This is a genomic window from Streptomyces sp. F001 (genome assembly GCF_004187715.1).
Taxonomy (GTDB): Bacteria; Actinomycetota; Actinomycetes; order Streptomycetales; family Streptomycetaceae; genus Streptomyces; species Streptomyces flavusporus.
The window spans coordinates 188,459-301,895 of record NZ_QZWF01000006.1 but is presented as its reverse complement, the minus strand read 5'-3'; the positions used below and the strand labels follow the sequence as shown (position 1 = coordinate 301,895).

Here is a 113,437-nt window from a genome sequence, read left to right as displayed (position 1 = left end):
GGTCGAAGGTGTAGCAGGTGAACGCGATGTCGAACTCGACCTTGTCGTGCAGATGAGGACAGGAGGCGAGCCGGTGGAGGTAGTACTCGACAAGCCAGCTCGCGAGGTCCTCATCGAGATCCGCGGGGACGAGCGACGTGAAACTCGCTCGGCAGTCCACATAGGGTGCGCCCGCGAAGTCCACGAGCACAGGCGACCGATCGACGACGCGATAACCGTAGCGGCCGCGTGCGACGGACCAGGCCCGGTCGGTCAGGAGGGCCCGGTAAAGGGAGAGAGCCAGCGGGCGCGGGCGTATCCCGATGATCTCAGCCGGATTCCAGTCCGGCATGACCCCGTAGACGTTGGGGGAGCGATCACGGAGCTGCTGGTCGACGATACGCAAGGCAGCGCGGTGACGTTCGAAGGATATGCCGGAAGGAACGTTCGTGAGTCGTCGGACCTGAAAGAGGATCGGCTCGCCCGTGTTGTCGATACCGAACTCGGCCTGTAAATGCGGAAGGCCCGTGAGTACCTCCAGCTCCGACAGCAGGACGACGACCTTCTCGAGGAATCCTTCAGGAGGAGCCGCGGCCGGACCGTGTGATACCCGGTACCAGGTACGGAGCGCGGCGTCTGCACCAGCGGTCACGGCGAAGGTCTCGGCACTGTCAGTCCAGTTCACCACGTAGTACGGGCCACCCGTACTGGGGTCGCACGAAGCTGCCACGCCGCAAGCGGTCAACGTCCTGGCCTCGGGCTGGACAAGAACCTGATCGTCGTCCAGCGACGATTGGTACGAGGCGATCACCGAGTCGACCGCCTGCCTCAGCGCCTGGCTGCCTTGCACACCGGCGACGGACAGGAAATGGCCGGCCGCGGAGTACTGCGCGGAGTCTTCGCATCGGGCGCTGCTCCGGACTATGAGCGGCTGATCGAATCCTGTCGAATTGACGATGCTGCTGGCGATTTCATCCCGCTGCGCACGCCACTCGGCCACCGTGAAATACCGGAGAGGCATTACGCGGCCGCTGCGCAGCAGGGGGGATACACGGCTGAGGCTTTCCGCTTTGGTTCCCAACCTCACCCGTGCTGTCACTGGCGCGCTCCTTGAGCCGGAGAGACCGTGCCTGGTAAATCCGGCACTATACGCCGCCGCGGGAACTCCGTCATCGGTGCCGCTTCGGCCAGGGCGTCCCGGGGCCGAGCAATGAACACCTCCCGGACGACGGGAATCCCACGAGCATCAGTCGCTCTCGACGCTCAGCCGGCGCAGCAGCTTCGGCAGGGCGGTTCCGATCGGTTCCCGTACCACCTCGTCGGCGCGTTCGTCGTACGGGGTCGGCTCGGCGTTGACGATGATCAGCCGGGCCCCGTGGTCGGCGGCGACCTCCGCGAGCCCGGCGGCGGGCTGTACCTGGAGGCTGGTCCCGATGGCGATGAACACCTGACACCAGGGCCTGTCCGGCGGATCATGTCGCGGACGCGGGGTCTGGCACGCCCTCCCCCCACTCTCGGCTTCGCTCGAGCGGGCGGTGCCCCCACCGGCGTTGTCGTCGGTCGCCGACTCCCCCACTCTCGGCTTCGCTCGAGCGGGGGGACCCCCATCGCGTCGACTCCCTCCTCCGCCTTGCAGCTGGACGCACCAGACCCCGCTCACCTGCGCCGATCAGTCGCCGTTGCTTCCCTGCGACCTGATCCGCCGGACAGGCCCTAACCGACACGCTGCATCGCCTTCCGGTGCCGTTCCGCCATCGCGGCTCCGGACTCGCGGCGGGCCATCCTGCGCAGGACGGACGGTGCGAGGAGCAGCCCGGCGACCGCCCAGGCACCCAACACGCCTGCTGTCTCCAGGTGCCGCCAGGATTCGCCGAGCTCGGCGGCGACCGCTTCGGCCGGCAGCAAGGCGGCCCGGAGACCGAGGCCGAGCCAGTACACGGGGAAGATCTGCCCGACGGTCTGCAGCCACTCGGGCAGCTTCGACAGGGGGAAGTAGATCCCGGAGATCACGACGAGTCCCATCACCGGAAGCATCAGCAAACCGATGGTGCGCGGACTGTCGACGAGTGAGCCGATGACGGCGCCCATCGGCAGGGTTGCCAGGAGACCCAGCGGCACCACCCACACCAGCGTCAGCAACGCTCCGCCGCCTTGCCGGGCAACCCCGTCCACCAGGAACACGCCAACGGCAAAGGGGAGTGCCATGGAGACGAGAGCCGTCCCCGACACCATGATGATCTTGCCGACCAGGTGGCCGACCATGCCGTGGGGTACGGCCTTGGCCCGCAGCAGGGTGCCATCCTCGCGCTCGGTCGCGAGCAGCTGCGCCGTGGTCATCATCCCGGTGAACGCGAGCGTCATCCCCAGCATGCTCGGCAGCATGAACGCGCCGGCCGAGATGCCGGCGCCCTTGAGCGGATCGTCCCGGACCAGGAACAGCGGCACGATGAGCAGGACCGTCCAGAGCGCGTACCCGAACACGTCCTGGCCGGTGGTGAAGGTCTGCCGAAGTTCCGTCCAGCCGCGCCGCACCCCTGCTTTCGCCGCGTACCACACCGGACTCACCGCGATTCCTCCCCGAAAGTGTGTGCCGCCCGCTCGCCGGGGACGCTTCCCGCCTCCAGTTCCCGCACCATCGTCAGGTAGGTGTCTTCCAGGCTCGCCCGGCGCACCTCCAGCCCTCCGATCGTCTCGCCGTGCTCCTCGAACAGCCGACGGACGAACCGGGTGGGCTCGGCCGTCGCCTCCTCGAAGGGCTGTCCGTCCCGCGTCCAGCGCACGGTGGCCTCGGCCGATGCCTGCCGGGACAGCTCCTCGGCCGCACCATCGGCCACGATCCGGCCACCGGCCAGAATGAGGATCCGGTCGGCGAGCTTCTCCGCCTCGGCGAGGTCGTGCGTGGTCAGCAAAACAGTGGTGTTCTCGTCCGCGAGCCCGCGTACCAGGCCGTGGAACTCGCTCCTGGCCTCCGGGTCCAGACCGGCCGTCGGCTCGTCCAGGAACAGCAGCTCGGGTCGGCCCACGATGCCGACGGCCACGTCGAAACGCCTGCGCTGCCCGCCGGACAGGGTTCCGACCCGTTTGTCCGCTTGCTCGGTCAGCCCCACGGCGGCGATGAGCTCGTCGACGTCCCACGGCCGCCGTACGAGGGTGGTGGAGTACGGCGCGTAGTACGAGCCGAGATGGGCCAGCAGTTCCCGCACCCGCCACTTGCCGTGGTCGCGCCAGGACTGCAACACGATGCCCAGGCGCGCACGCCACCGCTCGTCCCCGCGAGCCGGATCGGTGCCGAGGACGGTCACGTCACCGGCCGAGCGCATCCGGAAGCCTTCCAAGACCTCGATCGTGGTCGTCTTGCCCGCGCCGTTCGGGCCGAGCAACACGACGACTTCGCCTCGCCGGGCCGTGAAGCCGACCCCCTTCAGTACGTCCTGGCTGCGGTAGCGCATCCGCAGATCCCGTACTTCGATGACCGTGTCGCTGTCCGACGGTGGGCTGCTCCCAGCCCCGGACAGGGCATGAGCGGTCGTCATCGGTGTTTCCCCGTCCGTCTCGTGGTCCGTCCTCTGGGATCAGGGGCCGGAGGCCGTGCCGACGCCCGTGGTCATGGGACGTGTCTACGGCTGCGGCTGCCGTTGCCGCCTGGCAGCAGCCGTTCGGGCCCTCTCCGGACGAACACATTACCGAACGGTTCAGATGCTTCATGCTGTTCCACGACCCGGCGTACCTTCCCGGTCACAGCCTAGAAGTACTCCGTTAGGTTGCTCTGGCTCTTGGGTTCTGGCTGGTGGTGACTGTTCTGGGCAGTGGGCGGTGGCAGGTGGTGCAGGTGCCGGTCCAGCAGTTCAGCAGGTCTTGGATGGCGTCGAGGATCTGGTAGAGGGTGAGTCCGCTGTATCGGCTTTTGGGGCCAGGCGCTGTTCGGTGAGGAACGCGTGGGCGGCGGTGACCAGGGTGACGTGGTGATGCCAGCCGGTCCAGGAACGGCCCTCGAAGTGGTCCAGGCCCAGGCCGTGCTTGAGCTCCCGGTAGTCGTGCTCGATGCGCCAGCGGATCTTGGCCAGGCGGACCAGTTCAGCCACCGGGGTGTCCTCGGGCAGGTTGGACAGCCAAGGGCGCTGTTGCAGGGGCTGGTGCGGCCTGTGCCAGTTGTAGTGGTCGGCGTAGGTGTTCAAGACAGTGAGCCTTTTCAGCGTGGCCACTGATCGGGTGACGGCATCGACGTCCGCAACGCACGAGGCTCCTGTGCCGTTGAGAGAGGTATTCGACGTCTCAACTCATCGGTTCAAGAGCCTCGTTGGTTCCATATCCTGCCGCACTCGACCTGCCTCACGCCCTGGTCGAGTGGGTAACCATGCTCATCGTCACCCATGAGGGTGACCGCCGCTGCAAGCTCCCGCCCCACCGGCGGGCCCTCGTCGGCCTGATCTACTCCGCAGGTATGACACCCTCGCGCAGATCGCCGCCGGCTTCGGCATCTGCGTCGGCACCGCGCACGCCTACGCCACCGCCGTGATCGACCATCTCTCCCGGCGTGCACCCGGCCTGCTGCGTGTCCTGCGGGAGACCGATCCCGATCACGTCCTGCTCGACGGCACTCTCGCCGAGTGCGACCGGGTCGGCGACAGCCGGGCCGACTACTCCCCCCAATCACCGCCGACATGGAGTGAACGTGCAGCTGGTGACCGATCCGGCCGGGCGGCTGCTGTGGATCTCGCCCGCACTGCCCAGCCGCGCCCACGACCTCACCGCGGCCCGCAACCACCGGATCATCCGGATCTGTGAACGCCAGGGCGTACCGATCCTCGCCAACCGCGCCTGCATGGGAGCCGGCGCCTGGGTGACGACACCCCTCAGACGCCCGCCGGGGCGCGACCTCACACCAACCCGGCAAACCGTCAACCGCACGCTGTCCGCGGCACGCGCACCGGTCGAGCGCGGCGTCGCGCGCCTGAAGTCGTGGCGGATCTTCCGCAGGGCCCGGTGCAGCCCGAATCGAATGTCGTCAATCTCCGCCGCCGTCCTCACCCTGGAGCGGCAGTGCTGAAAAGGCTCACTGGCTCGTTGAGCGTCGTCTCGCCAGGGAGAGCAGGACCTGGCTCATTGCCCTGATTGAAGATCCGCCATCTTGAAGCCGCTGGTCACGGGGCTGGTATGAGTCGTTAATCGTGTACTCGTGCTGGTCGAGGACGCTTGTCGGACCTCAAGATCGTCTGCCGTTTCGGCGATCACGGATCTGTGGATTCTCCGGCGTGTGCGAGGCGGATATCCGTACGATCCGGGCGGGAGGTACATCAAGGTGGCCCAGGGCGCGGAAGCGGACTTTCGTGAACTGATCACGGCCCGCAGGGCCGAACTGGAGGTGCAGGCAGAGAAGTTGAGCCAGCAGTTGCAGGAAGTCCGCGATGAGCTGGAGGAACTTGCTGTCGCCGAACGGGTCGTGCGTCGGCTGGCCGAGCAGGCGCGCGCCGAGGCCGAGCGGCCCGCGACGCCGCGTGCCGGGCAGGTCGCAGGCCGTGCGGTACTGGCGGTGCCGCAACGCGAGCGGGGCATGGACGAGACGGTCCGGCCCGCGGACTACCAGCGGATCATGGACGTGGTGCGGCGGGCCGACGGACCGGTCATGGTGAAGCAGGTCTGCGGTGAGCTGGGCATCTCCTTGGAACCGGCCCGTTCGGAGGCGCTGCGCGCGAAGCTGAACCGGCTGGCCGAGCGGGGCTGGCTGCGCAAGCTCGCGGACGGGAAGTTCACCACCACACTGTGAACGCGGGGCGGGCGCGGCGACCTGCGCCGTGGCCGTAACGTCCGTGCCCCCGGCGGCAGCTGATGTCGTATGCGAAACAAGACCAGCTCCGCCAGAGGCGCTGAGCCGGTTGTCTACCTGTCGAGCCTCACCCTGTCCACGGCCACCCTGGCCTTCCTCGGCGACCTGCTGCGCGGACACTTGAAGAAGATCCACTCCAGGTGGCGCAAGCTGCCGCCCGGACGGATCGCCACGGTCGTCCTCGCCGTCCTGCGCCATGACCAGCGGCTTGCCGACATGACGGGCGGCAACAACATCTCCGCGACCACGGTGCGCCGCTGGGTGATGGAGGTAATCGAACTGCTCGCCACACGGGCCGAGCGCCTGGACCGCGCGTTGAAGAAGGTCATCCGAAAGGGTGGCCACATCGTCCTGATCGACGGCACCCGGCGCCGCACCGGAGCGGACAACCGCCGCAACTACAGCGGGAAACACAAGGCCCACGGTCTGCTCTTCCTCGCGCTCACCGACGACCGGGGCCGGCTCCTGTGGATCTCCGCGGCCCGCCCGGGACGCTCCTCGGAGATCACCACCGCCCGCTACAACAAGCTCGTCGAGCGCCTGCGCCCCCACGAGCTGGGCGCCATCGGCGACCTCGGCTTCACCGGCCTGGACGACGACGTGGACAACCCGGTGGTCATCATCGGTTACAAGGCCGCCCGCACCAAGCCCTTCACATCGGCGAAGAAGCAGGTCAACAAGCTGATCGCGTCCGTCCGCGCGGTCTGTGAACAGCCTTCGCGCACCTGGAGAACTGGCGCATCCTCGCCAAGCTACGGCTGTCGCCCCGCTACGCGACCACGCTGCTGCGGGCGCTGCTCGTGCTGACCCGCACCGAAGTCGCCCCCTGACAGACGATCTTGGGAGCAGACAACCGCCCACGACCAGTACGAGCGCAAGAACACCGACTCACACCAGCCCCGGTGACCTGTGGATTCGAAGTTGGCCGATCTTCAATGTGGTGGGGTGATCAGCAGCGCTGAGGTCTGAGCTTGTGCCGGTGGAAGTCTGAACAGAAAGATGATCAAGACGGCGGATGCCCGGTTCCAGCACTCCGAGTCATCCGTAAATCGCTGGCGCGGCATCCAACCGCGGTGGATGATCCGCAGGGTCCGGGGCCGCCGCGAGCCCTCTCCTCCTGTCTGAGAGGAAGTTGTGATGACCGTTGGCGAGTCCAAGTCATCCGGATCCCAGCCCGAAGTCCGCGCGGCGGCCGGAAGGCTGCGCGGCAGCTGGGAGGCGGGTGTGGCGGTCTTTCGTGGCATCCCGTTCGCCAAGCCCCCGGTCGGCGTGTTGCGCTTCGCTGCTCCGCGACCGGTGCGGGGTTGGAACGGGGTGCGGGAGGCCCTCTCGTACGGCCCGCCGCCCCCGCAGGGTGGGCATTTCGGCATGGATGCGCTGTCGCAGGACGCGGCGGGCGATGACTGGCTGACGGTCAACGTCTGGTCGCCCGAACCCGACCCGGGCGCGGGGCTGCCGGTGATGGTGTGGATTCAGGGCGGCGCCTACGTGATCGGTATGTCCGGCCTCCCCGAGTACGACGGTGGCCGGCTCGCGCGGGACGGTGGCGTGGTCGTGGTGACGTTCAACTACCGCGTGGGTATCGAGGGCTTCGCGCAGATCGAGGGGGCTCCTGCCAACCGGGGTCTGCTCGACCAGGTCGCCGCTCTCGAGTGGGTGCGCGACAACATCCGGGCTTTCGGCGGCGACCCTGACCGGGTCACGGTTTTCGGGCAGTCGGCGGGCGGGGGATCGGTCGCCGCGCTGCTGGCGATGGACCGTGCGGCCGGGCTCTTCCGCCGGGCCGTCGCGCAGAGCGTGCCGGGCACGTTCTTCTCGCCGGATCTTGCCGCGGACATCACTGCCGCCTGCGCCGCCGAGCTGGGGCTGCGGCCCACGGTGGCCGACCTGTCCGGCGTTGCCCCACGCCGGCTGTCCGCCGCCGGTGACACGGTCGGCGCCAAGATGGACCAGTGGGCGCAACGCTGGGGCCAGCCCGCGCACAGAACGATCCCCTTCTCGCCCGTCGTCGACGGCGAGGTCCTGGCCGCCACACCGTGGCAGGCCCTGACCGACGGCGCCGGCCGCGACATCGAACTCCTCGTCGGCCACACTCGCGACGAGCAGCGCCTGTTCACCGCCATCAACGGTCTGCTCGGTGAGGTGAGCGAGGAGCAGGCGGCGAACGCCCTCCGCGTTTTCGCACCCGGCCCGGACGGCGCACGCCGCTACCGCGACGCCTTCCCGGCGGCGAGCCCGGACGAGCTGTACGAACTGGTCCATTCCGACTGGCTGTTCCGCATGCCGTCGCTCCACCTCGCCGAGGCCCAGACGGCTGTCGGCGGCCGCGCGCATGTCTACGAGCTGGCCTGGCCGGCCCCGGGCACGGGCGGCGCCCTCGGCGCCTGCCACGGCCTCGACGTACCACTCGTCTTCGGCAACCTGAACCGCGGCCAACCTGCCATGCTGATCGGTGAAACACCCTCCCCGGAGGCAGAGGCTCTGTCCGCCCGGATGCGCGCCGCATGGGCATCGTTCGCCGCCCACGGCGACCCCGGCTGGCCCGCGTACGACATCGGTCAACGCCTCGTTCAGCTCTTCGACACTCGGTCGGCTGTCACCGCCTACCCGGAAGAGCCCTCCCGCCTGATCTGGCAGAGTCACACCTTCCCCGTGCTGCCGCTGATCAGCCGGTAGCGCCGGTCAACCCGGCCGGCCGGGGCTACTGGTTCTGTTCGAGCGAGGACTCGAGGAATGCCTTGGCCGCGTTGGCGTAGCGGATCGAGGCGCGTTCGCCGATGCCGAAGACGGCGGTCAGGCGGAGGGCGTCGGGCCCGTGGGTGAGTGCCTCTTCGAGCTGCTGGTCCATCCGGATCTGGGGTGCCGGTACGAACCGTGTCACCAGCCGCACACCACTGAACTACTCCGCCGACTTCGCAGGCCGGGGCAGTTCGGCTGCGGCCGTTGCTTCGGCGAGTGCGACCCGACCGCCCTTCAGTCGGGCACGTACTTGTAGATCGTGTTCCTGCTGACGCCAAGGAGCTTCGCGATGGACGTGACGGTGTTGCCGGGGCGGGTGAGCAGATCCCGGGCGTGACGCACCTGCTCCTCGGTCATCGCCGGCGGACGGCCAAGGCGGGCGCCACGGGCACGGGCGGCGTCCAGACCTTCGTTGGTGCCTTGCACGATGAGTTCGCGGATGAACTCCGCCAGGGCCGCGAAGACATGAAACACCAGGCGCCCACCCGGCGTGGTGGTGTCGAGTGCCTCGTGCAGCGAGGTGAAACCGATGCCGCGCTTGCGCAGGCCGGAGACGATCGCGATGAGGTCCTGGATCGAGCGGCCGAGCCGGTCCAGGGGCGGGACGACGAGGGTGTCCCTTTCGCGGAGGCAGTCGAGTGCCTTCCGAAGTTCCTCGCGCTCGGCGTTCTTGCCGGACTTCTTGTCGGCGAAGATCCGAATGCAGCCTGCTTCGGTGAGTGAGTGGATCTGCCGGTCCAGCAACCGTCCCTTCGCCGATACGCGGGCGTACCCGACGAGGGCCCCGGTCAGTACGGCGGGGACGGGGGCGAGGAGATCGGCGATGTCGTCGCCGGAAGGCGTCCGCATTCGCGCGATCGGACAGAAAACGGTGGAATCCGAGTTCTTGAGCAGGCCGACTTTTTGCCACCGTTTTTCACACAGGACCCGGCGCCGGTCCGGCCGCGGACCGCCACTTCCCGATCTTGCTCAAGAATCGGTCGGTTTGTCAGCGTGAGCGGATGGGGGTGGTGTCCGCACCCGCAGCGCATCACCGATCATCAACCGGACAGGCTTGTCCGATCAACTCAACCGCTCCACGCGCCGAGGGGCAGGCTTCAGCCGTTTGCGGCGATGCGGTCGAGCCACTCGCTGAGGAGGTGTTGCTCGGCACTGCTGAGCGCGGTCTGTTCGGGCAGGAGGGCGCGCAAGGTTCGGGCGGCGCCGGCGGGGCCCGTGTCTTGCACGGCGGGTTTGTCGTGGGTGACGGCGGTGACCATGGATTCGCGCATGGCGGTGAGCAGGGCGGGGTTGCGCTGGTCCTCGGGCAGCGACAGCCAGGTGAGCACGGCGCCGCGCGCGGTGGCGTGGATGAGAGCGGCTGCGAGCTTTTCGTCGACGCGGAGCCAGCCGCCGGTGGCGAGGCGGCGGATGCGCCCCAGCAGGATCTGCATGCCGGTCTGGAAGGCGGCCGATGTCGTGCCGCGTTTGGGCTCGCCGTACATCAGCGCGTACAGCTCCGGATGGGCGAGCCCGAACTCGACGGCGAGGTCCCAGCCCGCGCGTAGATCCTCGACGGGGTCTTGGGGATGGGCGTCCACGTGCTTGGCCGCGAGGAACGTGGCGTAACCGTGCTCGGCCACCGCCTCGAGGAGCCCGTCCTTGTCGCCGAACAAGCGATAGATCACAGGGGGCTGCACCCCGGCGGCCGCCGCGACCGCGCGGGTGGTCACCGCCTCGCGCCCCTCGCGCGCGAGCAGGTCCGCCGCTGCCTCGACAACCCGCTGCCGGGTGACCTCACGGGCGTCGGGTGCACCCTCCGACTCTGGGGCGGCAGGGGCGTCGGAGTGCGATCCATCAGGCATGAATCAATGATAGCGCCCACCTGTTTCCGTTGATGGAATCAGTGTTATCGTTCTATCCTTATCACTGGAAACAGCGAGAACGGGGAGCGCGTATGCCCGAGAAGCTGCACATCACAGGCCTTGAGGAGCACGTGGTTCTGCCAGTCCTGCTCGACGCATGGACGAGGGCGGGGGTGCCGCAGATCCCGCAGCTCGGTTACGGCGACGAGCCGTTCGCGCAGCGGCTGCGGGACGTCGGCGATCGGCGCCTGGCCGACATGGACGACCAGGGCGTGGACGTGGCGGTGCTGTCGCTGGCCACACCGGGGGTGCAGAACCTGGCGGCGGCGGACGCCGTGAGCGTGGCGCGTGAGGCGAACGACGCGCTCGCCGAGGTCGTCCGCGCCCACCCGCAGCGTTTCCAGGCGCTCGCGGTCATCCCGACGCCGTCACCCGAAGCCGCTGCGGCGGAACTGGAGCGCGCCGTCACGCGGCTCGGCCTGCGCGGCGCGATGCTGTACGGGCGCACCGGTGACAAGCCGGCTGACGCGCCCGAGTTCGACGACCTCTACGCCACCACTGAGCGGCTCCGGGTACCGCTGCACTTCCACCCGCAGACCCCGGTGCAGGCGGTCCAGGAGGCGTACTACTCAGGACTGCCCCATGGGGTGGGCCCCATGCTCGCGACCGCCGGTCTCGGCTGGTACTACGACCTGGGCGTGCAGTACCTGCGGATGATCTTCTCCGGTGTGTTCGACCGCCACCCCGACCTGCAGGTGATCGCGGGACACTGGGGCGAAGTCGTCCTGTTCTACCTGGACCACATCGGCATCCTGCAGAACGCGGCGAAGCTGGAACGTCCCCTGGCCGACTACTTCCGCCAGAACTTCTGGGTGGCGGGAAGCGGTACGGTCAGCGAGCGCTACCTGCGGTGGACGGCGGAGGTCATCGGCACCGACCGCATGCTGTACTCAACCGACTACCCGTACACCTTCGGGACGCGGCCCGGCGGCTTCCCCTTCCTGGACACCAGCGGCGGAGTCGCCCGCTCCTTCCTCGAACAGGCACCGTTCACCCAGGAGGAGAAGGCGGCTATCGGGTCCGGCAACTGGGAGATGCTGACCGGCCATATCGCAGCCGCCACGAACGTCGACAGCCGATCCGCAGATGACCGATGAGACGGAGCAGACCGGCCGAACCCGGTTGCCGTCATGGCGACTACGTCATGGCGATCGCCTGATCGATGAAACCAGGGTGCCGAACGCGCCACCGGCCTGCCGATCGTCTTTGCGGCCGGCCCTGCCTCCCAGGGCCGCCACCCATCGAACAGCCGGATGACGTTGTGAACACCTCTCCACGCGGGCCGCGTTCAGCGGCCCGCCCGTTCATGGACCGCGAGCCGGTGGCCTGTCCCTGGCCCAGCGGTGACCTCTGCCTGCCCGAATCCCGGAGGAACAGTGGCGACAAACCCTCATCGTGTGCCGCCCGCACAACGCAGACCCCTCAGTGTGGCGATCGCCTTGGCCGTCTTGGCGGTGTCCGTGGGCCTTGGCATCGTCCGTCCCGCCGAGGCGGTGGCGTCCACCGCCGCGGAGCGGCAAGCCATCGCCGAATGGTGGGCGCCGGTGCACTTCCAGGACGTCGACACCAGCGGTGAGACCTCGGAGGGCGGGAAGTCCGACTACCTCGCCGCCTACGACTTCGACGGCGACCTCAACGGCCGCAACAACTGGGAGAACATCACCGAGTCCCCGCTGGCGGCGCACGTCTACTACTCGGTGTCGAGACCGAGGGCTACTGGTACCTGCTCTACATGTTCTTCCACCCGCGTGACTGGGCGGACGCGGCGCTCGACAACCCCCAGGAGGACGCGAGCGAGCACGAGAACGACGCCGAGGGCACGCTCGTCGTCGTGGAGCGCGGCGGCTCCGAACACGGCGCTCTCAAGGCCGCCGTCACCGTGTCCCACAGCCACTTCTACTCCTACGTGCCCGAAGGCGGCACATGGTCCAGCAAGGGCCTCGACGGCACGCTCCCCCTGATGAGCAGCCCGCACACGGATGGTCACCAGCGCCCGTGGACCGCCCAGCAGGCCGGCACCCACGCCGCGTGGGCCGTCACCGATCTGACCAGCCTGCGGGAGGAGTACGCCGACGGCGACGGGATTCTGTACTACCCCGGCAGCACCGCCGAGGTGCCCGAAGACTCCAACGACCGGGACGTGCAGTACGCCTTGACCGACGTTTTCGCCCCGGGCGGCATGTGGGACAGTCGCAACCTGACGTCGTTGTTCGCCACACCGGACAACTTCGCCGGGGACGACAGCGGCAACCCCAACGGCGCCGCCTGCGGCGAAGGCGGAGTGGCGGGGCCCGCGGACGGCGAGTGCGGGACCGACTCGGCCAATCCGCCGTGGGCCTGGGACGACCAGGACGACAGGCCAGGCAAGGGATACATCGCCACCAACCCGGCCGAGCTGGTGTTCCACTACTTCGACTGGAACGGCAAGCCCCCCTCGCCCGACCTCGACTACACCTGGAACCCGTACAACGGCATCACCCCCGAGGACCCGGAGGATCCCTCACCGATGGGCAATGTGCTGGTCGTCGGTGACTCGATCAGCAACGGGTTCGAGGGCGACCACACCTGGCGGTACCGACTGTGGGAGTGGGCCCGGAACCAGAACGTGCCGGCCGCCTTCGTCGGACCGCTGACCGGGACCAGCAAGCCGGAAGACCCCCACCCGCCCGTACCGCCGCCCCTGGAGGGAAGCGAGGAGCCCGACGAGTCGGAGCCGGATCCGGACCGGTTCACGGGGGCGTACGCAAAGGACGCCGACGATGGCTTCGTCGACGGCGGATCGGCGCACTACGCGATGTGGGGCCGGCAGCTGGGCCAGAGCGTGGACACCATCAAGTCGGCGATGGACGACCTGGGGGCCAAGGAGCAACTGCCCGACGTGCTGCTGGTCGAGCTGGGCTTCAACGACATCGGCTGGCTCGGGGCCGGCGCCGGGCTGGTCGACACCATGAAGGACTTCGTCGACAACGCCCGGGCGGCCAACCCGGACGTGAAGATAGTGCTGGGCAATGTCCCGCAGCGCACCACCCTCGATGACGCCAACCCGCAGCTGCCGAAGCGCACCACGGACTACAACGAGGCCCTGGCCGAGGCGATCCCCGACTGGGACACCGACGCCTCCCCGGTCGCCCTGGCCGACATCGACGCCGCGATGGACTGCGACTCGACCTCCGACCGGTGCGCCACCACCTACGACGGGCTGCACCCCAACGCGCTGGGCGAGTACCGCATCGCCGAAGCGTTCGGCACCACCCTGCACGAGGAGTTCGGGATCGGCGCGGAGCCGCCCGAGGTGCCGGACACCATGCCCACCCGGCAGGTGGCAACCCCCTCCGACCTGGAGTTCGACGGCACCCAGCAGGGGGTGACCGTGACCTGGTCCAAGGTCTTCGGTGCCCACGGCTACGACGTGAAGTGGCGCGATGTCACCCCCGGCGCGGAGACCGACTGGCACGACGCCATCCCCGGTCCGCACACCCACCGCTTCGACCTGGGCTGGCAGTTCACCGACCAACCGCACGACGGCCACACCTACGAGGTGAAGATGCGCGCGGTCGCCGGGGACAGCGACGAGCTGAAGTCACCGTGGTCGGACCCGATCAGAGGAGTGGCCCACCCCACCACGGCCCCGCCGCCCGCGACCATCCACGCCGCCGCCGGCGCCGGATCGATCGACGTGAGCTGGACCCCGCCCACCGGGCCGCACACCGACTCCATCACCCGCTACGCGCTGTGGATCTACGACGAGGACACCCCGCAGGTGCACTCGCGAATCATCGGTTACCCGCCCTCGGCAGGAACCGCGCATGTCGACGGGCTGACGCCGGGCCACCACTACCGGGTGTTCATGTGTACCTGGAACGCGGCCGGTGAGGGCAAACCCCGCATCGCCGGCACCGTGATCCCACACTGACCGCGCACCACCCACACACCTCGCGGCGCTCCCGGTGACACCACCTCACCGGGAGCGCCGCCACCAGGCCGGTCGCCGCCACCAATCCGCGGCCTGAGCCGGAGGTGAACCACCGCGCGACCTTTGCCCGGCCGCGGCACCGGCACCACGTTCCGGCGCGGCCGCCGTGCCCGCTAAAAGCCCCTAACGCAATGCGCGCACCCGCCGGTACAGGATGATGCAGGTGGCCAACTGGAGGAAGCCGTCGTGGATGTCGTCGCGGCGTTCCCAACGGATCCTCAGGTGCCGGAAGCCGTGCAGCCAGGCGAGCGCGCGCTCGGCCACCCATCGGTGGACGCCCAGCCCGGAGCCGTGGGGCTGGCCGCGGCGGGCGATGTGCGGGGTGATGCCCAGCGCCCGGACCAGGCGGCGGTGGCTGTCGTGGTCGTAGCCGCGGTCGGCGTACAGCCGACGCGGCCGGTGCCGGGGTCTTCCCCGGCGGCCCCGCACGGGCGGGATGGCCTGGAGCAGTGGAATGAGTTGGGTGACGTCGTTGCGGTTGCCGCCGGTGTGCGTCACCGCCAGGGGGGTGCCGTGCGCCTCGGTGATCACGTGGTGCTTCGAGCCCGTGCGCGCGCGGTCGACCGGGCTCGGCCCGGTTTTGGGCCGCCCCGCAGGGCGCGCACGTGGGAGGCGTCGATCGCGGCGCGGGAGAAGTCCAGCTGGTCCGCGCCGCGCAGCTTCGCCAGCAGGATCTCCTGCAGCCGGTGCCAGACGCCGGCCTCGTTCCAGTCCCGCAGCCGACGCCAGCAGGTCATGCCCGAGCCGAAGCCCAGTTCCTGGGGCAGGAACTCCCACTGGATGCCGGTGTGCAGCACGAACAAGATGCCCTGGAGCACCCTGCGGTCATCCAGTCGCTTGCGGCCCGGATGGTCGGGGCGGCGCTCCACCACCGGCAGCAGCGGCTCGATCAGCGCCCACAGCTCGTCATCCACTTCCCAGGGCTTGGGGCGGGCCATCGCGCACCTCCTCACCGGGGCGGATCTGCACCAGCAAGTCCAGGTTAACGCGAATATTCTATTTTGTTAGGATCTCTAAGAGCACGGTTCACTTCGTGTGCGTCCACACCCCAACATGCCCCTAAACGGGACTGAGAGGAAGACCTAACGGAGTACTACTAGGGCCGTGCCGGCGATGCGAAGGCGCCAAGGTCCGTAGCGGGCAAGGCATCCGATGAGGAGGCCGGCCGCTCGTCATCATGGCCATGAACGGCCCAACGCGGCGAACCTGTACGGTCAATGCACTAGCGTCGGGTCCCGTGATCGTATGGCTCAACGGCACCCACGGCGCAGGCAAGACGACGACCAGTCCACTGGTGCAGCAACTGATCCCGGACTCACGGGTGTTCGATGCCGAGAAGGTCGGCGAGACACTCATGGACATCACGCCGGGGCTGCCCGGGACGGACAACTTCCAGCACTGGCCGCCGTGGCGACAGCTCGTCGTCGAGACCGCCCGCCGCGTACTCGACTACACCGGCGGCACTCTGGTGATGCCCATGACTGTCCTGGTCGAGCAGTACTGGCGCGAGATCAGCACGGGCCTCGCCCAACATGACATTCCGGTCCGGCACTTCGTCCTCCACGCCGACCAGGACACCCTCCGGGGGCGCATCGAGGGGGACACTGTTCTCGGCCCCTCCCCATTCCGTCTCAAATACCTCGAGCCCTACGCCGAGGCGGCCCGCACGTGGCTGCACGGCGAGGCCGAGGTCGTCGACACCACGCACCTCACGCCCGCCCAGGCCGCCCTGCAGATCGCAGAGGCCGTCAAGAGCTGAGGTCCGCCCGCCACGCAAGAGCAGGAGCAGGTGGCAGGCACCGCGTACGCGCCGCCGTCCCTGAGCCGTTCGGCTCGCTCCACGACGAAGACACTCCCAGGCCATGGACTTCGTAACCCACCACCAGGACGGACTTCCCCGCGACGCCACGTACCCTGTGCTGCTCGTGTACGCCGCGGGGGGATGCTGATCAGTCGCTCGCCATGCTGAGCCGGCGCAGCAGCTTCGGCAGGGCGGTTCCGATCGGTTCCCGTACCACCTCGTCGGCGCGTTCGTCGTACGGGGTCGGCTCAGCGTTGACGATGATCAGCCGGGCCCCGTGGTCGGCGGCGACCCCCGCGAGACCGGCGGCGGGCTGGACCTGGAGACTGGACCCGACGGCGATGAACACCTGGCACGCCTTGGTGATCGCGACGGCCTCGCCCAGCACCACCGGGTCGAGCCGCTCCCCGGACATCACCGTCGCCGGCTTCAGGATCCCACCGCACTCCAGGCAGGGAGGATCGTCCTCACCGGCCTCGACCCGGGCGAGCGCGTCTTCCCTGGGGCCTCGTCCGCGTCGGAGCCCGCTTCGAACGCGGCCGGCTCGTCGAGCGATCCGAGCTCAGCGCCGCCTGAGCCACCGGGGCTGTCCGGCTCATTCCGTGACGCAGGGCGCGGAGGTGAGTCGCGTGGCGGTAAGTGAGCCCCACCGACGCGGACCTCGGAGGCGCGGGCTCCCCTTCCGCTCCGCCGAACTCCCTGTCCCCGTGGCCGGTTGCGTGATCAACTGTAGGCGTACACAACCCCATTGACCTCATCGGAGCTGCCTTGCCCATCCGCATCACTGCCCTCACCGAGCCCGACCGCACCTCTTCTGGCTATCGCCTCGCGTGGCTGGCCAGCAGGGATGACGGCGATCCGCTCGGGTCCGCGTTTCTGCGGGTGTTCACCCGGGAGGGCCAGGAGCACCTGGCCGAGCTGCAGTTGAATGTGCACACGGCGGAGCGGCGCAGGCGGGTCGGGTCACGGCTCCTCGAGACGGCGGTGGCTGCCGCGCGGGAGGTGGGCAGGCGGTCGGTGGTCGCGCAGGCCGACGCGGGCACGCCCGGCGATCGCTTCCTTGCCGCAAGTGGGTTCCGCAAGGTGCTGACACTGACGTATGCCCGGCTTGCGCTGGACGAGTTGGACAGCAGCAAGGTTGAGGAGATCCACGCGATCGTCGAGCGGCCGCACCCTGGCTACCGTCTCGCGTCATGGCGCGGCACCGTCCCCGCGGAACTGGCCAAAACCTTTGCCGACTCGCGCCGCGCGATGGACGACATGCCGATGGACGACACCGACTACGGTGTCGTGGCCTGGGACACCGAGCGGGTCCTGGCCGCTGCCAAGGCCATTGCCGACCGCGGGGAGCTGCTCACCACGGTGGCCGCCGTCGACGAGTCGGACGGCTCGATCGCCGGCTTCTCGGAGCTCGTCGTGCCAGGCGACGGCAAGGGCGACGGACTGCACTACGGCACCGGCGTACTGCCCGAGCACCGCGGCCACGGCCTCGGCCGCTGGATGAAGGCCGAGTCGATCCGCCTCGCCCGCACCAACCACCCCGAGCTCACCGGCCTGGTCACCGATACGGCGGACAGCAACACGCACATGCGGCGCATCAATGACGCACTGGGGTACGTCCCCACCCACAAGGCTCTGGAGTACCAGCTCGACCTTTGAAGCCATGCGGCCGGGGGCCTACGGGCCGCGATGCCCGCAGGGCGACGGAACGGCCCTGACACGACCCGCCGGACCCGAGCTACCTCAACCGATCTACAGAACTTGACAGTTACTCCCGCCGCCACAGCCCGTTGGGTCCGCGGTAGTCCGGGATTCCGGAGTCGCAAGGCATCGGCGGATGTAACACGGCTGTCTCCGTGGCGCAGTCTGCCGCGCGCACGGAGCCTACGACCGGATTGCGGCCGGGAGCTCTGTGCGGAGCATCAGGCGGAGGGCGCAGGCGAACCGGGGCCACGTCGAGGTGGCGGTTCGCCGTCATCCCCGTCTGGCGGCCGATGCCGGAACGGAACGTCATCCGCCGTCTGTTCGGGCCTTGACCAGGTTCGATAGTTGGCCGGGGGACTGCCTCGTTCCCACTCGGGGTCTGCTCTCTCGACGCGAGGCGCGCCTGTGACCCCCAAAAGGTCCTGCAACATGCGGCGCGTCAGCGCTTGGTCCAGATGTTCAGCGACACCCTCCGCCCCCCAGCGAACAACGAGTTCCGAGGCTTTCGAGAGGCCCTCCGCCGAGGCGCCGGGAAAGGCCAGGGCGAGGGAGGCACGCACGATCTCGACGGCGTCTCCGGATTGCACGGTTACCGCCTCCGTTCACAGACGATGCACATGCCTGTCTGAGCCGTGATGACGAGGGTGAGGTGTGCAGTGTCTCGTGCTTGCCTGAGGCACTCGTGTCGGTCGAGGTGAGCGTACTGCTGGGTGGACGCCATGTCCCTGATGAAGACTTCCCAGTGGTCTTGAGCGCGATGCCAGTCGTTGCGGTGAGCGATACGTACCCACGCATCGACGAAGTTTTGCTGAGCGTAGGAGCCATGGAAATACGTGCGCAGGTCCGGGATGAGCCCGGGGGGCTTCAGCCGTTGCCCCCAGGTGCGTTGACGGAACAGCTTCTCCGTGGAGATTGCTTTTACGCTACTGATGCGCTGGGCGATGATGTGACCGGCTACGCCACCGATGATCGCAGGAACGAGCAGCCAACCCACGATGGACGGTAGCCACAGCGCGAAGCGGTCCGGGGCGTCAATCAGCGTGAAGGCTCTGTAGACGTGACTGGGTGAGGTGGTGCGCGCGGCATAGATGTACACGGCGATCGCGCCGGCAGCGAGTGGCACGCCCCAGTCGATGACCCACTGGGTAACTCCCTTGAGTGCCTTCCTCGAGCGCCATGATCGGCGGAGTCGTGCACGGAGCGTGTTCTTGGCAGGCGCCAGCTTCAAGTCTGGCGGAATCGGGATGGGTCCCCCAGGCAACAGCTTCCCCCTGTTCATGACGCGCTGCGCGCAGGTGACTTGCGCAGCACAGGCCCCCGTCACGTTGCTGAGCTTGGATTCTGCAACACCTGTCAGACTCACGCCAATTGACCGCAGGACGGTGTCATCGGCCCGTCCCTGACCGTTCCCGTGCTGTCCGGTGCCTGGCATGGACGAGGGGCCGACCACGAGCCGGCCTTGCGCGTCGCGCCGTCTTCGCGTGTCGGGGGTTCGCCCGTCAGTTCTCCTTGCTCTCAGCGCTCAGTCGGCCCAGCAGTGCCGGTAGGGCCGTACCGATGGGCTGTCGAACGACTTCGTCGGCGCGGTCGTCGTACGGGGTCGGCTCGGCGTTGACGATGATCAGCCGGGCCCCGTGGTCGGCGGCGACCCCCGCGAGACCGGCGGCGGGCTGTACCTGGAGACTGGTCCCAACGGCGATGAACACCTGGCACGCCTTGGTGATCGCGACGGCCTCGCCCAGCACCACCGGGTCGAGCCGCTCGCCGAACATCACCGTCGCCGACTTCAGGATCCCGCCGCACTCCAGGCACGGCGGGTCGTCCTCACCGGCCTCGACCCGGGCGAGGGCGTCTTCCATGGGGCCTCGAGCATGGCACTTCGTGCAGACGACACTACGGGCGGTGCCGTGCAGCTCCAGCACCTTGCGGGAGGGCATCCCGGCGCGCTGGTGCAGCCCGTCCACGTTCTGCGTGATCACCCGCACCGGCACCCCGGACCGCTCCAGCTCCGCCACCGCGGTGCGCGGCGTTCGGCTCGGCCCGCAGCAGCTGCGGGAGGAGCAGATCTGTAGGTGAACGCTGCGATGGCGGCAGCTGGCTAACCGACCATCACCCATCGCACCGCCGCAACCACTCCCAACAACAGAGCTGGGGCCACCCACCACCAGGCCATGACCCGTCGCACCGACGGAAGCAGCCACAATGCTCCCGCCGCACCGGCGGCCCCGATGGTGAGAACGCACGACAGAACGATGCCGGCGTACGCGTCGTCGTCCCAGGAGCCGGACGGACGGATGGTCAGTGCCGTCCAGCAGAAGTACCCAGCGATGAGGGTCAGCAGAGCGAGTGGTACGACGAGGACCAGGCGGAGGCAGCCACGGTCGTCGTCCACGTGGGAAGGGCTGGTCATCAGCGCAGTGCGTTCCTTGCGTCGTCCAGGTTGTTCGTAAAGCCACGCCCGTACGCTTGGGCGTCGTCGGTCTGCCAGTACGGACCGCCGTTGTATCGCGCGGCGAGCTCCGGATACTGGGCCGGTGTCATCTCCTCCGCCGGCACGTCGGCGAATTCACTCTCCGCCTTGAGCTGGGCCAGGTACTCGGAGGCGATGAAGATGTTCTGCGCGGGGTCCTGCAGAGCTTCCCCCACTGTGCCGCGTTGCTGATCGGTGAGATGGTCGGGGTCATAGCCGAGGACTTCCGCGCCGCGTCGAACAGCCGCCGCCCCTACGCGGAAACACCCGGACGAGCGGAGGAAGCAGTGCGTCGGGGGCCCGTGTCTGGATTGGCATCCTTCACCATCTCTGACTGGCGTGGTCAGTCGGTCTCGCCGTCTAGTTGGCGTAGCCGTTCGGGTAGGGCGGTGCCGATGGGTTCCCGGATGACTTCGTCGGCGCGGTCGTCGTACGGTGTTGCTTCGCCGTTGATGATGATCAGCCGTGCCCCGTTGTCGGCGGCGACCCCGGCGAGTCCAGCGGCGGGCTGGACCTGGAGGCTGCTGCCGACGGCGATGAATACCTCGCATGCCTTGGTGATGGCGAGCGCCTCGCTGAGCACCACTGGGTCGAGGCGTTCGCCGAACATGACGGTCGCCGACTTGAGGATGCCGCCGCACTCCAGGCAGGGCGGGTCCGCCTCGCCGGCCTCGACCCGGGCGAGGGCGTCCTCCATCGGGCCGCGGGTGTGGCACTTCGTGCACACGAAGCTGCGGGCGGTGCCATGCAGCTCCAATACCTTGCGGGCGGGCATGCCGGCGAGCTGGTGCAGTCCGTCGACGTTCTGGGTGATGACCCTTACCGGCACGCCGGACTCTTCTAGCTCGGCGACGGCCCGGTGCGCGGCGTTCGGCTCGGCCCGCAGTGTCCGGTTCTTGCGCCGCATCTGCCACGAGCGGCGGCGGATTTCCGGATCGCCCATGTAGTACTCGTACGTCACAAGCTTCTCGGCCTCGGGATCCTGCCGCCACAGCCCGTTCGGCCCGCGATAATCAGGGATTCCGGAATCGGTGGAGATACCTGCGCCACTGAGGATGGCGACGAGTGGCCTGTTCATGGGCCGAGAGTAGGGCGCCTGCCCGCTCGGGGCGAACCGATATCCGGCGCACCGGGGCAGATGTGCAGCAGCGTGAACAGGTTGTATCGGCCTGGGGGAGTGGTCGAGCGCGCGGTTCCGTCACCGCCCCTCCTGGGTGGTGCCTCAGGTTACGGCGGCCAGGACGGGGAGGTAGCCGAGGGACTGGCCGGATGCCGTGGGGTGGTAGGACTCGGTGGGTGCCAGCAAGTGGATGCTGCGCAGCCACGGGTTGGGCGAGCAGATTTCGTGGCCGGTGAAGGCAGTACGGACGTCGGCGAACGTGAACCCGTGATCGGCGGCGCGTTTGGCGATCACGCGGTTGAGATGGTCCACGGCGTCGTTGAGGGCGGAGCGCACCGTGTCCGGGAAGCCTGCCCGGCAGGTGCCGTGGAGTTGATACAGGTGCGGATAGCCGAGGACCACGACGTGGGCGGCGGGTGCCCTCCTGGTGATGGCTGAGTACAGGCGGTCGAGGTTGCCCGGGAGGGGGCCTTCCATGGTGGCGCGTGCGTCGGCAAGGGCGGACAGGCAGGTGGTGGTGCCGCGCAGTACGCACGTCGTCATGACGGGTCCGAAGCCCGCGTCGCTGCCGCCGACGGTGATGCTGACCAGGTCGGTACGCGGTGTGAGCGGACCGAGCTGGAGTGCCATGACGTCGCTGGTCCGGGCGCCGTTGCACGCGGTGAAGCTGAAGGACGAGGGGGCGTGGGCTGCAGTCCACAGGGCGGCATAGGACCTGCTGCTGCGTTGGCAGCCGGCGCTGGAGGAGAGGTAGTCGCCGGCTCCGACGCCGGCGGAGTACGAGTCCCCCAGGGCCACATAGTCCGTGGCTGCCGTGTGCGGCGCCGCTCGGGCCGCCGTGGGCCCGGCCGCGGGCCCGGCTGTGGGTCCGGCGACGGTGCAGGCAGCGGCGAAGAGGAGGGCGGAGGTACATGCCGCGATTCGGGACTGTCTCATGGAATTCCTTTATCGCGGCGCGCGACCGACCCTGCCTGCCGTGGTCGTTCCGGCTGCTCGGCCGTGTTGACAAGGGTCTGTGATCGTGCTGCTTGTGAAGCGCCGCAGTATCAGGGATCCGTCTGCCGGAGCCGGCGGCGTAGCGATGTGGCGCCGTACGGGTGGACGTCACCCGGTGGGCTGTCAGCCGTTCGGATGTGTCTGTGTCACGGCTGCTCCCGGGCGTGCTGTTCCGAGACGGGGCCGGGGCGGCGAACGAATAATCGAGTCCCGGCGGGGCGCTGGTGTTATGGTCCGCGCATGGCCAAGGTCAATGTCACGCTTGACGCCGAACTCGTCGTGGAAGCCATGGTGCTTGCCGGTGTCGGCAATCCCCAGGATGCCGTCGAGCTCGTGCTGCGGGACTACGTCGAGCGTGGGCACCGTACGGAGGCCCGGGTCGCTGAGCGTGACGAGGCGTTGCGTGAGGTGGATGCCAAGCCTCGGGACGTGGAGGGCTGAACCTGCCCCGGCCCCCCGGGTCAGAGCACTCGGTGGCCGTTCTCCAGCTCGGCCGTCCCCGAACCGTCCGAGAGGACGTCGAGGGCGGTCAGCACGCGGCGGCCCAGGGCGCCGGGCAGGAAGTCGGTGAGGTCCTCGCGCGGTACGAGTCGCCAGGACAGCAGTTCCTCCTCCTGCAACCGGATCGCCTTGAGGTCCTCCTCGCCGAGCACCCCGCCGTCGTACAGATACGCCACCAGCGGCGGCCGGGCCGTCCCGTGCACCCAGTCCACGGCGAGCAGCCGCCCGAGCTCCCGGTCCAGGCCGATCTCCTCGGCGGTCTCCCGGCGCGCGCCCTGGCGCGGGGTCTCGCCGTCGTCGGACTCGATCGTGCCGCCCGGAAGTGCCCAGCCGTCACGGTAGTTGGGCTCGACGAGCAGTACCCGGCCCTCGGTGTCACGGAAGAGCGCAGCGGCACCGGCGAGGACGCGGGGCAGGCCCGCGATGTACGTGGCGAAGTCAGCAGTGGTCATCCAGGAAGGGTAACCAGGGCGGGCTCAGGGCCTGTCCTGCTGGACGGCGTGGTCGGCCTCGGTCCGGGCCAGTCGCAGGGTCCGCTCCGCCAGCTCGCTGATCCGTACCCCGTCGAAGCCGAACACCGCGCTGCGCACCGTGTCCTCCAGCGGGTCCTTCCACTGGGCCGGGATCGCCTCCGCACCGGTCAGGACACCGGCCACCGAACCGGCGGTGGCGCCGTTGGAGTCGGTGTCCAGGCCGCCGCGGACGGTGAGTGTGATGGTGCGGGTGAAGTCGCCGTCGCCGTACAGCAGCCCCGCGGTGAGCACCGCCGCGTTCGGGACGGCGTGGATCCAGCCGAGCCCGGCGGTCTCCTCGGCCAGCGTCGTCAGCGTGTCCTCCCAGGGCAGCCGGGTCTCGTGGAGCGAGGCGACGCGGCGCACCGTGCGGGCCAGCCGACTGCTCGCGGGGATGATCGCGAGCGCCTCGTCCACGGCGTGCCGGACGCTGGGCGCCGTGAACGCGGCCGAGATCAGCGCCGCCGCCCACATCGCCCCGTACACCCCGTTGCCGGTGTGCGACAGCACCGCGTCCCGGCGGGCCAGCGAGGCGGCGCGGGACGGGGCGCCCGGGCAGGTCCAGCCGTAGATGTCGGCGCGGATGAGGGCGCCGATCCACTCCTGGTACGGGTTGTCGTACGTCGCCGTGAGCGGCGGCTTGAGTCCGTTGGCGAGGTTGCGGTAGGCCGCCCGCTCCGCGGTGAACGTCTGCAGGTACGGCAGCCGCAGCAGCCACAGGTCGCCGACCTGCTCGGTGCTGAAGTCGAAGCCGTGGGTTTCCAGCAGGTCCAGGCCGAGGACGGCATAGTCGACGTCGTCGTCGCGGCAGCTGCCGTGGATGCGGCCGCGGACGCACTGGCGCCACTCCGGGCGCAGCTGGGGGCTGTCGCCGTCGGCGGGCGGCTCGGGGAGGTAGTCGGTGAGGGGCAGGGCGGAGGCCTGGCGCAGGTAGCGGTCGATGCGGTCGCGCGTCCACAGATCGCCCTGCTCGACCGGTTTGCCCAGCATGTTTCCGGCGATCCGGCCCAGCCAGCCCCCGAGGATGCGGTCGGCGAGCTCTGGCTCGGTGCCCACAGGGGTCATAGGAAGGGTTTACCCGATTCCGCGGCCGTCACAGGCGGTTCTCAGGGGCTTTCCAGGGTGTTCCACGGGCCGGTCGGGGCATGACGGCAGGGCTGTGCTGCGGTTAGGGTCGCAGCGGCGCGACTGGCCCTGACGTGCGGGGGCCCCGGAGAGCAAGGGGAAGACAAGGTGGCTGACGCTGTGGACGGCGCCCGTCGGGTGCTCATCGCCGCGGACAAGTTCAAGGGGTCGCTGACGGCCGTGGAGGTCGCCGAGCGGGTGACGGCCGGACTGCGCCGCGTTGTACCGGACGTCGACGTGGAGGCGCTCCCGGTGGCCGACGGCGGCGACGGAACCGTGGCCGCGGCGGTCGCGGCCGGGTTCGAGCGGCGTGCGGTACGGGTGGCGGGGCCGCTCGGCGACGAGGTGACCGCCGCCTTTGCGCTGCGCGGCGACACTGCCGTCGTGGAGATGGCCGAGGCGAGCGGGCTGCAGCGGCTGCCGGCCGGGGTCTTCGCGCCGCTCACGGCGTCCACCTACGGGTCGGGGGAGTTGCTGCGGGCCGCGCTCGACGCGGGGGCGCGGACGATCGTGTTCGGGGTCGGGGGAGTGCGACGACCGACGGCGGTGCGGGGATGCTGGCCGCGCTGGGGGCGGTTCCTGACGGCGGAGGGGAGCCGGTGACGCCGGGCGGCGGAGGGCTGGCCGACCTCGCGTCCGCGGATCTGTCCGGCCTTGACCCGCGGCTGGCGGACATCGAGTTCGTCCTCGCCAGCGACGTGGACAACCCGCTGACCGGGCCGAAGGGCGCGCCGGCCGTGTACGGGCCGCAGAAGGGCGCCTCGCCGGACGACGTGGCGACGCTGGACGCGGCGCTCGCGCACTTCGCGAAGGTGCTGGAGGAGGCCATCGGGCCGAAGGCCGGGGAGTACGCCGCGTCGCCGGGGGCCGGCGCGGCGGGCGGTATCGGGTACGGCGCCCTGATCATCGGAGCCCGCTTTCGCGCCGGCATCGAGGTGATGCTCGATGTCCTGGGCTTCGCCCCCGCGCTGTCCCGGGCCGATCTGGTGATCACCGGTGAGGGCTCGCTGGACGAGCAGACCCTGCACGGCAAGGCTCCGGCGGGGGTCGCGGCTGCTGCGCGGGCCGCGGGCAAGGAGGTCGTCGCGGTGTGCGGGCGTCTTGCGCTGCCGCCTCAGGCGTTGGGCCGGGCCGGGATCCGGCGGGCGTACCCGCTGACGGAGGTCGAGCCGGACGTGGCGAAGTGCATCGCGGAGGCGGGGCCGATCCTGGAGCGGGTGGCGGAGCAGATCGCGCGGGACTACTTGGGCTGAGGCGGGCCTTTTCTCGCCCCCGCCGCCGTTACCCGTTCCCATCCCCAGGGGCTGCGCCCCTTGGAACCCGCCGGGGGCTGCGCCCCTTGGACCCTCGGCTGGGGGTTGCGCCCTCCGGACCCCGCCAGGCTGCGCCCCTTGGCCCCCCGGCCGGGGGCTGTGCCCTGGACCAGCCTCTCGCCCGACCGAGTCGGGTGGCGGGTGGGCGAAGGCCGGGGGTCCGGGCGGAGCCCCCAGCAGCGCCCGCACCGACGCCGGGCCCCAAGAAAGCGAAGGGCCCCGAACCCAACCCGGTCCGGGGCCCAAGCCAAGCGCCAGCGCTACGGCAGCTGCGCCGCCCGCGCCTCACGTCGGTTGTCGCGGAAGTTGTTCACCCGGCGGGCCGTGGCGAACAGCGGGATCACCGCGCCCATGACCAGCTGCAGCGCGCAGCCCGTCTGGAGGAGGAGCTGGCCGCTGGGGGCGCCGAAGGCCCAGGCGACCAGCAGGCCCATGCTCATCACGATCCAGCCGAGCATCGCACCGGCGAGGCGGCCCCGCGGCTTCGGGTACTCGACCCGGCTCACCATCAGCCACGCGGTGCCCAGGATCGCCAGCAGGGTCGCCACGAAGGGCAGCTCCAGCAGCACGATCGCGACGACCGTCAGCGCACCGAACGGGCTGGGCATGCCCTGGAACATGCCGTTCGTCGGCGTCACACAGGAGAATCTCGCGAGCCTCAGCACCACGGCCAGAAGCACGACGATCGCCCCGACCGCGGCCACCCGCTGGTGCGCGTCGTCCGCGACCATGCCGTAGACGAGGACGAAGTACGCCGGAGCCAGGCCGAAGCTGATCAGGTCCGAGAGGTTGTCCAGCTCCGCGCCCATGGGGGAGGAGCGCAGTTTGCGTGCCACCAGGCCGTCGAACAGGTCGAAGACCGCCGCGCAGAGCATGAGGATGACCGCCGTGGCCGCGCTGTGGCGGGCCATGCCGGTCTCCTGGCTGCCGGTGAGGTGCGGGATCAGGATGCCGGTGGTGGTGAAGTACACCGCCATGAAGCCGCACGTGGCGTTGCCGAGCGTGAGGGTGTCGGCTATCGAGAGGCGCAGAGAGAGGGGCATCTCCTCCTCTTCGTCGTCCTCCGCCGCCTCCGGGACCCAGCCCGACTGCGTATCAGGGTCAATCACGGTCAATTCGAGTCACCCCAGCCACGGTCTTCTGGCCGACCTCGACCGCGACCTCGACGCCCTCGGGCAGGTACAGGTCGACGCGCGAGCCGAAACGGATCAGACCGATCCGCTCGCCCTGCTCGACCTTGGTGCCCTGCGGGACGTAGGGGACGATACGGCGGGCGACCGCGCCGGCGATCTGGATCATCTCGATGTCACCGAGCTCGGTGTCGAAGTGCCAGACGACCCGCTCGTTGTTCTCGCTCTCCTTGTTGAAAGCAGGAACGAATCCGCCCGGGATGTGCTCGACCGACGTCACGGTGCCGGCCAGCGGAGCGCGGTTGACGTGCACGTTGAGCGGGCTCATGAAGATCGCGACGCGGGTACGTCCGTCCTTCCACGGCATGATGCTCTGCACCACGCCGTCGGCGGGCGAGATCACCCGGCCCTGGGTGATCTCGCGCTCGGGGTCGCGGAAGAACCACAGCATCCCCGCCGCGAGCGCGGTGGCGGGGACGGCGACGGCCTTGGCGGCACCGGAGCGGCGTGCGCGGGCCAGGCTGAGGGCTGCGGTGGCGACGGTCGGGAGGAGCCACGGCGATGCTCCGCGCGCGAGGCGTGTGCCGACCAGGCTGTCGCGTGGTGCAGAGGTTTGGCTGTGGGGCATGGATGACCTTCGTAGCGGATGATGCCGCGCTCTGAACGGGGGACGGCGGCTTTCTCGCGATCGTAGCGGCTAAGGGCCGTAACTGGGTAAGCCAGGCAGCCGAGTCGGTGGCCGGGGAGTGCCTACGGGGTGTGATCTTCTTCTCGAAGAAAACACCCCGTTTCCGGACGTTCAGCCCTGGAATCGATACTCTTCGAGCAGCCTGCGGCCGATGATCATTTTCTGGATCTCGGCGGTACCTTCACCGATCAGCAGCATCGGGGCCTCGCGGTAGAGGCGCTCGATCTCGTACTCCTTCGAGAAGCCGTAGCCGCCGTGGATCCGGAAGGCATCCTCCACGACTTCCTTGCAGTACTCGGAGGCGAGGTACTTCGCCATTCCGGCCTCGAGGTCGTTTCGCTCTCCGGAGTCCTTTTTGCGTGCAGCGTTCACCATCATGGCATGGGCCGCCTCGACCTTGGTGGCCATCTCGGCGAGCTTGAACTGGATCGCCTGATGCTGGGCGATCGGCTTGCCGAAAGTGTGACGCTGCTGGGCGTACTGGACACCGAGCTCGAATGCACGCTGAGCGACGCCACAGCCACGCGCCGCCACATTGACGCGGCCGACCTCCACGCCGTCCATCATTTGGTAAAAACCTCGGCCGGTGACGCCGCCGAGCACCCGATCGGCCGGAATGCGCAGGCCGTCCATGATCAGCTCGGTGGTGTCGACGCCCTTGTACCCCATCTTGTCGATCTTGCCCGGGATGGTGAGGCCGGGGCGGACCTCACCGAAGCCGGGCTCCTTCTCCACCAGGAAGGTCGTCATCGACTTGTGGGGTGCGGTGCCCTCGGGGTGTCCTTCGTCACTCCGGACGAGGACGGCGACGAGGGAGGACGTGCCGCCGTTCGTCAGCCACATCTTCTGACCGTTCAGGACGTACTCGTTGCCGTCCTTGACCGCCTTCGACGTGATTGCCGACACATCGGAGCCCAGGCCCGGCTCCGACATCGAGAAGGCGCCACGGATGTCACCGGCCGCCATCCTCGGCAGGAAGTGGTCCTTCTGCTCCTGCGTGCCGTGCTGTTTGAGCATGTACGCCACGATGAAGTGGGTGTTGATGATGCCGGAGACCGACATCCAGCCGCGGGCGATCTCCTCGACGCAGAGGGCGTACGTCAGGAGCGACTCGCCCAGACCCCCGTACTCCTCGGGGATCATCAGGCCGAACAGGCCCAACTCCTTGAGGCCGTCGACGATCTGCTGCGGATACTCGTCGCGGTGCTCCAGCTCGGTCGCGACCGGGATGATCTCCTTGTCCACGAAGTCGCGGACGGTGGAGAGGATCTCCTGCTGGATGTCGGTCAGACCGGCGGTCTGGGCGAGTCGCGCCATGGCTACTTCTCCTGCTGCTTCAGCTCCGGGCGGCCGGGCTGCTCGCCGCCGCGCTCCTTGATGTACGTCTCGGTCGGCACCATCACCTTGCGGCGGAACACACAGACCAGCGTTCCGTCCTGCTTGTAGCCCTTGGTCTCGACATGGACGATGCCGCGGTCGTTCTTCGACTTCGACGGCCACTTGTCGAGCACGGTCGTCTGGCCGTAGATCGTGTCGCCGTGGAAGGTCGGCGCCACGTGCTTCAGCGACTCGATCTCCAGGTTGGCGATCGCCTTGCCGGAGATGTCCGGGACGGACATGCCGAGCAGCAGCGAGTAGATGTAGTTCCCGACGACGACGTTCTTGCCGAAGTCCGTCGTCTTCTCCGCATAGTTGGTGTCCATGTGGAGCGGGTGGTGGTTCATGGTGAGGAGACAGAACAGGTGGTCGTCGTACTCGGTGACCGTCTTGCCCGGCCAGTGCTTGTACGTCGCCCCGACCTCGAACTCCTCGTAGGTGCGCCCGAACTGCATGGCCTTACGCCTCCGGAATCTCGAACGTGCTGGTGCGCTGCATGCCGGCGGCGCGTCCCTTGCCCGCGATGACCAGCGCCATCTTGCGGCTGGCCTCGTCGATCATCTCGTCGCCGAGCATCGCGGAGCCCTTCTTGCCGCCCGCCTCGGACGTGTAGTAGTCGTACGCGTCCAGGATCAGCTCGGCGTGGTCGTAGTCCTCCTGGGAGGGCGAGAAGATCTCGTTGGACGCCTCGACCTGGCCCGGGTGCAGCACCCACTTGCCGTCGAAACCGAGCGCGGCGGCGCGCTGCGCGACCTCGCGGTAGCCGTCGACGTTGCGGATCTGCAGGTAGGGGCCGTCGATCGCCTGGAGGTTGTTGGCGCGGGCGGCCATCAGGATCTTCATCAGGATGTAGTGGTAGGCGTCCGCCGGGTAGCCGGGCGGCTGCTCGCCCACGACCAGCGACTTCATGTTGATCGACGCCATGAAGTCGGCCGGGCCGAAGATGATCGTCTCGATGCGCGGGGAAGCCTGCGCGATCTCGTTGACGTTGTTCAGACCCTGGGCGTTCTCGATCTGCGCCTCGATGCCGATACGGCCGACCTCGAAGCCCATGGTCTTCTCGATCTGGGTCAGGAGGAGGTCCAGGGCCACGATCTGCTGGGCGTCCTGGACCTTCGGCAGCATGATGCAGTCGAGGTTCGGACCCGCGCCCTCCACGACGGTGACGACATCGCGGTACGTCCACTCCGTCGTCCAGTCGTTGACACGCACGACCCTCGTCTTGCCCGTCCAGTCGCCCTCGTTGAGGAACTTGACGATGGTGTGCCGCGCCTCGGGCTTGGCGAGCGGCGCGCACGCGTCCTCCAGGTCGAGGAAGACCTGGTCGGCCGGGAGGCCCTGCGCCTTCTCCAGGAAGCGCGGGTTCGAGCCCGGTACAGCCAGGCAGGAACGCCGCGGACGAAGACGGTTGACGGTCATGCGGGGACCTCCAGGGGGTCGAGCTTGTTCGCTGTGCGGATCTCGTCGACGATGCGGCCGATGATTCCGGTGATGTCGAAGTCCTTCGGGGTGAAGACGGCGGCCACTCCGGCGGCCCTGAGCTGCTCGGCGTCACCATTGGGGATGATGCCACCGGCGATCACGGGTATATCTGTGGCACCGGCCACACGGAGCCGCTCCAGCACGTCCGGCACCAGCTGCGCGTGCGAGCCGGAGAGGATCGACAGGCCCACCGCGTGCACATCCTCCGCGAGAGCTGCGTCCACGATCTGCTCGGGCGTCAGCCGGATGCCCTGGTAGACCACCTCGAAGCCGGCGTCACGCGCCCGCACGGCGATCTGCTCGGCGCCGTTGGAGTGCCCGTCCAGGCCGGGCTTGCCGACCAGGAAGCGCAGCTTGCCGACGCCGAGGTCACGGGCGGTCTCCTCGACGCGGCGGCGGACGAGCGCCATCGCGGTGCCCTCCTCGGCGGTCACCGCGACGGGTGCCGACGAGACACCGGTCGGCGCGCGGAACTCGCCGAACACCTCGCGCAGGGCCCCGGCCCACTCGCCGGTCGTCACCCCGGCGCGGGCGCACTCCAGGGTGGCCTCCATGAGGTTGGCGGTGCCCTTGGCGGCCTCCTTCAGACGCTCCAGCGCCTTGCAGGGGCGCGGGTGGTTGAAGGGCGGCTGGTAGCGGGTGTCGCGCCAGCGCTGGAGGGACTCGATGACACGGGCCTCGACGGCCGGGTCGACCGTCTGGATGGCGGTGTCCAGGTCGGCGGTCAGGGGATTGGGCTCGGTCGTCTCGAAGATGTTGACGCCGACGATCTTCTCCTGACCGGACTCGATACGGGCCCGCCGCTCGGCGTGCGAGGCGACGAGCTGCGACTTGAGGTAGCCGGACTCGACGGCGGCCATCGCGCCGCCCATCTCCTGGATACGGTCGATCTCCGCGAGGGACTCCTCGACGAGCGCCTCGACCTTCGCCTCGATCACCTTCGAGCCCTCGAAGATGTCGTCGTACTCCAGCAGGTCGCTCTCGTGGGCGAGGACCTGCTGGATGCGCAGCGACCACTGCTGGTCCCAGGGGCGCGGCAGACCCAGGGCCTCGTTCCAGGCCGGGAGCTGGACGGCACGCGCGCGTGCGTCCTTCGAGAGGGTCACGGCCAGCATCTCGAGGACGATCCGCTGGACGTTGTTCTCCGGCTGCGCCTCGGTCAGACCGAGGGAGTTGACCTGGACGCCGTAGCGGAAGCGGCGCTGCTTGGGGTTCTCGATGCCGTACCGCTCGCGCGTGACCTTGTCCCAGATCCGCCCGAACGCCCGCATCTTGCACATCTCCTCGATGAAGCGGACGCCCGCGTTCACAAAGAAGGAGATACGGGCCACGACGTCCCCGAACTTCTCCTCGGGAACCTGCCCCGAGTCGCGTACGGCATCGAGAACCGCGATCGCGGTGGACATCGCGTAGGCGATCTCCTGGACCGGTGTGGCGCCCGCCTCCTGCAGGTGGTAGCTGCAGATGTTGATCGGGTTCCACTTCGGGATGTGGGAGACCGTGTACGCGATCATGTCCGTCGTCAGCCGGAGTGAGGGCCCCGGCGGGAAGACGTGCGTCCCCCGCGACAGGTACTCCTTGACGATGTCGTTCTGGGTCGTGCCCTGGAGCTTGGTGATGTCCGCGCCCTGCTCCTCCGCGACGACCTGGTAGAGCGCCAGCAGCCACATGGCCGTGGCGTTGATGGTCATCGAGGTGTTCATCTGCTCCAGGGGGATGTCCTGGAACAGCCGGCGCATGTCACCGAGGTGCGCGATCGGCACGCCGACCCGGCCCACCTCGCCGCGGGCGAGGATGTGGTCGGAGTCGTAGCCGGTCTGCGTCGGCAGGTCGAACGCCACCGACAGACCCGTCTGCCCCTTGGCGAGATTGCGCCGGTACAGCTCGTTGGACGCCTCGGCCGTGGAGTGACCGGCGTACGTGCGCATGAGCCACGGCCGGTCCTTCTGACGCTCACTCATCTATGACCTCAGATGTTCCGGAAGCGGTTGATGGCGTCGACGTGCTTGGCGCGCATCTCCTCGTCGTGCACGCCGAGACCCTCCTCGGGCGCCAGGCAGAGCACGCCGACCTTGCCCTGGTGGAGGTTGCGGTGCACGTCGTACGCGGCCTGGTCGGTCTCCTCCAGGGAGTAGACCTTCGACAGCGTCGGGTGGATCTTGCCCTTGGCGATCAGCCGGTTGGCCTCCCACGCCTCGCGGTAGTTGGCGAAGTGCGAGCCGATGATGCGCTTCAGGGACATCCACAGGTAGCGGTTGTCGTACTCGTGGTTGTAGCCGGAGGTGGAGGCGCAGGTGACGATCGTGCCGCCCTTGCGCGTCACGTACACCGACGCACCGAAGGTCTCGCGGCCGGGGTGCTCGAAGACGATGTCGACGTCCTCGCCGCCGGTCAGCTCGCGGATGCGCTTGCCGAAGCGCTTCCACTCCTTCGGGTCCTGGGTGTGCTCGTCCTTCCAGAACTTGTAGTCCTCGGCGGTGCGGTCGATGATCGCCTCGGCACCCATGGCGCGGCAGATCTCCGCCTTCTGCGGCGAGGAGACGACACAGATCGGGTTGGCGCCGCCCGCGAGGGCGAACTGCGTGGCGTACGAGCCGAGGCCACCGCTCGCGCCCCAGATGAGGACGTTGTCGCCCTGCTTCATGCCGGCGCCGTTGCGGGAGACCAGCTGCCGGTACGCCGTGGAGTTCACCAGCCCGGGGGCCGCAGCCTCCTCCCAGCTCAGGTGCTGGGGCTTGGGCATCAGCTGGTTGGACTTGACCAGCGCGATCTCGGCGAGGCCGCCGAAGTTGGTCTCGAAGCCCCAGATGCGCTGCTCGGGGTCGAGCATGGTGTCGTTGTGGCCGTCGCTGGACTCCAGCTCGACCGACAGACAGTGCGCGACGACCTCGTCGCCCGGCTGCCAGGCGTTGACGCCGGGGCCGGTGCGCAGGACGACGCCCGCGAGGTCGGAGCCGATGATGTGGTACGGCAGGTCGTGGCGCTTGGTGAGCTCGCTGAGCCGGCCGTAGCGCTCCAGGAAGCCGAAGGTGGACAGTGGCTCGAAGATCGAGGTCCACACCGAGTTGTAGTTCACCGAGGAGGCCATGACGGCCACCAGGGCCTCGCCCGGGCCCAGCTCGGGCACCGGCACCTCGTCCAGGTGGATCGACTTGCGGGGGTCCTTGTCGCGGGTCGCGAGGCCCGCGAACATCTCCGTCTCGTCCTTGTGCACGGTGATCGCGCGGTACGACTCGGGGAGGGGGAGAGCGACGAAGTCGGCCGGCGTCGAGTCCGGCGACTGGATCGCGTCCAGGATGTTCTTCACGGTCACGGTGTTGCCTCCGGCGATACGCGCCCCGAGGGAAGGGCGCTGAGGGTTACGTCGGTGCTGCTGAGGGTTGGGGGTTGCCGTCGGTTCGGCGGGTGGTGCTGTTCGGCAGCGCTTTGTGGCGCGGGAGGTTGCCTGTGACGCAGGCGTCCGGGCGCGCAGGCCGTGGGCTTGCGGGGACAGCCGGCGTACGAAAGGTCGCTGCACGCCGGCCGCCCGGACAACATCAACGTATGGCACCCCGTGTCACCTGGCAAGGCACTGGGTGCCAGAAGTTCCGCTCAGGCGAAATCTTTACGTAACAAATGAGCGATGATCGATCGTATGCGGGCTGGGAAACGGGCGAAAGAGGGCTCTGACATGCCAAAACGGCCACCCCGATGGGGTGGCCGTTGTCACTGTGCTGTGGGCGCTCAGCGGTCCCGGAGGGCCTCCTCGATGGTCCGCATGACCTCGTCCAGCGGCGCGTCGGTACGGGCCACCGTCACCAGCACCTCGCCCTGCGTCGAGACCGAGGCGGGGGCCGGCTTCGGCGCCGCGGAGCGTCCGATTCCGATGCCTGCCCCGAACGTCTTCCGCACGATCGCGAAGGCATGGTCGAGCTGTGCCTCCACGTCCCCCTGGCCGCCGGCCCGCAGCCAGCGCCGCAGCACGTGGTTGTGGGCGGTGACCACGGCGGAGGCGGCGACCTCGGCCAGCAGGGGGTCGTCGTTGGCGTCGTCGTCGTGCGCGTGCTCGTCGAAGTGGCCGAGCAGATAGCGGGTGAAGAGGCGCTCGTAGCGGGCCACCGACGCGATCTCCGCCTCGCGCAGGGTGGGCACCTCGCGCGTGAGCTTGTAGCGGGCGACCGAGATCTCCGGCCGGCCCGCGTACATCTTCATGACTTCCTTGATCCCGCGGCACACCGTGTCGAGCGGGTGCTCGTGCGCGGGTGCCGCGTTGAGCACCGCCTCGGCCCGGATCAGGGTGTCGTCGTGGTCGGGGAAGATCGCCTCTTCCTTCGAGCGGAAGTGGCGGAAGAAGGTGCGGCGGGCGACCCCGGCCGCGGCCGCGATCTCGTCGACGGTGGTCGCCTCGTACCCCTTGGTCGCGAACAGCTCCATCGCCGCGGCCGCCAGCTCCCGGCGCATTTTCAGCCGTTGGGCGGCGGCGCGACTGCCTGCGGCACTCTCGGGTGCGTCGGGCGCGGCTGGTGTACGTGAGGACTTGGCGGGCTGGGACATGCCCCGAACGTACTGCATGTGCGCAGCTCGATGCGCAGGTCCGGGGTTTCCCCCGCCCTGGAAGGGCGGGGGAGAACCGGCCGGGTCGAGCAGTCCGCCCCACTCCGCGCCCGCGCGGAACCAGTCGCCGGGACGCTCAGCGGCGGGCATATTCGCGGAAGCCGCGGCCCGTCTTGCGGCCGAGGCAGCCCGCGGCCACCAGGTGCTCCAGGAGCGGCGCCGGGGCGAGGCCCGGGTCGCGGAACTCGCGGTGCAGGACCTTCTCGATGGCCAGCGAGACATCCAGGCCGACGACGTCCAGCAGCTCGAAGGGGCCCATCGGGTAGCCGCCGCCCAGCTTCATCGCCGCGTCGATGTCGTCGAGCGACGCATAGTGGTCCTGCACCATCTTGATCGCGTTGTTCAGGTACGGGAAGAGCAGCGCGTTGACGATGAATCCGGCCCGGTCACCACAGTCGACGGCGTGCTTCCTGATCGTGCCGCAGACCTCGTGAACCGTCGCGTGGACGTCGTCCGCCGTCAGCACCGTACGCACGACCTCGACCAGCTTCATCGCCGGCGCCGGGTTGAAGAAGTGCATGCCGATCACGTCCTGCGGACGCGAGGTGGCGCGGGCGCAGGCGACGACCGGCAGCGACGAGGTGGTGGTCGCCAGGACCGCGCCCGGCTTGCAGACCTTGTCCAGCGTCGCGAACAGCTGCCGCTTGACCTCCAGGTCCTCGGCGACGGCCTCGACCGCCAGGTCGACCTCGGCGAAGGCGTCGTACGAGCCCGCCGGCGTGATCCGGTCCAGCGTCTGCGCCGCCGCCTGGGCCGTCAGCCTGCCCTTGTCGACCGAGCGCGAGAGCGACTTGCCGATCCGGGCCTTGGCGGCCTCGGCCTTCTCCGCGCTGCGGGCGGCGAGGACCACGTCGTAGCCCGCCTTGGCGAAGACCTCGGCGATGCCGGACGCCATGGTGCCGGAGCCCGCGACGCCGACCGAGCGGACCGTACGGCCCGGCGTCCGGGAGTCGCCGGACCGCGGCGTCAGCGCGTCGGGCACGACGGTGGCACTGCCCGGAGCGTCGTAGGTGTAGAAGCCGCGGCCCGACTTACGGCCCGTCAGGCCCGCCTCGCTGAGCTGCTTCAGGATCGGCGCGGGGGCGTGCAGCCGGTCGCGGGACTGCGCGTACATGGCGTCCAGAACGGTGCGCGCGGTGTCGATGCCGATCAGGTCGAGCAGAGCCAGCGGGCCCATGGGCAGCCCGCAGCCGAGTCGCATCGCCGCGTCGATGTCCTCCCGGGAGGCGTACTTCGCCTCGTACATCGCGGCTGCCTGGTTGAGGTAGCCGAACAGCAGCCCGTCGGCGACGAATCCGGGCCGGTCACCGACCGCGACGGGCTCCTTGCCGAGGTCGAGGGCGAGGCTGGTGACGGCGCTGACGGCGGCGGGCGCGGTCAGCACCGAGGAGACGACCTCGACCAGCTTCATCGCCGGCGCCGGGTTGAAGAAGTGCAGCCCGAGCACCCGCTCGGGACGCGCCGAGTCGGCGGCCAGGCGCGTGACGGACAGGGCGTTGGTGCCGGTCGCGAGGATCGTCTCCGGGCGGACGATCCCGTCCAGCTCGCGGAAGATCTGCTGCTTGATCTCGTACGACTCCGGCGCCACCTCGATGACCAGGTCGGCGTCGGCCGCCGCGCCCAGATCGGTGGCGGTACGGACCCGGGCGAGGGCGTCCGCGCGCTCCTGCTCGGTCAGCCGGCCCCGCTCCACGGCGCGGGCCGTGGAGGCCTCCAGGGCGGCGACGCACCGGGCGGCCTGAGCTTCGCTGACGTCGATACCGACGACCTCGCGACCGGCCTTGGCCAGGACCTCGGCGATACCGGTGCCCATGGTGCCGAGGCCGACGACGGCAACGGTCTTGAGCGGGGACAGAGGGGTGTCGGACAGGGGAGTGGCCATCGCGGGACTCCTGGAAATGAGGGTGACGTCTGGGAACGCGGCCGGGTGCGCCGAGGGGCGCACCCGGTGCGTGAGGAGTGCGGGTGGTACCGGGCTGCAAGCGCACACGCCCGGTGGCGTCGCTGCGGACGTGCACACGTCCGAGGGACGGTGATGCCGACCGGCCCTGTCCCGTGGCCGAGTCGTACTCAGGTACGTGAAGTACCGAACCGACTGCTCTCCCGACGGCTGCGTCACCAAACCGTCGCGAGGAGGGGCGGGTGGGTAACCCGCTCGTCTGAGCTTAACCCGCGGGTAACGAGCGCGCCAGTCCTCTGTCGTTGTGATGTGGGTCCCTCGAACCGAGATCGTTTGTACCCTCGGCGTCATGGACGAAGAGTTGCGATCGCTCACGGAGCGCTTACGGCAGGAGTCGGGTGCCACCGCGGCGTACGAGCATCTGGTGGCGACCGAGGACCACGAGGAGCTGGCGAGTGTGCTCACCGCGGCGGGGCAGCCGCTGTGGGCCAGGGAGCTGGCCGCGTTCCGGCTGGGGCTGGCGGGCGACCGGCGGGCCTTCGAGTCCCTCGTCCTGCTCCTCAACCACCGCGACCCACCGCGTTGCGCCTCCGCCGCCCATGCTCTCGCCCGCCTCGGCGATCCGCGCACCGCCCGCGCCGCCGCCGCGCTCGCCACCAACGAACTGCGCGTCGCCTACGCCCTGCACCCGGTCCGACTCCTCGTCGAACTGCGCGCCCCGGAGTCGGTGCCCACCCTGATCACCACGCTGGAGCGACGGCTGCGCCCCCACGACCCGTACCGCCGCGTGGCCCTCGCCTGCGTGGAGGGGCTGGGGGTGCTCGGCGACGTCCGCGCCCGGCCCGTACTGAACGAAGCCCTCGCGCACCCGGCGCTCGCCGAGGCCGCCGTGGCCGCGCTGGCCCGCATGCCCCGGCAACGGCAGGGGTGATGCCCGCCGGGTCACTCGACGCGGGTCAGCTCCCGCACGTACCGCACCTCCGGCACCGCAGCCCCGGCCACCTCGAACGGCTCCTCGGCCCCGTCCGTACGGAATCCCGCCCGCTCGTAGAAGCGCCGCGCGAGGGCGTTCTCCTTGAGCACCCAGAGGAGCATGCGGGCGTGTCCGGCGGCCGTGCACTGCCGTACCGACTCGGCCAGCAGGGCCTGTCCGAGGCCGGCGCCGTACCGCTCGGGATGCACGTATATCGCGTACAACTCGGCGTCGGCCGTGCGGACTTCGCCGTCGCGGTACGGGCCGTGGCAGGCCCAGCCGAGCACCTCGCCGTTCAGTTCGGCGACCAGGTTCACCACGCTGCCGTCGCCCTGGGCGAGGCGGGTGCGGTGGCGCTCGGCGTCCTCCGCCACGTCGAGCGCGTCGAGATACTCCTGCGGTATGAGGCCCCGGTACGCGCTCTGCCAGCCGCCGATGCGGATCTCGGCCACGCGGTCGCAGTCGGCGGCGGTCAGTTCCCGGATCCGCAGGCCGCTCACGCGCCCATCACCGCGAACGCCTCGATCTCCCACGGCAATCCTGGTCGGCTCACTCATGCGTCCATGGTGGACCATGGGTCTGACAACGCCCCCGACGGGCCGGATCGCTCAGCCCCGGAAGCCCAGCAACCTGTGCAGCGTCGCACCCCGGCTCGCGCCGGACGCCCTGGTGGTCAGCGGCTTCGGGTCGGGCAGTGCCTTGCACACCGCGTCGACCCCGCCGCTCCCGCGCGGCACCGTGCCGTCGGTCAGATAGGCCGCCAGGTGCTTGTCCAGGCAGGTGTTCCCGCTCAGCGTGATGCCGTGGTTCCCGCCGCCCGCCTCGACGACCAGGCTGGAGCGGTGCAGCAGCCGGTGGACCGTCGCGGCACCCTGGTACGGGGTGGCCGCGTCGTGCGTCGCCTGGAACAGCAGGACCGGCGGCAGTTGGCGGTTGGCGATGGTCACCGGTTTGAGCGCGTCCGTCGGCCAGAACGCGCACGGTGCGTTGTACCAGGCGTTGTTCCAGGTCATGAACGGTGCCTTCGCGTGGACCGCCCAGTTGTCCTTGCTCCACTGGCGCCAGTCACGCGGCCATGCGGCGTCCCGGCACTGCACCGCGGTGTAGATGCTGTAGCCGTTCTCGTCGGAGGCATCCACGGCCCCGAAGTCCTCGTACGCCTCGACCAGCGGGTCCGGATCCTTGTCGTTGACGTACGCCGCGAACGCCTCGGCGAGGTGGGGCCAGTAGCCGTTGTAGTAGCCGCCGGGCAGGAAGGTGTCCTCCAGTTCGGCGGCGCCGACCGTGCCACGCGCGGGTTTCCCGGCCAGCGCCGCCCGCATCGCGTACCACCTGGCCTCGACCCGGGCCGGGTCGGTGCCCAGCCGGTAGGCGGCGTTGTGCTTGGCCACCCACTTCATGAAGGCCCGGTGGCGGTCGTCGAAGGCGTGGTCCTGCGCCAGGTTGCTGTCGTACCAGACGCCGGTGGGATCGACGACGGAGTCCAGAACCGCACGACGGACCCGCTCCGGGTGCCGCCTGGCGTAGACCGCGCCCAGGTACGTGCCGTACGAGTAGCCGAAGTAGTTGATCCGCTCCGCACCCAGAGCGCGCCGGATCCACTCCATGTCCTCGGCGGCGCTGACCGTGTCGAGGTACGGCAGCACGCGCGCGTACTTCTTTCCGCAGGCGGCGGCGAAGGACTTCGCGCGCGCGAGGTTGGCCGTCTCGGCGGCGGGCGTGGCGGGCCTCGGGTCGGGGCGCGCCGGGTCGAAGTGGCCGGGCCCGCAGTTCAGCGCCGGTTTGCTCGCGCCCACCCCGCGCGGGTCGAAGCCGATGACGTCGTACTGCGCCGCAACCGACTTCGGCAGGGCGGACGCGACGAATCCGGCGAGGGTCAGACCGCTGCCGCCGGGACCGCCGGGGTTGACCAAGAGCGGGCCCTGGTACCTCTTCGCGGTGTGCGGGACGCGGGACAGCGCCAGCGTGATCTTCTGCCCGTGCGGGTTCGCGTGGTCGAGCGGCACCTTCAGCGACGCGCACTGCAGCGTCGGGTAATCGGTGGTGCCGCACTTCTTCCACGCCGGTTTCGTGGTGGCGGCGGGTTCAGCGGCGCGCGGGGCGTTCGCCTCGGCGGGGACTGCCGTGAAGGTGCCGGCCACGACGAGCGCGGCGCCGCACAGCACGGCTGCGCGTTTGTTCATGGGGTCCTCCCAGGACGGAGGGTTGCGGGGCCGCGCATCCCACGGCCCTCGCCGCATCGTCCCGAACAGGACGCCTGGAAGAACATATTCTGATCGCACTTGACCCGATTGGGTCGATGGTTGCGCTCGAACGCTCTCAGATCAGCGAGAGTTGGGTCGGCCCGCGCAGGTCCGAAGGCGCCGGCTCGGGTTCCCGGATCCGGCGCGGCATACCCGCGCGGGTCGGCCCGATGCCGTACTCCCGGGCCAGCTCGTGGACCTGACGGGTGATCCGGCGCTGGTACCACTTCGGGGCGTAGGCGCCGTCCGCGTACAGCCGCTCGTACCGCCGCACCAGGTGCGGGTGGTGGCGCTCGAGCCACGCCGTGAACCACTCGCGCGCGCCGGGCCGCAGATGCAGCACGAGCGGCGTGACCGACGTGGCCCCGGCGGCGGCGATCGCCCGCACGGTGGCCCGCAGCTGGGCGGGCTGATCGCTCAGGAACGGGATCACCGGCGCCATCAGCACACCGCAGCCGATCCCGTGCTCGCCCAGGGTCCGTACGACGTCCAGGCGGCGTTCCGGCGCCGGGGTGCCCGGCTCGACGGTGCGCCACAGCTCGGTGTCGGTGAAACCGACCGAGACGGAGATGCCGACGTCCGTCACCCGGGCGGCCTGCGTCAGCAGGTCCAGGTCGCGCAGGATCAGGGTGCCCTTCGTCAGGATCGAGAAGGGGTTCGCGTGGTCGCGCAGGGCGGCGAGGATGCCCGGCATCAGGCGGTAGCGGCCCTCGGCGCGCTGGTAGCAGTCGACGTTGGTGCCCATCGCGATGTGCTCGCCCTGCCAGCGGCGTGAGCCGAGCTGGCGGCGCAGCAGCTCGGGTGCGTTCACCTTCACCACGATCTGCGAGTCGAAGCCGAGCCCCGTGTCCAGGTCCAGGTAGCTGTGCGTCTTCCTCGCGAAGCAGTACACGCACGCGTGCGTGCAGCCCCGATACGGGTTCACGGTCCACTCGAAGGGCATGCGGGAGGCCCCGGGCACCCGGTTGAGGATCGAGCGGGCCCGCACCTCGTGGAAGGTGATCCCGCGGAACTCGGGCGTGTCGAAGGTCCTGGTCACCACCGCGTCCGCGCCGAACAGCGCGGCGTCGGCCCGGCTGTGCTCGCCGGACTCCACGGTGAGGTTCTCCCAGCGCATGACGCCTCCTCGGTGTCGCTCGGCCACAGAATAGAACATCTGTTCCCATGATCGTGCGAGTGTCACTCCCGATCGCATGACGGAGCCCGTTCGATCACTTCCGAACCCCCGATTTGGCGGCCCGGGACGGGGGTGATTGGCTTGCCTCAACCCCGAGAACTCAGGTGCTGGAGGAACGCAATGGCGCAGGTCGAGGCCACTACGGAGCGGGTCGTCGCGGCGGATCCGGAGACGGTGTTCGACACCCTCGCCGACTACGCCGGCACGCGCGCGAAGCTGCTGCCCGAGCACTTCAGCGAATACGAGGTGCGCGAGGGCGGCGACGGTGAGGGCACCGTCGTCCACTGGCGCCTCCAGGCCACCAGCAAGCGCGTCCGCGACTGCCTGCTGGAGGTCAGCGAGCCGACCGACGGCGAGCTCGTCGAGAAGGACCGCAACTCCTCCATGGTCACCGTCTGGCGGGTCACCCCGGCCGGTCAGGGCAGGTCCCGGGTGGTCGTGACCACCACCTGGACGGGCGCCGGCGGCATCGGTGGCTTTTTCGAGAAGACCTTCGCACCCAAGGGCCTCGCCCGGATCTACGACGCGGTGCTCGCCAAGCTGGCCGCAGAGGTCGAGAAGTGATCAAGGGGCAATCCCCCAGGGGCCGTTGAGGTCTCACCGGTTCGGGTGGATCTCCTGGCCGGCCGGCATGATTCCGTAACTCGTCGCGCTTGCTCGTAGTTGTCGCTTTACGCGGCAATTGTGTGGCAGTGCGACGAGGGGAGCGGTAGTGGGCGGGACGACTCTGGTGCAGGACGGACCAGTTGCGACGGCGCCCCCGCACCGCCCTGCCCCACCGCCGGTCCTGACCGCCGAACTCAGCCCGCGCCGGGTGCGGTTGGTCTTCCTCGGGCTGATGCTCGCGCTGCTGCTCGCCGCCCTGGAGCAGATGATCGTCGCCACCGCGCTCCCGAGGATCGTCGGTGAGCTGCACGGCCTGGACAAGATGTCCTGGGCGATCACCGCCTACCTGCTCACGGCCACCATCGGACTGCCGGTCTACGGCAAGCTCGGCGATCTCCTCGGCCGCAAGGGTGTCTTCCAGTTCGCCATCGTCGTCTTCGTCGTCGGCTCCGCGCTCGCCGGCCGCGCGCAGACCATGGACCAGCTGATCGCCTTCCGTGCGGTGCAGGGCGTCGGCGCGGGCGGGCTCATGATCGGCGTGCAGGCGATCATCGCGGACATCGTTCCGCCCCGGCAGCGGGGCAGGTTCATGGGGCTGATCGGCGCGGCGTTCGGTCTCGCCTCGGTGGCCGGGCCGCTGCTGGGCGGCTACTTCACCGATCATCTCTCCTGGCGCTGGTGCTTCTACATCAACGTGCCCTTCGGCCTGATCACCATGGCCGTCGTCGCCGTCGTGCTGAAACTTCCCAAGCCGACCGCCAAACCCCGCCTCGACATCCTCGGTGCGCTGCTCCTCGCCGCCGCCTCCACCTGCCTGGTCCTGCTGACCAGTTGGGGCGGCACCGAGTACGCCTGGGACTCGGACGTCATCCTCGCGCTCGCCGCCGGGGCCGCGGCCACCACCGTGCTCTTTCTCGTGGCCGAGCACTTCGCCGCCGAACCCCTCATCCCGCTGCGGCTGTTCCGCGACTCCGTCTTCAACATCACCGGCCTGGTGGGCCTGGTGGTCGGCGTCGCCCTCTTCGGCGCCGCCAGCTACCTGCCGACGTTCCTTCAGATGGTGGACGGGGCCAGCGCCACCGAGTCCGGGCTGCTGATGCTGCCCATGATGGGCGGCATCGTCGGCGCCTCGATCATCTCCGGGCAGCTCATCAGCAGCACCGGTCGTTACCGGATCCACCCGATCATCGGCGGCGCCCTCTCCGTCGTCGGCATGTGGCTGCTCTCCCGGCTCGAAGCCGACACGCCCCGGTTGCACTACAGCATCTGGATGGCCGTGCTCGGCGCCGGGATCGGCATGGTGATGCCGGTTCTGATCCTCGCCGTGCAGAACTCCGTGCGCCCCGCCGACCTCGGCACCGCCACCAGCGCCAACAACTACTTCCGGCAGATCGGCGGCAGCGTCGGCGCCGCGATCTTCGGCACCCTCTTCGCCGACCGGCTCACCGACTCCCTGGGCGAACACCTCCCCGCGCGCGCGGACGCCGGTCTGCCCGACCCCGAGTCCATCACCCCCGAGCTCGTCCACGCGCTGCCTCCGGCGCTGCGCGAGGGCTACATCCAGGCCTACGCCGACGCCATGCCGAGGATCTTCCTCTACCTGGTGCCGGTGCTCGTCCTCGGGCTGCTCATCTCGTTCTTCCTCAAGGAGACCCCCCTGTTGACCAGTACAGCGTCCCCCCACGCCCCCGCCACCGACCCGGAGACAGCTCAGGTGAACGCCCCCATCCCGCACGCCCGTTCGCCGTACGCCGCCGGAATCGCCGTCTGCGGCACCGTGCAGCACCCCGACGGGACCGTCGTGCCCCGCGCCGCGCTCACGCTCATCGACGTCGCCGGACAGCAGATCGGGCGGGGCGCGAGCGGCGAGGACGGACGGTATGCGCTGGCCACGCCCGGCTCGGGGGCGTACGTCCTGATCGCCGCGGCCGGCGGCCACCAGCCGCAGGCCGTCTCCGTGACCGTCGGCGAACGCCCCGTCGAACTGGACGTCGTCCTCGGCGGCGCCGGACGCCTCGCCGGCAGCGTGCTCACCGCGGACGGCAGCCCCGTGCGCGACGCCACCGTCACCCTCACCAACGCGCACGGTGAGGTCGTCGCCAGTACCCGCAGCGGACGCGAGGGCGGCTATGTCATCACCGAGCTGGTGGCGGGCGAGTACACGCTCGCCGCGAGCGCTCCCGCCTTCCGCCCGGCCGCTCTCCCGATCACCGTCCAGGCGGCCCGCGAGACCCGGCAGGACATCGAACTCGCCGGCGGCGCCGTGCTGCGCGGCACGGTCCGGGCGAGCGGCGGGCGACCGGTCGAGGACGCCCGCGTGACCCTGCTGGACGCGGCCGGCAACGTGGTCGACACGCTCACCACCGGGGCTGACGGAACGTTCCGGTTCGTCGATCTGTCCTCCGGCGAGTACACCGTCATCGCGGCCGGATATCCGCCCGTGGCCACCGTGCTGCACGTGGCGGGTGGGGGACGCACGGAACGCGACCTTCAGCTGGGCCACGAGGACTGAACCGCCCGTCGGCCGCGGCAGGGCGTGCGCCCGCGCGGTCGGCGACATCAATTCCCGTATTGCCGCACATCGTGGAGGGGAGTCGCCGTACGGTGGGTGACGGGGGCACAGATCTAGATCTTGCACAGTCGTGGGGAGAGGGACTGGGCCATGGACCGTGGCACCGACCGGGCAGCACCTCCCGACCACCAGGCCGGAAGCGGTGCACCGACGGGGCATGCCCCGGCCGGCCGCATCCCGCTGGCCGTGGTCGTGGTCGATCGCGACGGCCTCGTCTCCCACTGGAGCACCGGCGCGCGACGCCTCTTCGGCGCCGCCAAGGAGTCTGCGATCGGCCGGCCCGCGGCCGACCTTCTCCCCGTCTCCGGAGCACTGCCCGAGGACCGGGAGGACACCCCGTACGGGCCGTACGGCGGGTACGACGGCCTCGGACCCGGCCTGCAGGCCTCCCTCGACGGAGGGCTCTCCTACCCGGCCGCGGGCCGCGCCCGGGTCGGTGTGCCCGACGGCGGCCGGGTCGACGTGCTGTGGTGGGCGTACCCGCTGATCGGACCCGGCCTCGAGCGGCTGCTCGTGCTCGCCGCGGACGCGGCTGCCCTGCGCCCGCACGAGCCGGACGAGGACGCGGTCGTCGAACGGATCGCGCCCGCCTTCGCCCTGCACACCGACTTTCCCGGCGCCGAAGAACTCGCCCGCAGGCTTCCCGAGATCCTGCCCAGCATGAGCGTCGACGAGAGCGCGCGGATCGTCGCGCAGGTCCTCGAACTGGGCTACCCCATCCTGGAGTTCAGCCAGAACGACCGGGTGCCGGTCACTCCGGACTGGGGCGTGCCCCGGCGCGCCGAGCGCAGGGCCCGCCGCGAGCGCCTGGCCAGGGCCGTGGCGGCCGGCGAGACCGTACCGGAGGAACTGCGGGACGACAAGGACGGCGAGGATCTCGAGTACGCCGCCGTACGCGAGCGCCTGGAGTTCCTCAACGAGGTGAGTGGAAGGATCGGCACCTCGCTCGACCTGGCGCGGACCATCGTCGAGGTCAGCAAGGCCGTCGTGCCGCGCTTCACCGATGTCGCCGGCACCTATCTGCGCGAACAGGTCGTCGCCGGCGAGGGATTCCCCGAAGGCGTGCCGGACACCACCACCATGTGGCACCGGGTCGCCCTCGAGCACACCGACGAACCCGGCCGCTGGGACGACGTCGTTCCCGTCGGCGAGGCCATGCCGTTCCCGGCGCACACACCGTTCTTCCAGTGCATGACCACCGGCGAGCCCGTCCTGGTGCCGCGGATCAGCGAGCAGATGGGCCACGCCATCGCCTCGCAGTTCGAGAAACGGGACATCCGGCCGCTGATCACGGGCCGTTCGATGCTCGTCGTGCCGCTGAAGGCACGCAATGTGGTGCTCGGGTTCATGGTCCTGCTGCGTCATCCCGAGCGTGCCGAGTTCAACGACATGGACCGGGTCACCGGCGCCGAACTCGCCGCCCGCGCGGGCCTCGTGCTCGACAACGCGCGCATGTACACCTACCAGGAGAGCGTCGCCGAGACCCTCCAGGACAGCATGCTGCCGCACATCCCGCCGCGCATGGCGGGCTGCGACATCGCCACCCGCTATCTGCCCGGCACGATGCTCGGGCGGGTCGGCGGCGACTGGTTCGACTCGGTGAAACTGCCCGGCGCCCGCACCGCGTTCGTCGTCGGCGACGTCATGGGGCACGGCCTCAACTCCGCTGCCATGATGGGCCAGTTGCGGACCGCCGTGCAGACCATGGCCGCCCTCGACCTGCCGCCCGCCCAGCTGCTGCGCAACCTCGACGACCTCGCCCAGCGGCTCGGCGACACCTACCTGGCGACCTGTCTGTACGCCGTCTACGACCCGATCGCGAGCGAGCTGCACCTGGCCAACGCGGGCCATATTCCACCGGTGTTGGTGCGGGCCGAGGACGGTCGCAGTGAACTGCTCGATCTGCCCACGGGTGCGCCCGTCGGGGTCGGCGGGGTGCCCTTCGAGGCGGTACGCGTGCGCGTGGAGCCCGGAGACCGGCTGGTGATGTGCACGGACGGGCTGGTCGAGGTGCGCGGTGAGGACATCGGCGTCGGTCTCGCCACGCTGTGCGAGTCCGCCGCACACCCGGCCGCGTCCATGGACGACGCCTGCGACACCATCATCCGCGCCCTCAACACGCGCGGCGGCCGCAAGGACGACGTGGCCCTGCTGATGGCCCGCCTGAACGGCATCGAACCCGGCGACGTCGCCGAGTGGCGGCTCGCCCTCGACCCGGCCGAGGTGGGTCGGGCCCGCGCCGCCGTCCGCGAGCAGCTGCACGACTGGGGCCTGGCCCGGCTGGCGGACAGCGCCGAGCTGATGGTCAGTGAACTCGTCACCAATGCGGTACGGCACTCCCACCGCCGGCCCGTCGAACTGCGCCTGGTGCGCGGCGACACGCTGCTGTGCGAGGTGGACGACGACGATCACGACCTGCCGACCCTGCGGGGCGCCGGACCGCGCGACGAGGCGGGGCGCGGACTGCGCGTCGTCAGCACCCTCGCGCGCGAGTGGGGCGCCAGCCGCAGGGGCGCGGGCAAGACCGTCTGGTTCGAACTGACGCTGCCGCGCCGCTGAACCATCGGGCGCAGGGGGGCGCGTACGCCTGTCGAACGAGCCGTGAAGGTTGGCGCCGTCACCTTGTGACCGTGACCCGGGCGCGATAGACCGTACTGGCCCGTCACTCACGGCGGGACGGCGTCGGACCTGGGGAGTTGGCCATGAGCGTGACGAGTCGGTACCGGGAGGCCTGGGAGGCGTTCTGGCGCGAGGCGCCCCGCGGACAGGGCGCCGTTTTCTGGGACGCCGAGGCATCGCTCACCGCGGGCCGCCACCTCGCCCTGTTCGAGCCGCACCTGACCGACCCCGGCCTGCCCGTGGTCGACCTGGGCTGCGGCAACGGCACCCAGACCCGCTACCTCGCCGACCGCTTCCGCCACGTCCTCGGCGTCGACCTGTCCGTGGCGGCCGTCGAGCACGCCCGGTACGGGGATCCCGCCGGGCAGGCCGGTTACCGAGCACTGGACGCCGCCGAGAAGAGCGAGACCGAGACGCTGCACGCGGAGCTCGGCGACGCCAACGTGTACATGCGCGGTGTACTCCACCAGTGCGAGCCCGACGACCGGCAGTCACTGGTGGACGGCATCGCCACCCTCGTCGGCACCCGCGGCCGGGTCTTCCTCGTCGAGCTCGCCGAGGCCGCCGGTGCCGTCCTGCGCTCTCTGGCCCAGGGCCCCGCCGGCCCGCCGGCCAAGCTCGCCCCCGTCTTCCGGCACGGCATCGCCCCCGGCGAGGTGGCCGACGCCGCCGTGCCCGACTACCTGCGGGCGGCCGGGCTCACCGTGCTGGCGAGCGGCGAACTGCCCCTGGCGACCACGGAGTCCGGCCCGGACGGCGCCAGGATCGAACTGCCGTCGAAGTGGCTGGTGGCCGGCCGGGAGGGCTGACCGCACGCGTCCCGCTGCACCGGAGCCGACGACCGCTTTTCGCCGGTGGGCCCCCTCCTGGTCGTGCGCTGATTCTCCGCGTAACGTGACGCACCATGAAGATCCTCATCAGCGCCGACATGGAGGGCGCCACCGGTGTCACCTGGCCGGCCGACGTGTTGCCGGGGACACCGCAGTGGGAGCGGTGCCGTTCGATGTTCACGTCGGACGTCAACGCCGCGGTGCTCGGCTTCTACGACGGCGGTGCCGACGCGGTCGTCGTCAACGAGGCGCACTGGACCATGCGGAACCTGCTGCTGGAGCGCCTGGACGAACGGGTCGAAATGCTCACCGGACGGCACAAGTCGCTGTCCATGGTCGAGGGTGTGCAGCACGGCGACGTGGACGGCATCGCGTTCGTCGGCTACCACGCCGGCGCCGGAGCGGAGGGCGTGCTCGCACACACCTACCTCGCGAACTCGATCACCGGGGTGTGGCTGAACGACGTCCGCGCGAGCGAGGGACTGCTGAACGCGCATGTCGTCGCCGAGTACGGGGTACCGGTGATCCTCGTGACGGGGGACGACGTGGCCTGCGAGGACGCGCTCGGGTATGCGCCCGAGGCGTTGAAGGTCGCCGTCAAGGACCATGTGTCGCGGTATGCGGCGGTGTGCCGTACGCCGGCCAGGACCGCCGTCGACATCCGGGCCGCGGCGAAGGAGGCGGCCGCTCTGGCGGTGCGCCACGAGCCGGTCAGGGGCGGCCCGTACACCGTGGCGGTCGAGTTCGACGCCGAGCATCTGGCCATGGCCGCGACCGTCGTGCCGGGCGTGGACCGGATCGGGGAACGGAAAGTGGCGTACACCAGCGAGACCATGTACGAGGGCATCCGTACCTTCAAGGCGGTCACCACTGTCGTCTCGGCCGCCGTGGAGGAGCAGTATGGCTGACCAGCGGGCCCTGGACGAGGTCGTCGAGTTCACCTCCGACCTGATCCGTATCGACACCACCAACCGGGGCGGCGGCGACTGCCGGGAACGGCCGGCCGCCGAGTACGCGGCGGCGCGGCTCGCTCAGACGGGACTGGAACCCGTGCTGCTGGAGCGCACCGAGGGGCGGACCAACGTCGTCGCCCGCATCGAGGGCACCGACCCCTCGGCGGACGCGCTGCTCGTCCACGGGCACCTGGACGTCGTACCCGCCGAAGCCGCCGACTGGAGCGTGCACCCGTTCTCCGGGGAGGTCCGGGACGGGGTCGTCTGGGGGCGGGGCGCGGTCGACATGAAGAACATGGACGCGATGATCCTCGCCGTCGTCCGGGCCTGGGCCCGGCAGGGCGTACGGCCCCGGCGGGACATCGTGATCGCGTTCACCGCGGACGAGGAGGCCAGCGCCGAGGACGGTTCCGAGTTCCTCGCCACGCGGCACGCCGGGCTGTTCGAGGGGTGCACGGAGGGCATCAGCGAGTCCGGGGCGTTCACCTTCCACGACGGCGGCGGCCGGGAGATCTATCCGATCGCCGCCGGTGAGCGCGGCACGGGCTGGCTGAAGCTCACCGCGCGCGGGCGCGCCGGACACGGCTCCAAGGTGAACCGCGAGAACGCGGTGACCCGGCTGGCCGCCGCGATCGCCCGGATCGGCGCGCACGAGTGGCCGCTCAGGCTGACCCCGACCGTGCGGGCGGCCCTCACCGAACTGGCCGCGCTGTACGGCATCGACACGGACCTCTCCGATGTCGACGCGCTCCTGGACAAGCTCGGCCCGGCCGGAAAGCTCGTCGAGCACACCGTCCGCAGCAGCGCCAACCCGACCATGCTGACCGCCGGCTACAAGATCAACGTCATTCCGGGCGAGGCCGTGGCGTATGTCGACGGACGCTTTCTGCCGGGTGGCGAGGACGAGTTCCGCACCACCCTCGACCTGCTGACCGGGCCGGACGTGGACTGGGCGTACGAGCACCGCACGGTGGCCCTGCAGGCGCCCGTGGACTCGACGACGTACGCGAAGATGCGGGCTGCCGTCGAGGAGTTCGCGCCCGAGGGGCATGTGGTGCCGTACTGCATGTCGGGAGGCACCGACGCCAAGCAGTTCTCGCAGCTCGGCATCACCGGCTACGGCTTCGCGCCGCTGAAGCTCCCGGAGGGCTTCGACTACCAGGCCCTCTTCCACGGGGTCGACGAGCGCGTCCCGGTCGAGGCGCTGCACTTCGGCGTCCGCGTTCTCGACCGGTTCCTGCGGAGCGCCTAGAGGTATGGGGGAGAACGTGCAGACCATGGCGTACGGTTCCTGGCCCTCGCCGATCGACGCGGCGCTCGCCGCCGCGCACGACGGCCATCCCGAGTACGTGGGTTTCGTCGGTGACGAGGCCTGGTGGACCGAGCCGCGGCCCGCCGAGGGGGGCCGGCGCACACTGGTGCGCAGGCATGCCGACGGCGGGGAGGAGTCCGTGCTGCCCGCTCCGTGGAACGTGCGCAGCCGGGTCATCGAGTACGGCGGACAGCCCTGGGCCGGAGACCTCGTCGACGGCCGGCCGCTGGTGGTGTTCGTGCACTTCGCCGACCAGCGGCTGTACCGCTACGAGCCGGGGAGCGAGCCGCGCCCGTTGACGCCCGTGTCCCCGGTGGGCGGCGGGCTGCGCTGGGCCGATCTGCGGCTGCGGCCGGAGCGCGGTGAGGTGTGGTGCGTGCTGGAGGAGTTCACCGGTGACGGACCCACCGATGTGCGGCGTGTGCCGGCCGCGGTGCCGCTGGACGGCTCCGCCGCCGAGGACCGGGACGCCGTGCGGGAACTCACCGACGACCGGCACCGTTTCGTCACCGGTCCGCGCCTCTCGCCCGACGGACGGTATGCGGCCTGGCTGGCCTGGGACCATCCGCGTATGCCGTGGGACGGCACGGAGCTGGTGCTCGCCGAGATCGGATCCGACGGGACACTCCTCGCGCCCCGGACGGTCGCCGGCGGCCCTCAGGAGTCGATCGCCCAGGTCGACTTCGCGGCCGACGGCTCCCTGCTGTACAGCAGCGACCGCACCGGCTGGTGGAACATCTACCGCGACGGTGAACCGCTGTGCCCGCGCGAGGAGGAGTTCGGCGGGCCGCTGTGGAAGCTCGGGCACCGCTGGTTCGCCCCGCTGGACAGCGGGCTCATCGCCGTCGTGCACGGGCGCGGCGCGACCGCCCTCGGGATACTGGACCCCGAGACCGGCGAGGTCGTCGACACGGCCGGCCCCTGGACCGAGTTCGCGCCCACCCTCGCGGTGCACGGCGAGCGGATCGTCGGCGTCGGGGCCAGCCCGCGCAGCGCCTACGAGGTGGTGGAGCTGGACGCCCGGACCGGCCGGGCCCGGGTGATCGGCGCCGAGCACGACGACGCCGTGGACCCGGCGTACTACCCCGAACCGCAGATCCGCACCTTCACCGGCCCCGCCGGACGCGAGATCCACGCGCATGTCTACCCGCCGCACAACCCCGGCTGCATCGCACCCGGCGCCGAGCTGCCGCCGTACGTCATCTGGGCGCACGGCGGCCCCACCGGACGCGCACCGCTCGTCCTCGACCTGGCCATCGCCTACTTCACCTCCCGCGGCATCGGCGTCGCCGAGGTCAACTACGGCGGCTCCACCGGGTACGGCCGCGCCTACCGGGAGCGGCTGCGCGAGCAGTGGGGTGTCGTCGACGTGGAGGACTGCGCGGCTGTTGCGCTCGCGCTGGCCGACGAGGGCACCGCCGACCGTGACCGGCTCGCGGTGCGTGGCGGCAGCGCGGGCGGCTGGACCGCGGCGGCGTCCCTCGCCACGACCGACGTCTACGCCTGCGGCACGATCATCTACCCGATCCTCGACCTCACCGGCTGGGGCACGGGGGAGACCCACGACTTCGAGTCGCAGTACCTGGAGAGCCTGGTCGGGCCGCTCGCCGAGGTGCCCGGACGGTACGTGGAACGCTCGCCCGCCGAGCACGCCGACCGCATCACCGCGCCCTTCCTGCTGCTCCAGGGGCTGGACGACGTGATCTGCCCGCCGGCGCAGTGCGAGCGGTTCCTGGCCCGTATGGAGGGCGGACGGGTGCCGCACGCGTACATCGCCTTCGAGGGGGAGGGGCACGGGTTCCGGCGGGCCGACACGATGATCCGTGCCCTGGAGGCCGAACTGTCCCTGTATGCCCAGGTGTTCGGGCTGAACCCCCGCGGCGTTCCGACGTTGGAGCTGGCCAAGTGAAGGAACTCCTGCGTCCGGCCCGGCTCGCCCCCGGCGCCCGGGTGGCCGTCGTCGCACCCAGCGGACCCGTGCCGGAGCAGCGGCTGCAGGCCGGACTCGACGTGCTGCGCGGCTGGGACCTCGACCCGGTGGCGGCGCCCCATGTGCTGGACCGGCACGGGACGTTCGACTACCTGGCGGGCACGGACGCCGACCGGGCCGCCGACTTCCAGGCGGCCTGGTGCGATCCGTCCGTGGACGCCGTGCTGTGCGCCCGCGGCGGGTACGGGGTGCAGCGGATGGTCGACCTGCTGGACTGGGAGGCCCTGCGGGCGGCCGGGCCGAAGCTGCTCGTCGGCTTCAGCGACATCACGGCGCTGCACGAGGCGTTCGCTGTGCGACTGGACCTGGTCACGCTGCACGGGCCGATGGCGGCGGGCGTCGACTTCATCAAGAACGCGCAGGCGCAGGAGCACCTCAAGGCCACGCTGTTCGCGCCGGAGACGGTCCGCACGATCGCCTCCGGCGGTACGGCACTGGTTCCCGGCCGGGCGCGGGGTGTCGTCCTGGGCGGATGCCTCTGCCTGCTCGCCGCGGAACTGGGCACCTCGCACGCCCGTCACTCCGCGCGCGGCGGGCTGCTCTGTCTGGAGGACGTGGGGGAGGAGACGTACCGTCTGGACCGTTACCTCACCCAACTGCTCCGGGCCGGCTGGCTCGACGGGGTGCGTGGGGTGCTGCTCGGGTCGTGGGAGCGATGCGATGCCTACGACCGGGTACGCGCCCTGCTCGTCGACCGGCTCGGCGGGCTCGGGGTTCCCGTGGTCGAGGAGTTCGGATTCGGGCACTGCGACGGGGCGTTGACGATTCCGTTCGGGGTTGCGGCCGAGCTGGACGCGGACACGGGCACCTTGACGCTGGACGAGCCCGCTCTGCGCTGAGCAGCGGAACTGAAATTCCGTCAGGAAACTCCGATCACGGTGATTGACCCGTCCTGACACGTGTCACAACATGATTACCGGCCTGCACTACTGGTCGGTATTCGTGTTGTCCGGTTGTCCTCGTTCTCCGGGTGTTCCGGGTGTTCCGGTTGCCCTCAGTGTGGAGGTCTGCGTGTCCCGACGTGTGTCCAGGTCCCGTGCCGTTCTCGCCGCCGCGCTGGGCGCCGCGCTCACCGCGCCCCTCGCACTCACCGCTCCCGCCACCGCGACCGGCCAGTACACCGTCAGCGCCCTGAAGTTCACCGTCCGGGCAGGCGGCCGCACCTGCACGATCGACGCCGACCTCTATCGGCCCGCGGGCGTGAACAGTGCCCGCCCCGCCCCCGCCGTGCTGGCCACCAACGGCTTCGGCGGCAGCAAGAACGACGGTTCCACGGACGCCATCGGCAAGGCCTTCGCCCAGCGCGGCTACGTCGGGCTCGTCTACTCCGGGCTCGGCTTCGGCAGATCGGGCTGCCTCATCTCGCTCGACGACCCGGCCGTCGACGGCCGGGCCGCCGCGCAGCTGCTGGACTTCCTGGCCGGCAAACGGGCTGCCGACGACGGCACCAGCGTCGACTACGTCACCCTCGACCGTCCGGGCGACCCGCGCGTCGGCATGATCGGCGGTTCCTACGGCGGGGCGATCCAGCTGGCCACGGCCTCCGTCGACCACCGCGTCGACGCCCTCGTGCCCATGATCACCTGGAACGACCTCGGGTACTCGCTCGCCCCGAACAGCGCCGTCGGTGCCCGCGGTGTGCCCGGCGCCTTCAAATGGCAGTGGACCAACGGCTTCTACCTCATCGGCGAGGGCCAGCCGCTGAGCCGGCCGGGCCTCGACCCGTCCCGCATCAACTCCCGCACCTGTCTGCACTTCGTCAGCAGGGCCTGCGAGACCATCCGCACCCTCAACTCCGGACGCTATCCGGCCGACCGGGCCGCCGGGCTGCTCGACTACGCCCGCAGCGTCTCCCCGGTGTCCTACCTGCACCGGGTCCAGGCGCCCACCCTGCTGGTCCAGGGGCAGGCCGACACCCTGTTCAACCTCAACGAGGCGACCGCCACGTACAAGACGCTCAAGGCGCACGGCACGCCGGTGAAGATGATCTGGCAGTCCTGGGGGCACAGCGGCGGCCTGACCGACCCGGCGAGCGGAGAACTCAACCTCGGCCAGGGCAACCTGGAGAGCGCCTACGTCGGCAAGCGGATCCTCTCCTGGTTCGACCGCTATCTGCACAAGAAGAAGATCGACACCGGACCGGCCTTCGCGTACTACCGGGACTGGATCACAGACCCCCACCGCACCTACGCCACGGCCGACCGGCTCCCCGCACCCGGCCAGAAGCTGTACCTGTCCGGTGACGGCAAACTCGTCGACAACCGCAGGAAGGTGGCGCGCGGCAGTCGCTCGTACACCAACTGGCTCAAACCCACGAGCCACTCGGAGAGCTCCGTGGCCGGGCTCGCCGGGCTGCCGGACCCGGGGCCGTACGACACCAAGGGCACCTACCTGGGCTGGACCAGCCGGCCGCTCGGGCGGGACGTCGACGTCGTGGGCGCGCCCCGGGCCACGCTGAGGGTTCTCTCTCCGCAGGCGGAACGCACCCAGCACTCGGGCGACGCCGCCGACAAGCTCGTCCTCTTCGCCAAGCTGTACGACGTCGCACCCGACGGCAAGCAGACGCTGGTCCACCGGCTGGTCGCGCCGGTCCGCGTGCCGGACGTGACCAAGCCGTTCACCGTGACCCTGCCGGGCATCGTCCACCGGTACGAGAAGGGCCACCGGCTGCGGTTCGTGATCGCGGCGAGCGACGACGCGTACTTCGGCAACCGGGGGACCAAGCCCGTGACCGTGGTCAGCGCGCCGGGGGACACGGGGGTGCTGGAATTGCCCGTGGTGCCTGAGTGAGCCGGCTTGGAGCGAGCCGTCGTAGGGTGGCGGCGTGCCACACTCCGTGTCCCACTACCTCGCCGAAGGTCCCCGCCTGGGCATACGCCACTTCACCTACGAGGACGGCGCCGAGTTCACCGCGCGTGTCCGGGAGAGCAAGGCGCTGCACCATCCGTGGCTCTTCCCGCCGGACACCGCCGAGGCGTACGCCCGCTATGCCGGCCGGCTGATCGAGGACCCGACGAAGGCGGGGTTCCTGGTCTGTGACCGGGTCACGCACGCCCTGGCCGGCTACATCAACATCAACAACATCGTCCGCGGCGCCTTCCAGAGCGGGGCGCTGGGATACGGCGCCTTCGCGCACGCCGCCGGGCGCGGGCTGATGCGCGAGGGGCTGAACCTGGTCGTGGACCATGCGTTCGGGCCCCTGCGACTGCACCGGCTGGAGATCAACGTGCAGCCCGGCAACGCCGCGTCGATCGCCCTCGCCCGCGCCTGCGGATTCCGCCTGGAGGGCTTCTCGCCGCACCTGCTCTACATCGACGGCGCCTGGCGGGACCACGAACGCTGGGCGCTCACCGCCGAGATGCGGGCTTGTGGTTGATCTTCATCGTGTCGAGACCGGTGACCGTCGACCGCAGATCCCGGAAGCCGTGGCCGAGGCCGCGGAGCGTCGTCCCGGCACGGTTCCCCGCGATCGCCGCGGCCATCTCCTCGCCGTCCTCGGCGTCGGACACGACCACGTACCGCATCGAGAAGTGCTTCAGCGGCGACACCTCGTACGAGAGCGACCCCTCCTCGGTGAACCGCATGCTCAGCATCCCGTGTGCTTTTGCCGTTGAAGGCTCGACTCCACGTCGGGGAGGATGCGGCGCATGCGGAATATCGTCGTGATCGACGCCCCCTCCAACCTGGGCCTGCGCCGCCCGCCCCCGGCACCGTCCCCGGCTGCCACAAGCTCGCCGGGGCCCTGCGTGAGCAGCGAATACTGCAGCGGCTGAACGCCCTGGAGGGCGGGGTCGTCGTGCCGCCGCGCTACGACCGCGGGGACTGGCAGGAGGGCGACGGCGTCTTCAACGCGGCCGCCATCGCCTCGTACACCTGCAGACTGGCCGACCGGATCGAGCATCATGTACGCGCCGGGGACTTCCCCCTCGTGCTCGGCGGCGACTGCTCCATCCAGCTCGGCGCCTCGCTCGCCCTGCGCCGCATCGGGCGGTACGGGCTGGCGGCAGTGGACGCCTCGCACGACTTCCGCCACCCGGGCAACTCCGACCACGTCGGCGCGGCGGGCGGCGAGGAGCTCGCGCTGGCCACCGGGCGCGGGCAGGAGGACCTGACGAACCTGGAAGGGCTGAAGCCGTATCTGCGGGACGCGGACGTGCGGCTCTTCGGCATCCGCGACTACTTCGACGAGGACACGGCAGAACTCGCCGGCCTGAAGATCCCGGTCGTCACGGTCGGCGACATCCGGGAGTGGGGCGCCGACGCACTGGCCCGCGTCACCGCCGAGGCCTTTGCGATTCCGCAGCTCCAGGGGTTCTGGGTGCACCTGGACGCCGACGTCCTCGACCCGTCCGTCATGCCCGCCGTCGACAGCCCCGATCCGGACGGACTGTTCCCCGACGAACTCATCGCCCTGCTGCGGCCCTGGCTCGCCTCCCCGCACTGTGCCGGCCTCAACGTCACCATCTACGACCCCGACCTGGACCCGGAGGGCACGGCGGGCGCGCTGCTCGCCGACGTCGTCGTGGACGCCTTTGCGCAAGCCTGACCGGCGGCTTCTCCGGCCAGTGTCCGTGGCGTTACGCGGGCAGGGCCGCGGGTACCCGGCGGGCATGGACCGCATGGATCATCTGGAGCATCTGGACAAGCATCTGGTCGACGAACTGGCGCAGGTCGCGCGTGAGACGATCCGTGACGAACTGCGGCAGCAGACCCGTAAGCAGCGCCGCACCGCCATGCTGTACGGCGCTTCCGGAGCCGTCGCCCTCTACGCGGGGGCGGCCCTCGCGCTCGCCGTGGGCCTGGCCCTCGCCATCGCCCTGCCGGACTGGGCCGCCGCGCTGGTCACCGCGGCGATCCTTGGTGTCATCGCCTACGTGCTGCGCGGGGCGGCACGGCCCACACACCGGCACATGACCGAACCGGCCGCCGGCCATCCGGAGCGTGTCCCCGGCGGCGCCGCACCGTATCCGCCGATGCCGCCCGTCGCGCCCGGCGAGGCCCCCTCGGCGACCGGAGCGCCGACGGCGGACACCCCGCAACCGGGCACGCCCGCCCGGGGCCCGGTGCCGCGGCCGGACCTGATCGACCCCGAGAACCCGCACCACCGGGCGTGACGACCGGTGCGCACGCGGCGTCGCAGGGCCGTCGTGGTGACCGGGGCAAGCGGAGGCGTGGGCCGGGCCACCGCCCGCGCCTTCGCCGCCCGGGGCGAGCGGGTCGCCCTGCTGGCCCGGGGCCGCGAGGGCCTCGCCGCGGCGGCGGACGACGTGCAGCGCGCCGGAGGTGAGGCGCTGGTCGTCACCGTCGACATGGCCGACGCCAAGGCCGTCGACGACGCCGCTCAGCAGGTCGTGGACGCGTTCGGACGGATCGACGTCTGGGTCAACAACGCCTTCGCCGGGGTCTTCGCGCCGTTCACGGAGATCACCCCGGACGAGTTCCGGCGGGTGACCGAAGTGACGTACCTGGGCTGCGTGTTCGGTACGCGGGCCGCGCTGCGGCACATGCTGCCGCGGGACCGGGGCACGATCGTGCAGGTCGGTTCGGCGCTCGCGTACCGGGGGATTCCGCTGCAGTCCGCCTACTGCGGCGCCAAGCATGCGATCCAGGGATTCAACGAGTCACTGCGGTGCGAGCTGTTGCACGAGAGGAGCGGGGTGCGGACGACGATGGTGCAGCTGCCCGCCGTCAACACGCCGCAGTTCGACTGGGTGCTGAGCCGGGTGCCGGGGCGGGCCCGGCCGGTGGCGCCGGTGTATCAGCCGGAGGTCGCGGCGCGGGCGATCGTGCACGCGGCGCGGCACGGGCGGCGCCGGGAGTACTGGGTGGGCGGCTCCACGGTGACCACGCTGCTCGCCAACGCCGTGGCTCCCGGGCTGCTGGAGCGGTACCTCGCCCGGACCGCGTTCGACGCCCAGCGGGACGCGGGCGAGCATCCCGGGCAGGGGAACCTGTGGGTGCCGGCCGACGGTCCGCACGGGCGGGACTTCGGCGCGCACGGGCGGTTCGACGAGGAGTCCCTTCCGGCCGGCCCACAGGAATGGGTTTCCCGCCATCGTGGACACGCGGGGAAGGCACTCACGCTTGGCGCCGGGGTGCTGGCGGCACGCAGGCTGACGCGTGCTGCCCGCCGTTGGGCGACCCGGTATTCCTCCACGTCGTCCGTCCGCAGCGTCGGGCCCTCATGAGGAGATCAGCGGCTCTGCTGGAGCTGGGGCAGCACCTTCGTACGGTAGAAGTCGAAGAACGCGCGCTGCTCGGGGCCGATCTGATTGACGTAGATCCGGTCGAAGCCCGCCTCGGCGAACGCGTTCAGCGTGGCGACGTGCTCGTCGACATCGTCGCCGCAGACCGTGTTGTCACGCACCATGTCCTCGGTGATCAGCGGCTCCAGCTGCTCGAAGTGGCGCGGTGAGGGCAGGATCTGGCCCATCTCACCGGGCAGCAGCTGGTTCGACCACAGCCGGCGGACCGTGCGGACGGCCTCGTCGCGGTCGGTGCCGTAGCAGACCTTCGTCCCGCCGCTCACCAGCTTCGCGCCCCCGCCGCCCTTGCGGAACTGCTCCACCATCGACGCCTCGGGCGCCATCGTGATGTAGCCGTCGCCGACGCGTGCCGCGAGGGCCGTCGCTTTGGGGCCGAAGCCGGAGATGTCGATCGGGACGGGCTCGTCGGGGACGGTGTACAGGCGGGCGTTCTCGACCTTGTAGTGCGTGCCGAAGTGGCTGATCTCCTCGCCGGAGAACAGCTTGCGCATGATGAGGATCGCCTCCTCCAGCATGTCCATACGGACACTCGCCGGTGGCCAGGTGTGGCCGACGACGTGCTCGTTCAGTGCCTCGCCCGTGCCGACGCCGAGGCGGAAACCGTTCGTCATCACCGCGCTGGTCGCGGCGGCCTGTGCCACCACCGCCGGATGGATCCGGACCGTGGGGCAGGTGACCGCGGTCTCGATCGGCAGGGACACCGCCTGGGAGATCGCGCCGATCACCGACCACACGAAGGGGCTCTGGCCCTGGGCGTCGTTCCAGGGGTGGTAGTGGTCCGAGATCCACAGCGTCTCGAATCCGGCCTGCTCCGCCATCCTCGCCTGTTCGACGAGATCCGCGGGGGCGAACTCCTCGCAGGAGAGGGAGTAGCCGTACTGGGGCATGGAGGACACCTCGCGAGGGAGCGGGTCGGGCGGGTCACCGGCCGGGTATCCGCCCGCCACGGCACGAAACGCGGGTGCAGTGGGGGTCGAACGGGGGCCCGGCGCGTTTGGGTGCCCTGGCCAGGGGGACGCGGAAAACCTCGTACGAGCCACACCCCCTCTGCCTCGATGGCGTGGGGGACCCCCACCGGAGGCACACCGTGAGTCGACCCCGCATCGTGATCGTCGGTGCCGGTTTCGCCGGCTACCGGACCGCCCGCGAGCTGTCGCGGCTGGCCCGGGACAAGGCCGACATCACCCTGCTCAACCCGACCGACTACTTTCTGTATCTGCCCCTGCTGCCCCAGGTGGCCGCCGGGATCCTGGAGCCGCGCCGGGTCACCGTCTCGCTCTCCGGCACCCTGCCCCGGGTGCGGCTGGTGCTCGGCGAGGCCGACGGCATCGATCTCGACGCGCGCACCGTGCACTACTCCGACCCCGAGGGCGGTGGCGGCACCCTCCAGTACGACCGGCTGGTGCTCGCCGCCGGCAGCGTCAACAAGCTGTTGCCCATTCCCGGCGTCGCCGAGCACGCGCACGGCTTCCGCGGACTGCCCGAGGCGCTCTATCTGCGCGACCACGTGACCCGGCAGGTGGAGCTGGCGGCTGCCGCCGACGACCCCAAGAGCTGTGCGGCGCGGTGCACCTTCGTCGTGGTCGGCGCCGGTTACACCGGTACCGAGGTTGCCGCGCACGGGCAGATGTTCACCGACGCGCAGGTCCGCAAGCACCCCCTGCGGGAGGGCATGCGGCCACGCTGGATGCTGCTGGACATCGCCCCGCGCGTCCTGCCCGAGCTGGACGAACGGCTCTCCCGCACCGCCAACCGCGTGCTGCGGCAGCGGGGTGTCGACGTGCGGATGGGGACCTCCGTGAAAGAGGCCGTGCACGGGGGAGTCCTGCTGACCGACGGCGAGTTCGTCGACACCCGCACGCTGGTGTGGTGCGTGGGCGTACGGCCCGATCCGCTCGTCGACTCCCTCGACCTGCCCATGGAACGCGGGCGGCTGCTCGTCGACCCGAACCTCCAGGTGCCGGGCCGACCGGAGGTGTTCGCGTGCGGGGACGCGGCCGCTGTGCCCGACCTCGAGCGACCGGGGCAGTACACGCCGATGACCGCGCAGCACGCCTGGCGGCACGGCAAGGTCTGCGCGCACAACATCGCCGCGTCCTGCGGGGTGGGGGAGCCGCGGGCCTACCGCCATCGGGACCTCGGGTTCGTCGTGGACCTGGGCGGCGCGCAGGCGGCGGCCGACCCGTTCGGCGTGCCGCTGTCCGGTCCCCTCGCGGGCGCGGTCACCCGCGGCTACCACCTCGCCGCGATGCCCGGCAACCGGGTGCGGGTCGCCGCCGACTGGCTCCTGGACGCGGTACTGCCGCGCCAGGCGGTCCAGTTGGGGCTCGTACGGTCCTGGTCGGTACCGCTGGACACGGCTTCGCCGGAGCTGGCCCGGGTGCCGGGCCGGGGGGAGCCGGGTGCGGGGGCCGGCGTGGGGGCGGGGGACGGTGGTGCGGGGGCTGCGAAGAGGCAACCGGGCCCGGAGCCTGCGGAGAGCCGGCCCGGCTCTGAGTCCGCGAAGAGTCAGCCGGGCCTGGAACCGGCGAAGAGTCAGCCGGGCCAGGAACCCGCAAAGAATCAGCCGGGTGGGGAGCCGGCGAAGAATCAGCCGGGTGGGGAGCCGGCGAAGAATCAGCCGGGTGGGGAGCCGGCGAAGAATCAGCCGGGTGGGGAGCCGGCGAAGAATCAGCCGGGTGGGGAGCCCGCGAAGAACCAGCCGGGCGAAGAGCCCGCCAAGAAGCAACCACCCCCGCCCCCGGCGAGGGACACCCCTCACCCGGTCCCGTCAAGCGCACCGACATCCCCGCCGAAGGAGACCGATGAACACCCCCGAACTCGTCGAGCTGGCACAACAGTTGCGCGTGGACAGTGTGCGGTGCTCCGCTGCCGCAGGCTCCGGGCACCCCACGTCCTCGATGTCCGCCGCCGATCTGATGGCCGTCCTCCTGGCCAACCACCTGCGCTACGACTTCGACCGCCCCGACCATCCGGGCAACGACCGCTTCATCCTCTCCAAGGGACACGCCTCGCCCCTGCTGTACTCCGCCTACAAGGCGGCCGGCGTGGTCGACGACGGCGAACTGCTCACCTTCCGCAAGCTGGGCAGCCGCCTCGAAGGGCACCCCACACCGCAGCGGCTGCCGTGGGTGGAGACGGCCACCGGATCGCTCGGGCAGGGCCTGCCGGTCGGCGTCGGTATCGCCCTGGCCGGCAAGCGGCTCGACCGCACCGGTTACCACGTGTGGGTGCTGTGCGGCGACAGCGAGCTCGCCGAGGGCGCCGTGTGGGAGGCCGCCGAGCACGCCTCGTACGAGCATCTCGACAACCTCACCGCGATCGTCGACGTCAACCGGCTCGGCCAGCGCGGCCCCACCCGGCACGGCCACGACCTCGACGCCTACGCCCGCCGTCTGGAGGCCTTCGGCTGGCACACCGTCGAGGTCGACGGGCACGACGTCGACGCGATCGACCGTGCGTACGGGGAGGCGATCTCGACCAAGGGCCAGCCCACCGCCGTCCTCGCCCGCACTCTGAAGGGCAAGGGCGTCGCCGCCGTCCAGGACCGCGAGGGCCTGCACGGCAAGCCGCTGCCCGACCCCGACGAGGCCATCGCCGAACTCGGCGGCCCCCGCGACCTGCGCGTCCATGTGCACGAACCGCACAGCGCCCGTCTGCTGCACGCCGTGCGCGACGGGCAGGTCGAGCTGCCCCGCTTCGACAAGGGCGAGGAGATCGCGACCAGGGACGCCTACGGCAAGGCGCTCGCCGCCCTCGGCACCGGACGCGGCGAGATCGTCGCCCTCGACGGCGAGGTGAGCGACTCCACCCGCGCCGAGTACTTCGCCAAGGAACACCCCGAGCGCTTCTTCGAGTGCTACATCGCCGAGCAGCAGATGGTCGCCACCGCGGTGGGCCTGTCGACGCGCGGCTGGGTGCCGTACGCCTCGACGTTCGCCGCGTTCCTGACGCGCGCCCACGATTTCGTGCGCATGGCGTCGATCAGCGGCGCCGGTATCAATCTGGTCGGCTCGCACGCGGGGGTCGCGATCGGGCAGGACGGGCCTTCGCAGATGGGCCTGGAGGACCTGGCGATGTTCCGGGCCGTGCACGGCTCGACCGTCCTGTACCCGTGCGACGCCAACCAGACCGCCCAACTCGTCGCCGCCATGGCGGACCTCGACGGCATCCGCTATCTGCGCACCTCGCGCGGCAAGAGCGCCGTGATCTACGGGCCCGACGAGGAGTTCCCGATCGGCGGCAGCAAGGTGCTGCGCTCCTCCGACCGGGACCGGCTGACCCTGGTCGCGGCGGGCGTGACCGTGCCCGAGGCGCTGGCCGCCGCGGACGCCCTCGACCGGGCGGGCATCCGGGTCCGGGTGATCGACCTGTACTCGGTCAAGCCCGTCGACCGGCTCACCCTGCGGCAGGCCGCCGAGGACACCGGCTGTCTGCTGACCGTGGAGGACCACCATGAGGCGGGCGGCCTCGGGGACGCGGCCCTCGACCCCTTCCTGGACGGGCGCCCCATGCCGCGTCTGGTGCGTCTCGCGGTGCGGACCATGCCGGGCTCGGCGGCCCCGGACGAGCAGCTGCATGCGGCAGGCATCGACGCCGAGTCCATCGTCGCCGCCGTCCAACTCCTCGTGGAACAGGCGGTCGTGCGGTGAGCGGTGACGACGTACGGGCCGTGCGGGTCGGCCGGCGCACGGTCGAGGTGCAGCGGCCGGACAAGGTGCTCTTCCCCGGTGGCGGGGACGCCAAGGAGTACACCAAGAGCGACCTCGTCGACTACTACCGGGCCGTCGCCCCGTTCATGCTGCCGCAGTTGCGCGGCCGGCCGTTGATGCTGGAGCGGCATCCGGACGGCCTGGACGGTCCGCAGTTCATGCAGAAGAACACGCCGGACACCTACCCGGACTGGATCACCCGCGTCGAGGTGCCCAAGGAGGGCGGCACCGTCTGTCACACCGTCTGCGACAACACCGCCACCCTCGTCCACCTCGCCGACCAGGCCTGTATCACCCTGCACCGCTGGCTGTCGCGCACCGGACGCCTGGAGAGCCCGGACCGGATGGTCTTCGACCTCGATCCCTCCGGCGACTCCTTCGCGCCCGTCCGCGAGGCGGCCCGGCTGCTCGGCGAGCTGCTCGGCGAACTGAAGCTGCCCTCCGCCCTGATGACCACCGGTTCGCGTGGCCTGCACGTGATCGTGCCGGTCGGCGGGCACCACGGCTTCGACGAGGTACGCGAGTTCGCCCGGGACGTCGCCGACACCCTCGCCGCCGCCCACCCCGACCGGCTCACCACCGCCGCCCGCAAGAAGGACCGCGGCGACCGTCTCTACCTCGACGTGCAGCGCAACGCCTACGCGCAGACCGCCGTCGTCCCCTTCACCGTCCGCGCCCGGCCCGGCGCCCCCGTGGCGGTCCCGGTCACCTGGGACCAGCTGGACGAGCCGGACTTCGGCCCACGCCGCTGGACCATCGCCGACGCCGCCGACCAGGCCCGCACCGATCCCTGGGCCGACATGCCGAGCCGCGGACGCGCCCTGGGGCCGGCGCGGCGCCGGCTCGACGCGTTGCGTGGCTGACACATGTACCGCCCCTGCGCAGGCGTGATACGCCCCGCGGCGGGGGTGTGCGTTTTCCGAAGGTTTGGCCAAGGGCCGAGCGGCCACCCGGAGTTCGAGGTGGCCATGTCGAACACAAACAACACATCGGATGCACAGCATTCACGTCACGACCCCGAACGCACCGAAGACCCTACGGCGGACGACCGGCCGGGCCCCATGCAGGTGCTGCGTCATGCGCGCACCCAGCTGGCGGAACTCACCGGCATGGCCGCCGAGACGGTGTCGTCCTTCGAACAGACCGAGGACGGCTGGTCGCTGGAGGTCGAGGTCCTCGAACTCGCCCGCGTGCCCGACACGATGAGCCTGATGGCGAGCTACCAGGTCGACCTCGACCCGGACGGACAGCTCACCGGCTACCGGCGCGTTCGCCGCTACGAACGCGGGCGGGCCGACGCACACAGGCCCGGCGGCCGTTAGGCCACCCGCCCGTGCCCCCCCCCCGCATCCCAAGACAGAACAGAGCCCCCCGCATCCCAAGACAGAACAGAGCCCCCCGCATCCCAAGACAGAACAGAGCCCCCCGCATCCCAAGACAGAACAGAGCCCCCCACATCCCAAGACAGAACAGACAAGGAGGACCGGTCGGCATGACCGTTGTCCCGGCACAGCAGACCGGCGGTGGAGGCGGCTCCAGCGGCCTGTACGACGTCCTGGAGCTGGTCCTCGACCGAGGACTCGTCATCGACGCCTTCGTACGTGTCTCCCTCGTCGGTATCGAGATCCTGAAGATCGACGTCCGGGTCGTCGTCGCCAGCGTCGACACCTATCTGCGCTTCGCCGAGGCGTGCAACCGGCTCGACCTGGAGGCCGGGCCGCGCAAGAGCCCCGGCCTGCCCGACATCGTCGGTGAGATCACCGAGTCCGGCGCGCGCGGCAAGTCCAAGGGCGCACTGTCCGGCGCCGCGCAGACCGTCTCCGACGCCTTCAAGCAGGCCCGTGAGGAGGGTTCGCAGGCCGAGAGCGAGCCCCGGCCGCGCGCCCGCAAGGCCACCGCCGCCCGCCGGAAGGAGGAGCAGGAGTGAGCACGTACGTCTACGGGATCACCGCACGCTCGCACTCCGCGCTCCCCGAGGGCATGGGCGGCGTCGGTGATCCCGCCCGACCCGTGCGCATCCTGACGGAGGGCGACCTGACGGCGATCGTCAGCGACGCACCCGAAGGTCTGCGCCCCAAGCGCAGGGACCTGATGGCCCATCAGAACGTGCTCGCCGAGGCCGGATCGGCCGGCTGTGTGCTGCCCATGCGGTTCGGCAGCGTCGCCCCCGACGACGACGCGGTCACCGGCGTCCTCGCCGAGCGCGCCGCGCACTACCGGGAGCGGCTGCGGGCCCTGGCCGGCAAGGTCGAGTACAACATCAAGGCCTCACACGTCGAGGAGGCGGTCCTGCACCGTGTGATGGCCGAGAACCCGGAGATCCGGGCCCTGGCGGAGGCCAACCGGCAGTCGGGCGGCGGCAGTCACGAACAGAAGCTGCGGCTCGGCGAGATGGTCGCCGCCGCGGTGCAGACCCGGGAGGCCGAGGACGCTGCCGAGGTGCAGCGCGCCCTGGAACCGGTTGCCGAGGCCGTGAGCGTGGGACCCGACTCCACGGGTTGGCTGGCCAACGTCTCGTTCCTGGTGGACCGGGGCGCCGCCGAGATGTTCGTGACCGCGGTGGAGCAGGTCCGCAAGAGCCGTCCGCACCTCGATCTGCGGGTCAACGGACCGCTTCCGCCGTACAGCTTCGTCGAGCCCGGCCCCGCCGAGCCGGCGGGCAGCACGGCCGGCCGCGCGGATACGGCCGGGGAGTAGCCCATGGGCCTGATCGGAGAGGTACTGCTGCTGCCGTTCGCCCCGGTGCGCGGCAGCGCATGGGTGATCGGACAGGTGCTGCGCGAGGCGGAACGGCGGTACTACGACCCGGCCGCGGTACGGGGCGAGCTCGCCCTGCTGGAGCGGCGGCTGGAGGCGGGCGAGATCGACGAGGAGGAGTTCGACCGCCGTGAGGACGAACTCCTCGACCGGCTGGAGACCGGGCTGCGTGGCGGTCCGGGAGCCGCGGCCGTGGGAACGGACGACGGGACGACACGATGAACCGAGTGGGACTGGGCCTCGCGATAGGGGCCGGATACGTCCTCGGACGCACGAGGAAACTGAAACTGGCGTTCGCCGTCGGCACGCTGGTGGCCGGCAAGCGGATGCAGCTGAGCCCGCGGGCGCTCGCGGACCTGGTGTCCGGGCAGCTGCGGAACAACCCGCAGTTCAAGGAGATCGGGGACCAGCTCCGCGAGGACCTGCGCGGCGTGGGCGGTGCGGCGTCCGGCGCCCTGGTCGAGCGGCAGCTCGACGCCCTCGCCGACCGGCTGCACGACCGCACCGCCGGGGTCCGTGAACGGCTCGGCGGCGTCGTGCCGCAGCGGCCGGACCGGCGGTACGGGGACGAGGAGCGGCCGGAGACGGAGGAGCCGGACACCCACGGGTCGGACGCCGAGGGGCCGGAGACCGAGGAGCCGGACACCCACGGCCCGGACGCCGAAGGGCCGGAGACCGAGGGGCCGGACGCGCAGGAGCCGGTCGACGAGGTCGAGGCGGAGTCCGAGCGGCCCGCCCGCAAGCAGGCACCGGCGAAGAAGGCCGCCGCCAAGAAGGCGCCCGCGCGCAAGGCCCCCGCCGAGAAGACGGCGGCGAAGCGGACCGCCGCACGGAAGACGGCCTCCGCCAAGTCGGCGGCCCGCAAGCCGGCGTCCGCCCGGATCCCGAAGGGGGGCGGCGACCGATGACCGACACTCTCGGATCTGCGGCCTCCGCGGCAGGCCGGCGCCCACACCCGTTCGCCGACGTGGCCCGCAGCGAGGCCGCGGACCGGCTCAAGGCCGAGGCGCGGGAGTATCTCGCCGCCCAGGCCGTGCGGCTGCTGACCGGCTTCGGCCGCAGGCTCGGCGAGACCACCGTCAAGCTGAACGACATCGCCGAGGGCCGCAGCCCGGGCCTCGCCCGGCTCGCCCTGGACGGCGGCCGCAAGCTGGCCGAGGGCAAGGGCCCGGTGCGCGCAGCGCTGGAAGTCGGCGCCTCGCGTGCCAAGGACAACGTGGTCGGCGCGCTCAAGCACCTGACCGGCGGCAAGGGCGGCCGCAGGGGCGGCTCCGGCCACCGGCCGACCGTGATCATCGAGTCCGTCGACGTGGGCGTGCCGCTGCGCACGGCGTACGACCAGTGGACCCGCTACCAGGACTTCAGCACCTTCGCCAAGGGCGTCAAGAGTGCCGAACGGGCCGACGACACGACCTCGGACTGGCAGCTGAAGGTCTTCTGGTCGAACCGCAGCTGGAAGGCCCACACCACCGAGCAGCTGCCCGACGACCGGATCACCTGGACCTCGGAAGGTGCCAAGGGCACGACGAAGGGCGTCGTCTCCTTCCACCGGCTCGCCGACCATCTCACCCGGGTCCTGCTGGTGATCGAGTACTACCCCAAGGGCCTCTTCGAGAAGACCGGCAACCTGTGGCGTGCCCAGGGCCGCCGAGCCCGGCTCGACCTGAAGAACTACGCCCGCCACATCACGCTCAGGGGAGAGGCGGAGGACGGCTGGCGCGGGGAGATCCGCGACGGTGAGGTCGTACGCGATCACGAGGACGCGATCGCAGCGGAAGAGGTCCCCGAAGACGAGGACCTCGAGGAGGAGGCCGACGGCCAGGACGAGTACCGGGAGTACGACGAGGAATACGGCGAAGAAGGGGAACCCGAAGAGGAATACGAAGAGGAGGAACCCCGGGAAGAAGGGGAGCCGGAAGCGGAGAAGGAGACCGAGGACGAGTACCGGGACGAGCACGCCGACGCCGGGAGCCGTCGATGACCTCGCCCAGCCGGCTCCCCGAGCCCTACGGCCACGACGGTGGCGCCAACCTTGCCGACATCCTGGAACGCGTGCTCGACAAGGGCGTCGTCATCGCGGGCGACATCCGGATCAACCTGCTCGACATCGAGCTGCTCACCGTCAAGCTGCGGCTCATCGTCGCCTCCGTCGACAAGGCGAAGGAGATGGGCATCGACTGGTGGGAGGACGACCCGGCGCTGTCGTCCCGGGCCCGCCGCTCCGAACTCGCCCGGGAGAACGCCGAGTTGCGTGAGCGGCTGGCGGAGCTGGAGACCGGCCGTCCACAGGAGGAGGCCTCATGACCGGACTGCGGTACGTGTACGCCGTCTGCCGTCCTTTCGGTGCGGCCCTGCAGACCCAGCTGACCGGCGTGGTGGGTGCCCCGCCCAAGCTGCTGCACCATCGCGGTCTGGTCGCCGTGGTCAGTGCGGTGCCGGAGCGGGACTTCGCGGAGGAGCCGCTCCGTGCCCATCTGGAGGACCTGGAGTGGCTCACGGTCACCGCCCGTGCCCACCACGGCGTGATCGACGCGCTGATGACGGTGACCACGCCGCTGCCGCTCCGGCTGGCCACGGTGTTCCGGGACGACAGCGGCGTACGCATGATGCTGGAGGCCCGCGAGGGCGACTTCCGGCGCACTCTCGACCGACTTCAGGGGCGGGTGGAATGGGGTGTGAAGGTGTACCTCGAATCCGCACCCGGGGAAACTCCCGGGGGAACTGCGGAAAGCGAGCCGACGGCCGGGAAAGCCGTGTCCGGGCGGGACTATCTGCGGCAGCGCAGTATGCGCGCCCGGGAGCAGGAGGACAGGTGGCGGAAAGCCGAGGAGTTCGCGACCCGGCTGCATGAAACGCTTGCCGCGCATGCCGACGAATCCCGGCTGCACACGCCGCAGGATTCCGCACTGTCCGGTACCTCCGGCCGTAATGTTCTGAATGCGGCCTATCTGGTGTCGCGCGCCGAATCCGAGGAGTTCGTGGAAATCGTGGACCGGACGAAGGACGACGCGCCCGGAATGCGGGTGGAACTCACCGGCCCCTGGGCGGCCTATTCCTTCGCGGGGGAGAAGCCGTGACGGTGATCGAACGCCGTGAGGTCGCCCTCGTGGACCTGCTCGACCGACTGCTGGCGGGCGGGGTCGTGATCACCGGCGACGTCACCCTGCGCATCGCGGACGTCGATCTCGTCCGTATCGACCTCAACGCGCTGATCAGCTCGGTGAACGACCGGGTGCCGGCCCCCTGGGGTGAGGACCTGTGACGGCCCGCCGGGGCCGTCTCGAGCTCGAGCCCGACACCGTCGAGCGCGATCTGGTCAAGCTCGTTCTCACCGTCGTGGAACTGCTGCGCCAGCTGATGGAACGGCAGGCGCTGCGCCGGTTCGACACGGGTGATCTCAGCGAGGAGCAGGAGGAGCGGATCGGGCTCACCCTGATGCTGCTCGACGACCGGATGACCGAGCTGCGCGAGCGCTACGGACTGCGGCCCGAGGACCTGAATCTGGACCTCGGGCCGCTCGGACCGTTGCTGCCCCGGGACTGAGCTCCCGGGTCAGTTCACCACCTGTACCAGCGGCCCCTGCCTCCGGCTGCGGTCGTACCCCGCATCAGGAAGCCCAGCAGCCACAGAACAAGGACCGCGATCGCAATCCACCAAAGCACCTCTACCGCGAATCCGGCGCCGAACAGAATCAGCACCAAAAGCAGTACCAGCAGGATGGGAACCATAATGTGAACCTCCTGCTCTCCGAGTTTCCCGAAAAGGAATGTTCAGGCTTCCTTGCGGCACAGAATTTCTCCGTGCAGAACCGCGAACCAGCCGTCGTCCTGTTTCCCCCATCGGCGCCAGGCCTCCGATACGGCCCGCAACTGCTGCGGGCTCGCATGCCCGCCCTCCGTGGCCCGCTGTGCGTAGGCGGACGCGAGGGTGCGGTCCGCCCACAGGCCGCTCCACCACTCCCGCTCCTCCGGCGTCGAGAACGTCCAGGTGCCGGACGTGGCGGTGATGTCGGTGAGCCCCGCTTGCAGCGCCCAGGACTTCAGCCGGCGTCCCGCGTCCGGCTCACCGCCGTTGGCGCGGGCCACCCTGCGGTACAGGTCCAGCCAGTCGTCGAGGCCGGGTGAGGCGGGGTGCCAGGTCATCGCCGCGTAGTCCGAGTCGCGGGCGGCGATGAGCCCGCCCGGTTTCGTCACCCGCCGCATCTCGCGCAGTGCCTGCACGGGATCACCGACGTGCTGGAGCACCTGGTGGGCGTGGACCACGCAGAAGGTGTCGTCCGGGAAGTCCAGGGCGTGCACGTCGGCGACCGCGAAGTCGGCGTTGGTCAGGCCGCGTTCGGCCGCCGTGGCCCGCGCCCGGTCCAGGATGTCCGGTGCGGAGTCGACACCGGTGACATGGCCGTCAGGGACCAGCGCGGCCAGGTCGGCGGTGATGGTGCCGGGCCCGCAGCCGACGTCCAGGATCTTCATGCGGGGCTGCAGCGAGCCGAGGAGGTACGCGGCGGAGTTGGCGGCGGTCCGCCAGGTGTGCGAACGCAGCACGGACTCGTGGTGCCCGTGCGTGTAGACGGCGGTCTCCTGTGCTTTCGGCATCGCTGTACCCCTTCGCGTCACGCAGGTTCACGTCCTCCGCCACCGTACGCGCCGGGCCGAATGATGAGACATTGTGTTCTGCAATATGGACTGACGGACCGTCATCCCCTGGGTATGGGCCGGTAGACGACCAGTGCCTCGGGCAGCTTCTCCAGCGTGACCTCGCCCGCCACCTCGGTGACCTCTCCGTCGTAGGCGAGCAGCGTGCCCGGTGCGACGCCGGACAGCCGCAACCGGCCCACATGGATCGCCGCGTGCGCCGGGGAGCGGGTCAGCGGGCCGGCGAGGGCGGCGGCGAGCAGCCGCAGCGCCGGTCCGCGCCCGCCGTGCACGACCCGTATGTCGAGCTGTCCGTCCGCGAGCTCGAGCCGGCGGGCCGGTGCGAGGCCCATCCGGTGGTAGGTGCCGTTCCCGGCGAACAACAGCCACAACGGCCGTGTCCTGCCGCCGAGTTCGACCTCCAGCGGATGCCGGTCCGCGCTCAGGACGCACAGCGCCGCGAGCACCCCGGCCGGCCAGCTGCCGATCCGGTGCGACCAGCGGTCCCGCTCACGGACCAGCTCCGGATAGACGCCCAGACTGCATGTGTTGACGAAGACGCCCTGCTTCTCGCCGCAGGAGAACCGGCCCACGTCCACCCGCACGGCGTCGCCCCGCCGGACCGCGCGAGCCAGCGTCCGGACGTCCGCCACGCCCAGGTCGTTCGCGAAGTGGTTCAGGCTGCCTCCGGGCAGCACCGCGAGCGGCAGGCCGCGGCGCAGGGCGATCTCCGCGGCCGCGTTCACCGTGCCGTCGCCACCGCACACCCCGAGCACCCGGGCCCGGGCGGCCGCCTTCTCCAGCTCGGCGCGCACGTCCTGCGGCGCGCACTCGACGACCTCGGCCCGCGGCAGCGCGTCCCGCAGCGCCCGCGCTCGGTCCGCACTGCCCGCCGCCGTGTTGGCCACGACGACCAGGCCCTCTCCGTCGGGCAGTGGCGGAGCCTCGGCCCGCGGCCGGGCCGGCAGTGTGACCTGCGCCCGGCTCGGCACCAGACCACGTACGGCGAACGCGGCGCCCATGCCGAGCACCGCACCCGCCAGTACGTCGCTCGGGAAGTGGACCCCCGTGTAGACGCGGGACATGGCGACCGAGAACGCGACCGGGGCCACGACGGCACCCCAGGCGGAGGACTCCATCGCCACCCCGGTGGCGAAGGCCGCCGCGGAGGCGGAGTGACCGGACGGGAACGACGTGGTGATCGGCTGCCGCTTCAGCTGCCGGACCAGCGGGACGGGGTCGAGGACCGGGCGGGGGCGGCGCACACTGCGCTTGCCGAGAGTGTTGATGGTGGCCGACGCCAGGGCGAGCGAGGCCACGCCCCGCACGGCGGCCCGGCGGCCCCTCGGGGTGCGGCTCGCCGCGATCAGGCCCGCCGTCGCGAACCACAGCACCCCGTGGTTCGCGCTCCGGCTCAGCCTCGGCAGGACGGGCTCGGCGGCGGGCCAGTGACGTCCGGCGGCGAACTCGAACAGCCGGCAGTCGAGGGCGAGCAGCCGGTCGCGCAGGATGTGATGGCCGGGTTTCGGCAGGGTGAGGTCGACATCTGGGCTCATATAAGCGCGGGTACCCTGAAGGCGCCGTTCTCTGCCCCGTCGGCGGTGGCCGGCACCCGGAGGAACCCATCGATGCGCCTGCTCCTCGTCCGCCACGGCCAGACCCCCACCAACCTCGCCTACCTGCTGGACACCGCCGTCCCGGGGCCGGGCCTGACCGAGCTGGGCGAACGCCAGGCCGCCGCCCTGCCCGCAGCCCTCGCCGACGAGGACATCGAGGCCGTCTACGCCTCCACCCTCGTACGCACCCAGCTCACCGCCGAGCCGCTCGTGGCGACCTGCGGGCTGAAGGTGATCGTCCGGGACGGCATCCGGGAGCTCACGGCCGGCGAGCTGGAGATGCTGCCCGGCGACTCCGAGCGCGGCCAGGAGTACATGCGGACGGCGTTCGCCTGGGCCGCCGGTGACACCACGCTGCGGATGCCGGGCGGGGAGAGCGGCGAGGAGGCGCTCGCACGGTACGACGCCGTGGTCGCCGAGGCCGCCGACAGCGGCGCCGGAACCGTCGCCATGGTCAGCCACGGCGCCGCCATCCGGATGTGGACCGCCGCCCGCGCCGCCAATGTCGACGTGCCCTTCGCCGCGGCCCGCCCGCTGGAGAACACCGGCGTGGTGATCCTCGAGGGCTCACCCTCCGACGGCTGGAAGGCGCTGTCGTGGGCGGGCGCGACGGTGCTGCCCGCGGGTGAGGGCGGACCCGCCGGGCGCCCGCTGGACGCGAGCGAATAAGCGTTTGCCGCAGGTGGCGAGCCGCCCGCACAATGCGGCCTCATGGGACATCTGGAAGCCGCACACCTCGAGTACCACCTCCCGGACGGGAGGACCCTGCTCGGCGACGTGTCGTTCCGGGTGGGCGAAGGGGCCCTCGTCGCCCTCGTCGGCCCCAACGGCGCCGGCAAGACCACCCTGCTCCGGCTGATCTCGGGCGAGCTGAAACCCCACGGCGGCACCGTCACCGTCAGTGGCGGGCTCGGCGTGATGCGGCAGTTCGTGGGCTCCGTACGGGACGAGACGACCGTACGCGACCTGCTGGTGTCCGTCGCACCGCCGCGCATCCGCGAGGCCGCCGCGGCCGTCGACGCCGCCGAGCACGCCATCATGACCGTCGACGACGAGACCGCCCAGCTGACGTACGCGCAGGCACTGGCCGACTGGGCCGAGGCGCGCGGCTACGAGGCGGAGACGATGTGGGACATGTGCACCACGGCCGCGCTGGGGGTGCCGTACGAGAAGGCGCAGTGGCGGCAGGTGCGCACCCTCTCCGGCGGCGAGCAGAAGCGCCTGGTCCTGGAGGCGCTGCTGCGCGGCACCGACGAGGTGCTGCTGCTCGACGAGCCGGACAACTACCTCGACGTGCCCGGCAAACGCTGGCTGGAGGAGCGCCTGAAGGAGACCCGCAAGACGGTTCTGTTCGTCTCCCACGACCGGGAACTCCTCGCCCGTGCCGCCGAGCGGATCGTCTCCGTCGAGCCCGGCCCCGCGGGTGCCGACGCCTGGGTGCACGGCGCCGGCTTCGCCACCTACCACGAGGCCCGGCGTGAACGCTTCGCCCGCTTCGAGGAGTTGCGCCGGCGCTGGGACGAGAAGCACGCCCAGTTGAAGAAGCTCGTGCTGAACCTCCGTCAGGCCGCCTCGATCAGCCATGAGCTGGCGTCCCGCTACCAGGCGGCCCAGACCCGGCTGCGCAAGTTCGAGGAGGCGGGCCCGCCGCCGGAGCCACCGCGCGAGCAGGACATCCGCATGCGGCTCAAGGGCGGCCGTACCGGCGTCCGCGCCGTCACCTGCAAGGGACTCGAGCTCACCGGGCTGATGAAACCCTTCGACCTGGAGGTCTTCTACGGCGAACGGGTCGCCGTCCTCGGCTCCAACGGCTCCGGCAAGTCGCACTTCCTCAGGCTCCTCGCCGGGGACGACGTGGCGCACACCGGGGAGTGGAAGCTCGGGGCGCGGGTCGTGCCCGGCCACTTCGCACAGACCCACGCGCACCCGGAACTGGCCGGCCGGTCACTGCTCGACATCCTGTGGCGCGAACACGCCCAGGACCGGGGCGCCGCCATGTCCCGGCTGCGCCGCTACGAGCTGACCGGCCAGGCCGAGCAGAGCTTCGACCGGCTCTCCGGGGGCCAGCAGGCCCGCTTCCAGATCCTCCTGCTGGAACTCCAGGGCGCCACCGCCCTGCTCCTGGACGAGCCGACCGACAACCTCGACCTGGAGTCCGCCGAAGCCCTCCAGGAAGGCCTGGAGGCGTTCGACGGCACGGTCCTCGCGGTCACCCACGACCGCTGGTTCGCCCGCTCCTTCGACCGCTACCTGGTCTTCGGCAGCGACGGCCGGGTCAGGGAGACCCCGGAACCGGTGTGGGACGAACGCCGGGTGGAGCGCGTCCGCTGACGCGGACTCGGTGAAGTCCGGTGCGGTTCGGCAGCGCCCCGAAGGGGCGCGGGGCTGTATCGACATGCGGCTCCGCCGCGATGGGGGTCCCCCCGCTCGAGCGGAGCCGAGAGTGGGGGAGCGACCAGCCACGACGCACCCGCAGGTGGCGTACCGGACTTCCAGCGGAGCGCTTGGCGCGGTTCACGTCCAGCGCAGCAGTGCGCCCAGGCCGCCCGCCGGTACGTCCTGCTCGCGTGCCGCCTCGGCCGGGGTCAGGGAGATCGCCGGTGCGGCCGTCGCCACCGCCGAGCGGATCAGCGCGTCGTCCGCGCGGGCGGACCAGGAGTGCTGCTCGCCGAGGATCTTCAGGTCCGTACGGCGCACCGCCAGCTGGTCCGGATCCTCACCGATCCACACCTCGCGGTATGTGTCGGGGCCGTCCGGGCGGACGACGAGCTCGTCGATCCGGTGCTCCCGGGCCGCCTCGATCACCGCGGGCACGCCCTCCGCCGCCTGCGCGCGGGCCGCCAGGAACCGCTCCAGCTCGGCCTCGGCACGCCGGCGCACATGGGTGGCGCGGGCCTCCTCCACGTCCGTGTCGAGGAGCCGGCTGCCCGTGCCGTGCGGGGCCTGGACCACCCGGTCGTGCAGCCGCTGCGGCAGCCGCTCGTGCACGGCCCGCTGCTCCCGGTCCTCGCCGACCAGGATCAGCAGATCGGCCAGGGTCTCCTCCTGGCACACCGCGAGCGCGTCGGCGATCTCCGCCGCGTTGTGCTCCCAGGTGTTCTCCACCCGCAGCTGGAAGTGCCGCTCCGACCAGTCCACGCTGCTCGTACGATGCACGGGCCACTGACGTCCGGCGACCGAACCGGCCTTCTCCCGGACCAGCGCGCTGCGCAGCTCGAAGTCGGCGCCCCTGCGGTCGACGTACGCCACGACGGCCACGGCGTCCTCGCCGGTCAGGTCGAGCAGCGGGGTGGCGCGGGGCAGCGGCGCCCACCGAGCCCAGCCGCCGCCCTGTGGGGCGCGGGCCAGCGGCGGGTCGAGGACCACCTGACCCGCGCGGGCGAACAGGGCCCGGCCGTGCGGCTCCGGCGAGTGCTTCAGCTCCTCGATCGCGTCACGCACGGCCGTGCAGGTCGCCTCGTCGGCGCCCTGACCCGCGAGTTCCCGGGACATCGCCTCCGCCGTCAGATGCCGCTCGTGGGGTGTGTCCTCCGTGTGCCGGGAGAGATCGACGTACACGGAGGCCCACGGCCCCGGATGTTCGTAGAGTGGATGCAGGAACGCGAGATCCATGGCTCCCTCCCGGTTGCCGTTCGGGGGTACTGCTGCTTGCCGGGCGGGTACCCGAACCCCATGAATGAACACGACGAGCGGGGCACCACGATGACCGGAGTCGAACCGGGTCGGCTGGACGACCAGCAGCTCATGAAGGAGCTGGAGACCATCCACCGCACGCGCCACGACACCCTGCTGTACGGCTCGAACGACGCGCTGCGCGTCCACAACGAACGCATGGCCCAGCTGGAGGGCGAGTACCTGCGCCGCAATCCGCGCCGCTTCGTCTCCCCGGGGCGCACCCGGGAGGGCGCCCGGGAGCGGGCCGCGGTGTGTGACGGGGCCCGCGAACAGCAGACCCCGGTCGGGAAGTGGGGACAGGGCGCCACCGCGACCGGCCCCGGCCAGGACCGCAGCCCAGGCCCGTGACACGACGGAGGGACGGACAGCCCGTCGGTTACGCCGTCTCCTTGGCGAACACCTCCAGGAACGCCGTGCAGAACGCCTTCAGGTCGTCCGGCTTGCGGCTGGTGACCAGCTTGTTCGGACCGTGGTCGCAGATCTTGACCTGTTCGTCCACCCAGGTGCCGCCCGCGTTGCGGATGTCGGTCCGCACGCTCGGCCACGAGGTCAGCACCCGGCCCCGTACGACGTCCGCCTCGACCAGCGTCCACGGCGCATGGCAGATCGCGGCGACCGGCCGGCCCTGCTCGAAGAAGTCCCGGACGAACGCCACGGCCTTGGGGTTCATCCGCAGGAAGTCGGGGTTGGCCACGCCGCCCGGCAGCACCAGGCCGTCGAAGGAGCCGGCCGACGTCTCGCCCACCACCTCGTCGACGGTGAACGTGTCCGCCTTGTCGAGGTGATGGAAGGCCTGCACCTCGCCCGGCTTCGTCGACACGAGCACGGGATCGTGGCCGGCCTCGACGGCCGCCTGCCAGGGGTCGGTCAGCTCGACCTGTTCGACGCCCTCGGGTGCGGTCAGAAACGCGATACGCATGACGGTTCACCGTGCCTTCGTCACATCGGTCCCCGGATGTCGGGGGCGGCCGGTTGGAGGTCGTGATCCGGTTCGGCCCGGCTGATGTCGGCGAGCGCGCTGTCCGGGTCCTGCGTCACCGCCAGGTCCCCGAGGCTGACCATCCCCACGGGGAGGCCGTTCTCGACGACCGGCAGCCTGCGTACGGCCTTCTCGCGCATCAGCGCGACCGCCGTCGACACCGGGTCCTGCGGCGACACCATGACCGGGTGCGGTGTGCACACCGACCGTGCGCTCACGGTCAGCGGATCGAGACCCTCGGCCACGGCACGCACCGTGATGTCACGGTCGGTGAGCATGCCGACCACCTGCTGTCCGTCGGCCACCACCACATCGCCGATGTCCTGGGCGCGCATCAGCTGCGCCGCCTCCACCACCGAGGCGTCCGGACGGACGGCGACCACACCCGGCGTCATCACCTCCCGCACGAAATCGGCCATCATCACGCCTCCTCAACGTCGCTCACCGCGCGTCAGGGCCTCCGCCAGCTCCTGGACGTTGCCGTAACGCGCCGAACGGGGCAGTCGCCGCAGCGGCTCGATCAGGGCGTCGGGCGCGTTCCGGCGGCGCAGGGCGTTCATCAGCTCGCCCGGTCCCGCGGGAAACGCGCTGCGGCCCAGAATGCGGCCCAGCTCCAGCCGGATCTCCGCAAGGGAGCCCGGCATGGCCGGTCCGCCCGCGATCCGGGGATCGTCCTCGGCCACGGGCTCGGGATCGTTCCACTCCTCCGTGCGGGTGGGGTGGCCCGACCTGAGCAGCCCCTGCAGTTCGTGCTTCATCTCCTCGTCCCGGTGGACGCTCAGCCGGTCACTGCCTCGCTGCATGTTGTGCTCCAGATATTCGGGGGTGCGCACCGCGTACCCGGAGGGCGGGCGGTGACACCGGCACGGCGCCGCACAACCGCCTACTTCTTCTGCCGGCCCGGCAGGAACTCCTGCACCTTCGCCTTGAAGCCCTGCTTGATCATGGAGCCGCGGTCTGCGTCGCCCTTCAGGATCGACGCGGCCGTCGCCTCCATCTGCTCCCATGTCGCGTGCGGCGGGATCGGCGGCACCGCCGGGTCCGTGAGGAACTCGATCACCGCGGGACCGTCGGCCGCCAGACCGGCCCGCCAGCCCGCCTCGACGTCCCCCGGCTTCTCCACGCGCACGCCGGTCAGGCCCAGGGAGCGGGCGAAGGCGGCGTACTGCACGTCCGGGATCTCCTGCGAGGGCAGGAAGGACGGTGCGCCCTCCATGGCCCGCATCTCCCACGTCACCTGGTTCAGGTCGTGGTTGTTCCAGACGCCGACCACCAGCCGCGGATCCTGCCAGCGGCCGCAGTACTTCGCCGCCGTGATCAGCTCGGCGAGCCCGTTCATCTGCATCGCCCCGTCCCCGACCAGCGCGATCGCGGGCCGGTCCGGGTGGGCGAACTTCGCGCCGATCGCGTACGGCACCCCGCAGCCCATCGTCGCCAGCGTCCCGGAGAGCGAGGAGCGCATGCCGGGCCGCATCGTCAGATGCCGGGCGTACCAGTTCGCGGCCGACCCCGAGTCGGACGTGATGATCGCGTCGGCCGGCAGCAGCGGGTCCAGGGCACGGGCCACGTACTCCGGGTTGATCGGATCGGCCGACAGCCCCGCCCGGCGCTCCATCACCTCGCGCCAGTGCGTCACGTTCGCGCACACCGTGTCGAACCACTCGCGCCCGCGCTCGCCGTCCAGCAGCGGGATCAGCCGCTGGAGGGTCTCCCTGGCGTCGCCGACGAGATTCACCTCGTACGGATAACGCATCCCGACCATGTGCGGATCGATGTCGATCTGCACCCCGCGTGCCTTGCCGAACTCCGGCATGAACTGGGTGTACGGGAACGAGGAGCCGACGGTCAGCAGCGTGTCGCAGTCCCGCATCAGCTCGTACGACGGACGGGTGCCCAGCAGGCCGATCGAGCCGGTGACGTACGGCAGTTCGTCGCTGAGCACGTCCTTGCCGAGCAGCGCCTTGGCGACGCCCGCACCGAGCAGCTCGGCGATCCGCTCCACCTCCGCCTGCGCGCCCGCGGCGCCCTGGCCGACCAGGATCGCGACCTTGTCACCCGCGTTGAGGACGTCCGCGGCCCGGCGCAGGGACTCCTCCGAGGGAATCGCCGTCCATGCGCTGCGGTCCAGGCTGGAGGGCACCATCTTGAACTCGTGGGTGGGCGGCGAGTAGTCGAGCTCCTGCACGTCGCCGGGGATGATGACCGCGGTGGGGGAGCGCCGGGCGTACGCGGTGCGGATGGCCCGGTCCAGCACGTTCGGCAACTGCTCCGGAACCGTCACCGTCTCCAGGAAGTCGGAGGCGACGTCCTTGAACAGCGCGTGCAGGTCCACCTCCTGCTGATACGAGCCGCCCATCGCGCTGCGGTGCGTCTGGCCGACGATCGCCAGCACCGGAACATGGTCCAGCTTGGCGTCGTACAGACCGTTGAGCAGGTGGATCGCGCCCGGCCCCGAGGTCGCCGCGCACACTCCGAGACGGCCGCCGAACTTGGCGTAGCCGACCGCCTGGAACGCGGACATCTCCTCGTGCCGGGACTGGATGAACCGCGGCCGGTCGTCGGCGCGGCCCCAGGCGGCGAGCAGTCCGTTGATCCCGTCGCCGGGGTAGCCGAAGACGTGCTCCACACCCCACTCGCGCAGCCGCTGCAGGACGTGGTCGGAGACCTTCGTGCTCATATGAGGCGTCCTTCCGGACGTAGGAAGTGAGTCGCGTAAGGGGTTGTCGGCAGGGTTGTCGGCATCCCTACGAGTCACCCCCCGCCCCTGTGGAAAACCTGCCGGGTGCTTGCCGGCCGGGCCGGGGCGGATCACCCACACGAGCGTTGACGTCCCGCCAATGGGGTCCCGCCGCGCGCGTCCCCTTTGACGGGAGGGCTGTGATGGCTGTGGGGCGCGGCCCTCGTGCCCCCGTCGCCGTCGGTCCGATCGGTCCAAGGAGTCCGTCCCATGCACCCAAGCAGCGCCCGTGTCCTGTCCGTCGCCATTCTGGCCGGGGCTGTGCTGGCCAGTGCCGTTCCCGTCGTCTCGGCGGATCCGGCTGCGGAGGTCAGACCCGCCGCCAGCCGACCGGGCGGCAGCGTCACCGTCTCCGTGTCCTGCGATCCCTTCGGAGGGAAGGCGCCCGCCACTGTGGTGGCGAAGTCCAAGGCGTTCCCCGGGGGGACCCTGAAGCTGAACCTGGTTCCCGGCAACGGCAACGCACTGTCCGGGCCCGCGTACCGGGGGACCGCCCGCATCCCGCCCGCCGCGAGCCTCGCGGCCCTCCCGCCCCCCGCTGGATCGGCTGCGCCGCCCGCCGCCGATCCGGCTGCGCCGCCCCCTGCCGGTTCGGCTGCTCCGCCCGCCGCCGGTTCGGCTGCGCCGCCCGCCGCCGGTTCGGCTGCTCCGCCCCCGCCGATCCGGCTGCGCCGCCCCCGCCGATCCGGCTGCGCCGCCCCCCGCCGATCCGGCTGCTCCGCCCCCCGCCGGTTCGGCTGCGCCGCCCGCCGCCGATCCGGCTGCTCCGCCCCCTGCCGGTTCGGCACCCCCGCCCGCCGCCCCCCGCCCGCCGCCGGAACGGAATCCTCCTGGACCGTCGAGGGCACCTGTCCGGCGGCGCCCGGTGCGAAGGGCAAACCGTTCAAGACGACGTTCATCGTGGCCCGTCCGGAGGACGGCGGCATCGGCCCGCGCTGCACCGTGCCCCGCGAATCCTGTAAGCCGCCGGTGATCCAGCACGGGGTGAAGGCCGGCAAGGGAGGGGACTTCGGCGTGTCCGTGCCCGCGCTCGTGACCGGCGGCCTGCTGATCGCGGGGGCGCTCGGCGCGGCCGTGTACCGACTGTGGCGCAGGGACTCGTCGGCGGACGCCTGAGACCAGGGCGGGCTGGGTACGCAGAGCGCGAGAGACGACCAGCACGGGAGGTACGCATGCGGCGGACGGACCCGGAAGGCCACGGACCCGTCCGCTACGGGCCGCCCCTCCCCGACGACGGGCTGCCCGTGCTGCCGGAGCTGTCCGCCGTGCTCGCCGCGGCCGCGGGCCGGGCCGGGAGCGAGCCGGTCGGCGGCGGATCCGCCCTTCTGGACGCGGCGTGCGGCTACTGGGAGCGGCGTGGACTGGCCGTCGCCCCCGAACATGCCGTGGCCGCTCCCGGCGCACCCGCCCTGCTGCTCGCGCTGACCGCCGCGATCGGCGGCGACGTCCTGGTGCCCCGGCCCTGCGCCGCGTGGTGGGCGCCGTACGCACGCCTGCTGGGCAGACCCGCCTTCCACGTGGCGACGCCGGCCGAGTGCGGCGGGGTGCCCGATCCTTACGCGCTGCTGGAGACCGTGCGCCGGGTGCGCGCCGAGGGCGGCGATCCGCGGCTGCTGGTGCTGTCCGTCGCCGACGACCCGACGGCGACGGTGGCACCGCCGGAGGTGCTGCACGAGACCCTCGAGGCCGCGGCCGGTGAGGGACTGCACCTGGTCAGCGACGAGACCTGGCGCGACACGCTGCACGCGCGGCACGACACCGTGCTGTTCAGTCCCGCCGAGATGCTGCCCGACCGGGTCACTGTCGTCAGTGACCTGGCCGGTGCGCTGTTGCCGCCGGGCTGGCCCGCCGCCGTCGCCCGCTTCCCCGCGGGCGAGTCCGGGGAGGAGCTGCACGCGCGCGTACTGGATGTGCTGACCGCACTCGACGCGCGGGTCGCGGGCCCGGTCGCCGCCGCGGCCGGGTACGCCCTGGGCGAGCCCGAGCCGGTCAGCGCCCGGGCGGCCGCCGTCGTACGCCTGCACGCGCGCGTGGCGCAGGCCGCGCACCACACCGTCGTCGCGGCGGGCGCCCTCGCCCGGCCACCGCAGGCGGGCCGTCATCTCTACGTCGATCTGGGCCCGTTGCGGTCCGCGCTCGCCCCGCACGGTGTGGGCGACGCGCAGGAACTGGAGGACTTCCTCACCGCCCGGCTCGGCATGCCCGCTCCGGGCGGCCACCGCTTCGGCGACGAGCTCGGCGCGCTGCGCGTCCGGCTGTCCACCGGCCCGCTGTTGGGCGGCACGGACGCCGAGCGCGCGGAATGCCTCGATTCACCCGAGCCGTTGGAACTGCCACACGTGCGACGTGCGTTGATCGGCTTGAGGTCGGTCTTCGACGATCTCCGCGACGACGCTCAGCGACGGGAGCCTCCTCGATGACGCCACAGTCCGAGTCGACCACGAGCACCCAGGAATCCGACGATCCGGCGGCCACATCACCCTTCGCGCCCCCTGTTCCGCCGCTCGCCGAACCCCGTCCGCTCGCCGAGCGGCGGGTCTGGCCGCGGACCTTCCACGACCGGCTGACCGCCCCGCTGCCCGGCATCAAGGCCCTCGCCCGGTTCGCCCGCGAAGGCGCCGTACGCCCCGGCCGCGAGGGCCTCGCCGACATTCCCCGCCTGCCCTTCGAACCCGCCCCGCTGCCCCGCGTGGACGCCCGCACCGTCGCCGTCACCTGGGCGGGACACGCCAGTTGGGTCCTGCGCATCGGCGGGCTCACCGTGCTGACCGACCCGGTGTGGTCCCGCCGCATCCTCGGCACTCCCGCCCGTATCACACCCGTCGGGGTCGACTGGGACGAGCTGCCGCGCGTCGACGCGGTCGTCATCAGCCACAACCACTACGACCACCTGGACGCCCCCACCCTGCGTCGGCTCCCACGCGACACCCCCGTGTTCGCACCGGCCGGGCTCGGCCGCTGGTTCCACCGCCGCCGGTTCACCTGCGTCACCGAGCTGGACTGGTGGGAGGCGGCCGAACTGGACGGCATCCGCTTCGACTTCGTGCCCGCCCACCACTGGTCCAAGCGGACCCTGACGGACGCCTGCCACAGCCTGTGGGGCGGCTGGGTACTGACCGCCCCCGACGGCCGCCGCCTCTACTTCGCCGGCGACACCGGCTACGGCCACTGGTTCACCCGGATCGGCCGACGCCACCCGGGCATCGACCTCGCCCTGATGCCGATCGGCGCGTACAACCCCCGCTGGTGGCTCAGCGACGTCCACTGCGACCCGGAGGAGGCGGTACGGGCGGTACAGGACCTCGGAGCCCAGCGCATGGCCCCCATGCACTGGGCCACGTTCGTGCTGTCGGCGGAACCGGTCCTGGAACCGCTGACGCGCGTGCGTGCGGCGTGGGAGAAGGCGGGCCTGGCACGGGAGGACCTGTGGGACTTGCCGGTTGGTGGGTCAGGGGTGCTGGACGGCGCCCAATGAGAGGCGCGAGGACATGCCGGTAAGGGGCGCGGGGCCGAGTCGATATGCGGCTCCTCCCCCACTCTCGGCTTCGCTCGAGCGGGGGGACCCCCATCGTGGGCGCGACCAGCCACGAACGACCCGCAGCCGCCGTACGGCATTGCCACCCGAGTGCTCAGGCGCCAGCCTTCCGCAGCCGGCGCCAGCCACTCGGCACCGCACTGATGACCAGCGTCAGCGCCACCGCCGCGACCACGCCCTCCCACGGCTCCGGAAACAACGACCCACCGAGAATCCCGATCAGCTGATACGTCACAGCCCAGGCCAGACAGGCCGGCAGATTACCGCGGGCGAACCGCCGCATCGACCACTTCGCCAGCAGGCAGGCCAGCATCACCGGCAGCCGGCCCGCCGGCACCAGCCGGGACAGCACGAGCACCGCCACCCCGTGCGTGGCGAGCTTCTCCTGGGCCTGGGCCAGCCGTTCCTCCGGCGCCCGCGCCCGGATCGCCTCCAGCCAGCGCGAGCCGTTCCTCGACCCCATGCCGCGCCGCCCCAGCCAGTACAGCGTGGCATCACCGAGGAACGCGGCCAGCGAAGCCGTCACGAACACCAGCGCCAGCGAGAACGGCGCCGTCTGGTGGAAGGCGACCACCGCCGCCGAACTCACCAGCGCCCCGGTCGGCACCACCGGCACCAGCGCACCGAGCAGCACCAGCAGGAACAGCGTCGGATAGCCGATCGCCTGCTGGGTGGATTCCGGCGGCACCGTGGAGGAGGCCGCGAGCCAGTTCACCGCGCGACCTCCAGGCGCACGCTCTCGCCGTGCCGGAGCGCGTGCACCGCGACCTGCGGCGCACGCTGGGCCGCGAACCGCACGAAGTCGTCGCCGGGCGCGTGGAACTCATGGGGGCGTACGGCGTCCATGCCGATCGGCCAGTACGTGCCGTAGTGCACCGGCACGGCACTGCGCGGCGCCAGCCGGGCCAGCGCCTCGGCCGCCCGCCCCGCGTCGAGATGTCCGTCCCCCAGGTACGGCCCCCAGCCGCCGACCGGCAGCAGCGCCACGTCGACCGGCCCGACCTCCTTCGCCATCGCCTCGAACAGCCCGGTGTCCCCGGCGAAGTAGGTCCGGGCCTCGCCCTCGATGACGTAGCCGAGGGCGGGGGAGCGGTGCGGGCCCAGCGGCAGCCGCCGTCCGTCGTGCTGCGCGGGCACGGCCCGTACGACGAGGCCGCCCACCCGGGTCTTGTCCCCGGGGACCACCTCGGTCAGCTGCAGATGGGCGAGCCGGCGCAGACCCGGCACGGACCGGGGTGCGCCCCGGGGCACGACCAGGCGCGTGCCCGGCGCGAGCCGCGCCAGCGACGGCACGTGCAGGTGGTCGGCGTGCAGATGCGAGACCAGTGCCACGTCGGTGCGCCAGGCGTCCGGCGGGGGCAGCGCACCGCGGCGGCGGCGCAGATGCGCGAGCCGGCGGGCGAACAGAGGGTCGGTGAGCACACGTACGCCCGAGTCCGCGACCGTGCAGGTGGCGTGACCCCACCACGTGACCTCCACCGGCACCTCTTTGCCTCCTTCGCGCGACTCCCCGAAGCCTACGGGCAGGAGTAGGGTCTGCGGCGAAACCCTGAGGTGAGGGGGACGCCATGGGAGAACTGCGGGTCACGGCCATCGCCAGTCTGACGCCGCTGCAGGAGCTGGACGCGGACCCCTTCCTGGTGGACTCCCGCAGCCAGCACGCCATGTGCGCGCGCTGGGCCGCCGAGCGGGGGTACGTCGTGGCCCGGCAGCTGCTGGTCCGGGGGCTGCGCCCCGACCACGGCGCCCTGTGGGACGGAGTGCGGCCCGGATGCGACCTGTTCGTGGCGCCCAGCCGCCGGGTGCTGGAGAGCGCGCTGTCGTCCGTCGACGAGTTCACCGCGGAGTGCGCGCGGCGCGGGGTGCGGGTCGAGACGGTGGGCCGCGCCGAACCGTCGTACGACGCTCAGATGAAGGCCCGCGTCCATCGGCGGCTGTCGATGCCGACGGCCGGGTACGACGGGCGCTGACGGATGGTGCGGCCCTGGGGGACGAACGGTGTCCGCCAGGTGTTGTGACAGTCTGGACGCAGGCCCGCTCCGGCGGCGGGCCGGGACGTGAGGTGTGCGGGGCGTGCGTGGAGGGCGTTGGCGGCGGGCCGTCAGCCAGATCGGGCGGAGCGTCGCGGTGTGGGCCGTCAGCACGGTCACGATGCTGGTACTCGCCGGGATCCTGCCCGACTTCCAGCTGCAGAGCGCGGACGGCGACAGCGCCACCACCATCGCCGTGACCGCCGCGTCGGCGGCCGGCGCCTTCGGTCTGCTGTCCGCGGTGGTCTGGCCGCTGCTGGTGCGGCTGCTGCTGCTCGTGCCCGCCCTCGTCCTCGGCCTGCTGGTGTTCTTCCTCAACGGTGCGCTGCTGCTGGTCGCGCTGCGCCTCGATCCCGCCGAGCGCGGCGCCGTCGACCCGGAGACGGCGGTCGTGGTGGCCGCCGCGATGTCCGCCGTCGCCTCCGCCACCGGCGGTGCCCTCGCCGTGCGCGACGACGACGCCTACCGGCGCCGGCTCTACCGCCTTTCCGACCGCCGCCCACACGCCCTGCCGCCCGGCCCGGTCAGCCCCGGCACCGTCTTCGTGCAGTTCGACGGCGTCGGCCACGACGTGCTGACGGGCGCCGTCGACAAGGGGCTGATGCCGACCGTCGCCCACTGGCTCGGCAACGGCTCGGGCGGCGCCGCCGAGACCGAACCCAGCCACCGGCTCACCCCGTGGCGCACCGACTGGTCCAGCCAGACCGGCGCCAGCCAGCTCGGCATCCTGCACGGCAGCAACTTCGACATCCCCGCGTTCCGCTGGTACGAGAAGGACCGCCAGGAGGTGATGGTCAGCAACCGGCCGGCCAGCGCCGCAGAACTCCAGCGCCGCGCGGTCGAGCGCACCGGTGACGGAGGACTGCTCTCCGCCGACGGCGCCAGCCGCGGCAATCTCTTCAGCGGCGGCGCCGATCAGCAGGCCCTCGTGCTGTCCATCGCCGCCCGGCGGCGCAGCCGGGAGACCCGCTCCCGGGCGGGGTACTTCGCCTACTTCTCCGACCCGGCGAACGCCGTCCGCACCGCCCTGTCGTTCATCGCCGAGGTCGGTCGCGAGATCGGCCAGTCCACCCGGGCCCGGCTGCGCAAGGTCCGCCCCCGGGTCGCCCGCGGCGGCCTCTACCCGTTCGTCCGTGCCTTCGCGACCGTCGTCGAACGGGACGTCGTCGTCGCCGCGGTGATGGGCGACATGCTCGCCGGCCGCACCGCCGTCTACGCCGACCTGGTGGCGTACGACGAGGTGGCGCACCACTCCGGGCCGATGAGCCGGGACGCCGAGAAGGTGCTCGCCCGCCTGGACCGGGCACTCGCGCTGATCGAGAAGGTCGCCGAGCACGCGCCGCGGCCGTACCGGATCGTCGTCCTGTCCGATCACGGCCAGAGCCCCGGCGAGACCTTCCGCTCCCGCTACGGCCTCACCCTCGGCGACCTGGTCCGGGCCGGCTGCGGGCTGCCCGTGCCGCGCAGGGCGGGGCGCACCCGCAGCGGTGCGGAGGCGCGCGCGGCCGTGCGGGCGGCGCTGCACCGGCCCGTGGAGGAGGAGCACGAGCAGCGCCGCCCGGCACGCGGCTCGGAGCCGATCGTGCTGGCCTCCGGCAACCTCGGCCTGGTCTCCTTCCCGGACGTGCACCACCGGATGACCAAGGAGGAGATCGACGCCCGGCACCCCGCGCTGCTGCCGACCCTTGCCAACCATCCCGGCATCGGCTTCCTGCTCGTGCGCAGCGAGGAGCACGGCGGGGTCGTGCTCGGGGCGTACGGCGCGGAGATCCCGGTGGACCAGCTGGACGACGACCACTCCGGGCCGCTCGCCCCCTTCGGACCCGGCGCCGCCGACGCCGTCCGCCGGACGCACTCCTTCCCGCACGCCGCCGACATCATGGTCAACTCCTTCCACGACCCGGCCGACGGCGAGGTCCTCGCCTTCGAGGAGCAGATCGGCTCGCACGGCGGCCTCGGCGGCGCCCAGGCCAAGCCGTTCCTGCTGTCGCCGTACGCCTTCTCCGCGCCCGTCGACGACGGGGAGGACCTCGTCGGCGCCGAGCACGTCCACCGCGTCCTGCGCCGCTGGCTGCGCGAGACGACCGGCCCGCAGGTGCCGATCGAGGCGGAGCCGGAGGAGCGGGCGGCCTGAAAATCGGCTGCGTCTTCGGATGCGTACGCACACACTGGTCGCATTCCGCATCTTTCAACACCTTCAAGGAGCCCCTGCGTTGCAGGCAGCCGTCACTGTCACTCCCGCCCGTGTACCGGAACTGCTCCTGGGTCTTGCGACCGTGCGGCCGGTCTTCCTCTGGGGCGCCCCCGGTATCGGGAAGTCCTCCCTGGTCAGGGAGTTCGCCGAGTCCCTGGGCCTGGAGTGTGTGAGCCTGCTCGGCACGCAGCTCGCGCCGGAGGACCTGATCGGCGTGCCGCAGATCCGCGAAGGGCGCTCGGTGTTCTGCCCGCCGGAGGCGATCGCCCGCGACGAGCCGTACTGCCTGTTCCTGGACGAGCTGAACGCGGCGACCCCGGATGTGCAGAAGGCGTTCTACTCGCTGATCCTGGACCGCCGGATCGGCAGCTACGAACTGCCGAAGGGGTCCATCGTCATCGGCGCCGGAAACCGCGCCACCGACAACGCGCTCGCCCGCCCGATCGCCTCCGCCCTCGTCAACCGCCTCACCCATGTGCACCTGGAGGCCTCCGCGAAGGACTGGCTGACCTGGGCCGCGAACAACGGCATCCACCCGTGGATCCTGGACCACCTCACCGACCGGCCCGACCACCTGTGGTCCAAGCCGCCGAAGACCGAGGAGCCGTTCTCCACGCCCCGCTCCTGGCACATGCTCTCCGACGCGCTGCACTCCTTCGGTGCGGGGCTCGACGAAGAGACCCTGAAGGTCATCGCGCACGGCACGCTGACGCCCGCGCACGCGACCGCCTTCTGCGGCTACGCCAAGATCGTGCGCAGCCGGTACGGCATCGAGGCGATCATCAAGGGCGACGCGCGCTGGCCGCACCGCCTGGAGGACCGGGACCTGCTGTACTACCTCGCCGAGTCGTTCCGGGGGCGTCTCGTCAAGGAACTCCCGGCGAGCAAGGAGCACATGTCGGCGAACGGACGGGAGACCGCGTACCGCGCCAAGTCCCTGCTCGTGCAGCTCGCCGAGATATCCGTCGAGATCGCCCAGGGCGTCATCGCCTCCGACGCCGACGGCAACCCCGTCCTGCCCGCCTGGTTCCTCATCGAGGCCGCCCGGGACATGCCGCGGCTGGTGGAGGCGCGACGATGAGCCGTACCCGCGCGAAGGGGCAGAAGAAGCGGGACGTGGCGGGGGAGGCGTTCGCGGAGGGCATGCGGCTGGTCCTCGCCAACCCCGCCCTGAAGGCCGTCGACTTCAACAGCTGCCGGCGCGAGGACTGCGCACTGGCGCCCGAGGACGGTCTCATCCGCGTCGACTCCGACGGCGTCCTGCACTCCCACCCCGATCGGCTCGCCGACGGCCGCGACTGGGCCTGGGCGATCGCGCACGCCGTCATCCACCTCGGCTTCGGCCATGTCCCGGCGGTGAGGGGAGTGCGCGAGCAGCCCGACCGCTACGACCTCGCCGCCCGCTGTGCCGTCGTCAACCGCTTCCTCCTCACCTTCCCGGTGGGCCGGACGCCCGAGGACCTGCCCGCCTCCTATCCCGACGGGGACGAGGAGCAGCTCGCCGCGCGCTGGCGGCGTGCCGGCATCCCGGCCGTGTACGAGCGCTGCGGCACCGCGGGCGGGGAGGCCGACCAGCTGCTCGTCGACTGGGGGACCTGGTTCGGGCCGCCGCCCCCGGACTGGCAGCTCGCGTTCGCGGACGCCCTGACCCGCACCATGTCCGCGGCCCTCGACCTGGCGGGCGGCCGCCGCGACACCATGGACGGCAAGCTCGCCCCGCAGCGCCCCTGGGAGAAGGCGCTGAGCTGGTTCGTCTCCTCCTATCCGCTGCTCGGCGGCATCGCCGCCGGCATCCAGCTGGTCGCCGACGCCGAACTCGCCCGCGCCCACGGCATCTCGATCGCCGCCGTGAACGCCGAGGCCGGCGAGATCTACGTCAACCCGCTCAGGCAGTTCGAGGACGAGGAGTGGCGGTTCGTCCTCGCCCACGAGATGCTGCACGCCGCCCTGCGGCACGGCGACCGCTGCGGCACCCGCGACCCGTACCTGTTCAACATCGCCGCCGACTACGTCATCAACGGCTGGCTGTGCGAGATGCAGATCGGCACCATGCCGGAGGGGCTGCTGCACGACCCGGACCTGAAGGGCCTGTCGGCGGAGGAGGTGTACGACCGGATCGCGGGCGACCTGCGCCGGATGCGCCGGCTGTCGACCCTGCGCGGCAAGGGCGTGGGCGACATCCTCGGCGGACCGCTCGGCAGCCCGCGCGACTACGTGGACCTGGACGAGTTCTACCGCCGCGGCCTGAGCCAGGGCCTCGACCTGCACCAGCAGCAGGAGCGCGGCTTCCTGCCCGGCGGCCTGGTCGAGGAGATCCGCGCGCTCAGCCAGCCGCCGCTGCCCTGGGACGCGCAGCTGGCCCGCTGGTTCGACGAGTTCGTGCCCCGCCCCGAGCCCGTACGGTCGTACGCCCGTCCCTCGCGCCGCCAGGCGTCCACGCCGGACATTCCCCGGGCCGGCCGGTACTTCCCGCCCGAGGAGATCGCCCGCTGCACCTTCGGCGTCGTCCTGGACACCTCCGGTTCGATGGACCGCACGCTGCTCGGCAAGGCGCTGGGCGCGATCGCCTCGTACGCCGAGGCCCGGGACGTGCCGGCCGCCCGCGTCGTGTTCTGCGACGCGGCCCCGCACGACGCGGGCTACCTTCCGGTCACCGACATCGCGGGGAAGGTGCGGGTGCACGGCCGCGGCGGTACGGTCCTGCAGCCCGGGATCGATCTGCTGCACCGCGCGGACGACTTCCCGCCGGCCGCGCCGGTCCTGGTGATCACGGACGGCTGGTGCGATGTGCTGCGGGTACGCCGCGAGCACGCCTACCTCGTTCCCCAGGGCGCCCGCCTGCCGTTCACTCCCCGCGGGCCTGTGTTCCGCGTACGGTGAGCCGGAATGTGATCGGATGTGCCCGAGAACCCCGCAGACGGGGTCGCATCACAAGCATGTGAAAGGAAGAACCGTGGCAACCACGCGCTCCGCACACACCGTCTGGGAAGGCAACCTGCTCGAGGGCAACGGCGTCGTCACCTTCGACTCCTCCGGCATCGGCCAGCAGCCGGTGTCGTGGCCGTCGCGCGCCGAGCAGGCGAACGGCAAGACCAGCCCCGAGGAGCTGATCGCCGCCGCTCACTCCAGCTGCTTCTCCATGGCCCTGTCGCACGGCCTGACCGGCGCCGGGACCCCGCCCACCAAGCTCGTCACCTCGGCCGACGTGACCTTCCAGCCCGGTGAGGGCATCACCGGTATCCACCTCACCGTCGAGGGAACGGTCCCCGGCCTGGACAACGACGCGTTCGTCGCCGCCGCCGAGGACGCCAAGGCCAACTGCCCGGTCAGCCAGGCCCTGACGGGCACCACCATCACGCTCACCGCGAAGCTCGCCTGAGCCGCACTTCCGGCACGGGCCGTCCCTCAGGGGGCGGCCCGCGCCCCGCTCGTCGTCCGGGAGTTGACCCATGACGCCACGCCCCGCCGTCTCGGCCCACCGGGGCGGCTCCGAACAGTTCGGCGCCGCCACCTGGGAGGCGTACGAGGACGCGCTGCGGTCGGGCGCGGAGTACGTCGAGTTCGACATCCGGCGCACCGCCGACGGTGTCTTCGTCGTCCACCACGATTCCCGCGTGCGGCAAGGCGGGCCGCCGCTGTCCCTGATCACCCACGCCGAGCTGAGCGAACGCGCCGGCTACCCCGTGCCCGTCGTGGACGACGTCATGGAGCTGATCGCCGGCCGGCTCGTCGGGCACCTGGACCTGAAGGAGACCGGCCACGAGCGCGAGCTGATCGACCGGGCGATCGCCCTGCTCGGCACGGACGGGTTCGTGGCCACCACGCTGGAGGACCGTTCCATCGCCGCGATCAAGCACGCGTTCCCCCGGGTGCGGACGGCCCTGTCGCTGGGGCGCGGCCGCAAGGAGGTGGCCGCGGGGCGGCTGGCGGCGACCCGGGCGAGCGAACTGTTCCCCCTGCGGCGGGTGCGGGCCTGCGGAGCGGACGGGGTCGCCGTGCACCAGCGGCTGGCCCGCGCCAACGTGCTGCGCGAGGCTGCCCGGCACCGTCTGTTCAGCATGGTCTGGACGGTCAACGACGACGCCGGACTGCGGACCTTCCTGACCGATGAGCGGGTGGACGTACTGATCACCGACCGGCCGCGGCGCGCCGTGGCCCTGCGCGACGGGGCGCGCGCCGCTAGGGCCTGTTCGGCGGATCAGGCCGGCTCCAAGGGACGGTGACTGATCGGCGCCGGTGAGCGGGGTCTGGTGCGTCCAGCTGCAAGGCGGAGGAGGGAGTCGACGCGGAGCGTCGGCGACCGACGACAACGCCGCAGATGGGCGTGCCAGGCCCCGCGATTCCGGCATGATCCGCCGGACAGGCCCTAAGCCGGTTGCACCGGCCGGGAAGCCCCGCGCCGACTGACCGGCCCCTGCCCGGGTATGTGCCTGAATGACCAACAGGCCCCATTGACAAGAGCCCACTCAAGTTTTGTGCTGGACATCGAGAGGCTCCCTGGCGGAAGGGGACAGCGATGGCACGCGCGGTCGGTATCGATCTCGGAACCACGAACTCGGTGGTGGCCGTCCTGGAGGGCGGCGAACCCACCGTCGTCGCCAATGCGGAAGGGGCCAGGACCACACCGTCGGTCGTGGCCTTCGCCAAGAACGGCGAGGTGCTCGTGGGCGAGGTCGCCAAACGGCAGGCCGTGACGAACGTCGAGCGCACCGCGCGCTCCGTCAAGCGCCACATGGGCGATGCGAACTGGCGGTTCCCGGAACAGGGCTCCGTGGACGGCACCCGCTACCGCGCCCAGGAGCTGTCGGCGCGAGTCCTGCAGAAGCTGAAGCGGGACGCCGAGGCCTATCTCGGCGAGGACGTCACCGACGCGGTGATCACCGTGCCCGCCTACTTCGACGACGCCCAGCGGCAGGCGACCAAGGAGGCCGGGGAGATCGCGGGCCTGAAGGTGCTGCGGATCATCAACGAGCCGACCGCCGCCGCCCTCGCCTACGGCCTCGACCGCGGCGAGGAGCAGACCGTCCTCGTCTTCGACCTCGGTGGCGGCACCTTCGACGTCTCCCTGCTGGAGATCGGCGACGGCGTGATCGAGGTCAAGGCCACCAACGGCGACACCCACCTCGGCGGCGACGACTGGGACCAGCGGATCGTCGAACACCTCGTCAAACGCTTCAAGGGGCAGTACGGCATCGACCTGTCCAACGACAAGATGGCCCTCCAGCGGCTCCGCGAGGGCGCCGAGAAGGCCAAGATCGAACTGTCCAGCTCCTCGGAGACGTCGATCAACCTGCCGTACATCACCGCCTCCGCGGAGGGCCCGCTCCACCTGGAGGAGAAGCTCACCCGGGCCCAGTTCCAGGAACTCACCGCCGACCTCCTCGACCGCTGCAAGACCCCCTTCCACCAGGCGGTCAAGGACGCCGGCATCAAGCTCGCCGCGGTCGACCACGTCATCCTGGTCGGCGGCTCCACCCGCATGCCCGCCGTCACCGAGCTGGTCAAGCAGCTCACCGGCAAGGACCCGCACAAGGGCGTCAACCCCGACGAGGTCGTGGCCATCGGCGCCACCCTCCAGGCCGGCGTCCTCCGCGGCGACGTCAAGGACGTGCTGCTCCTCGACGTCACCCCGCTGTCCCTGGGCATCGAGACCAAGGGCGGCATCATGACGAAGCTGATCGAGCGCAACACCACGATCCCGACCCGGCGTTCGGAGATCTTCACCACCGCCACCGACAACCAGCCCTCGGTCGGCATCCAGGTCTACCAGGGCGAACGCGAGATCGCCGCGTACAACAAGAAGCTCGGCACCTTCGACCTCACCGGCCTGCCGCCCGCCCCGCGCGGCGTCCCGCAGATCGAGGTCGCCTTCGACATCGACGCCAACGGGATCATGCATGTCTCCGCGAAGGACCTGGCGACCGGCCGCGAGCAGAAGATGACCGTCACCGGCGGCTCGGCGCTGCCCAAGGACGACATCGACCGCATGATGCGGGAGGCCGAACAGTACGCCGAGGAGGACCGCAGGCGCCGGGAGGCCGCCGAGACCCGCAACCAGGCCGAGCAGCTCGTCTACCAGACCGAGAAGTTCCTCCGCGAGAACGAGGAACGGGTGCCGGCCGACACCAGGTCGGAGGTGGAGTCGGCCGTCACCGAGCTCAAGCAGCTGCTCGAGCGCAACGCCGAGACGAACGAGCTGCGCACCGGCGTCGAGAAACTCGCCACCGTGAGCCAGAAGATGGGCCAGGCCATGTACGCGCAGGCCCAGCAGACCCCGACGGAGCCGAGCGAGCCGCACACCACGCCCCAGGAGCCCCAGGACGAGGAAGGAGTGGTCGACGCGGAGATCGTGGACGACGAGAAGGACTCCAAGGGCCCAGCGGCCTGAGGCCCCGCACCGTCAGGGCTTGCGGGCGACGCCCGCGTACACCGGCACGATGCCCTCGGCCTGGGAGGCCACGTCCTCCGCCTCCGGGCGCCACCCGTGGACGGGAATGACTCCGGGGCCGAGCAGTTCCAGCCCGTCGAAGAAGCGGGCGAACTCCGCGAGCGACCGGGGGAAGAACGGGGTGCCGCTGCGCCGGAAATGGTCGGCCGCCTTCCCGATGGCCTCCGGGCTGAGGTCCGGGGTGACCTGGGACAGGATCAGGTGGCTGCCGGGGGCGAGGGCGGCGACGTACTGCGCGAGCAGCCCGTACACGTCGTCACCGTCGGCGTCGTCGCTCAGGTAGTGGGTGAGCGCGACCAGCGACAGCGCGACCGGCCGGTCGAAGTCCAGCGTCTCGCCCGCCAGCCGCAGCACGCCGTCCAGGTCGCGGACGTCGGCGTGCACATAGCGCGTGGCGCCCTCGGCGGAGCCGTGCAGCAGCGCCTGAGCGTGCCGCAGCACGATCGGGTCGTTGTCGGCGTACACGATCCGGGACTCCGGCGCGACGCCCTGGGCCACCTGGTGCAGGTTCGGCTCGGTGGGGATGCCGGTGCCGATGTCCAGGAACTGACGGATCCCGGCCTCGGCGGCGGTGCGCACCGCCCGGTGCATGAAACGCCGGTTGGCGCGCGCCCCGCGCAGCACCGTCTCGTCCGCGGCGAGGATCTTCCGGGCCAGCTCCTCGTCCACCGGGTAGTTGTCCTTGCCGCCCAGCCACCAGTCGTACACCCGGGCCGGATGCGGCCGGCTGGTGTCGATGCGGGTGGGCGCGGCGTCGGATCCGGTCATGCGGTGTGGTCTCCTCGGGTTTCGGTCCGGGGCAGAGTCTTCGGTACGGGACAGGTGCCGGGGGCGCTAGAAGTCCCCGCGGCACTCCTGGAGGATCTTCTTGGTGCGCTGTGCCGACGCGGCGTGCGCCGTCATGTGGTCCAGCACCTCCAGATGCGCGGAGACCTCACTGCGGGAGTCGAGGTAGAGCGCGCCGGTGAGGTACTCGGTGAACACCAGGTCCGGCAGTTCCGGCTCGGTGAAGCGGAACAGCGAGAAGGGCGCGTACGTCCCCGGATGCGGGCCCTTGCCGAACTCCGCGACCTGCAGGGTGACCCGGTCGCTCTCGGCGGCCTCCAGCAGCCGGTCCAGCTGGGCGCGCATGACCTCGGGGCGTGTGCTCACCGGTCGCCGCAGGACCGTTTCGTCCATGATCACCCACAGGTGCGGCGGGTTTGCGCGGCACAGCAGCTCCTGCCGGGCCATCCGCAGCGACACATGCCGTTCGATCGTCTGCGGTCCGCCCGCCTGCCCGATCGTCCCTGCTTCCAGCACGGCACGTGCGTAGTCCTCGGTCTGCAGCAGCCCGGACACGAAGTGCGGCTCGTAGGAGCGGATCATCCCGGCGGCGCCCTCCAGGCTGACGAACAGGCTGAACCAGTCCGGCAGCACATCATGGAACCGCTGCCACCAGCCCGGCCGGTTCGCCTCCTCGGCCAGCGCGACGAACGCGGCCACCTCGTCCTCGGGGACACCGTAGGCGGGCAGCAGGATCTGCAGATAAGCGATCCTGAGCGCGACCTCGGCCATCTCCATGCGCCGTACGGTCGCCGGGGCCACGCGCAGCACACGGGCGGCCTCCTCGCGCTTGAGGCCGGCTGCCTCCCGGAGCTCCTGCAGCCGTCTTCCGAGCACCACCTGGCCGACGGTGGGCGCGGGCCGCCGCTCACTCACGCCACGCCTCCCCTACGCGCCGAAAGTCTGCGTGCAGTCTGCCATGTTCCGCTTCCGGTCTGACAGGGGCGGCGGTGCGGCAGGCACCGCCGCCCGTCATTACCTCGGGAGTAATCGACCGGTCCCTCCCCGCGCGCCATTGTGGTCGTACCGGGTTCCGGGCCGGCGCACTCCGGTCCGGAACCCGGGCCCCAGGTGCAACTCGACCTCGACGGAGGGTGATTCCGCCATGTCCGCAACCCAGCTTGCCGCTCTCGCCCGCACCACCGAGCCGCAGACCGTGCTGCGTCGCTTCCTTGCCCTGGACGCGGTGGTCACCGGGGCGAACGGCGTCGCCTACCTCGTCGCGTCCGGTCCGCTCGGCGACTTCCTCGGCGTCGCCTCCGGACTCCTGCTGGTCCTCGGCGTGTTCCTCACGGCGTACGCAGCCGCCGTCGGACTGCTCGCCGCCCGGCAGCGGCCGCCGGCGCTCCCCGTGCGGGCGGTGATCGAGACCAACCTGGCCTGGACGGTGCTGAGTTTCCTCGCCCTGGCCCTCTGGCTCACGCCGAGCACGGCGGGCGCGGTCTGGACGGTGCTCCAGGCGCTCACCGTGGCAGGGTTCGCAGCGCTGCAGCACCTCGCGCTGAGGGCGCGTCAGGAGAACAGTGACTGAAGGTACTTGACCGTCGCCGGGTCGGCCGGGAGCAGCGTCTCGATGGCCAGCTCGGCGACGGTCACGTCCAGGGGCGTGTTGAACGTGGAGATCGACGAGATGAAGGACAGCGTCCGGCCCGCGTGCTCGATCTGCATCGGCAGCGCGAAGTACGGGACCGGCTCGGCCGGTTCGGCGCCCGTCGCCGACTCGGGCACCGGATACGCGGCCACCTCCTCGTACAGCTCCCGCAGCGGTGCGGAGCGCTGCAGGGCGATCTGCCGCTCCATCTGGACGAGCAGATGGCCGCGCCACTCACGGAAGTTGCGGATGCGCGGCGCCAGTCCCTCGGGGTGCAGCGTCAGCCGCATCGCGTTCAGCGGCTGCGTCAGCAGGGCCTCGGGGATGCCGTCCAGCAGCATGGTGATGCCCCGGTTGGCGGCCACCACGTTGTACGTGGCGTCCACCACCAGCGCCGGATACGGCTCGTAGCCCTGGATCAGCCGCTCCATGCCCTCACGCAGGGCGGCGAGCGCCGGGTCGTCCAGGGGCGTGTGCGGGTAGCGCGGGGCGTAACCGGCCGCCAGCAGCAGGGCGTTGCGCTCCCGCACCGGGACCTCCAGGTGCTCGGCCAGCCGCAGCACCATCTCCTCGCTGGGCCGGGAGCGGCCCGTCTCGATGAAGCTGATGTGGCGGGCGGAGGAGCCGGCCTGCAGCGCCAGCTCCAGCTGGCTGACCCGCCGCTGCTCGCGCCAGGCCCGCAGCAGCGCACCGACACCCTGACCGGCGGGGGCAGCGGCGGGCGTGGTGTGCGCGGACGGGAGAATGGTCATGCCGACGACCGTAGTCGAGGAGGACCGCATGAACGAGCCGTGGAAGTCGCCTCTGGAGGCCCAGGCGGTCTACCGCTCCCGGGTGCGCGGCAACGTCCTCGGCGCCCGGCACGGCGACGTCGGGCTGCCGCACACGTGGGTCGAGGGGCGGGAGCGGATCGCCGCGCTGGCGGACGACCTGGCGGCCGAATGCGCCCCTTCCGACCCCGGCGACCCCTTCTGACCAGGGCCGCTGCCGTCCGCCTGTGGCACGCTGAACAGGTACGCGACACCGCACGCGACCCCGAGGAAAGGGAGCGACCTCATGCCCGTCGAACCGCTGTCGCAGCAGGAGATCGAGGACCGTATCGCCGAGCTGCCGGGCTGGTCAGCCGACGGTGACCGCCTCACCCGCTCCTACCGGCTCGGCTCGCACTTCGCCGCGACGGCCATGGTCGTGCACATCGCCCAGGTCCAGGAGGAGCTGGACCACCACTCCGACCTCACCCTCGGCTACCACACCGTGTCGGTCTCCGTGAACACGCACAGCGTGGGCGGCAAGGTGACCGAGCTGGACTTCCGGCTCGCCCGGCGCGTGGCGGACCTGGCCCCGGCGCACGGCGCGAGCTGAGCCCGCGGTGCTGGACTACAGCGAGGAGGCGGAACGGTACGACGCCGCCCGCGGCGGCGAGCCCCGGGCGGCGGCCGCGGCTCAGGGCGTGCTGAGGCTGGTACCGCAGGATGCGCGCAGCCTGCTCGACGTCGCCTGCGGCACCGGCATCGTGACGCGGCGGCTCGTGGCCGGCCGGGACGGGATGCGGGTGACCGGCGTCGACCTCACCTACGCGATGGCCCGGCAGGCAGCCGCCCGCCTGCCCGGCGCCGTCGTCCTCGCCGACAGCTGCCGACTGCCCTTCCGGGACGGGGAGTTCGACGCCGTGAGCAGCGTGTGGCTGCTCCACCTGCTGCCGCGCCCGGCGGACGTCGGGACCGTCGTCGCGGAGTGCGCACGGGTGCTGCGGCCCGGCGGTGTGTATGTCACGACGGTCGACAAGGCCGCCTCGCACAACGTGGGCAGTGACATCGATGCCGTCCTCGCCTCCCGGCCCCGCCGCCGCGCTGTCGACGAGGCGCCGGCCGTCGAGTCGTACGCCGTCGAACACGGCCTGCATCCCGCCGGGCAGATCCGTTTCCCGGGCCGCGGTCAGGGCCGCAGCCCGCGCCGAACCATCGCGGACCTGCGCCGCGGCTGGTTCGTCACGCTGCCGCCGGGCCACCCGCTCGCCGACGGCTTCGCCGCCCGCCTGGCCGCCCTGCCCGACCAGGACCGGCCGCGCCCCGACCCCTGGTTCACCCTCCGGGCGTTCCGCAAACCGCCGGCCGCGTGAATCACCCGGAAAGCCGGGACGTACGGCAACCCCTCGGCCCCCGGCGGCGACTGAGTGACGGAACCCGTCCGTCCTCCCGGGAGGTTCGTCCCCGTGAAGCACCCGCACAAGCACCGCAGACGCCGTAACGCCGTCCTCGCAGCCGCGGCCGCCACGGCCACCCTGGCCGGCGCCGGAGTGATCGTCCTCGACCCGGACTCCGCCGAGGCGGCCACCGCCCGCCAGGTGGAGAAGCTCGACCGGGGTGTGGTCAGCGTCCACACCGGCAGCGGCAACCTGGTCAGCTGGCGCTGGCTCGGCACCGACGCCGACAACGTCTCCTTCAACGTGTACCGGGCCGGTACCAAGGTCAACTCGTCGCCGATCACCGGCTCCACCAGCTTCTTCCACTCCGGCGCCCCGTCCCACGCCGACTACACCGTCCGCGCGGTCGTGAACGGCGTCGAGCAGGGCGACTCCGTCCACGCCATCCAGTTCCGCAGCGGCTACAAGGACGTCCCGCTCTCCCCGCCGGCCGGCGGCACCACCCCCGACGGCGTCGCCTACACCTACGAGGCCAACGACGCCTCCGTCGCCGACCTCGACGGTGACGGCGCCCTCGACTTCGTCCTCAAGTGGCAGCCCACCAACGCCAAGGACAACTCCCAGTCCGGCTACACCGGCAACACCGTCGTCGACGGCATCAAGCTCGACGGCACCCGGCTGTGGCGCATCGACCTGGGCCGCAACATCCGCTCGGGCGCGCACTACACGCAGTTCCAGGCGTACGACTACGACGGCGACGGCAAGGCCGAGGTCGCCATGAAGACCTCCGACGGCACGGTCGACGGGACGGACAAGGTCATCGGCAGTTCGTCGGCCGACCACCGCAACTCCTCCGGCTACGTCCTGTCCGGGCCGGAGTACCTGACCATGTTCAACGGCCGGACCGGCGCGGCCATGCAGTCCGTCGACTACGTCCCGGCCCGCGGCACGGTCTCGTCGTGGGGCGACTCCTACGGCAACCGCGTCGACCGCTTCCTCGCCGGCACGGCCTACCTGGACGGCGCCCGCCCCTCGCTGATCATGGCGCGCGGCTACTACACGCGCACGGTGATCGCCGCCTGGGACTGGCGGGGCGGAGCCTTCACGCGCCGCTGGACCTTCGACACCAACGCCTCCACCAACGCGGGCAAGGGCTACGACGGCCAGGGCAACCACAGCCTGTCCGTCGCCGACGTGGACGCCGACGGCAAGGACGAGATCGTCTACGGCGCGATGACCGTCGACGACAACGGCTGGGGCCTGTGGACGACAAAGCTCGGCCACGGCGACGCGGGCCACGTCGGCGACCTCAACCCGGCGCGATCGGGCCTGGAGTACTTCAAGGTGTCCGAGGACTCCTCCAAGCCCGGCTCCTGGATGGCCGACGCCCGCACCGGCCAGATCCTGTGGCAGACGGCGTCCGGCGCGGACAACGGGCGCGGTGTCTCCGCCGACATCCACGCCGGTTCCGCGGGCGCCGAGTCCTGGTCGGCCTCGGACACCACCCTGCGCTCGGCGACCGGCGGCTCGCTGGGCCGCGAGCCGTCCAGCATCAACTTCGTCAACTGGTGGGACGGCGACCCGGTCCGCGAACTCCTCGACGGTACCCGCATCGACAAGTACGGCACGTCCTCCGACACCCGCCTGCTGACGGGGTCGGGTGTCTCGTCGAACAACGGCAGCAAGTCCACCCCGGCGATCTCCGGGGACATCCTGGGCGACTGGCGTGAGGAGGTCGTCTGGCGCACCAGCGACAACCGGGCGCTCAGGATCTACTCGACGCCGCACGAGACGAACACCAGGATCACGACCCTGCTCCACGACACGCAGTACCGCGTGGCCCTGGCCTGGCAGAACACCGCCTACAACCAGCCCCCGCACCCGAGCTTCTTCATCGGCAACGGCATGGCGACGGCCCCGCGGCCCACGGTCTCCACACCGTGAACAAGGGTGGGGGCGTGCCCCGGCCGGCCCGCCCCCACCGGTTCAGGCGCCGCCAGTCACGGACAGGCCCGTGTTGCCGCCGGTGCCGGCGGTCGTCACGGTCACGTCGGACGACGGCCGGGTCGACAGCTTCACGTCGTACGTGGCCGATCTGCCCTGCCGTACGGGCAGTTGGGTGGGCGTGGCCACCACGGCCGGTCCCGAGGCGACCGTGATGCCGACCGGTGTGGACGATGCCGATGCGCCCAGGGTCTCGCACGGTGCGTTGATTGGTCTGGTTTTCCTGGGTGTTCCTGTGATCGTTCTGTGTCTCTCGGGTGCTGCGTGACCTTCTCGCGGCGGGCTCGTTGGGCACGTCAGTCCGATCATCGGACGTACGGTCTGTGGGGCGCGAGCGTGGGGAGGTGGGCGGGGTGCGGCAGGAAGATCGCGTTGGGGGACGGGGAGACGGAGCGGGTGGCCTGCGTCACCGCGTCGGCCTTCCGCGGCCTGGACATGGTCACCGGTGAGGTACTCGGCGCGGGGGCGCTGGCCGAGCGGGTGGGCTGGCTCACGGATCTGGTGGAATTGCTGGCCGCCGGGGTGATCGCCGCGCACTGGAGCCGGTGCGATCTGGGCCGGCTGGCCTCCGGCCGTGCCCCGTCGGGGGAGAAGCTGCCGTCGAACGCGTGGATGGCGCTGCGTACCCTGGGCTGGAGGGCGACCGTGCCGGAGGGTGTGTATGTGCCGGACCGGGTGCGCAGGATTGCCGAGGAGCAGGCCGGGCGCGTGCTGCGCTCCGCCCACTGGCGGTCCGGGATCGTCGACGCAGTGCTGGCCACCTGGCCGGTGAACAACCCTGATCCGATGCGGCGCACCGAGGCGGAGTGGGACGCGCTGCGGGCGGCGTGCCCGGACGGGGCCGGGCTGCCCGCCTCGATCCTGCGCGGACGGACCCGCCAGGTCATGCGCTTCGCTGCTGCCCGGCACCGGATGCCGGACGGTGTGTGCGAGCTGGAGCAGGCTCCCGGGGCGGGGCGCCACGTGGTCCTGGCCGCCGCCGACAAGCAGCTGTCCACCCTGGAACGCTGCGCGCAGGACCCGGTCCGGTACGCGGTGCTGACGGTGCGGCTGCCGATGCGCCCTGACCCGCGCACCCGGGCCGACTGGCACCCGGTCCTGATGCGCTTTTGCCTCCCGCCCACCATCGACGCCTCGGCGGCGCTGCACGCGCCCACTGTGCGACTGCGCGACGGGAAGGTCCGTCTGGACCTCGCCCACACTCACCCCGCCCCGAGGACGAAGCGGGACGGGCACGCCCGGGCCGTGGCCTTCGACTACGGGCTGAACACCCTGCTCACCGGCGGCACCCTCACCTTGTCCGGCGGCCTCCAACCGACCGTGCTCACCGACGCCCACCCGGTCTTCCTCCGTATGAACGGAATCCTGGCCAAGGCCGACCGGCTGCGCGTCCACGCCGAGCAGCTGTGGGCCAAGACGGCCCACCTGGAACGGCTGATCGACGCACACCATGCCGCCGGAACCCGCCCCGATCCCCTGACGGTGGCCAAGCTCGGCGTGCTCCGCCAGGAGCACCGGCGGATCAGCCGCCGCCGGGAGCGCCTGGGCCGTGCGACAGCGCAGGCGGCGGCCCGGTTCATGGTCGACCACGCCCGCACCGCCGACGCCACGGTGATCTACCTGGAAGACCTCCGCGACATGGAGGCGCGCGGCAAGGGCCGCACCCTCAACACCCGCCTCTCCTCCAGCGTGCGCGGGCAGATCGTCACCGACACCGTCCACCAGGCCGCCCGGTACGGCATCGCGGTGGTCATCGTCCCCGCCCGCGGCACCTCCAAACACTGCCCCCGCTGCCTGGCCCCCTTCCGCCACCACGCGCCCCGACCGCAAAGACACCGGGCTGGAAATGGGCCACCTGCCCCATCAGGCGTGCGGCTACAGCGCGGACAGAGTCGCGGCATGGCAGCGCATCGGCGCCCGCGGCCTCCAGCACCAACATCTGACCGTCCTGAACCGGACCGACGGCAGCTACACGCTGCGCCGGACGGTTCAGGAGCTGGACCAACCGGTCCAGCACACCCCCCACCAGGCTCCCTCTCCGTCCGGCGCGCAGACTCTTGCTGTGGACCGGACGAAGAGCGGGCCGACGAGAAACCGCCCCGCCCCCAACAGGCGACGCGGGGTCCCCCGCCCCCCCGCACCCCCGGCCACCGCGCGAGCGGCCACGGGGCCGGGTGGCCAGCGTCCGGCGGGGCGGCCGCCCCAGTCTCTCCCGCGCCGCAGCCGGCGGCGTCCGGGGCGGCAGGCACCGCACACGATGAGCAACCCCACACGGCACCAGCCACGCGGGGCCCGACTCGGCGCAGGATTCCACCTGCACGCCCACGCCACCCCCACCACCCGAAACGGGGTCACGGGACAACGCAGGCAGCCGAGACCACTTTCCTCGGAGGCCGAAAACCCAGCCTCATCCAGGAAAACCTAAGCTCATCCGAGACGCTGTCGTACGCCTTGGCCACCAACGAATGACTGCCCACGGTCAACCCAGTGGCCGAGAACGAGTACGGCGCGCTGGTGTCGGTGCCGAGCAGTGTCGTGTCGTCGTAGAACTCGACCTTCGTGATCGTCGCGTCGTCGGCCGCGGCGGCGGTGGCTGCGAGGGGCACGGCGTCGCCCTGCGAGTAGACCGCACCCGGCGCCGGGCTGGTCAGCACCGTGATGGGCGGCTGGTGCGCACCCGCACAGGTGGTGCCGTTGACGGCGAACGAGGTGGGCGCCGCATTGCTGCCGCTGTAGGTGAACTGGGCACCCGTCGACACGGCCGCGCCCGCGGCGATCCGTGCGTTGTACGAGGCGCTCTGCACGGTGACCGTCGAGCCGGACTGGGACCATGTGCCGTTCCAGCCGTTGGTCAGCTTCTGGTTGCCGGCATACGCGTACGTCAGGGTCCAGCCGTCGATGGCGTCCGTGCCGCGGTTGGTGAGGGTCAGGTCCGCGGTGAAGCCGGAGCCCCAGTCGTTGGTCCGGTAGTCCACGCTGCACTGAACCGCCGCCGCGTGTGCGGGAGTTGGGTTCGCCGCCAGCATCGACAAGGGGACCGCGAGGGCCGCCACTGCGGCGGTCCATAACCGCCGGGCAGTGCGGCGTCTGTTTCTGGGGGGCATGTGCTGGTTCCTCCTTGCGGCTCGGAGAAGTCAAGGCTTGAACCAGTGGGAGCGCTCCCATAGTGAGGACGAGGGTGAGGGGGGTCAAGGTGCTTGAAGAGTCGAAAAGATTCGATGGACGCGGTTGAGGAAAAGTCAAGTAACTCCCCTGTTCTTTACCGTCACTTGGCGCTACCTTCGCCAACACCAGTGGGAGCGGTTCCATCAGTCGACGCGTCCGTCACGACGCGCCCGAGCTGCAAGGAGTCGCTCATGCGACACCCCCCGCGTTCAGGTCTTTTACTCGCCGGTGCCGCCGCGCTCGCCCTCCTGGGCACCGCGGTCGCACCCGTCGTCACGGCCCAGGGAGCCACGCCCGCCTGCACGGTGGAGTACTCCGTCACCAGCCAGTGGGACACCGGCTTCCAGGGCGCGGTGACCATCACCAACAACATGGCAGCAGTGAGCAGTTGGAGTCTCACCTTCGACTTCGCGGGCGGCCAGAAGGTCAGCCAGGGCTGGAACGCCAAGTGGTCCCAGTCCGGTACGACGGTCACCGCGGCCAACGAGAACTGGAACGGCTCACTGGCCACCGGCGCGAGCGTCAGCGCCGGGTTCCTCGCCTCCTGGTCGGGGAACAACGCCGCACCGACGTCGTTCAGGCTGAACGGCACGACCTGCAACGTCGACACGGAACCCACCCCGACGCCCACCGACCCGACCGACCCCCCGGACTCCGGTGACGGGCCCCCGGTCCTGAGCGTCTCCGGCAACAAGCTCGTGGACGCCGAGGGCGCCACCCGGCGGCTGCTCGGCGTCAACCGTTCCGGCGGCGAGTTCGCGTGCGTGCAGGGATACGGCATCTGGGACGGCCCGGTCGACGACGCCGCGATCAAAGCCATCGCCGACTGGAACGCCAACACCGTCCGTATCCCGCTCAACGAGGAGTGCTGGCTCGGCACCTCCAACATCGAGCCGGAGTACGCCGGCGCCCGCTACATCGACGCCGTCAAGGACCTGGTGACCCGGGTGAAGGCACACGGCATGACGCCGATGCTGGAACTGCACTGGTCCTGGGGCCAGTACACGGGCAACTCGGCCGGCTGTTCCGACATCCACGCCGGCTGCCAGAAGCCGATGCCCAACATGGAGTACACGCCGTCGTTCTGGTCCTCGGTGGCGGGCACCTTCAAGGACGACCCGACCGTCGTCTTCGACCTGTTCAACGAGCCCTACCCGGACCGCGCCACCTCGACGGCGGAGCAGGCCTGGACCTGCTGGCGCGACGGCGGCAGCTGCCCCGGCATCGGCTACCAGGTCGCCGGCATGCAGGACCTGATCGACGCGATCCGCGCCACCGGTGCGAAGAACCTGATCCTGGCCGGCGGGCTCGCGTACTCCAACGACCTCAGCCAGTGGCTGACGTACAAGCCGAGCGACCCGGCGGGCAATCTCGCCGCCGCCTGGCACGTGTACAACTTCAACGTCTGTGCCAACGAGAGCTGCTGGGACTCCACCCTCGCCCCGGTCGCCGCCCAAGTCCCGCTCGTCGCGGGCGAGATCGGCGAGAACACCTGCGCGCACTCCTTCATCGACCGCGTCATGGCCTGGTTCGACGCGCGTGAGCTCTCCTACCTCGGCTGGACCTGGAACACCTGGAACTGCAACTCCGGTCCGGCCCTGATCTCCAGCTACGACGGAACTCCCACGTCGTACGGAATCGGGCTGCGCGATCACCTGCGCGGCCTCGACGGATAACCCCAACCAGGAACACACCACCTCAGGAACACACCAACCCAGGAAGAGGGACCCGCACTGATGAGCCGTACCAGAACAAGAACGGCACTGCTCGCCGCCCTGGCGCTCGTGGGCGGTGCCACCGGGACCGCGATGGCGGCGGCCCCCGGCGACGTCGGCGCCGCCGCCGTCCCCTGCACCGTCGACTACCAGGTGCAGAACCAGTGGGACACCGGCTTCACCGCCTCCGTCACGGTCACCAACCACAGCACCGCGAAGAACGCGTGGTCGCTGAAGTGGTCGTACGCCGGCAACCAGCAGATCACCAGCGCCTGGAACGCCAAGGTCAGCCAGAGCGGCGCCGCCGTCACGGCCGCCAACGAGAGCTACAACGGGACGCTGGCCACCGGCGGTTCGGTCAGCTTCGGCTTCAACGGCACGTACAGCGGCACCAACGCCGTCCCGGCGGCCTTCACCCTCGACGGTGTGACCTGCAACGTCGACGACGGAGGCGGCGGCCCCACGGACCCGCCGGACCCCGACCCCACCGCGCGGGTCGGCAATCCCTACTCCGGCGCCAAGGTGTACGTGAACCCCGAATGGTCCGCGAAGGCCGCCGCCGAACCGGGCGGCAGCCGGATCTCCGGCCAACCGACGGGCGTCTGGCTCGACCGGATCGCCGCCATCAACGGCGTGAACGGCGGCATGGGCCTGCGCGACCACCTCGACGAGGCACTGGAGCAGAAGGGCGCAGACGAGCTCGTCGTCCAGCTGGTCATCTACAACCTGCCCGGCCGTGACTGCGCGGCCCTCGCCTCCAACGGCGAGCTGGGCCCGACGGAGATCGGCCGGTACAAGACCGAGTACATCGACCCGATCGCCGCGATCCTCGCCGACCCGAAGTACGCGGACCTGCGGATCGTCACCACCGTCGAGATCGACTCGCTGCCGAACCTGGTCACCAACACCGGCAGCCGCCCGACGGCCACCCCGCAGTGCGACGTGATGAAGGCCAACGGCAACTACGTCAAGGGCGTCGGCTACGCACTCAACAAGCTCGGCGACGTCCCGAACGTCTACAACTACGTGGACGCCGGACACCACGGCTGGATCGGCTGGGACGACAACTTCGGTGCCTCGGCCAACACCTTCAAGGAGGCGGCCACCGCCGAGGGCGCCACGGTGAACGACGTCCACGGGTTCATCACCAACACGGCGAACTACAGCGCCCTGAAGGAGGAGAACTTCACGATCAACGACGCCGTGAACGGCACCTCGGTGCGCCAGTCCAAGTGGGTCGACTGGAACCGGTACGTCGACGAGCTGTCGTTCGCCCAGGCGTTCCGCAGCCAGCTGGTCTCGGTCGGCTTCGACGCGGGTATCGGCATGCTGATCGACACGTCCCGCAACGGCTGGGGCGGCTCCGCCCGGCCCACCGGCCCCGGCGCGCTGACCAGCGTGGACACCTATGTCGACGGGGGCCGCTACGACCGCCGGATCCACGTCGGCAACTGGTGCAACCAGTCCGGCGCGGGCCTCGGCGAGCGCCCGCAGGCCGCTCCCGCGGCGGGCATCGACGCCTACGTGTGGATGAAGCCGCCCGGGGAGTCCGACGGGGCCAGCCGGGAGATCCCGAACGACGAGGGCAAGGGCTTCGACCGGATGTGCGACCCGACCTACACGGGCAACGCCCGGAACAACTTCAACATGTCGGGCGCCCTGCCGGACGCACCGCTGTCCGGGCACTGGTTCTCCGCGCAGTTCCGGCAGCTGATGGCGAACGCGTACCCGCCGCTGTCGTGACCTGATCCGGTCCGCCGGGGTCATCCCTCCCGGGACAGACCCCGGCGGATCGCGAACTCCACGGCCGAGTAGTCCCCGTCGGCCCGGTCCAGCTCCACTTGTTGCGCCGGATGCAGCGGCGGCTGCGCCATGAACCTGGGCCGGGTGCCGTGATGCGGCTGGGCGGCGTGCACCAGGAACGGATGACAGAGGTACACGTCGCCGGGACGGCCGGTGGCGTACGCCTGCGGGCGGTGCGCGGAGGCCGCGTCCACCTTCGGGCCGAGCTCCAGGAAGGAGGCGCCCGCCTCGCCGTACGGCTCCAGGACCGGCGGTACGTCGAGATGCGAGCCGACTCTGACGCGGGTCGGGGCGTCCGCCTCGGTCACCTCGCTGAACAGAAACAGCATCAGCAGGGCACGGTCCCTGGAGCGCACGTTGGTGTGCCACAGGGTCGCACCCTCGGGAAGGTAACTGCCTTCGATGTGCCAGCCCGCGTCGTCCGGCTCCTCCTCGTGCGGGAACCGCAGCGGGAAACTGCCCAGCGCATAGCGCGGCACCCAGCGACCCGCGCCGACCAGCACGTCGAACGCCTCGTGCAGCACGGGGGAGTTGGCGGCGGCGGCGAACGGGCCCTGCGCCATCGCGGCCACCCAGTGCACCGGGTCCTTCCACGTGCCGGGGTCCTCCGGGTCGTATCCCGTCTCCCGCCACAGCAGCCGCGCGCAGTCCTCGGCGACGCGTGGCGGGAAGGCACCCTCGATCCTCACGAACCCGTCCTCGAGGAACCGCTCCACCATCTCGTCGTCCATGCCGGCCATGGTGGGTGAGTCCGGCGTGCGTCCGCATCCCATTTTCTGACGCCCGTCTCTTTGCGGTTCCGGCAACGGAACTTGCCCCCTGGTGGTGCGCCGCCGCACGCTGGCCGTATCCGGAGGAGAGGCTGACCACCATGGCGCACGACCACGAACACGATCACGGCCGGCACCATCACGGCCATGGTCATCACGACCACGCCGACATCGACTGGGCCGAGATGGGCCCGCTGCTGGAAGCGCAGGCGGAGCTGTTCACCCCGCTGTACGAGCGGGCGCTGGCCTGGCTCGCGAAGCGGCAGACCGACCCGGGGCTGATCGTCGACGTGGGCAGCGGTCCCGGTGTCGTCGCCTGTCTGCTCGCCGAGGCCTTCCCGGGTGCCCGGGTCGTCGCGGTCGACGGCACCGAGCCGCTGCTGGAGCGGGCCGGTGCCCGGGCGAAGCGGCTGGGCGTCGCCGACCGCTTCGCCACGCTCTCGGGTGACCTTCCCGAGGTCCTCGGCGATCTGGACTACCCCGCCGACCTGCTGTGGGCCAGCCGGAGTCTGCACCACCTCGGCGACCAGCGGGCCGCGCTCGCCGCCTTCGCCGGGCACCTGGCACCGGGCGGCACGCTCGCCCTCATGGAGGGCGGGCTGCCCTCCCGGTTCCTGCCGCGTGACATCGGCATCGGCCGCCCCGGACTGCAGGCGCGGCTCGACGCGCTGGAGGAGGAGCGGTTCGCGCAGATGCGCTCGTCCCTGCCCGGTGCCGTCACCGAGACGGAGGACTGGCCGGCGCTGATGACCGCGGCGGGCCTGAAGCCCACCGGCACCCGCAGCTTTCTGCTGGACCTGCCCGCCCCGGCGACCGGCCGGGCCCGCGACTACATCGCCGCCTCCCTGTCCTGGCTGCGCGACGCCTTCGGCGACCAGCTCGACGCCACCGACCGCGCCATCCTGGACCGGCTCCTCGACCCCGACGACAAGGCGAGCGTCCATCACCGTCCGGACGTCTTCGTCCTGGCGGCGCACACGGTCCACACGGCGACCAGGACCCTGTAGACCGACCGACATATGCGAAGCGCCCCGGGAACCGGCGGGGTTCCCGGGGCGCTTCGGCAGGTGCGTCAGCCCATGTCGAAGGTGGCCGGATCCGGGCCCAGCCGCCGGTCCTCGTTGAGCGCGCTGATCGCCGCGAGGTCCTCGGTGTCCAGCGAGAAGTCGAAGACGTCGATGTTCTCCTGGATCCGGGACGGCGTCACGGACTTCGGGATCACGATGTTGCCGAGCTGGAGGTGCCAGCGCAGCACGACCTGGGCGGGCGTGCGGTTGTGCTTCTGGGCGATGGCCACGACCGCCGGAACCTCCAGCAGGCCCCTGCCCTGGCCGAGCGGCGACCAGGCCTCGGTGTGGATGCCCTGCTCCGCGTGGTACTCACGGGCGGCATGCTGCTGGAGGTGCGGGTGCAGCTCGATCTGGTTGACCGCGGGGATGACCGATGTCTCGGCGATCAGCCGCTCCAGGTGCTCCGGCAGGAAGTTGGAGGTGCCGATGGCGCGGATCCGGCCGTCGGAGTGGAGCTTCTCGAAGGCCTTGTACGTGTCGACGTACTTGCCCCTGGACGGCAACGGCCAGTGGATCAGGTACAGATCCACGTACTCCAGGCCGAGCTTGCCGAGGGAGACGTCGAAGGCGCGCAGAGTGGACTCGTACCCCTGGTCGCTGTTCCAGAGCTTGGTGGTGACGAAGAGGTCCTCGCGGGGGAGACCGGCGGCGGCGATGGCCTTGCCGGTGCCCTCTTCGTTGCCGTAGATCGCCGCTGTGTCGATGCTGCGGTACCCGGCCTCCAGCGCCGTGGCGACCGCCTGCTCCGCCTCGTCGTCCGGCACCTGCCAGACGCCGAAGCCCAGCTGGGGCATCGCGACGCCGTTGTTGAGGATGATCGGGGGGACCTTGCTGCTCACGAGCTCTTGATCCTTCGGTTGTCGTCAGGTGGTACTCCTATCGTCAACGATCACGAGCCCCCATGCATTCCTGACCGCACAATCCGCCGGAATCAGATCCGCGCCTCACGTCTGGTACAGGGCGTTCACCTCGTTGGCGTACGCCTTCTCGATCGCCTTCCGTTTCAGCTTCAGGGACGGGGTGAGCAGTCCGTGCTCCTCGGTGAACGGCTGCGCGAGGATGCGGAAGGTGCGGATCGACTCGGCCTGCGAGACAAGCGTGTTCGCGGCGACCACCGCGCGCCGCACCTCGGTCTCCAGATCCTGGTCACGCACCAGTTCGGCGGGGGACAGCCGGGGCTTGTTGCGCATCTGGAGCCAGTGCTCGACGGCCTCCTGGTCCAGGGTGACCAGGGCCGCGATGTACGGGCGGTCGTTGCCGACGAGGATGCACTGGGCGACCAGCGGGTGGTCGCGTACGCGCTCCTCCAGCAGTCCCGGCGCGACGCTCTTGCCGCCCGACGTGACGAGGATTTCCTTCTTGCGGCCGGTGATGGTGAGGAAGCCGTCCTCGTCGAGGGAGCCCAGGTCGCCGGTGGCCAGCCAGCCGTCGTGCAGGGTCTCGTCGGTGGCCTTGGGATTGTTGAGGTAGCCCTGGAAGACGTTCGGGCCGTGCAGCCAGATCTCGCCGTCGTCCGCGATGTGCACGGTCATGCCGGGGATGGGCTGCCCGACCGTGCCGTACCGGGTGTGGTGCGGCGGGTTGGCGGTCGCGGCCGCCGTGGACTCGGTCAGGCCGTACCCCTCGTAGATCGGCACGCCCGCGCCCGCGAAGAACAGCCCGAGCCGCCGGTCCATCGCCGAGCCGCCCGACATCGCGTTGCGCACCCGGCCGCCCATCGCCTCGCGCACCTTGGAGTAGACGAGCTTGTCGAAGAGCTGGTGCTGCATGCGCAGACCCGCCGAAGGGCCGGGCCCGATCCCCCACGCCTTCGCCTCCACCGCGTCCGCGTACCGCACGGCGACGTCCACGGCCTTCTCGAACGGCCCGGACTTGCCTTCCCGCTCGGCCTTGCGGCGGGCGGCGTTGAAGACCTTCTCGAAGATGTACGGCACGGCGAGGAAGAACGTCGGCTTGAAGGCGGCCAGGTCCGGCAGCAGGGCGGCCGCGTTGAGCTGGGGCTGGTGGCCGAAGCGGACCCGGCCGCGGATCGCGGCGACCTGCACCATCCGGCCGAAGACGTGCGCGAGCGGCAGGAAGAGCAGCGTCGCCGCCTCGTCCCCCTTCTTGGAGTGGAACACCGGCTCCCAGCGCTCGATGACGGTGTCCGCCTCGTACATGAAGTTGCCGTGCGAGATGACGCAGCCCTTGGGGCGGCCGGTGGTGCCCGACGTGTAGATGACGGTCGCGACCGAGTCCGGGGTGACCGCCTTGCGGTGCCGGTGCACCATCTCGTCGTCGAGGTGGGCGCCCGCGTCGTACAGCTCCTGGACCGCACCCGCGTCGAGCTGCCACAGCCGGCGCAGCCGGGGGAGCCGGTCGATGACGGTGGCGATCGTCATCGCGTGGTCCTCGTGCTCGACGATCGCGGCCGTCACCTCCGCGTCGTACAGCATCCAGAAGCACTGCTCGGCCGACGAGGTCGGATAGACCGGCACCACCTGGGCGCCGATCGTCCACAGCGCGAAGTCGAACAGCGTCCACTCGTAGCGGGTGCGGGACATGATGGCGATCCGGTCGCCGAACCGGATGCCCTGGGCGAGCAGGCCCTTGGCGAGGGCGAGGACCTCGTCGCGGAACTCGGCCGCGGTCACGTCCCGCCACTGCCCCGACTCGTCCTTGCGGCCGAGCGCGATGTGGAGCGGGTCCTCCTGGGCGTGCTCGAAGACGGCGTCGGCCAGACCGCCCACCGGGGGCGCCAACGCCAAGGGAGGATTGGTGAACTCGCGCAAACCCGTTCCCCGCTCTCTGTGACGGCTCCCTGTGACGCTCCGCACAGGCGGTGAAAGCTACCCCACACGCCGTCGTGACGGGAGGGGGGCGAAAAGCCGAGCAGTGCTCAGGTATGCGCTGGTCAGCGGGGAAAATGCGCGCACAAGGGGAAGGGTCGGACAGATTCCTGACGGTGGAGTAAGTTTCGGTGCCGTAATCTCCACGGAATCTGTACGACCCGATTACGGCCCCGCGCCGGCCGGAACGTCAGCGCCGGTGCAGCCGGTCGCCCGCCGCCAGGATCGCCGTGGCCAGGGCGTCGGCAGGCCCCTGGGCGGCGGAGGGCCGGCGGTGGCCGTGGATCAGGACGAAGTCGACCTGGCCGAGCTCGGGCAGGCCGAAGCGGTCGGGCACCCGGACCAGGCCGGGCGGGACGAAGCCCCGGGAGTGGGCCATCACGCCGAGGCCCGCGCGGGCGGCCGCGATCAGGCCGTTGAGGCTTCCGCTGGTGCAGGCGATGCGCCACTCGCGGCCCTGCCGCTGAAGCGCATCCAGGGCGCGCTCGCGGGTGATGCCGGGCGGGGGATAGACGATCAGCGGGACCGGACGGTCGGGGTCGAGGCGCAGGCGTTCCGCGCCGATCCAGACCAGCCGGTCGTGCCACACCAGCTCCCCGCGCGGATCCCCGGCCCGCCGCTTGGCCAGCACCAGGTCCAGCTTCCCGGCCGCGAGCTGCTCGTGCAGCGTCCCCGACAGTTCGACGGTGAGCTCCAGGTCGACCTCGGGGTGGTCGTGCCGGAACCTCTCCAGGATTTCCGGCAGCCGGGTCAGCACGAAGTCCTCCGAGGCGCCGAAGCGCAGTCGGCCGCGCAGTCGGGTGCCGGTGAAGAACGCCGTGGCCTGCTCGTGCACCTCCAGGATCCGGCGCGCGAAGCCGAGCATCGCCTCGCCGTCCTCCGTCAGCTGCACGGAGTGGGTGTCCCGGCTGAACAGCTGCCGTCCGGTGGCGTCCTCCAGCCGGCGTACGTGCTGGCTGACGGTCGACTGACGCAGCCCCAGCCGCCGCGCGGCCTGGGTGAAGCTCAGGGTCTGGGCCACCGCGAGAAACGTCCGCAGGTGGGAGGGGTCGTACACCGTGCCAGCCTATCGCCGATCGTGATGACAGTCAGAATGGTATGCCGGATTCCCGATCGACCTGCCGAGGAGCACGATGGAGAGGGGACCTCTTGGCTCCCGCTACCGCCCGAGCACAAGCAAGTGGAGCACCGTGAAACGCCTGCGATGGCCGCGTTGGCTGCCGATCGACCCGTACATCCTGCTGCTGCTCGGGACGGTGGGCCTCGCGGCGCTCCTCCCGGCGCGCGGTACGGGTGCCGACGTGGCCTCCGGCGCCTCCACCGCCGCGATCGCCCTTCTCTTCTTCCTCTACGGCGCCCGGCTGTCCACCCGTGAGGCGCTGGACGGGCTCAGGCACTGGCGGCTGCACATCACCGTCCTCGCCTGCACCTTCGTGGTCTTCCCGCTGCTCGGCCTCGCCGCCCGCGGACTGGTGCCGGTGTTTCTCACCCACTCGCTGTGGACGGGCCTGCTCTTCCTCACCCTCGTCCCGTCGAC

General features: G+C 70.9%; 99 protein-coding genes and 12 pseudogenes (1 of these 111 only partly in view). 60 read left to right on the top strand and 51 right to left on the bottom strand.

What is annotated here, in order from left to right:
• The 5 genes and pseudogenes from StrepF001_RS24270 to StrepF001_RS24250 all read right to left on the bottom strand — a co-directional run.
• Positions 1-1,078, bottom strand: the 5' portion of a protein-coding gene (locus StrepF001_RS24270; RefSeq protein WP_129800321.1) for a PEP-utilizing enzyme. Its footprint begins 1,223 nt before the window's first position; the window shows 1,078 of its 2,301 coding nt (coding positions 1-1,078); its start codon is at positions 1,076-1,078; the stop codon falls past the left edge of the window.
• Positions 1,079-1,225: 147 nt separating this feature from the next.
• Positions 1,226-1,432 (bottom strand): annotated as a pseudogene (locus StrepF001_RS24265) (NAD-dependent deacetylase); the annotation flags it as partial.
• 260 nt (positions 1,433-1,692) lie between these two features.
• Positions 1,693-2,544 carry an ABC transporter permease gene (locus StrepF001_RS24260; protein ID WP_240797656.1) on the bottom strand — a complete coding sequence of 284 codons (852 nt, stop codon included), beginning with the start codon at positions 2,542-2,544 and terminating at the stop codon, positions 1,693-1,695.
• Positions 2,541-3,512, bottom strand: a complete 972-nt coding sequence (locus tag StrepF001_RS24255; RefSeq protein ID WP_129800320.1) for an ABC transporter ATP-binding protein — start codon at positions 3,510-3,512, stop codon at positions 2,541-2,543. The genes StrepF001_RS24260 and StrepF001_RS24255 overlap by 4 nt, the downstream gene beginning before the upstream one ends.
• A gap of 312 nt (positions 3,513-3,824) precedes the next feature.
• Positions 3,825-4,091 (bottom strand): annotated as a pseudogene (locus StrepF001_RS24250) (transposase); the annotation flags it as partial.
• Between the two features lie 185 nt (positions 4,092-4,276).
• On the opposite strand from StrepF001_RS24250, the pseudogene StrepF001_RS24245 reads away from it, so the two are divergent.
• From StrepF001_RS24245 to StrepF001_RS24230, 4 genes and pseudogenes are all read left to right on the top strand, one after another.
• A pseudogene (locus StrepF001_RS24245) lies at positions 4,277-5,026 on the top strand (transposase family protein).
• Between the two features lie 207 nt (positions 5,027-5,233).
• On the top strand, positions 5,234-5,743 hold the full coding sequence (locus tag StrepF001_RS24240; protein ID WP_240797655.1) for a hypothetical protein: 510 nt from the start codon (positions 5,234-5,236) through the stop codon (positions 5,741-5,743).
• Positions 5,744-5,812: 69 nt separating this feature from the next.
• Positions 5,813-6,610, top strand: coding sequence for a transposase family protein (locus StrepF001_RS24235; RefSeq protein ID WP_240797654.1), 798 nt, complete (start codon positions 5,813-5,815; stop codon positions 6,608-6,610).
• 330 nt (positions 6,611-6,940) lie between these two features.
• Positions 6,941-8,479 (top strand): carboxylesterase family protein, encoded by a 1,539-nt coding sequence (locus StrepF001_RS24230; RefSeq protein ID WP_129800319.1) that lies wholly within the window; start codon positions 6,941-6,943, stop codon positions 8,477-8,479.
• Positions 8,480-8,504: 25 nt separating this feature from the next.
• Here StrepF001_RS24230 and StrepF001_RS24225 read toward each other — a convergent pair whose 3' ends face one another.
• The 3 genes from StrepF001_RS24225 to StrepF001_RS24215 form a co-directional block, all read right to left on the bottom strand.
• Entirely contained in the window at positions 8,505-8,684 is a 180-nt protein-coding gene (locus StrepF001_RS24225) for a hypothetical protein (RefSeq protein ID WP_129800318.1), read from the bottom strand.
• Positions 8,685-8,776: 92 nt separating this feature from the next.
• Positions 8,777-9,391 (bottom strand): recombinase family protein, encoded by a 615-nt coding sequence (locus StrepF001_RS24220; protein WP_165396348.1) that lies wholly within the window; start codon positions 9,389-9,391, stop codon positions 8,777-8,779.
• Positions 9,392-9,639: 248 nt separating this feature from the next.
• Positions 9,640-10,386 carry a TetR/AcrR family transcriptional regulator gene (locus tag StrepF001_RS24215; RefSeq protein ID WP_129800317.1) on the bottom strand — a complete coding sequence of 249 codons (747 nt, stop codon included), beginning with the start codon at positions 10,384-10,386 and terminating at the stop codon, positions 9,640-9,642.
• 92 nt (positions 10,387-10,478) lie between these two features.
• Here StrepF001_RS24215 and StrepF001_RS24210 point away from each other — a divergent pair, with 92 nt between their 5' ends.
• Both StrepF001_RS24210 and StrepF001_RS24205 read left to right on the top strand, forming a co-directional pair.
• Positions 10,479-11,543, top strand: coding sequence for an amidohydrolase family protein (locus tag StrepF001_RS24210; protein WP_129800316.1), 1,065 nt, complete (start codon positions 10,479-10,481; stop codon positions 11,541-11,543).
• 635 nt (positions 11,544-12,178) lie between these two features.
• Positions 12,179-14,359, top strand: a complete 2,181-nt coding sequence (locus StrepF001_RS24205; protein WP_129800315.1) for a GDSL-type esterase/lipase family protein — start codon at positions 12,179-12,181, stop codon at positions 14,357-14,359.
• 183 nt (positions 14,360-14,542) lie between these two features.
• On the opposite strand, the gene StrepF001_RS24200 is transcribed toward StrepF001_RS24205, so the two are convergent.
• A protein-coding gene (locus tag StrepF001_RS24200; protein WP_165396233.1) for an IS5 family transposase occupies positions 14,543-15,357 on the bottom strand; the annotation gives its coding sequence in 2 pieces (ribosomal slippage) (positions 14,543-15,000 and positions 15,000-15,357; 816 coding nt in all).
• A gap of 299 nt (positions 15,358-15,656) precedes the next feature.
• Between StrepF001_RS24200 and StrepF001_RS24195 the strand changes: the two genes are divergently transcribed.
• Positions 15,657-16,178 (top strand): AAA family ATPase, encoded by a 522-nt coding sequence (locus StrepF001_RS24195; protein WP_129800314.1) that lies wholly within the window; start codon positions 15,657-15,659, stop codon positions 16,176-16,178.
• Between the two features lie 190 nt (positions 16,179-16,368).
• Here the strand turns inward: StrepF001_RS24195 and StrepF001_RS24190 are convergent.
• Positions 16,369-16,731, bottom strand: a pseudogene (locus tag StrepF001_RS24190) (Sir2 family NAD-dependent protein deacetylase); the annotation flags it as partial.
• Between the two features lie 257 nt (positions 16,732-16,988).
• Between StrepF001_RS24190 and StrepF001_RS24185 the strand changes: the two are divergent.
• On the top strand, positions 16,989-17,879 hold the full coding sequence (locus StrepF001_RS24185; RefSeq protein WP_165396347.1) for a GNAT family N-acetyltransferase: 891 nt from the start codon (positions 16,989-16,991) through the stop codon (positions 17,877-17,879).
• 634 nt (positions 17,880-18,513) lie between these two features.
• Here StrepF001_RS24185 and StrepF001_RS24180 read toward each other — a convergent pair.
• The 6 genes and pseudogenes from StrepF001_RS24180 to StrepF001_RS24155 all read right to left on the bottom strand — a co-directional run bounded on the left by StrepF001_RS24180 (position 18,514) and on the right by StrepF001_RS24155 (position 22,450).
• Positions 18,514-19,152, bottom strand: a complete 639-nt coding sequence (locus tag StrepF001_RS24180) for a DUF6313 family protein (protein ID WP_263579568.1) — start codon at positions 19,150-19,152, stop codon at positions 18,514-18,516.
• Between the two features lie 271 nt (positions 19,153-19,423).
• A pseudogene (locus tag StrepF001_RS24175) lies at positions 19,424-19,942 on the bottom strand (Sir2 family NAD-dependent protein deacetylase); the annotation flags it as partial.
• Positions 19,943-20,022: 80 nt separating this feature from the next.
• Entirely contained in the window at positions 20,023-20,334 is a 312-nt protein-coding gene (locus tag StrepF001_RS24170; RefSeq protein WP_129800312.1) for a hypothetical protein, read from the bottom strand.
• The gene (locus tag StrepF001_RS24165) at positions 20,334-20,570 is read right to left on the bottom strand and encodes a hypothetical protein (RefSeq protein ID WP_240797652.1); all 237 of its coding nucleotides are present in this window, start codon (positions 20,568-20,570) and stop codon (positions 20,334-20,336) included. The genes StrepF001_RS24170 and StrepF001_RS24165 overlap by 1 nt, the downstream gene beginning before the upstream one ends.
• A 167-nt stretch (positions 20,571-20,737) precedes the next feature.
• Positions 20,738-21,472 (bottom strand): Sir2 family NAD-dependent protein deacetylase, encoded by a 735-nt coding sequence (locus tag StrepF001_RS24160; RefSeq protein WP_129800311.1) that lies wholly within the window; start codon positions 21,470-21,472, stop codon positions 20,738-20,740.
• Between the two features lie 144 nt (positions 21,473-21,616).
• On the bottom strand, positions 21,617-22,450 hold the full coding sequence (locus tag StrepF001_RS24155) for an SGNH/GDSL hydrolase family protein (RefSeq protein ID WP_129800310.1): 834 nt from the start codon (positions 22,448-22,450) through the stop codon (positions 21,617-21,619).
• 300 nt (positions 22,451-22,750) lie between these two features.
• On the opposite strand from StrepF001_RS24155, the gene StrepF001_RS24150 reads away from it, so the two are divergent.
• Positions 22,751-22,951, top strand: a complete 201-nt coding sequence (locus StrepF001_RS24150) for a type II toxin-antitoxin system VapB family antitoxin (protein ID WP_129800309.1) — start codon at positions 22,751-22,753, stop codon at positions 22,949-22,951.
• Between the two features lie 20 nt (positions 22,952-22,971).
• Here StrepF001_RS24150 and StrepF001_RS24145 read toward each other — a convergent pair whose 3' ends face one another.
• A complete protein-coding gene (locus tag StrepF001_RS24145; protein ID WP_129800308.1) occupies positions 22,972-23,463 on the bottom strand; it encodes an NUDIX hydrolase in 492 nt (163 codons plus the stop codon).
• Positions 23,464-23,487: 24 nt separating this feature from the next.
• The gene (locus StrepF001_RS24140) at positions 23,488-24,588 is read right to left on the bottom strand and encodes an ADP-ribosylglycohydrolase family protein (RefSeq protein ID WP_129800307.1); all 1,101 of its coding nucleotides are present in this window, start codon (positions 24,586-24,588) and stop codon (positions 23,488-23,490) included.
• 198 nt (positions 24,589-24,786) lie between these two features.
• Between StrepF001_RS24140 and StrepF001_RS24135 the strand changes: the two are divergent.
• Positions 24,787-25,901: pseudogene (locus StrepF001_RS24135) on the top strand (glycerate kinase).
• A gap of 320 nt (positions 25,902-26,221) precedes the next feature.
• Here the strand turns inward: StrepF001_RS24135 and pssA are convergent.
• The 9 genes from pssA to StrepF001_RS24090 form a co-directional block, all read right to left on the bottom strand.
• On the bottom strand, positions 26,222-27,076 hold the full coding sequence (gene pssA / locus StrepF001_RS24130; protein WP_129800306.1) for a CDP-diacylglycerol--serine O-phosphatidyltransferase: 855 nt from the start codon (positions 27,074-27,076) through the stop codon (positions 26,222-26,224).
• Positions 27,063-27,719 (bottom strand): phosphatidylserine decarboxylase, encoded by a 657-nt coding sequence (locus tag StrepF001_RS24125; RefSeq protein ID WP_129800305.1) that lies wholly within the window; start codon positions 27,717-27,719, stop codon positions 27,063-27,065. Before StrepF001_RS24125 ends, pssA begins: the two co-directional genes overlap by 14 nt.
• Before the next feature lie 171 nt (positions 27,720-27,890).
• Positions 27,891-29,096, bottom strand: a complete 1,206-nt coding sequence (locus StrepF001_RS24120; protein WP_129800304.1) for an acyl-CoA dehydrogenase family protein — start codon at positions 29,094-29,096, stop codon at positions 27,891-27,893.
• A gap of 2 nt (positions 29,097-29,098) precedes the next feature.
• On the bottom strand, positions 29,099-29,611 hold the full coding sequence (locus StrepF001_RS24115) for a MaoC family dehydratase (RefSeq protein ID WP_129800303.1): 513 nt from the start codon (positions 29,609-29,611) through the stop codon (positions 29,099-29,101).
• Positions 29,612-29,615: 4 nt separating this feature from the next.
• The gene (locus StrepF001_RS24110) at positions 29,616-30,575 is read right to left on the bottom strand and encodes a CoA ester lyase (RefSeq protein ID WP_129800302.1); all 960 of its coding nucleotides are present in this window, start codon (positions 30,573-30,575) and stop codon (positions 29,616-29,618) included.
• Positions 30,572-32,599, bottom strand: a complete 2,028-nt coding sequence (locus tag StrepF001_RS24105) for a protein meaA (RefSeq protein WP_129800301.1) — start codon at positions 32,597-32,599, stop codon at positions 30,572-30,574. The genes StrepF001_RS24110 and StrepF001_RS24105 overlap by 4 nt, the downstream gene beginning before the upstream one ends.
• A gap of 8 nt (positions 32,600-32,607) precedes the next feature.
• Positions 32,608-33,945, bottom strand: coding sequence for a crotonyl-CoA carboxylase/reductase (gene ccrA, locus StrepF001_RS24100; protein ID WP_206306936.1), 1,338 nt, complete (start codon positions 33,943-33,945; stop codon positions 32,608-32,610).
• Between the two features lie 416 nt (positions 33,946-34,361).
• Positions 34,362-35,171 (bottom strand): TetR family transcriptional regulator, encoded by an 810-nt coding sequence (locus tag StrepF001_RS24095; protein WP_206306932.1) that lies wholly within the window; start codon positions 35,169-35,171, stop codon positions 34,362-34,364.
• 136 nt (positions 35,172-35,307) lie between these two features.
• Positions 35,308-37,113, bottom strand: a complete 1,806-nt coding sequence (locus tag StrepF001_RS24090; RefSeq protein ID WP_129800298.1) for a 3-hydroxybutyryl-CoA dehydrogenase — start codon at positions 37,111-37,113, stop codon at positions 35,308-35,310.
• A gap of 367 nt (positions 37,114-37,480) precedes the next feature.
• On the opposite strand from StrepF001_RS24090, the gene StrepF001_RS24085 reads away from it, so the two are divergent.
• Entirely contained in the window at positions 37,481-38,062 is a 582-nt protein-coding gene (locus tag StrepF001_RS24085; protein ID WP_129800297.1) for an adenylosuccinate lyase, read from the top strand.
• Between the two features lie 11 nt (positions 38,063-38,073).
• Here the strand turns inward: StrepF001_RS24085 and StrepF001_RS24080 are convergent, their stop codons facing one another.
• The 3 genes from StrepF001_RS24080 to StrepF001_RS24070 all read right to left on the bottom strand — a co-directional run bounded on the left by StrepF001_RS24080 (position 38,074) and on the right by StrepF001_RS24070 (position 41,464).
• A complete protein-coding gene (locus StrepF001_RS24080) occupies positions 38,074-38,661 on the bottom strand; it encodes a GNAT family N-acetyltransferase (protein ID WP_129800296.1) in 588 nt (195 codons plus the stop codon).
• Positions 38,662-38,712: 51 nt separating this feature from the next.
• A complete protein-coding gene (locus tag StrepF001_RS24075) occupies positions 38,713-40,287 on the bottom strand; it encodes an alpha/beta hydrolase (protein WP_129800295.1) in 1,575 nt (524 codons plus the stop codon).
• Between the two features lie 136 nt (positions 40,288-40,423).
• Positions 40,424-41,464, bottom strand: coding sequence for an Rv2578c family radical SAM protein (locus StrepF001_RS24070; RefSeq protein ID WP_129800294.1), 1,041 nt, complete (start codon positions 41,462-41,464; stop codon positions 40,424-40,426).
• 180 nt (positions 41,465-41,644) lie between these two features.
• On the opposite strand from StrepF001_RS24070, the gene StrepF001_RS24065 reads away from it, so the two are divergent.
• The 10 genes from StrepF001_RS24065 to StrepF001_RS24020 all read left to right on the top strand — a co-directional run bounded on the left by StrepF001_RS24065 (position 41,645) and on the right by StrepF001_RS24020 (position 55,782).
• Complete coding sequence (locus StrepF001_RS24065; RefSeq protein WP_129800293.1) at positions 41,645-42,088, top strand: SRPBCC family protein; 444 nt, start codon at positions 41,645-41,647, stop codon at positions 42,086-42,088.
• Between the two features lie 148 nt (positions 42,089-42,236).
• A complete protein-coding gene (locus tag StrepF001_RS24060; RefSeq protein ID WP_129800292.1) occupies positions 42,237-44,642 on the top strand; it encodes an MFS transporter in 2,406 nt (801 codons plus the stop codon).
• A 150-nt stretch (positions 44,643-44,792) separates the two neighbouring features.
• Positions 44,793-47,261: a SpoIIE family protein phosphatase gene (locus tag StrepF001_RS24055; RefSeq protein WP_129800291.1), complete on the top strand. Its 2,469-nt coding sequence runs from the start codon at positions 44,793-44,795 to the stop codon at positions 47,259-47,261.
• Between the two features lie 143 nt (positions 47,262-47,404).
• Positions 47,405-48,130: a class I SAM-dependent methyltransferase gene (locus StrepF001_RS24050; protein ID WP_129800290.1), complete on the top strand. Its 726-nt coding sequence runs from the start codon at positions 47,405-47,407 to the stop codon at positions 48,128-48,130.
• 95 nt (positions 48,131-48,225) lie between these two features.
• Entirely contained in the window at positions 48,226-49,059 is an 834-nt protein-coding gene (locus tag StrepF001_RS24045; protein WP_129800289.1) for a M55 family metallopeptidase, read from the top strand.
• Positions 49,052-50,356: a M20/M25/M40 family metallo-hydrolase gene (locus tag StrepF001_RS24040; RefSeq protein WP_129800288.1), complete on the top strand. Its 1,305-nt coding sequence runs from the start codon at positions 49,052-49,054 to the stop codon at positions 50,354-50,356. Before StrepF001_RS24045 ends, StrepF001_RS24040 begins: the two co-directional genes overlap by 8 nt.
• A gap of 4 nt (positions 50,357-50,360) precedes the next feature.
• The gene (locus StrepF001_RS24035; protein WP_129800287.1) at positions 50,361-52,325 is read left to right on the top strand and encodes a prolyl oligopeptidase family serine peptidase; all 1,965 of its coding nucleotides are present in this window, start codon (positions 50,361-50,363) and stop codon (positions 52,323-52,325) included.
• Entirely contained in the window at positions 52,322-53,245 is a 924-nt protein-coding gene (locus StrepF001_RS24030; RefSeq protein ID WP_129800286.1) for an LD-carboxypeptidase, read from the top strand. Before StrepF001_RS24035 ends, StrepF001_RS24030 begins: the two co-directional genes overlap by 4 nt.
• A 172-nt stretch (positions 53,246-53,417) precedes the next feature.
• Positions 53,418-55,196 (top strand): CocE/NonD family hydrolase, encoded by a 1,779-nt coding sequence (locus StrepF001_RS24025; protein WP_240797651.1) that lies wholly within the window; start codon positions 53,418-53,420, stop codon positions 55,194-55,196.
• Positions 55,197-55,230: 34 nt separating this feature from the next.
• On the top strand, positions 55,231-55,782 hold the full coding sequence (locus StrepF001_RS24020; protein ID WP_129800284.1) for a GNAT family protein: 552 nt from the start codon (positions 55,231-55,233) through the stop codon (positions 55,780-55,782).
• On the opposite strand, the pseudogene StrepF001_RS24015 reads toward StrepF001_RS24020, so the two are convergent.
• Positions 55,754-56,005 (bottom strand): annotated as a pseudogene (locus StrepF001_RS24015) (DUF6204 family protein); the annotation flags it as partial. The gene StrepF001_RS24020 and the pseudogene StrepF001_RS24015 overlap by 29 nt on opposite strands.
• A 48-nt stretch (positions 56,006-56,053) precedes the next feature.
• Here StrepF001_RS24015 and StrepF001_RS24010 point away from each other — a divergent pair.
• The 3 genes and pseudogenes from StrepF001_RS24010 to StrepF001_RS24000 all read left to right on the top strand — a co-directional run bounded on the left by StrepF001_RS24010 (position 56,054) and on the right by StrepF001_RS24000 (position 58,594).
• Positions 56,054-56,952: pseudogene (locus StrepF001_RS24010) on the top strand (arginase family protein).
• Positions 56,953-57,016: 64 nt separating this feature from the next.
• Positions 57,017-57,520, top strand: a complete 504-nt coding sequence (locus StrepF001_RS24005; RefSeq protein ID WP_129800283.1) for a phage holin family protein — start codon at positions 57,017-57,019, stop codon at positions 57,518-57,520.
• Positions 57,521-57,526: 6 nt separating this feature from the next.
• On the top strand, positions 57,527-58,594 hold the full coding sequence (locus tag StrepF001_RS24000; protein ID WP_129800282.1) for an SDR family oxidoreductase: 1,068 nt from the start codon (positions 57,527-57,529) through the stop codon (positions 58,592-58,594).
• 5 nt (positions 58,595-58,599) lie between these two features.
• On the opposite strand, the gene StrepF001_RS23995 is transcribed toward StrepF001_RS24000, so the two are convergent.
• Positions 58,600-59,559 carry an LLM class F420-dependent oxidoreductase gene (locus StrepF001_RS23995; RefSeq protein WP_129800281.1) on the bottom strand — a complete coding sequence of 320 codons (960 nt, stop codon included), beginning with the start codon at positions 59,557-59,559 and terminating at the stop codon, positions 58,600-58,602.
• A gap of 200 nt (positions 59,560-59,759) precedes the next feature.
• Here StrepF001_RS23995 and StrepF001_RS23990 point away from each other — a divergent pair.
• From StrepF001_RS23990 to StrepF001_RS23930, 13 genes and pseudogenes are all read left to right on the top strand, one after another.
• Positions 59,760-61,480 (top strand): annotated as a pseudogene (locus StrepF001_RS23990) (FAD-dependent oxidoreductase).
• Positions 61,477-63,324, top strand: a complete 1,848-nt coding sequence (locus tag StrepF001_RS23985; protein ID WP_129800280.1) for a transketolase — start codon at positions 61,477-61,479, stop codon at positions 63,322-63,324. Before StrepF001_RS23990 ends, StrepF001_RS23985 begins: the two are co-directional and overlap by 4 nt.
• Complete coding sequence (ligD, locus tag StrepF001_RS23980) at positions 63,321-64,247, top strand: non-homologous end-joining DNA ligase (protein WP_206306930.1); 927 nt, start codon at positions 63,321-63,323, stop codon at positions 64,245-64,247. The genes StrepF001_RS23985 and ligD overlap by 4 nt, the downstream gene beginning before the upstream one ends.
• A 105-nt stretch (positions 64,248-64,352) precedes the next feature.
• A complete protein-coding gene (locus StrepF001_RS23975) occupies positions 64,353-64,706 on the top strand; it encodes a gas vesicle protein (RefSeq protein WP_129800279.1) in 354 nt (117 codons plus the stop codon).
• Between the two features lie 170 nt (positions 64,707-64,876).
• Entirely contained in the window at positions 64,877-65,311 is a 435-nt protein-coding gene (locus StrepF001_RS23970) for a gas vesicle structural protein GvpA (RefSeq protein ID WP_129800278.1), read from the top strand.
• Positions 65,308-66,081, top strand: a complete 774-nt coding sequence (locus StrepF001_RS23965; RefSeq protein WP_129800277.1) for a GvpL/GvpF family gas vesicle protein — start codon at positions 65,308-65,310, stop codon at positions 66,079-66,081. Before StrepF001_RS23970 ends, StrepF001_RS23965 begins: the two co-directional genes overlap by 4 nt.
• Before the next feature lie 3 nt (positions 66,082-66,084).
• Positions 66,085-66,363, top strand: coding sequence for a gas vesicle protein GvpG (locus StrepF001_RS23960; RefSeq protein ID WP_129800276.1), 279 nt, complete (start codon positions 66,085-66,087; stop codon positions 66,361-66,363).
• On the top strand, positions 66,360-67,049 hold the full coding sequence (locus StrepF001_RS23955) for a DNA primase (protein WP_129800275.1): 690 nt from the start codon (positions 66,360-66,362) through the stop codon (positions 67,047-67,049). The genes StrepF001_RS23960 and StrepF001_RS23955 overlap by 4 nt, the downstream gene beginning before the upstream one ends.
• A complete protein-coding gene (locus StrepF001_RS23950; protein WP_129800274.1) occupies positions 67,046-68,122 on the top strand; it encodes an SRPBCC family protein in 1,077 nt (358 codons plus the stop codon). Before StrepF001_RS23955 ends, StrepF001_RS23950 begins: the two co-directional genes overlap by 4 nt.
• On the top strand, positions 68,119-68,445 hold the full coding sequence (locus StrepF001_RS23945; protein ID WP_129800273.1) for a gas vesicle protein: 327 nt from the start codon (positions 68,119-68,121) through the stop codon (positions 68,443-68,445). The genes StrepF001_RS23950 and StrepF001_RS23945 overlap by 4 nt, the downstream gene beginning before the upstream one ends.
• Positions 68,442-69,218, top strand: coding sequence for a GvpL/GvpF family gas vesicle protein (locus StrepF001_RS23940; protein WP_129800272.1), 777 nt, complete (start codon positions 68,442-68,444; stop codon positions 69,216-69,218). The genes StrepF001_RS23945 and StrepF001_RS23940 overlap by 4 nt, the downstream gene beginning before the upstream one ends.
• Entirely contained in the window at positions 69,215-69,403 is a 189-nt protein-coding gene (locus StrepF001_RS23935; RefSeq protein WP_129800271.1) for a gas vesicle protein, read from the top strand. Before StrepF001_RS23940 ends, StrepF001_RS23935 begins: the two co-directional genes overlap by 4 nt.
• A complete protein-coding gene (locus tag StrepF001_RS23930) occupies positions 69,400-69,684 on the top strand; it encodes a gas vesicle protein K (RefSeq protein ID WP_129800270.1) in 285 nt (94 codons plus the stop codon). Before StrepF001_RS23935 ends, StrepF001_RS23930 begins: the two co-directional genes overlap by 4 nt.
• A gap of 14 nt (positions 69,685-69,698) precedes the next feature.
• Here StrepF001_RS23930 and StrepF001_RS23925 read toward each other — a convergent pair whose 3' ends face one another.
• The 3 genes from StrepF001_RS23925 to StrepF001_RS23915 all read right to left on the bottom strand — a co-directional run bounded on the left by StrepF001_RS23925 (position 69,699) and on the right by StrepF001_RS23915 (position 72,328).
• A complete protein-coding gene (locus tag StrepF001_RS23925; protein WP_073495203.1) occupies positions 69,699-69,869 on the bottom strand; it encodes a hydrophobic protein in 171 nt (56 codons plus the stop codon).
• Positions 69,870-69,911: 42 nt separating this feature from the next.
• The gene (locus StrepF001_RS23920) at positions 69,912-70,733 is read right to left on the bottom strand and encodes a class I SAM-dependent methyltransferase (RefSeq protein WP_129800269.1); all 822 of its coding nucleotides are present in this window, start codon (positions 70,731-70,733) and stop codon (positions 69,912-69,914) included.
• A gap of 101 nt (positions 70,734-70,834) precedes the next feature.
• Positions 70,835-72,328 carry a bifunctional phosphatase PAP2/diacylglycerol kinase family protein gene (locus StrepF001_RS23915; RefSeq protein ID WP_129800268.1) on the bottom strand — a complete coding sequence of 498 codons (1,494 nt, stop codon included), beginning with the start codon at positions 72,326-72,328 and terminating at the stop codon, positions 70,835-70,837.
• Between the two features lie 72 nt (positions 72,329-72,400).
• Here StrepF001_RS23915 and StrepF001_RS23910 point away from each other — a divergent pair, with 72 nt between their 5' ends.
• Both StrepF001_RS23910 and StrepF001_RS23905 read left to right on the top strand, forming a co-directional pair.
• The gene (locus StrepF001_RS23910) at positions 72,401-73,057 is read left to right on the top strand and encodes a histidine phosphatase family protein (protein ID WP_129800267.1); all 657 of its coding nucleotides are present in this window, start codon (positions 72,401-72,403) and stop codon (positions 73,055-73,057) included.
• Between the two features lie 42 nt (positions 73,058-73,099).
• On the top strand, positions 73,100-74,719 hold the full coding sequence (locus StrepF001_RS23905) for an ATP-binding cassette domain-containing protein (protein ID WP_129800266.1): 1,620 nt from the start codon (positions 73,100-73,102) through the stop codon (positions 74,717-74,719).
• A 183-nt stretch (positions 74,720-74,902) separates the two neighbouring features.
• Here StrepF001_RS23905 and StrepF001_RS23900 read toward each other — a convergent pair whose 3' ends face one another.
• The gene (locus StrepF001_RS23900; protein WP_129800265.1) at positions 74,903-76,000 is read right to left on the bottom strand and encodes a Vms1/Ankzf1 family peptidyl-tRNA hydrolase; all 1,098 of its coding nucleotides are present in this window, start codon (positions 75,998-76,000) and stop codon (positions 74,903-74,905) included.
• 60 nt (positions 76,001-76,060) lie between these two features.
• On the opposite strand from StrepF001_RS23900, the pseudogene StrepF001_RS23895 reads away from it, so the two are divergent.
• Positions 76,061-76,306, top strand: a pseudogene (locus tag StrepF001_RS23895) (DUF6158 family protein); the annotation flags it as partial.
• A 133-nt stretch (positions 76,307-76,439) separates the two neighbouring features.
• Here StrepF001_RS23895 and StrepF001_RS23890 read toward each other — a convergent pair.
• The 4 genes from StrepF001_RS23890 to StrepF001_RS23875 all read right to left on the bottom strand — a co-directional run bounded on the left by StrepF001_RS23890 (position 76,440) and on the right by StrepF001_RS23875 (position 79,719).
• Positions 76,440-76,982: a type 1 glutamine amidotransferase domain-containing protein gene (locus StrepF001_RS23890; RefSeq protein WP_129800264.1), complete on the bottom strand. Its 543-nt coding sequence runs from the start codon at positions 76,980-76,982 to the stop codon at positions 76,440-76,442.
• A gap of 20 nt (positions 76,983-77,002) precedes the next feature.
• Positions 77,003-77,461, bottom strand: a complete 459-nt coding sequence (locus StrepF001_RS23885) for a CBS domain-containing protein (protein ID WP_129800393.1) — start codon at positions 77,459-77,461, stop codon at positions 77,003-77,005.
• Between the two features lie 12 nt (positions 77,462-77,473).
• Positions 77,474-77,845 carry a DUF2795 domain-containing protein gene (locus StrepF001_RS23880; RefSeq protein ID WP_129800392.1) on the bottom strand — a complete coding sequence of 124 codons (372 nt, stop codon included), beginning with the start codon at positions 77,843-77,845 and terminating at the stop codon, positions 77,474-77,476.
• Between the two features lie 80 nt (positions 77,846-77,925).
• Positions 77,926-79,719 carry a thiamine pyrophosphate-requiring protein gene (locus StrepF001_RS23875; protein WP_129800263.1) on the bottom strand — a complete coding sequence of 598 codons (1,794 nt, stop codon included), beginning with the start codon at positions 79,717-79,719 and terminating at the stop codon, positions 77,926-77,928.
• 270 nt (positions 79,720-79,989) lie between these two features.
• Here StrepF001_RS23875 and StrepF001_RS23870 point away from each other — a divergent pair, with 270 nt between their 5' ends.
• From StrepF001_RS23870 to StrepF001_RS23860, 3 genes are read left to right on the top strand one after another with little or no spacing between them, the layout of a single operon-like run.
• Complete coding sequence (locus tag StrepF001_RS23870; RefSeq protein ID WP_129800262.1) at positions 79,990-80,895, top strand: hypothetical protein; 906 nt, start codon at positions 79,990-79,992, stop codon at positions 80,893-80,895.
• A gap of 56 nt (positions 80,896-80,951) precedes the next feature.
• Positions 80,952-82,199, top strand: a complete 1,248-nt coding sequence (locus tag StrepF001_RS23865; protein WP_129800261.1) for an aminotransferase class I/II-fold pyridoxal phosphate-dependent enzyme — start codon at positions 80,952-80,954, stop codon at positions 82,197-82,199.
• On the top strand, positions 82,196-83,254 hold the full coding sequence (locus StrepF001_RS23860) for an MBL fold metallo-hydrolase (RefSeq protein ID WP_129800260.1): 1,059 nt from the start codon (positions 82,196-82,198) through the stop codon (positions 83,252-83,254). The genes StrepF001_RS23865 and StrepF001_RS23860 overlap by 4 nt, the downstream gene beginning before the upstream one ends.
• Positions 83,255-83,408: 154 nt before the next feature.
• Here the strand turns inward: StrepF001_RS23860 and StrepF001_RS23855 are convergent, their stop codons facing one another.
• Together StrepF001_RS23855 and StrepF001_RS23850 are read right to left on the bottom strand one after the other, a co-directional pair.
• Entirely contained in the window at positions 83,409-84,029 is a 621-nt protein-coding gene (locus StrepF001_RS23855; RefSeq protein ID WP_129800259.1) for a VTT domain-containing protein, read from the bottom strand.
• Positions 84,026-84,799, bottom strand: coding sequence for an MBL fold metallo-hydrolase (locus tag StrepF001_RS23850; protein WP_165396346.1), 774 nt, complete (start codon positions 84,797-84,799; stop codon positions 84,026-84,028). Before StrepF001_RS23850 ends, StrepF001_RS23855 begins: the two co-directional genes overlap by 4 nt.
• An 83-nt stretch (positions 84,800-84,882) precedes the next feature.
• Between StrepF001_RS23850 and StrepF001_RS23845 the strand changes: the two genes are divergently transcribed.
• From StrepF001_RS23845 to dnaK, 7 genes are all read left to right on the top strand, one after another.
• A complete protein-coding gene (locus StrepF001_RS23845) occupies positions 84,883-85,284 on the top strand; it encodes a hypothetical protein (protein ID WP_129800258.1) in 402 nt (133 codons plus the stop codon).
• Positions 85,285-85,378: 94 nt separating this feature from the next.
• Positions 85,379-87,478, top strand: coding sequence for a phage holin family protein (locus StrepF001_RS23840; RefSeq protein ID WP_129800257.1), 2,100 nt, complete (start codon positions 85,379-85,381; stop codon positions 87,476-87,478).
• A 79-nt stretch (positions 87,479-87,557) separates the two neighbouring features.
• Positions 87,558-88,619 carry a MoxR family ATPase gene (locus StrepF001_RS23835; RefSeq protein ID WP_129800256.1) on the top strand — a complete coding sequence of 354 codons (1,062 nt, stop codon included), beginning with the start codon at positions 87,558-87,560 and terminating at the stop codon, positions 88,617-88,619.
• Entirely contained in the window at positions 88,616-90,418 is a 1,803-nt protein-coding gene (locus tag StrepF001_RS23830; RefSeq protein WP_129800255.1) for a hypothetical protein, read from the top strand. Before StrepF001_RS23835 ends, StrepF001_RS23830 begins: the two co-directional genes overlap by 4 nt.
• A gap of 73 nt (positions 90,419-90,491) precedes the next feature.
• The gene (locus StrepF001_RS23825; RefSeq protein ID WP_129800254.1) at positions 90,492-90,917 is read left to right on the top strand and encodes an OsmC family protein; all 426 of its coding nucleotides are present in this window, start codon (positions 90,492-90,494) and stop codon (positions 90,915-90,917) included.
• Between the two features lie 70 nt (positions 90,918-90,987).
• Complete coding sequence (locus StrepF001_RS23820; RefSeq protein WP_129800253.1) at positions 90,988-91,761, top strand: glycerophosphodiester phosphodiesterase family protein; 774 nt, start codon at positions 90,988-90,990, stop codon at positions 91,759-91,761.
• 293 nt (positions 91,762-92,054) lie between these two features.
• On the top strand, positions 92,055-93,926 hold the full coding sequence (gene dnaK / locus StrepF001_RS23815; protein WP_129800252.1) for a molecular chaperone DnaK: 1,872 nt from the start codon (positions 92,055-92,057) through the stop codon (positions 93,924-93,926).
• A gap of 12 nt (positions 93,927-93,938) precedes the next feature.
• On the opposite strand, the gene StrepF001_RS23810 is transcribed toward dnaK, so the two are convergent.
• The gene (locus StrepF001_RS23810) at positions 93,939-94,754 is read right to left on the bottom strand and encodes an SAM-dependent methyltransferase (RefSeq protein WP_129800251.1); all 816 of its coding nucleotides are present in this window, start codon (positions 94,752-94,754) and stop codon (positions 93,939-93,941) included.
• A 66-nt stretch (positions 94,755-94,820) separates the two neighbouring features.
• A complete protein-coding gene (locus StrepF001_RS23805; RefSeq protein WP_129800250.1) occupies positions 94,821-95,687 on the bottom strand; it encodes a helix-turn-helix transcriptional regulator in 867 nt (288 codons plus the stop codon).
• Between the two features lie 229 nt (positions 95,688-95,916).
• Between StrepF001_RS23805 and StrepF001_RS23800 the strand changes: the two genes are divergently transcribed.
• Positions 95,917-96,342, top strand: a complete 426-nt coding sequence (locus StrepF001_RS23800) for a hypothetical protein (protein WP_129800249.1) — start codon at positions 95,917-95,919, stop codon at positions 96,340-96,342.
• On the opposite strand, the gene StrepF001_RS23795 is transcribed toward StrepF001_RS23800, so the two are convergent.
• Positions 96,324-97,154, bottom strand: coding sequence for a helix-turn-helix transcriptional regulator (locus StrepF001_RS23795; RefSeq protein WP_129800248.1), 831 nt, complete (start codon positions 97,152-97,154; stop codon positions 96,324-96,326). The genes StrepF001_RS23800 and StrepF001_RS23795 overlap by 19 nt on opposite strands.
• Here StrepF001_RS23795 and StrepF001_RS23790 point away from each other — a divergent pair.
• The 4 genes from StrepF001_RS23790 (at position 97,153) to StrepF001_RS23775 (ending at position 100,489) form a co-directional block, all read left to right on the top strand.
• The gene (locus tag StrepF001_RS23790; protein ID WP_129800247.1) at positions 97,153-97,377 is read left to right on the top strand and encodes a hypothetical protein; all 225 of its coding nucleotides are present in this window, start codon (positions 97,153-97,155) and stop codon (positions 97,375-97,377) included. The two genes, StrepF001_RS23795 and StrepF001_RS23790, sit on opposite strands and share 2 nt — an antisense overlap.
• A gap of 81 nt (positions 97,378-97,458) precedes the next feature.
• Positions 97,459-97,764, top strand: coding sequence for a 4a-hydroxytetrahydrobiopterin dehydratase (locus tag StrepF001_RS23785; protein ID WP_129800246.1), 306 nt, complete (start codon positions 97,459-97,461; stop codon positions 97,762-97,764).
• Positions 97,765-97,771: 7 nt separating this feature from the next.
• Positions 97,772-98,521 (top strand): class I SAM-dependent methyltransferase, encoded by a 750-nt coding sequence (locus StrepF001_RS23780; protein WP_129800245.1) that lies wholly within the window; start codon positions 97,772-97,774, stop codon positions 98,519-98,521.
• Positions 98,522-98,614: 93 nt separating this feature from the next.
• Positions 98,615-100,489 (top strand): rhamnogalacturonan lyase, encoded by a 1,875-nt coding sequence (locus tag StrepF001_RS23775; RefSeq protein WP_129800244.1) that lies wholly within the window; start codon positions 98,615-98,617, stop codon positions 100,487-100,489.
• A 45-nt stretch (positions 100,490-100,534) separates the two neighbouring features.
• On the opposite strand, the pseudogene StrepF001_RS48225 reads toward StrepF001_RS23775, so the two are convergent.
• Positions 100,535-100,744: pseudogene (locus StrepF001_RS48225) on the bottom strand (hypothetical protein); the annotation flags it as partial.
• Between the two features lie 177 nt (positions 100,745-100,921).
• Here StrepF001_RS48225 and StrepF001_RS23765 point away from each other — a divergent pair.
• Entirely contained in the window at positions 100,922-103,018 is a 2,097-nt protein-coding gene (locus StrepF001_RS23765) for a transposase (protein ID WP_206306928.1), read from the top strand.
• On the opposite strand, the pseudogene StrepF001_RS23760 reads toward StrepF001_RS23765, so the two are convergent.
• Positions 102,985-103,653: pseudogene (locus StrepF001_RS23760) on the bottom strand (cellulose binding domain-containing protein); the annotation flags it as partial. The gene StrepF001_RS23765 and the pseudogene StrepF001_RS23760 sit on opposite strands and share 34 nt — an antisense overlap.
• Before the next feature lie 252 nt (positions 103,654-103,905).
• Here StrepF001_RS23760 and StrepF001_RS23755 point away from each other — a divergent pair.
• Together StrepF001_RS23755 and StrepF001_RS23750 are read left to right on the top strand one after the other, a co-directional pair.
• Positions 103,906-105,390 (top strand): cellulase family glycosylhydrolase, encoded by a 1,485-nt coding sequence (locus StrepF001_RS23755; RefSeq protein WP_129800243.1) that lies wholly within the window; start codon positions 103,906-103,908, stop codon positions 105,388-105,390.
• Between the two features lie 60 nt (positions 105,391-105,450).
• Complete coding sequence (locus StrepF001_RS23750; RefSeq protein WP_129800242.1) at positions 105,451-107,172, top strand: glycoside hydrolase family 6 protein; 1,722 nt, start codon at positions 105,451-105,453, stop codon at positions 107,170-107,172.
• Positions 107,173-107,192: 20 nt separating this feature from the next.
• On the opposite strand, the gene StrepF001_RS23745 is transcribed toward StrepF001_RS23750, so the two are convergent.
• A complete protein-coding gene (locus tag StrepF001_RS23745; protein WP_129800241.1) occupies positions 107,193-107,963 on the bottom strand; it encodes a phytanoyl-CoA dioxygenase family protein in 771 nt (256 codons plus the stop codon).
• Positions 107,964-108,103: 140 nt separating this feature from the next.
• Between StrepF001_RS23745 and StrepF001_RS23740 the strand changes: the two genes are divergently transcribed.
• Positions 108,104-109,009 (top strand): class I SAM-dependent methyltransferase, encoded by a 906-nt coding sequence (locus tag StrepF001_RS23740; protein ID WP_129800240.1) that lies wholly within the window; start codon positions 108,104-108,106, stop codon positions 109,007-109,009.
• Between the two features lie 65 nt (positions 109,010-109,074).
• Here StrepF001_RS23740 and StrepF001_RS23735 read toward each other — a convergent pair whose 3' ends face one another.
• The 3 genes from StrepF001_RS23735 to StrepF001_RS23725 form a co-directional block, all read right to left on the bottom strand.
• Positions 109,075-109,911, bottom strand: a complete 837-nt coding sequence (locus tag StrepF001_RS23735; RefSeq protein WP_129800239.1) for an aldo/keto reductase — start codon at positions 109,909-109,911, stop codon at positions 109,075-109,077.
• 105 nt (positions 109,912-110,016) lie between these two features.
• Positions 110,017-111,843, bottom strand: a complete 1,827-nt coding sequence (locus StrepF001_RS23730; protein ID WP_129800238.1) for an AMP-dependent synthetase/ligase — start codon at positions 111,841-111,843, stop codon at positions 110,017-110,019.
• 247 nt (positions 111,844-112,090) lie between these two features.
• On the bottom strand, positions 112,091-112,957 hold the full coding sequence (locus StrepF001_RS23725; RefSeq protein ID WP_129800237.1) for a LysR substrate-binding domain-containing protein: 867 nt from the start codon (positions 112,955-112,957) through the stop codon (positions 112,091-112,093).
• Between the two features lie 133 nt (positions 112,958-113,090).
• Between StrepF001_RS23725 and StrepF001_RS23720 the strand changes: the two genes are divergently transcribed.
• Positions 113,091-113,437, top strand: a 347-nt coding sequence (locus StrepF001_RS23720) for a bile acid:sodium symporter (protein WP_165396355.1), incomplete at its 3' end; no start/stop codon positions are given.

Excerpts from the sequence above, each read along its gene's own strand:
- StrepF001_RS24255 (WP_129800320.1), bottom strand. The coding sequence starts at position 3,512 with ATGACGACCGCTCATGCCCTGTCCGGGGCTGGGAGCAGCCCACCGTCG.
- StrepF001_RS24235 (WP_240797654.1), top strand. The coding sequence starts at position 5,813 with ATGCGAAACAAGACCAGCTCCGCCAGAGGCGCTGAGCCGGTTGTCTAC.
- StrepF001_RS24230 (WP_129800319.1), top strand. The coding sequence starts at position 6,941 with ATGACCGTTGGCGAGTCCAAGTCATCCGGATCCCAGCCCGAAGTCCGC.
- StrepF001_RS24220 (WP_165396348.1), bottom strand. The coding sequence starts at position 9,391 with ATGCGGACGCCTTCCGGCGACGACATCGCCGATCTCCTCGCCCCCGTC.
- StrepF001_RS24215 (WP_129800317.1), bottom strand. The coding sequence starts at position 10,386 with ATGCCTGATGGATCGCACTCCGACGCCCCTGCCGCCCCAGAGTCGGAG.
- StrepF001_RS24210 (WP_129800316.1), top strand. The coding sequence starts at position 10,479 with ATGCCCGAGAAGCTGCACATCACAGGCCTTGAGGAGCACGTGGTTCTG.
- StrepF001_RS24205 (WP_129800315.1), top strand. The coding sequence starts at position 12,179 with ATGTTCTTCCACCCGCGTGACTGGGCGGACGCGGCGCTCGACAACCCC.
- StrepF001_RS24170 (WP_129800312.1), bottom strand. The coding sequence starts at position 20,334 with ATGACCAGCCCTTCCCACGTGGACGACGACCGTGGCTGCCTCCGCCTG.
- StrepF001_RS24160 (WP_129800311.1), bottom strand. The coding sequence starts at position 21,472 with ATGAACAGGCCACTCGTCGCCATCCTCAGTGGCGCAGGTATCTCCACC.
- StrepF001_RS24155 (WP_129800310.1), bottom strand. The coding sequence starts at position 22,450 with ATGAGACAGTCCCGAATCGCGGCATGTACCTCCGCCCTCCTCTTCGCC.
- StrepF001_RS24150 (WP_129800309.1), top strand. The coding sequence starts at position 22,751 with ATGGCCAAGGTCAATGTCACGCTTGACGCCGAACTCGTCGTGGAAGCC.
- StrepF001_RS24145 (WP_129800308.1), bottom strand. The coding sequence starts at position 23,463 with ATGACCACTGCTGACTTCGCCACGTACATCGCGGGCCTGCCCCGCGTC.
- StrepF001_RS24140 (WP_129800307.1), bottom strand. The coding sequence starts at position 24,588 with ATGACCCCTGTGGGCACCGAGCCAGAGCTCGCCGACCGCATCCTCGGG.
- StrepF001_RS24125 (WP_129800305.1), bottom strand. The coding sequence starts at position 27,719 with ATGCCCCACAGCCAAACCTCTGCACCACGCGACAGCCTGGTCGGCACA.
- StrepF001_RS24120 (WP_129800304.1), bottom strand. The coding sequence starts at position 29,096 with ATGGCGCGACTCGCCCAGACCGCCGGTCTGACCGACATCCAGCAGGAG.
- StrepF001_RS24115 (WP_129800303.1), bottom strand. The coding sequence starts at position 29,611 with ATGCAGTTCGGGCGCACCTACGAGGAGTTCGAGGTCGGGGCGACGTAC.
- StrepF001_RS24110 (WP_129800302.1), bottom strand. The coding sequence starts at position 30,575 with ATGACCGTCAACCGTCTTCGTCCGCGGCGTTCCTGCCTGGCTGTACCG.
- StrepF001_RS24105 (WP_129800301.1), bottom strand. The coding sequence starts at position 32,599 with ATGAGTGAGCGTCAGAAGGACCGGCCGTGGCTCATGCGCACGTACGCC.
- StrepF001_RS24095 (WP_206306932.1), bottom strand. The coding sequence starts at position 35,171 with ATGTCCCAGCCCGCCAAGTCCTCACGTACACCAGCCGCGCCCGACGCA.
- StrepF001_RS24090 (WP_129800298.1), bottom strand. The coding sequence starts at position 37,113 with ATGGCCACTCCCCTGTCCGACACCCCTCTGTCCCCGCTCAAGACCGTT.
- StrepF001_RS24085 (WP_129800297.1), top strand. The coding sequence starts at position 37,481 with ATGGACGAAGAGTTGCGATCGCTCACGGAGCGCTTACGGCAGGAGTCG.
- StrepF001_RS24080 (WP_129800296.1), bottom strand. The coding sequence starts at position 38,661 with ATGAGTGAGCCGACCAGGATTGCCGTGGGAGATCGAGGCGTTCGCGGT.
- StrepF001_RS24075 (WP_129800295.1), bottom strand. The coding sequence starts at position 40,287 with ATGAACAAACGCGCAGCCGTGCTGTGCGGCGCCGCGCTCGTCGTGGCC.
- StrepF001_RS24070 (WP_129800294.1), bottom strand. The coding sequence starts at position 41,464 with ATGCGCTGGGAGAACCTCACCGTGGAGTCCGGCGAGCACAGCCGGGCC.
- StrepF001_RS24065 (WP_129800293.1), top strand. The coding sequence starts at position 41,645 with ATGGCGCAGGTCGAGGCCACTACGGAGCGGGTCGTCGCGGCGGATCCG.
- StrepF001_RS24055 (WP_129800291.1), top strand. The coding sequence starts at position 44,793 with ATGGACCGTGGCACCGACCGGGCAGCACCTCCCGACCACCAGGCCGGA.
- StrepF001_RS24050 (WP_129800290.1), top strand. The coding sequence starts at position 47,405 with ATGAGCGTGACGAGTCGGTACCGGGAGGCCTGGGAGGCGTTCTGGCGC.
- StrepF001_RS24045 (WP_129800289.1), top strand. The coding sequence starts at position 48,226 with ATGAAGATCCTCATCAGCGCCGACATGGAGGGCGCCACCGGTGTCACC.
- StrepF001_RS24040 (WP_129800288.1), top strand. The coding sequence starts at position 49,052 with ATGGCTGACCAGCGGGCCCTGGACGAGGTCGTCGAGTTCACCTCCGAC.
- StrepF001_RS24035 (WP_129800287.1), top strand. The coding sequence starts at position 50,361 with ATGGGGGAGAACGTGCAGACCATGGCGTACGGTTCCTGGCCCTCGCCG.
- StrepF001_RS24005 (WP_129800283.1), top strand. The coding sequence starts at position 57,017 with ATGGACCGCATGGATCATCTGGAGCATCTGGACAAGCATCTGGTCGAC.
- StrepF001_RS23995 (WP_129800281.1), bottom strand. The coding sequence starts at position 59,559 with ATGCCCCAGTACGGCTACTCCCTCTCCTGCGAGGAGTTCGCCCCCGCG.
- StrepF001_RS23985 (WP_129800280.1), top strand. The coding sequence starts at position 61,477 with ATGAACACCCCCGAACTCGTCGAGCTGGCACAACAGTTGCGCGTGGAC.
- StrepF001_RS23975 (WP_129800279.1), top strand. The coding sequence starts at position 64,353 with ATGTCGAACACAAACAACACATCGGATGCACAGCATTCACGTCACGAC.
- StrepF001_RS23970 (WP_129800278.1), top strand. The coding sequence starts at position 64,877 with ATGACCGTTGTCCCGGCACAGCAGACCGGCGGTGGAGGCGGCTCCAGC.
- StrepF001_RS23960 (WP_129800276.1), top strand. The coding sequence starts at position 66,085 with ATGGGCCTGATCGGAGAGGTACTGCTGCTGCCGTTCGCCCCGGTGCGC.
- StrepF001_RS23955 (WP_129800275.1), top strand. The coding sequence starts at position 66,360 with ATGAACCGAGTGGGACTGGGCCTCGCGATAGGGGCCGGATACGTCCTC.
- StrepF001_RS23950 (WP_129800274.1), top strand. The coding sequence starts at position 67,046 with ATGACCGACACTCTCGGATCTGCGGCCTCCGCGGCAGGCCGGCGCCCA.
- StrepF001_RS23945 (WP_129800273.1), top strand. The coding sequence starts at position 68,119 with ATGACCTCGCCCAGCCGGCTCCCCGAGCCCTACGGCCACGACGGTGGC.
- StrepF001_RS23940 (WP_129800272.1), top strand. The coding sequence starts at position 68,442 with ATGACCGGACTGCGGTACGTGTACGCCGTCTGCCGTCCTTTCGGTGCG.
- StrepF001_RS23925 (WP_073495203.1), bottom strand. The coding sequence starts at position 69,869 with ATGGTTCCCATCCTGCTGGTACTGCTTTTGGTGCTGATTCTGTTCGGC.
- StrepF001_RS23920 (WP_129800269.1), bottom strand. The coding sequence starts at position 70,733 with ATGCCGAAAGCACAGGAGACCGCCGTCTACACGCACGGGCACCACGAG.
- StrepF001_RS23915 (WP_129800268.1), bottom strand. The coding sequence starts at position 72,328 with ATGAGCCCAGATGTCGACCTCACCCTGCCGAAACCCGGCCATCACATC.
- StrepF001_RS23910 (WP_129800267.1), top strand. The coding sequence starts at position 72,401 with ATGCGCCTGCTCCTCGTCCGCCACGGCCAGACCCCCACCAACCTCGCC.
- StrepF001_RS23905 (WP_129800266.1), top strand. The coding sequence starts at position 73,100 with ATGGGACATCTGGAAGCCGCACACCTCGAGTACCACCTCCCGGACGGG.
- StrepF001_RS23900 (WP_129800265.1), bottom strand. The coding sequence starts at position 76,000 with ATGGATCTCGCGTTCCTGCATCCACTCTACGAACATCCGGGGCCGTGG.
- StrepF001_RS23890 (WP_129800264.1), bottom strand. The coding sequence starts at position 76,982 with ATGCGTATCGCGTTTCTGACCGCACCCGAGGGCGTCGAACAGGTCGAG.
- StrepF001_RS23885 (WP_129800393.1), bottom strand. The coding sequence starts at position 77,461 with ATGGCCGATTTCGTGCGGGAGGTGATGACGCCGGGTGTGGTCGCCGTC.
- StrepF001_RS23880 (WP_129800392.1), bottom strand. The coding sequence starts at position 77,845 with ATGCAGCGAGGCAGTGACCGGCTGAGCGTCCACCGGGACGAGGAGATG.
- StrepF001_RS23875 (WP_129800263.1), bottom strand. The coding sequence starts at position 79,719 with ATGAGCACGAAGGTCTCCGACCACGTCCTGCAGCGGCTGCGCGAGTGG.
- StrepF001_RS23870 (WP_129800262.1), top strand. The coding sequence starts at position 79,990 with ATGCACCCAAGCAGCGCCCGTGTCCTGTCCGTCGCCATTCTGGCCGGG.
- StrepF001_RS23865 (WP_129800261.1), top strand. The coding sequence starts at position 80,952 with ATGCGGCGGACGGACCCGGAAGGCCACGGACCCGTCCGCTACGGGCCG.
- StrepF001_RS23860 (WP_129800260.1), top strand. The coding sequence starts at position 82,196 with ATGACGCCACAGTCCGAGTCGACCACGAGCACCCAGGAATCCGACGAT.
- StrepF001_RS23845 (WP_129800258.1), top strand. The coding sequence starts at position 84,883 with ATGGGAGAACTGCGGGTCACGGCCATCGCCAGTCTGACGCCGCTGCAG.
- StrepF001_RS23830 (WP_129800255.1), top strand. The coding sequence starts at position 88,616 with ATGAGCCGTACCCGCGCGAAGGGGCAGAAGAAGCGGGACGTGGCGGGG.
- StrepF001_RS23820 (WP_129800253.1), top strand. The coding sequence starts at position 90,988 with ATGACGCCACGCCCCGCCGTCTCGGCCCACCGGGGCGGCTCCGAACAG.
- dnaK (WP_129800252.1), top strand. The coding sequence starts at position 92,055 with ATGGCACGCGCGGTCGGTATCGATCTCGGAACCACGAACTCGGTGGTG.
- StrepF001_RS23810 (WP_129800251.1), bottom strand. The coding sequence starts at position 94,754 with ATGACCGGATCCGACGCCGCGCCCACCCGCATCGACACCAGCCGGCCG.
- StrepF001_RS23800 (WP_129800249.1), top strand. The coding sequence starts at position 95,917 with ATGTCCGCAACCCAGCTTGCCGCTCTCGCCCGCACCACCGAGCCGCAG.
- StrepF001_RS23790 (WP_129800247.1), top strand. The coding sequence starts at position 97,153 with ATGCCGACGACCGTAGTCGAGGAGGACCGCATGAACGAGCCGTGGAAG.
- StrepF001_RS23795 (WP_129800248.1), bottom strand. The coding sequence starts at position 97,154 with ATGACCATTCTCCCGTCCGCGCACACCACGCCCGCCGCTGCCCCCGCC.
- StrepF001_RS23785 (WP_129800246.1), top strand. The coding sequence starts at position 97,459 with ATGCCCGTCGAACCGCTGTCGCAGCAGGAGATCGAGGACCGTATCGCC.
- StrepF001_RS23755 (WP_129800243.1), top strand. The coding sequence starts at position 103,906 with ATGCGACACCCCCCGCGTTCAGGTCTTTTACTCGCCGGTGCCGCCGCG.
- StrepF001_RS23750 (WP_129800242.1), top strand. The coding sequence starts at position 105,451 with ATGAGCCGTACCAGAACAAGAACGGCACTGCTCGCCGCCCTGGCGCTC.
- StrepF001_RS23745 (WP_129800241.1), bottom strand. The coding sequence starts at position 107,963 with ATGGACGACGAGATGGTGGAGCGGTTCCTCGAGGACGGGTTCGTGAGG.
- StrepF001_RS23740 (WP_129800240.1), top strand. The coding sequence starts at position 108,104 with ATGGCGCACGACCACGAACACGATCACGGCCGGCACCATCACGGCCAT.